104 protein-coding genes and 10 pseudogenes (1 of these 114 only partly in view) are annotated in these 114,822 nt (G+C 57.0%); 67 read left to right on the plus strand and 47 right to left on the minus strand.

The annotated features are described in order from the left end of the window. The first annotated feature begins 51 nt into the window (after positions 1-51). Positions 52-498, plus strand: a complete 447-nt coding sequence (locus FIV39_RS33975) for an OprD family outer membrane porin (RefSeq protein ID WP_159440127.1) — start codon at positions 52-54, stop codon at positions 496-498. 706 nt (positions 499-1,204) lie between these two features. Here FIV39_RS33975 and FIV39_RS19880 read toward each other — a convergent pair. The 6 genes from FIV39_RS19880 to FIV39_RS19905 form a co-directional block, all read right to left on the minus strand. Continuing rightward, positions 1,205-1,444 (minus strand): hypothetical protein, encoded by a 240-nt coding sequence (locus FIV39_RS19880; RefSeq protein WP_090404391.1) that lies wholly within the window; start codon positions 1,442-1,444, stop codon positions 1,205-1,207. 58 nt (positions 1,445-1,502) lie between these two features. Then, entirely contained in the window at positions 1,503-2,135 is a 633-nt protein-coding gene (locus FIV39_RS19885) for a dimethylsulfonioproprionate lyase family protein (RefSeq protein ID WP_244176335.1), read from the minus strand. Positions 2,136-2,174: 39 nt separating this feature from the next. Further along, positions 2,175-3,173: an Ldh family oxidoreductase gene (locus tag FIV39_RS19890; protein ID WP_244176338.1), complete on the minus strand. Its 999-nt coding sequence runs from the start codon at positions 3,171-3,173 to the stop codon at positions 2,175-2,177. Positions 3,174-3,263: 90 nt separating this feature from the next. Continuing rightward, positions 3,264-4,163 carry a glycine betaine ABC transporter substrate-binding protein gene (locus FIV39_RS19895; protein ID WP_146371592.1) on the minus strand — a complete coding sequence of 300 codons (900 nt, stop codon included), beginning with the start codon at positions 4,161-4,163 and terminating at the stop codon, positions 3,264-3,266. 235 nt (positions 4,164-4,398) lie between these two features. Further along, a complete protein-coding gene (locus FIV39_RS19900; RefSeq protein WP_090404402.1) occupies positions 4,399-5,334 on the minus strand; it encodes an electron transfer flavoprotein subunit alpha/FixB family protein in 936 nt (311 codons plus the stop codon). Next, positions 5,334-6,083 carry an electron transfer flavoprotein subunit beta/FixA family protein gene (locus tag FIV39_RS19905; protein ID WP_090404405.1) on the minus strand — a complete coding sequence of 250 codons (750 nt, stop codon included), beginning with the start codon at positions 6,081-6,083 and terminating at the stop codon, positions 5,334-5,336. The genes FIV39_RS19900 and FIV39_RS19905 overlap by 1 nt, the downstream gene beginning before the upstream one ends. A gap of 203 nt (positions 6,084-6,286) precedes the next feature. On the opposite strand from FIV39_RS19905, the gene FIV39_RS19910 reads away from it, so the two are divergent. From FIV39_RS19910 to FIV39_RS19920, 3 genes are read left to right on the plus strand one after another with little or no spacing between them, the layout of a single operon-like run. Further along, positions 6,287-8,323, plus strand: coding sequence for an NADH:flavin oxidoreductase (locus tag FIV39_RS19910; protein WP_146371594.1), 2,037 nt, complete (start codon positions 6,287-6,289; stop codon positions 8,321-8,323). 60 nt (positions 8,324-8,383) lie between these two features. Further along, the gene (locus FIV39_RS19915) at positions 8,384-9,508 is read left to right on the plus strand and encodes an S-(hydroxymethyl)glutathione dehydrogenase/class III alcohol dehydrogenase (protein ID WP_090404411.1); all 1,125 of its coding nucleotides are present in this window, start codon (positions 8,384-8,386) and stop codon (positions 9,506-9,508) included. Between the two features lie 60 nt (positions 9,509-9,568). Then, positions 9,569-9,952: a VOC family protein gene (locus FIV39_RS19920; protein WP_090404415.1), complete on the plus strand. Its 384-nt coding sequence runs from the start codon at positions 9,569-9,571 to the stop codon at positions 9,950-9,952. A gap of 39 nt (positions 9,953-9,991) precedes the next feature. Here the strand turns inward: FIV39_RS19920 and FIV39_RS19925 are convergent, their stop codons facing one another. Both FIV39_RS19925 and FIV39_RS19930 read right to left on the minus strand, forming a co-directional pair. Next, positions 9,992-10,777, minus strand: coding sequence for a pyrroline-5-carboxylate reductase family protein (locus tag FIV39_RS19925; protein WP_090404418.1), 786 nt, complete (start codon positions 10,775-10,777; stop codon positions 9,992-9,994). After that, positions 10,770-11,474 (minus strand): TetR/AcrR family transcriptional regulator, encoded by a 705-nt coding sequence (locus FIV39_RS19930; RefSeq protein WP_003174082.1) that lies wholly within the window; start codon positions 11,472-11,474, stop codon positions 10,770-10,772. The genes FIV39_RS19925 and FIV39_RS19930 overlap by 8 nt, the downstream gene beginning before the upstream one ends. Before the next feature lie 592 nt (positions 11,475-12,066). Here FIV39_RS19930 and choW point away from each other — a divergent pair. From choW to FIV39_RS33980, 7 genes are all read left to right on the plus strand, one after another. Further along, positions 12,067-12,915 carry a choline ABC transporter permease subunit gene (gene choW / locus FIV39_RS19935; RefSeq protein ID WP_090404421.1) on the plus strand — a complete coding sequence of 283 codons (849 nt, stop codon included), beginning with the start codon at positions 12,067-12,069 and terminating at the stop codon, positions 12,913-12,915. After that, a complete protein-coding gene (gene choV / locus FIV39_RS19940) occupies positions 12,912-14,135 on the plus strand; it encodes a choline ABC transporter ATP-binding protein (protein WP_090404424.1) in 1,224 nt (407 codons plus the stop codon). Before choW ends, choV begins: the two co-directional genes overlap by 4 nt. A 30-nt stretch (positions 14,136-14,165) precedes the next feature. Beyond that, positions 14,166-15,089, plus strand: coding sequence for a LysR substrate-binding domain-containing protein (locus FIV39_RS19945; protein WP_090404427.1), 924 nt, complete (start codon positions 14,166-14,168; stop codon positions 15,087-15,089). Positions 15,090-15,244: 155 nt separating this feature from the next. Continuing rightward, positions 15,245-16,501, plus strand: coding sequence for an aromatic ring-hydroxylating oxygenase subunit alpha (locus FIV39_RS19950; protein WP_090404431.1), 1,257 nt, complete (start codon positions 15,245-15,247; stop codon positions 16,499-16,501). A 9-nt stretch (positions 16,502-16,510) separates the two neighbouring features. Beyond that, positions 16,511-17,647 carry a hybrid-cluster NAD(P)-dependent oxidoreductase gene (locus FIV39_RS19955; RefSeq protein WP_090409987.1) on the plus strand — a complete coding sequence of 379 codons (1,137 nt, stop codon included), beginning with the start codon at positions 16,511-16,513 and terminating at the stop codon, positions 17,645-17,647. A 90-nt stretch (positions 17,648-17,737) separates the two neighbouring features. Then, complete coding sequence (locus FIV39_RS19960) at positions 17,738-18,652, plus strand: LysR substrate-binding domain-containing protein (protein WP_090404434.1); 915 nt, start codon at positions 17,738-17,740, stop codon at positions 18,650-18,652. Positions 18,653-19,156: 504 nt separating this feature from the next. After that, a complete protein-coding gene (locus tag FIV39_RS33980) occupies positions 19,157-19,309 on the plus strand; it encodes a conjugal transfer nickase/helicase domain-containing protein (RefSeq protein WP_143513875.1) in 153 nt (50 codons plus the stop codon). A gap of 195 nt (positions 19,310-19,504) precedes the next feature. On the opposite strand, the gene FIV39_RS19975 is transcribed toward FIV39_RS33980, so the two are convergent. From FIV39_RS19975 to FIV39_RS19990, 3 genes and pseudogenes are all read right to left on the minus strand, one after another. Continuing rightward, complete coding sequence (locus FIV39_RS19975; RefSeq protein WP_244176339.1) at positions 19,505-20,524, minus strand: patatin-like phospholipase family protein; 1,020 nt, start codon at positions 20,522-20,524, stop codon at positions 19,505-19,507. 116 nt (positions 20,525-20,640) lie between these two features. Continuing rightward, positions 20,641-24,090 (minus strand): adenylate/guanylate cyclase domain-containing protein, encoded by a 3,450-nt coding sequence (locus FIV39_RS19980; RefSeq protein ID WP_090404438.1) that lies wholly within the window; start codon positions 24,088-24,090, stop codon positions 20,641-20,643. A 443-nt stretch (positions 24,091-24,533) separates the two neighbouring features. Beyond that, positions 24,534-25,114, minus strand: a pseudogene (locus tag FIV39_RS19990) (reverse transcriptase domain-containing protein); the annotation flags it as partial. A 122-nt stretch (positions 25,115-25,236) separates the two neighbouring features. On the opposite strand from FIV39_RS19990, the gene FIV39_RS20000 reads away from it, so the two are divergent. Both FIV39_RS20000 and tnpB read left to right on the plus strand, forming a co-directional pair. After that, entirely contained in the window at positions 25,237-25,422 is a 186-nt protein-coding gene (locus FIV39_RS20000) for a transposase (RefSeq protein WP_090404440.1), read from the plus strand. 143 nt (positions 25,423-25,565) lie between these two features. Next, positions 25,566-25,868 (plus strand): IS66 family insertion sequence element accessory protein TnpB, encoded by a 303-nt coding sequence (gene tnpB, locus FIV39_RS20005; protein ID WP_143513876.1) that lies wholly within the window; start codon positions 25,566-25,568, stop codon positions 25,866-25,868. A 443-nt stretch (positions 25,869-26,311) separates the two neighbouring features. On the opposite strand, the gene FIV39_RS33985 is transcribed toward tnpB, so the two are convergent. The 12 genes and pseudogenes from FIV39_RS33985 to FIV39_RS20060 form a co-directional block, all read right to left on the minus strand. Next, the gene (locus tag FIV39_RS33985) at positions 26,312-27,079 is read right to left on the minus strand and encodes a methyl-accepting chemotaxis protein (RefSeq protein WP_390620706.1); all 768 of its coding nucleotides are present in this window, start codon (positions 27,077-27,079) and stop codon (positions 26,312-26,314) included. 90 nt (positions 27,080-27,169) lie between these two features. Then, positions 27,170-28,258: pseudogene (locus FIV39_RS33990) on the minus strand (cache domain-containing protein); the annotation flags it as partial. Between the two features lie 205 nt (positions 28,259-28,463). After that, entirely contained in the window at positions 28,464-29,477 is a 1,014-nt protein-coding gene (locus FIV39_RS20015) for a GlxA family transcriptional regulator (RefSeq protein WP_090404443.1), read from the minus strand. A gap of 184 nt (positions 29,478-29,661) precedes the next feature. After that, complete coding sequence (locus FIV39_RS20020; protein WP_090404446.1) at positions 29,662-31,152, minus strand: aldehyde dehydrogenase; 1,491 nt, start codon at positions 31,150-31,152, stop codon at positions 29,662-29,664. Position 31,153: 1 nt separating this feature from the next. Continuing rightward, positions 31,154-32,056, minus strand: coding sequence for a dihydrodipicolinate synthase family protein (locus FIV39_RS20025; RefSeq protein WP_090404448.1), 903 nt, complete (start codon positions 32,054-32,056; stop codon positions 31,154-31,156). A gap of 160 nt (positions 32,057-32,216) precedes the next feature. Then, positions 32,217-33,071 carry an ABC transporter permease gene (locus FIV39_RS20030; protein WP_090404451.1) on the minus strand — a complete coding sequence of 285 codons (855 nt, stop codon included), beginning with the start codon at positions 33,069-33,071 and terminating at the stop codon, positions 32,217-32,219. Further along, entirely contained in the window at positions 33,068-33,916 is an 849-nt protein-coding gene (locus FIV39_RS20035) for an ABC transporter permease (protein WP_069970799.1), read from the minus strand. Before FIV39_RS20035 ends, FIV39_RS20030 begins: the two co-directional genes overlap by 4 nt. Continuing rightward, positions 33,913-35,031: a quaternary amine ABC transporter ATP-binding protein gene (locus FIV39_RS20040; RefSeq protein WP_090404454.1), complete on the minus strand. Its 1,119-nt coding sequence runs from the start codon at positions 35,029-35,031 to the stop codon at positions 33,913-33,915. The genes FIV39_RS20035 and FIV39_RS20040 overlap by 4 nt, the downstream gene beginning before the upstream one ends. A 69-nt stretch (positions 35,032-35,100) precedes the next feature. Beyond that, positions 35,101-35,952, minus strand: a complete 852-nt coding sequence (locus FIV39_RS20045) for a glycine betaine ABC transporter substrate-binding protein (RefSeq protein ID WP_090404457.1) — start codon at positions 35,950-35,952, stop codon at positions 35,101-35,103. 293 nt (positions 35,953-36,245) lie between these two features. After that, entirely contained in the window at positions 36,246-37,571 is a 1,326-nt protein-coding gene (locus FIV39_RS20050) for an NAD(P)/FAD-dependent oxidoreductase (RefSeq protein ID WP_069970796.1), read from the minus strand. Between the two features lie 19 nt (positions 37,572-37,590). Further along, positions 37,591-38,661 (minus strand): dihydrodipicolinate synthase family protein, encoded by a 1,071-nt coding sequence (locus tag FIV39_RS20055; RefSeq protein ID WP_244176341.1) that lies wholly within the window; start codon positions 38,659-38,661, stop codon positions 37,591-37,593. A 248-nt stretch (positions 38,662-38,909) separates the two neighbouring features. Continuing rightward, positions 38,910-39,899 carry a LysR family transcriptional regulator gene (locus FIV39_RS20060; RefSeq protein ID WP_090404463.1) on the minus strand — a complete coding sequence of 330 codons (990 nt, stop codon included), beginning with the start codon at positions 39,897-39,899 and terminating at the stop codon, positions 38,910-38,912. A gap of 235 nt (positions 39,900-40,134) precedes the next feature. On the opposite strand from FIV39_RS20060, the gene FIV39_RS20065 reads away from it, so the two are divergent. The 5 genes from FIV39_RS20065 to FIV39_RS20085 all read left to right on the plus strand — a co-directional run bounded on the left by FIV39_RS20065 (position 40,135) and on the right by FIV39_RS20085 (position 45,464). After that, positions 40,135-41,370 (plus strand): aromatic ring-hydroxylating oxygenase subunit alpha, encoded by a 1,236-nt coding sequence (locus FIV39_RS20065; protein WP_090409991.1) that lies wholly within the window; start codon positions 40,135-40,137, stop codon positions 41,368-41,370. A gap of 159 nt (positions 41,371-41,529) precedes the next feature. After that, entirely contained in the window at positions 41,530-42,474 is a 945-nt protein-coding gene (locus tag FIV39_RS20070; protein ID WP_244176343.1) for a GlxA family transcriptional regulator, read from the plus strand. A 296-nt stretch (positions 42,475-42,770) separates the two neighbouring features. Further along, a complete protein-coding gene (locus tag FIV39_RS20075) occupies positions 42,771-43,229 on the plus strand; it encodes a dimethylsulfonioproprionate lyase family protein (protein ID WP_244176345.1) in 459 nt (152 codons plus the stop codon). Positions 43,230-43,260: 31 nt separating this feature from the next. Then, positions 43,261-44,364 carry an alcohol dehydrogenase family protein gene (locus FIV39_RS20080; RefSeq protein ID WP_230173425.1) on the plus strand — a complete coding sequence of 368 codons (1,104 nt, stop codon included), beginning with the start codon at positions 43,261-43,263 and terminating at the stop codon, positions 44,362-44,364. After that, positions 44,361-45,464 carry a mandelate racemase/muconate lactonizing enzyme family protein gene (locus FIV39_RS20085; RefSeq protein WP_069970792.1) on the plus strand — a complete coding sequence of 368 codons (1,104 nt, stop codon included), beginning with the start codon at positions 44,361-44,363 and terminating at the stop codon, positions 45,462-45,464. The genes FIV39_RS20080 and FIV39_RS20085 overlap by 4 nt, the downstream gene beginning before the upstream one ends. A 394-nt stretch (positions 45,465-45,858) precedes the next feature. On the opposite strand, the gene FIV39_RS20090 is transcribed toward FIV39_RS20085, so the two are convergent. Genes FIV39_RS20090 through FIV39_RS20100 form a run of 3 tightly spaced genes read right to left on the minus strand, consistent with a single transcriptional unit; the run spans position 45,859 to position 49,141 of the window. Continuing rightward, positions 45,859-46,740 (minus strand): DMT family transporter, encoded by an 882-nt coding sequence (locus FIV39_RS20090; protein WP_090404472.1) that lies wholly within the window; start codon positions 46,738-46,740, stop codon positions 45,859-45,861. Between the two features lie 21 nt (positions 46,741-46,761). After that, positions 46,762-47,739, minus strand: coding sequence for a dipeptidase (locus FIV39_RS20095; RefSeq protein ID WP_069970790.1), 978 nt, complete (start codon positions 47,737-47,739; stop codon positions 46,762-46,764). 58 nt (positions 47,740-47,797) lie between these two features. Continuing rightward, entirely contained in the window at positions 47,798-49,141 is a 1,344-nt protein-coding gene (locus tag FIV39_RS20100; RefSeq protein WP_090404480.1) for an MFS transporter, read from the minus strand. Between the two features lie 255 nt (positions 49,142-49,396). Here FIV39_RS20100 and FIV39_RS20105 point away from each other — a divergent pair, with 255 nt between their 5' ends. Further along, a complete protein-coding gene (locus FIV39_RS20105; protein ID WP_069970788.1) occupies positions 49,397-49,960 on the plus strand; it encodes a LuxR C-terminal-related transcriptional regulator in 564 nt (187 codons plus the stop codon). 10 nt (positions 49,961-49,970) lie between these two features. On the opposite strand, the pseudogene FIV39_RS20110 reads toward FIV39_RS20105, so the two are convergent. Beyond that, positions 49,971-50,243 (minus strand): annotated as a pseudogene (locus FIV39_RS20110) (aldehyde dehydrogenase family protein); the annotation flags it as partial. A 48-nt stretch (positions 50,244-50,291) separates the two neighbouring features. Between FIV39_RS20110 and FIV39_RS20115 the strand changes: the two are divergent. Then, the gene (locus FIV39_RS20115) at positions 50,292-50,567 is read left to right on the plus strand and encodes a type 2 periplasmic-binding domain-containing protein (RefSeq protein ID WP_143513877.1); all 276 of its coding nucleotides are present in this window, start codon (positions 50,292-50,294) and stop codon (positions 50,565-50,567) included. Between the two features lie 26 nt (positions 50,568-50,593). On the opposite strand, the gene FIV39_RS20120 is transcribed toward FIV39_RS20115, so the two are convergent. Continuing rightward, positions 50,594-51,502 carry an AraC family transcriptional regulator gene (locus FIV39_RS20120; RefSeq protein WP_090404485.1) on the minus strand — a complete coding sequence of 303 codons (909 nt, stop codon included), beginning with the start codon at positions 51,500-51,502 and terminating at the stop codon, positions 50,594-50,596. A 164-nt stretch (positions 51,503-51,666) separates the two neighbouring features. Between FIV39_RS20120 and FIV39_RS20125 the strand changes: the two are divergent. From FIV39_RS20125 to FIV39_RS33995, 3 genes and pseudogenes are all read left to right on the plus strand, one after another. Beyond that, positions 51,667-51,927: pseudogene (locus FIV39_RS20125) on the plus strand (alcohol dehydrogenase catalytic domain-containing protein); the annotation flags it as partial. 535 nt (positions 51,928-52,462) lie between these two features. Continuing rightward, complete coding sequence (locus FIV39_RS20130; protein WP_244176347.1) at positions 52,463-52,858, plus strand: hypothetical protein; 396 nt, start codon at positions 52,463-52,465, stop codon at positions 52,856-52,858. A gap of 98 nt (positions 52,859-52,956) precedes the next feature. Then, positions 52,957-53,145, plus strand: coding sequence for an IS66 family transposase (locus FIV39_RS33995; protein WP_390620707.1), 189 nt, complete (start codon positions 52,957-52,959; stop codon positions 53,143-53,145). A gap of 144 nt (positions 53,146-53,289) precedes the next feature. Here FIV39_RS33995 and FIV39_RS20140 read toward each other — a convergent pair whose 3' ends face one another. Both FIV39_RS20140 and FIV39_RS20145 read right to left on the minus strand, forming a co-directional pair. Further along, positions 53,290-53,481 carry a hypothetical protein gene (locus tag FIV39_RS20140; RefSeq protein WP_143513878.1) on the minus strand — a complete coding sequence of 64 codons (192 nt, stop codon included), beginning with the start codon at positions 53,479-53,481 and terminating at the stop codon, positions 53,290-53,292. Between the two features lie 489 nt (positions 53,482-53,970). Continuing rightward, positions 53,971-54,849, minus strand: coding sequence for an MmgE/PrpD family protein (locus tag FIV39_RS20145; protein ID WP_338062218.1), 879 nt, complete (start codon positions 54,847-54,849; stop codon positions 53,971-53,973). On the opposite strand from FIV39_RS20145, the gene FIV39_RS34000 reads away from it, so the two are divergent. The 8 genes and pseudogenes from FIV39_RS34000 (at position 54,817) to FIV39_RS20175 (ending at position 60,872) form a co-directional block, all read left to right on the plus strand. Beyond that, a complete protein-coding gene (locus tag FIV39_RS34000) occupies positions 54,817-54,927 on the plus strand; it encodes a carbohydrate porin (RefSeq protein ID WP_338062213.1) in 111 nt (36 codons plus the stop codon). The two genes, FIV39_RS20145 and FIV39_RS34000, sit on opposite strands and share 33 nt — an antisense overlap. Positions 54,928-55,080: 153 nt before the next feature. Beyond that, positions 55,081-55,981 (plus strand): annotated as a pseudogene (ttdA, locus tag FIV39_RS33750) (L(+)-tartrate dehydratase subunit alpha). Continuing rightward, a complete protein-coding gene (locus FIV39_RS20155) occupies positions 55,978-56,523 on the plus strand; it encodes a FumA C-terminus/TtdB family hydratase beta subunit (protein WP_090404496.1) in 546 nt (181 codons plus the stop codon). Before ttdA ends, FIV39_RS20155 begins: the two are co-directional and overlap by 4 nt. A gap of 45 nt (positions 56,524-56,568) precedes the next feature. After that, positions 56,569-56,724, plus strand: a pseudogene (locus FIV39_RS33055) (helix-turn-helix domain-containing protein); the annotation flags it as partial. Further along, a pseudogene (locus FIV39_RS20160) lies at positions 56,713-57,234 on the plus strand (transposase); the annotation flags it as partial. The pseudogenes FIV39_RS33055 and FIV39_RS20160, both read left to right, overlap by 12 nt. A 226-nt stretch (positions 57,235-57,460) precedes the next feature. Then, entirely contained in the window at positions 57,461-58,510 is a 1,050-nt protein-coding gene (locus FIV39_RS20165; protein WP_057005562.1) for an NAD(P)-dependent alcohol dehydrogenase, read from the plus strand. Between the two features lie 96 nt (positions 58,511-58,606). Then, on the plus strand, positions 58,607-59,578 hold the full coding sequence (locus FIV39_RS20170; protein WP_390620708.1) for an alpha/beta hydrolase: 972 nt from the start codon (positions 58,607-58,609) through the stop codon (positions 59,576-59,578). An 88-nt stretch (positions 59,579-59,666) separates the two neighbouring features. Then, complete coding sequence (locus FIV39_RS20175) at positions 59,667-60,872, plus strand: MFS transporter (protein WP_090404502.1); 1,206 nt, start codon at positions 59,667-59,669, stop codon at positions 60,870-60,872. 72 nt (positions 60,873-60,944) lie between these two features. Here the strand turns inward: FIV39_RS20175 and FIV39_RS20180 are convergent, their stop codons facing one another. Together FIV39_RS20180 and FIV39_RS20185 are read right to left on the minus strand one after the other, a co-directional pair. Then, complete coding sequence (locus FIV39_RS20180) at positions 60,945-61,688, minus strand: SDR family NAD(P)-dependent oxidoreductase (protein WP_057005592.1); 744 nt, start codon at positions 61,686-61,688, stop codon at positions 60,945-60,947. A gap of 11 nt (positions 61,689-61,699) precedes the next feature. Beyond that, positions 61,700-62,107, minus strand: a complete 408-nt coding sequence (locus tag FIV39_RS20185) for a DoxX family protein (RefSeq protein WP_057005559.1) — start codon at positions 62,105-62,107, stop codon at positions 61,700-61,702. 95 nt (positions 62,108-62,202) lie between these two features. Between FIV39_RS20185 and FIV39_RS20190 the strand changes: the two genes are divergently transcribed. Further along, a complete protein-coding gene (locus tag FIV39_RS20190; protein WP_057005591.1) occupies positions 62,203-62,604 on the plus strand; it encodes a winged helix-turn-helix transcriptional regulator in 402 nt (133 codons plus the stop codon). 106 nt (positions 62,605-62,710) lie between these two features. Here the strand turns inward: FIV39_RS20190 and FIV39_RS20195 are convergent, their stop codons facing one another. After that, a complete protein-coding gene (locus FIV39_RS20195; RefSeq protein WP_090404505.1) occupies positions 62,711-63,331 on the minus strand; it encodes a TetR/AcrR family transcriptional regulator in 621 nt (206 codons plus the stop codon). A 135-nt stretch (positions 63,332-63,466) separates the two neighbouring features. On the opposite strand from FIV39_RS20195, the gene FIV39_RS20200 reads away from it, so the two are divergent. After that, on the plus strand, positions 63,467-63,907 hold the full coding sequence (locus FIV39_RS20200; RefSeq protein WP_069970779.1) for a hotdog fold domain-containing protein: 441 nt from the start codon (positions 63,467-63,469) through the stop codon (positions 63,905-63,907). A gap of 900 nt (positions 63,908-64,807) precedes the next feature. Here the strand turns inward: FIV39_RS20200 and FIV39_RS20205 are convergent. Continuing rightward, positions 64,808-65,713: a LysR family transcriptional regulator gene (locus FIV39_RS20205; RefSeq protein WP_090404510.1), complete on the minus strand. Its 906-nt coding sequence runs from the start codon at positions 65,711-65,713 to the stop codon at positions 64,808-64,810. A gap of 88 nt (positions 65,714-65,801) precedes the next feature. Here FIV39_RS20205 and FIV39_RS20210 point away from each other — a divergent pair, with 88 nt between their 5' ends. The 3 genes from FIV39_RS20210 (at position 65,802) to FIV39_RS20220 (ending at position 69,016) form a co-directional block, all read left to right on the plus strand. After that, a complete protein-coding gene (locus FIV39_RS20210; protein WP_090404512.1) occupies positions 65,802-66,818 on the plus strand; it encodes a zinc-dependent alcohol dehydrogenase family protein in 1,017 nt (338 codons plus the stop codon). Positions 66,819-66,858: 40 nt separating this feature from the next. Further along, positions 66,859-67,149: a DUF1330 domain-containing protein gene (locus tag FIV39_RS20215; RefSeq protein ID WP_090404514.1), complete on the plus strand. Its 291-nt coding sequence runs from the start codon at positions 66,859-66,861 to the stop codon at positions 67,147-67,149. Between the two features lie 1,234 nt (positions 67,150-68,383). Continuing rightward, positions 68,384-69,016: a hypothetical protein gene (locus FIV39_RS20220; protein ID WP_244176349.1), complete on the plus strand. Its 633-nt coding sequence runs from the start codon at positions 68,384-68,386 to the stop codon at positions 69,014-69,016. Positions 69,017-69,376: 360 nt separating this feature from the next. Here the strand turns inward: FIV39_RS20220 and FIV39_RS20225 are convergent, their stop codons facing one another. After that, positions 69,377-69,997, minus strand: a complete 621-nt coding sequence (locus tag FIV39_RS20225; RefSeq protein ID WP_090404517.1) for a TetR/AcrR family transcriptional regulator — start codon at positions 69,995-69,997, stop codon at positions 69,377-69,379. Positions 69,998-70,096: 99 nt separating this feature from the next. Then, entirely contained in the window at positions 70,097-71,014 is a 918-nt protein-coding gene (locus FIV39_RS20230) for a LysR substrate-binding domain-containing protein (protein WP_090404520.1), read from the minus strand. A gap of 186 nt (positions 71,015-71,200) precedes the next feature. Between FIV39_RS20230 and FIV39_RS20235 the strand changes: the two genes are divergently transcribed. From FIV39_RS20235 to FIV39_RS20265, 7 genes are all read left to right on the plus strand, one after another. Next, positions 71,201-72,721, plus strand: coding sequence for an ABC transporter substrate-binding protein (locus FIV39_RS20235; RefSeq protein ID WP_090404523.1), 1,521 nt, complete (start codon positions 71,201-71,203; stop codon positions 72,719-72,721). 81 nt (positions 72,722-72,802) lie between these two features. Further along, complete coding sequence (locus FIV39_RS20240; RefSeq protein ID WP_027603429.1) at positions 72,803-73,720, plus strand: ABC transporter permease; 918 nt, start codon at positions 72,803-72,805, stop codon at positions 73,718-73,720. 9 nt (positions 73,721-73,729) lie between these two features. Next, positions 73,730-74,632, plus strand: a complete 903-nt coding sequence (locus tag FIV39_RS20245) for an ABC transporter permease (RefSeq protein WP_090404526.1) — start codon at positions 73,730-73,732, stop codon at positions 74,630-74,632. Positions 74,633-74,664: 32 nt separating this feature from the next. Next, positions 74,665-75,681 (plus strand): ABC transporter ATP-binding protein, encoded by a 1,017-nt coding sequence (locus FIV39_RS20250; protein WP_090404529.1) that lies wholly within the window; start codon positions 74,665-74,667, stop codon positions 75,679-75,681. Further along, entirely contained in the window at positions 75,678-76,667 is a 990-nt protein-coding gene (locus FIV39_RS20255) for an ABC transporter ATP-binding protein (RefSeq protein ID WP_090404532.1), read from the plus strand. Before FIV39_RS20250 ends, FIV39_RS20255 begins: the two co-directional genes overlap by 4 nt. After that, a complete protein-coding gene (locus tag FIV39_RS20260; RefSeq protein ID WP_090404535.1) occupies positions 76,664-78,088 on the plus strand; it encodes a M20 family metallopeptidase in 1,425 nt (474 codons plus the stop codon). The genes FIV39_RS20255 and FIV39_RS20260 overlap by 4 nt, the downstream gene beginning before the upstream one ends. Beyond that, positions 78,085-79,239 (plus strand): M20 family metallopeptidase, encoded by a 1,155-nt coding sequence (locus tag FIV39_RS20265; protein WP_090404538.1) that lies wholly within the window; start codon positions 78,085-78,087, stop codon positions 79,237-79,239. The genes FIV39_RS20260 and FIV39_RS20265 overlap by 4 nt, the downstream gene beginning before the upstream one ends. A gap of 46 nt (positions 79,240-79,285) precedes the next feature. Here the strand turns inward: FIV39_RS20265 and FIV39_RS20270 are convergent, their stop codons facing one another. The 3 genes from FIV39_RS20270 to FIV39_RS20280 all read right to left on the minus strand — a co-directional run bounded on the left by FIV39_RS20270 (position 79,286) and on the right by FIV39_RS20280 (position 81,375). Beyond that, positions 79,286-79,708, minus strand: a complete 423-nt coding sequence (locus tag FIV39_RS20270) for a hypothetical protein (RefSeq protein ID WP_090404541.1) — start codon at positions 79,706-79,708, stop codon at positions 79,286-79,288. Between the two features lie 47 nt (positions 79,709-79,755). Beyond that, complete coding sequence (locus FIV39_RS20275) at positions 79,756-80,220, minus strand: transketolase (protein ID WP_090404544.1); 465 nt, start codon at positions 80,218-80,220, stop codon at positions 79,756-79,758. Positions 80,221-80,358: 138 nt separating this feature from the next. Continuing rightward, positions 80,359-81,375 carry a 1-aminocyclopropane-1-carboxylate deaminase gene (locus FIV39_RS20280; RefSeq protein WP_090404547.1) on the minus strand — a complete coding sequence of 339 codons (1,017 nt, stop codon included), beginning with the start codon at positions 81,373-81,375 and terminating at the stop codon, positions 80,359-80,361. Between the two features lie 198 nt (positions 81,376-81,573). On the opposite strand from FIV39_RS20280, the gene FIV39_RS20285 reads away from it, so the two are divergent. Then, the gene (locus tag FIV39_RS20285; protein ID WP_090404550.1) at positions 81,574-82,083 is read left to right on the plus strand and encodes an Lrp/AsnC family transcriptional regulator; all 510 of its coding nucleotides are present in this window, start codon (positions 81,574-81,576) and stop codon (positions 82,081-82,083) included. 7 nt (positions 82,084-82,090) lie between these two features. Here the strand turns inward: FIV39_RS20285 and FIV39_RS20290 are convergent, their stop codons facing one another. Beyond that, the gene (locus FIV39_RS20290; RefSeq protein WP_167361113.1) at positions 82,091-83,071 is read right to left on the minus strand and encodes an AraC family transcriptional regulator; all 981 of its coding nucleotides are present in this window, start codon (positions 83,069-83,071) and stop codon (positions 82,091-82,093) included. 188 nt (positions 83,072-83,259) lie between these two features. Between FIV39_RS20290 and FIV39_RS20295 the strand changes: the two genes are divergently transcribed. Both FIV39_RS20295 and FIV39_RS20300 read left to right on the plus strand, forming a co-directional pair. Further along, the gene (locus FIV39_RS20295; protein WP_090404553.1) at positions 83,260-84,444 is read left to right on the plus strand and encodes an aldo/keto reductase; all 1,185 of its coding nucleotides are present in this window, start codon (positions 83,260-83,262) and stop codon (positions 84,442-84,444) included. Between the two features lie 178 nt (positions 84,445-84,622). After that, positions 84,623-85,333, plus strand: a complete 711-nt coding sequence (locus FIV39_RS20300) for a hypothetical protein (RefSeq protein ID WP_186731544.1) — start codon at positions 84,623-84,625, stop codon at positions 85,331-85,333. Between the two features lie 42 nt (positions 85,334-85,375). Here FIV39_RS20300 and FIV39_RS33555 read toward each other — a convergent pair. Continuing rightward, positions 85,376-85,537, minus strand: a pseudogene (locus tag FIV39_RS33555) (LysR family transcriptional regulator); the annotation flags it as partial. Positions 85,538-85,594: 57 nt separating this feature from the next. On the opposite strand from FIV39_RS33555, the pseudogene FIV39_RS20310 reads away from it, so the two are divergent. Continuing rightward, a pseudogene (locus FIV39_RS20310) lies at positions 85,595-86,122 on the plus strand (NADPH-dependent F420 reductase); the annotation flags it as partial. A gap of 58 nt (positions 86,123-86,180) precedes the next feature. Here the strand turns inward: FIV39_RS20310 and FIV39_RS20315 are convergent. After that, a complete protein-coding gene (locus FIV39_RS20315; RefSeq protein WP_090404560.1) occupies positions 86,181-86,591 on the minus strand; it encodes a winged helix-turn-helix transcriptional regulator in 411 nt (136 codons plus the stop codon). A gap of 89 nt (positions 86,592-86,680) precedes the next feature. On the opposite strand from FIV39_RS20315, the gene FIV39_RS20320 reads away from it, so the two are divergent. After that, complete coding sequence (locus tag FIV39_RS20320; RefSeq protein ID WP_090404563.1) at positions 86,681-87,529, plus strand: SDR family oxidoreductase; 849 nt, start codon at positions 86,681-86,683, stop codon at positions 87,527-87,529. Positions 87,530-87,714: 185 nt separating this feature from the next. Here the strand turns inward: FIV39_RS20320 and FIV39_RS20325 are convergent, their stop codons facing one another. Then, positions 87,715-89,913: a TonB-dependent receptor gene (locus FIV39_RS20325; protein WP_146371596.1), complete on the minus strand. Its 2,199-nt coding sequence runs from the start codon at positions 89,911-89,913 to the stop codon at positions 87,715-87,717. A gap of 173 nt (positions 89,914-90,086) precedes the next feature. Here FIV39_RS20325 and FIV39_RS20330 point away from each other — a divergent pair, with 173 nt between their 5' ends. From FIV39_RS20330 to FIV39_RS20360, 7 genes are all read left to right on the plus strand, one after another. Further along, entirely contained in the window at positions 90,087-91,316 is a 1,230-nt protein-coding gene (locus FIV39_RS20330; protein ID WP_090404569.1) for an MFS transporter, read from the plus strand. Positions 91,317-91,433: 117 nt separating this feature from the next. Continuing rightward, positions 91,434-91,949 (plus strand): sigma-70 family RNA polymerase sigma factor, encoded by a 516-nt coding sequence (locus tag FIV39_RS20335; RefSeq protein WP_090404572.1) that lies wholly within the window; start codon positions 91,434-91,436, stop codon positions 91,947-91,949. Further along, the gene (locus tag FIV39_RS20340; RefSeq protein WP_090404575.1) at positions 91,950-92,927 is read left to right on the plus strand and encodes a FecR domain-containing protein; all 978 of its coding nucleotides are present in this window, start codon (positions 91,950-91,952) and stop codon (positions 92,925-92,927) included. Between the two features lie 101 nt (positions 92,928-93,028). Then, a complete protein-coding gene (locus tag FIV39_RS20345) occupies positions 93,029-95,443 on the plus strand; it encodes a TonB-dependent receptor (RefSeq protein WP_090404578.1) in 2,415 nt (804 codons plus the stop codon). A 64-nt stretch (positions 95,444-95,507) separates the two neighbouring features. Next, positions 95,508-96,662, plus strand: a complete 1,155-nt coding sequence (locus FIV39_RS20350) for an ABC transporter substrate-binding protein (RefSeq protein ID WP_090404581.1) — start codon at positions 95,508-95,510, stop codon at positions 96,660-96,662. Continuing rightward, on the plus strand, positions 96,659-97,705 hold the full coding sequence (locus FIV39_RS20355; protein ID WP_090404584.1) for a FecCD family ABC transporter permease: 1,047 nt from the start codon (positions 96,659-96,661) through the stop codon (positions 97,703-97,705). The genes FIV39_RS20350 and FIV39_RS20355 overlap by 4 nt, the downstream gene beginning before the upstream one ends. After that, the gene (locus tag FIV39_RS20360; protein ID WP_090404587.1) at positions 97,699-98,454 is read left to right on the plus strand and encodes an ABC transporter ATP-binding protein; all 756 of its coding nucleotides are present in this window, start codon (positions 97,699-97,701) and stop codon (positions 98,452-98,454) included. The genes FIV39_RS20355 and FIV39_RS20360 overlap by 7 nt, the downstream gene beginning before the upstream one ends. A gap of 117 nt (positions 98,455-98,571) precedes the next feature. Here the strand turns inward: FIV39_RS20360 and FIV39_RS20365 are convergent, their stop codons facing one another. The 3 genes from FIV39_RS20365 to FIV39_RS20375 form a co-directional block, all read right to left on the minus strand. Next, a complete protein-coding gene (locus FIV39_RS20365) occupies positions 98,572-100,107 on the minus strand; it encodes an amidase (RefSeq protein ID WP_090404590.1) in 1,536 nt (511 codons plus the stop codon). 213 nt (positions 100,108-100,320) lie between these two features. After that, positions 100,321-100,953, minus strand: coding sequence for an ANTAR domain-containing response regulator (locus FIV39_RS20370; protein ID WP_090404594.1), 633 nt, complete (start codon positions 100,951-100,953; stop codon positions 100,321-100,323). Further along, entirely contained in the window at positions 100,950-102,098 is a 1,149-nt protein-coding gene (locus tag FIV39_RS20375) for a transporter substrate-binding domain-containing protein (RefSeq protein WP_090404597.1), read from the minus strand. Before FIV39_RS20375 ends, FIV39_RS20370 begins: the two co-directional genes overlap by 4 nt. Positions 102,099-102,751: 653 nt before the next feature. Here FIV39_RS20375 and urtA point away from each other — a divergent pair. The 11 genes and pseudogenes from urtA (at position 102,752) to FIV39_RS20430 (ending at position 112,720) form a co-directional block, all read left to right on the plus strand. Further along, on the plus strand, positions 102,752-103,933 hold the full coding sequence (urtA, locus tag FIV39_RS20380; protein ID WP_090404600.1) for an urea ABC transporter substrate-binding protein: 1,182 nt from the start codon (positions 102,752-102,754) through the stop codon (positions 103,931-103,933). Between the two features lie 79 nt (positions 103,934-104,012). Beyond that, on the plus strand, positions 104,013-104,915 hold the full coding sequence (gene urtB / locus FIV39_RS20385) for an urea ABC transporter permease subunit UrtB (RefSeq protein ID WP_090404603.1): 903 nt from the start codon (positions 104,013-104,015) through the stop codon (positions 104,913-104,915). A gap of 1 nt (position 104,916) precedes the next feature. Further along, entirely contained in the window at positions 104,917-106,065 is a 1,149-nt protein-coding gene (gene urtC, locus FIV39_RS20390) for an urea ABC transporter permease subunit UrtC (protein ID WP_090404606.1), read from the plus strand. Further along, positions 106,062-106,799, plus strand: coding sequence for an urea ABC transporter ATP-binding protein UrtD (urtD, locus tag FIV39_RS20395; protein ID WP_090404609.1), 738 nt, complete (start codon positions 106,062-106,064; stop codon positions 106,797-106,799). Before urtC ends, urtD begins: the two co-directional genes overlap by 4 nt. A 2-nt stretch (positions 106,800-106,801) precedes the next feature. Next, a complete protein-coding gene (gene urtE, locus FIV39_RS20400; RefSeq protein WP_090404613.1) occupies positions 106,802-107,491 on the plus strand; it encodes an urea ABC transporter ATP-binding subunit UrtE in 690 nt (229 codons plus the stop codon). A gap of 23 nt (positions 107,492-107,514) precedes the next feature. Then, entirely contained in the window at positions 107,515-107,955 is a 441-nt protein-coding gene (ureE, locus tag FIV39_RS20405; protein ID WP_090404616.1) for an urease accessory protein UreE, read from the plus strand. Continuing rightward, positions 107,952-108,707 carry an urease accessory protein UreF gene (locus tag FIV39_RS20410; protein ID WP_090404619.1) on the plus strand — a complete coding sequence of 252 codons (756 nt, stop codon included), beginning with the start codon at positions 107,952-107,954 and terminating at the stop codon, positions 108,705-108,707. Before ureE ends, FIV39_RS20410 begins: the two co-directional genes overlap by 4 nt. Before the next feature lie 45 nt (positions 108,708-108,752). Continuing rightward, positions 108,753-109,448 (plus strand): urease subunit beta, encoded by a 696-nt coding sequence (locus FIV39_RS20415; RefSeq protein WP_090404622.1) that lies wholly within the window; start codon positions 108,753-108,755, stop codon positions 109,446-109,448. 3 nt (positions 109,449-109,451) lie between these two features. Then, positions 109,452-111,165, plus strand: a pseudogene (gene ureC, locus FIV39_RS20420) (urease subunit alpha). A 26-nt stretch (positions 111,166-111,191) separates the two neighbouring features. Beyond that, entirely contained in the window at positions 111,192-111,845 is a 654-nt protein-coding gene (ureG, locus tag FIV39_RS20425) for an urease accessory protein UreG (RefSeq protein ID WP_090404625.1), read from the plus strand. Then, positions 111,842-112,720 (plus strand): urease accessory protein UreD, encoded by an 879-nt coding sequence (locus tag FIV39_RS20430; protein ID WP_090404627.1) that lies wholly within the window; start codon positions 111,842-111,844, stop codon positions 112,718-112,720. The genes ureG and FIV39_RS20430 overlap by 4 nt, the downstream gene beginning before the upstream one ends. Before the next feature lie 25 nt (positions 112,721-112,745). On the opposite strand, the gene glcC is transcribed toward FIV39_RS20430, so the two are convergent. Further along, the gene (gene glcC, locus FIV39_RS20435) at positions 112,746-113,513 is read right to left on the minus strand and encodes a transcriptional regulator GlcC (protein WP_090404630.1); all 768 of its coding nucleotides are present in this window, start codon (positions 113,511-113,513) and stop codon (positions 112,746-112,748) included. A 232-nt stretch (positions 113,514-113,745) separates the two neighbouring features. Between glcC and glcD the strand changes: the two genes are divergently transcribed. Continuing rightward, a protein-coding gene (gene glcD, locus FIV39_RS20440) for a glycolate oxidase subunit GlcD (RefSeq protein ID WP_090404633.1) crosses the window boundary here: on the plus strand, positions 113,746-114,822 show its 5' portion. Its footprint extends 423 nt past the window's final position; the window shows 1,077 of its 1,500 coding nt (coding positions 1-1,077); it begins with the start codon at positions 113,746-113,748; its stop codon lies beyond the right edge, outside the window.

A 114,822-nucleotide genomic window follows, 5' to 3' on the forward strand; every position in this document is an offset into this window, starting at 1 on the left:
GAGANCGAGGTCGGCAGCCTCGCGTTTGAATTCAGGGGAAAAGGTACGGCGTTGTTTGGTCATCTGACACCTCGTTCTGGCGAGCATTCTCGCCTAAATGGGTGTCCGGTTTCATTAGACCACTACATTCCCCACTTGAACCAAAGCGATGGCTCGAACGTATACCTAATTACGGACGCTATGCTAGGGCGGTTTATCAACGCGGGAGAGAAAACCTGGCACACAAAGTACACCTACGACTTTGCAGAACTAGGTGCCCCCGGTCTTTCTGCAAGCCTCCTGTATTGGCGCGGCACTGATATAAGGACGTCTGCAGGTAAGGATAGCGAATGGGAAAGGCAATATATTATCAACTACGTAGTCCAGAGCGGATCTCTCAAATCGGCGTCGATTTCCTGGAAGTCATCAGTCTTCCGTACAAACGTACACCCCGCCTCAACGAACAGAGACGCCGATGATTATCGGCTCACCATCAGTTATCCGATATCGTTATTTTAATCCTATTGTGATTAATGGAATCTTCCATACCAGGGTCGTGAGGGCCCGGTGCATCGCATTGGGTACCTCAACGACTCGCTGCGTAACGCTCTTTGTGAAGCGCTCGCCTAACAACGGTACGTCCTGGACAACCAGGCTTCTTGTCGGGCCCGGACATCCGTAGCAGGCTCTCCCATGGTCGAAGAAACACGGCCCCGCTTTCCACCGTTCTGCGACTGTTTTCCAGTGAGCGCGATGGCTACTGACGCTTTTCAGTGATCCAAATGGGAGGGATGGGATGATTTCAGCGGCCGTGTTCGACGCTTTCGGTACGATTGTCCGTATCCGGCGACGCACCAATCCCGACCTACAGTTGATGAGGGAAGGGCGCCGGCAGGGCCTGCCTATCACACCTGAAACTACACAATTCGCGATGACCGCAGACCTTCCGTTTGCAGGCATTGCAGATCATTTGGGGATTGCTCTATTTCGCCAGAAGCTATCGCGGACATTTCGGCGTACCGCCTAGTGATGAACGCGCCTCATCAAATGCCGATGTAGTGGCGCCGATGCCCGCTCGGGACAGCCTGGTAAATAGCGCAAGTCTATAGCCGGTTTAGCCCTCTGCCGTGCGCAGAGTGAGGTGACCTTTGCCAGCGTGAAAATCTAAAGGGTGTAGGCGATCAGCAGCCGTTAGCGTCCGTTAAAACCGACTATGCCAATTTTCTTAAGAGCCACTGTTCACATGTCGCCGCAGGGCGATGCTATGGCGCAAAGAATCTTTTTCTAAAAATTCTTTCCCGATAATGTCTTCAATTCGTGCCCCAGCTTCAACCTTTTCAATGAGCTGTAAAATCGCTTTCTTCATGAACCAGTGGGAGGTGCGATCCAGCTTTGCCGAAACGGATTTCAGCCTGGCGCGAGTTTCCCCATCTAACTTGATACCCAGCGTTGTAACCGATGACATGTCTCACCCTCTAAATAACTATCCGATCTCGTTTGCCACAGCCTTTTATGCAGAGGCACTAATGCATCAAGCCCCACAGCGCAAACAGTGGAGCATCTGTCGATTTCATCGCATGGATACAGGATGGGGGATTGAATACAGCGCCCCCTGCTCCAGGACTCCACCACCCAACGTCCTCTCGATACCATTGGCCTGGCGAAAGAACTAGATAGAACTCAGCCGGAGGGTGATGGTGAAAGGGATAGGTGGTATCGGGCGCCATGAGTGCCAAGCCCAACGTCAAGTTGGAACATTCAAATAGCCCTCCCGGGCCAGTAATCAGCCCATGACGATGCCTTTCCACGAATCGATCGTCTTGGCCAGGCTGGGCCTGACGATTTATCCAGGTGACATGAGGCAATAGAGTGCTTAACGCATCCAGGACCGCCACCAAGTATTCGTTGGTCCTTGGGGCAACGTTAAGTGCCTGGGGCAAATAGGCCTCCAGGGATTCTGGTAGCGTCCGTGGCGTTTCCGACGGCTTTTTAATGGTCCATTGGGCAGTGGTTATAGATGTGGAGCGCGTCTGGATCGAATCTGGCACCGCGTCGGAAACGACGTTTGATAAAGCCCCATGAAGTGAGCGCTGAAGCAACTGCCCGTTACTAATAAAAACCTGATCCAACGATAAATTTTCAATGCTGTTTATCATCGTTTTCGAACCCACTCTTAAGCCATATTTCAAACTGGATTACAGGCTGCTCAGCTCGTTCAGCAGATCCACGGAAACACTGATTCCATTGCTTTGCGACTCCATCATAGAGTGCTGACGTTCCCACCCTGCCCGGTGGACGCCCATCTGTGTCAAGCGGGTCAACTGACTGGTAAGTCGGCGTTCAAATCCTGGCGAAAAGAAATCCGGAGCAAGAACCAGAATGAGCAGGCCACAACCCGGTGTCTGGGTCCCTTGATGAAAAGCTGGTGAATCCAGCGACCAGTTAGCACCGGTGAGACCCGCGGCCAAGACCTCCACCATGAGCATCAGATTAGCCCCGCGATGACCACCAAAAGGAAGTAGCGCGCCGCCTAACGCCTCCAAAGCATTACGTGTTCCGTTTCCATGCTGATCCACCGCCCATCCATCAGGAATATCGCCCCCCGTCGATGCGGCATGGGCAATATTCACGAATGCCGCGGCGCTGCACGCCTGGTCAAACATGAGGGGAATACCATCGGCCGAAGGCGCTGCAAAGGAGAGTGGATTTGTGGAGTAGGTTTTGCCCTTGGCTCCAGGAACTGCAACAAGCGCGGGGCCATTGGCGACCGCCAACGCAATGAGCCCAGCCTTGGCAAATCGGAGTGTGTAGTCACCGAGTTCACCGCTTGTAAAACTATTGCACTGGCTCAGCGCGGCCATACCGTTTTCATAGGCGGCATGGCACATCGAATCGAAGCACCGATCAATCCCAAGCTGGGCGATCCCGCTTCTAGCATCAGATTTGAAGATAATCGAACCAGAGGATGAAATTCGTGGTTCGGCACGAGGATCTATTCGACCCGATGAAAAGCCAGACAAGTAATCGGCAAGATGACGAAAACCCACGGCTTCGTTACTGCGGGCTTGCGCCGCAACTGTGGCGCGGGCCAATGAGTCGGCAACCGCTTGGGAACATCCCTTTGATTCGCAGAGTCGCTTCACCCAGCCGACAGCTTCATCGATCGTAAAGCTACGATAGGCTGCTGTGTTCAAAGGTACCGCCTTAAGGTTTAACGATGCAGCCGGCACCCTTCACTCTGCGTCAAAGGCGCCAAACTGCAAATATCTATAGGAAAGCGGCGGTCATTCCTGACCTGTTGTCGCGGATGCGGTTTGACTGCCAGACATCGCCTCAAAGCGGGGCTTGTTGGCTGCGTAGTATTCTGCAACGACTTTGTCAGCCGAGCTATCACGCGCAGTAGCCATCAATTTCTCAAGGTCAGCTTTAGGAATTTTGAAGTTGGCGAAGAATCGAGCAACATCAGGATGCTCCGCGCTGAAACCTTTGCGTGCAACCGCGTGGATTTGCTCAGCACCACCGAAAATCTGCTTCGGATCATCCAAATAGCGCAGCGGCCACTTGGCGAACATCCAATGTGGGCTCCAGGCGTTGATCAAAGACCATTTGCCACGCTTAAGGTTACGATCCAACTCGCTCAACATTCCAGATTCCGAAGAAGCGACCATCTTGTAGCCATCAAGCTTGTATTCTTTAATAGCTTTTTCTGTAAGCTTGTATTGCCCGTTACCCACTTCGGAAGTCAGAATCTTGCCGCCGAGTTTTTCTCTAACTTCTGGTTTGTTAAGATCCTCGACGCTGGCGATCTCACTGGTCGGAATGGAAGTTGGCACCGCCATACCGATCCGACCTTCATACAGCACGCCGAGGTCTTCGAGCTTGTCTTTGTATTTGTCATAGAATGACTTGTGAGTGCTCGGCAGCCAGACCATCGGGATCAGGTCAATATTACCGTTAGCCAGCGCTTGGAACTGGATACCAATATCGGCCAGAATCAATTTAACCGGTTGCTTCAGGTGGTCTCGCAGTGCCGTGTCTGCCAGCTTTACAGCGATTTCAGTATCCGACCAATTCACCCAACCGATACGGATAGGCGCGGGTTCCTCGGCTTGAGCAAACAGGCTGCTGGAGGCCATAGCCAAGCCTGCAAGCCAGCTGATACAAATTTTACTGGATAACGTCATCTGGTGTATCTCCGCGTACTGTATTAATAGTTATTGGCAGGGCAGCAGAAGAATCAATTTTTCTCATGAGAGCAAAATGACATCGCCATCACAAGGGATTTTATGTTATGTCAGCATGAATTTTAGTTATGCGAGATTATTTAACTTATTCAAGTAGCTCGACCCCTCCTTTGCCCTTTGGCAGAGAAAATTTGAATGGTATATGCGTCGAGCTCTAATGGAATGATGAACTCACTTACAATGCCGTTTCGAGCTCCGGTAATGCCTCAAATAAGTCTGCAACCAGCATGTAATCTGCAACTTGTGCGATCGGCGCCTCTGCGTCCTGGTTGATCGCGACGATTACCTTTGATCCGCTCATGCCCGCCAGGTGTTGAATGGCACCACTGATACCCGCGGCGATATAAAGATCCGGCGCTACGATTTTTCCCGTCTGCCCGACCTGCAGATCGTTGGGGGCAAAACCTGCGTCCACTGCGGCGCGCGATGCGCCCACGGCGCCACCGAGCTTGTCTGCCACACGCTCGATCAACGCAAAACTCTCTTTGCTCTGCATCCCGCGGCCACCGGAAACCACGACGCGAGCGCTCGACAGATCTGGCCTTTCGCTAACCGTCAGCTGTTCGCTTACAAAGCGAGTATTGCTTGCGCTTTGCCCACTATCAACGGCGATGACTTCGCAGCGATTATGCTGCGATGACGCCTGAGCGAAAGCCGAGGCACGGACAGTGAGTAATTTAATCGGATCAAGCGACTGAACAGTGGCGATTGCATTGCCTGCATAAATGGGTCGCTGGAAGGTGTCCGCCGACACAACCCTGATCACGTCCGACAGCATGCCGACATCCAGGCTGGCCGCTACGCGTGGCAACACATTGCGGCCCATGCTGCTTGCATCAGCCACTACATGCGTATACCGGTCGGCCACCAGCGAAGTGATCAGCGGCTGGACATTCTCAGCCAACGCCTTCTCGAACATTGTTCCCTGAGCGAACAATATTCGATGAAGCCCGAGGGTAAGCGCAGCCTGTTCCGCTACTGCTGGCGCATCTGCCCCTCCCGTCACGAGCAAATCCGTTTCAGCACCAAGTTCGATGGCGGCGGTAATTGCACTCCACGTACCTGCCGTCAGTTGACCCGCGACGTGCTCGGCGATAACCAATGTGCGCATCAAATCACCCCAGCAACGTTTTTCAGTTTATCCACCAGCTCGGACACCGAACCGACCTTGATTCCCGCTTTGCGCACTGGAGGGGGTGCAACCCCTAACAATCGAGCGTGCTCTTTCACGCTGGCACCCAAGGTGTCGGCAGTGATGACTTCAAGAGGTTTTTTCTTGGCTTTCATGATATTGGGCAGCGAGGCATAGCGCGGCTCATTCAGGCGCAGGTCGCAAGTGACAACCGCAGGCACTGAGAGCGCCAGGGTCTGACTACCACCATCGACCTCACGCTCGACCACCCATTTATCATCGATGTAACTGATGGATGATGCATAGGTGGCCTGACCGCTTCCGATCAACTGCGCCACCATTTGCCCAACCTGGTTGTTCTCCTGATCGATAGCCTGTTTACCAAAAAGGATCAGTTGCGGCTTTTCGTTATCGATCACTTTGCTCAGGTATTTGGCCACGTTGAGCGGCTCGAGTACCGCGCTTGTTTCCACCAGAAGGGCTCGATCCGCGCCGAGCGCCAATGCCGTGCGCAATTGTTCCTGCGCGGCAGAGGAACCTACCGAAACCACCACCACCTCGGACGCCAGCCCCTTTTCCTTAAGGCGGATCGCCTCCTCCACTGCAATCTCGCAGAAAGGGTTCAAGGCCATTTTTACGCCATTAAGCTCAACGTCTGAACCGTCAGCTTTCACCCGAACTTTCACGTTCGGGTCGATGGCGCGCTTTACCGCAACGAGCACTTTCATAGTCCCCTCGCACTCTTGGATCGATGTATGGAATGGCCAGCCCGAACAGGCCAGGTCACCCCTGTTTCGAATGGATATTAATCCTGGTTTTTACGTCACGCAAGAAAAATGTACACCTGTGTCTTACACATTGACATGCATGAACATTCGACATACTTTTATGTCAAACCAAGCCTGATGTTCTGTTCCCGGAGCGCAACACCATGTCCAGCGATCCTCTGCTGCAACCCTATAAGATCAAAAACCTGACCCTCAAAAACCGGATCATGACCACCTCCCATGAACCGGCTTACCCGGTCGACGGCATGCCTAAGGAGCTTTATCGGGCGTACCACGTCGAGCGCGCCAAGGCAGGCGTGGCACTGACAATGACCGCCGGCTCCGCCGCGGTGTCGCGCGACAGCCCGCCGGTATTCAACAACATCCTGGCTTACAAGGACGAAGTCGTCGGGTGGATGAAAGATCTGACTGACGAGTGCCATGAACATGGCGCTGCAGTGATGATTCAGCTGACCCATCTAGGTCGGCGCACCCGCTGGGATAAAGCCGACTGGCTGCCAGTGGTATCGCCGTCTCACCGCCGCGAAGCATCGCACCGGGCCTTCCCCAAGAAGATGGAAGAGTGGGATATCGATCGGATCATCAAGGATTACGTGGATGCCGCCGAGCGGATGAAAGCCGCTGGACTCGACGGTCTGGAGCTTCAGGCCTACGGGCATTTGATGGATCAGTTCTGGTCACCGTTAACCAATGATCTTGAGGGACCTTACGGCGGCTCCCTGGAAAACCGGTTACGGTTTACGTTCGATATCCTGCGAGGCATCCGCAAGCAATGCGGTGAGGACTTTTTGCTGGGTGTACGCTACACCGGCGATGAGGACCTGCCTGGTGGATTCGGCGCGCAGGAAGGCATCGCTATCTCGCACATGCTCAAGGACAGCGGCCTGGTTGATTTTCTTAACGTGGTGCGCGGGCACATCGACACCGATGCCGGCCTGACCGATGTGATCCCGATCCAAGGCATGCGTAACTCCCCACACCTGGATTTTGCCGGCGAGATCCGTGCGGCCACCGGCTTCCCCACCTTCCATGCGGCCAAGATTCCTGACGTTGCCACCGCCCGTCATGCCATCGCCTCCGGCAAAATCGACATGGTCGGTATGACTCGTGCGCACATGACCGATCCGCACATCGTGCGCAAGATCATCGAAAAGCGCGAAGAGGAAATTCGCCCCTGTGTAGGTGCCAACTACTGCCTGGACCGCATTTATCAGGGCGGCGCCGCGTATTGCATCCACAATGCTGCGACCGGGCGTGAAACCACCATGCCCCACGAAATTCCCAAAGCGCCGGCCAAGCGCAAGGTAGTAGTAATCGGAACCGGCCCGGCGGGCCTAGAGGCGGCGCGCGTCGCCGGTGAACGCGGCCATGACGTAACCGTGTTCGAAGCGGCTGACCAGCCCGGCGGGCAGATCCGGTTGACCGCTCTTAGCGAGCGTCGCCGCGAAATGATCAGCATCATCGATTGGCGCATGGTGCAATGCGAGCGCCTCGGTGTGAAGTTCCACTTTAACACCTGGGCCGAGACCGAGACGGTGCTGGCTGAAGAGCCGGATGTAGTGATCGTGGCCACGGGAGGCTTGCCGCACACGGAGGTGCTCAAGCAGGGCAATGAGCTGGTGGTATCGACCTGGGACATCATTTCTGGCGACGTCAAGCCCGGCAAGAATGTGCTGATCTTCGACGACGCGGGCGACCACGCGGCGCTACAGGCTGCCGAGGTCATTGCCAACAGCGGTGCAAAATTGGAGATCGTCACACCTGACCGATCGTTTTCGCCGGAGGTAATGGCGATGAACCTGGTGCCTTATATGCGCAGCCTGCAAGACCTGGCGGTGACCTTCACTGTGACGTATCGGGTGGACTCTGTAGAGAAGCGCGACGGTCAGTTGATTGCCAACTTCGGCAGCGATTATGGTCAGGTGCACAAGCAGCGAGTGGTCGATCAGGTCGTGATCAACCACGGCACCCTGCCCCTGGACGATTTGTACTTCGATCTGCGTCCCCATTCGAGCAATAACGGCGCGGTCGAACAGCACAATCTGATCGCCGGGAAAACTCAGAACATCGTGACCAACCCCGAAGGCCGTTTCCAGCTGTTCCGTATCGGCGATGCGGTCTCGGCGCGTAATACCCACGCTGCGATCTACGATGCGCTGCGGCTGCTGAAAGACATCTGAAGTCATGCCCCTGACCTCAAACATCAGGGGCAATTTTCACACTTAACACGAGACTCTTCCATGTCAGCACAGACCTTGAAGTCCAGGGCGGCTGTCGCGTTCGCTCCCAATGAACCGCTGCAGTTGGTCACCATTGACGTTGCACCTCCCAAGGCTGGCGAAGTGCGGGTTCGCATTGTCGCCACGGGCGTCTGTCACACCGACGCCTTCACACTTTCGGGAAGCGATCCCGAAGGCATTTTTCCCACAGTGCTGGGGCATGAAGGTGGTGGCATCGTCGAAGCCATCGGCGAAGGCGTGACCTCGCTGCAAGTCGGCGACCACGTGATTCCGCTCTATACCGCAGAATGCCGGCAGTGCAAATTCTGCCTCTCCGGCAAGACCAACCTCTGCCAGGCGGTCCGGGCAACCCAAGGCAAAGGCCTGATGCCCGACGGCACTTCACGTTTTTCCTACGAAGGCAAGCCGCTGTTCCACTACATGGGCTGCTCGACGTTTTCCGAGTACACCGTACTGCCTGAAATCTCCCTGGCGAAGATTCCAAAAGAGGCTCCGCTGGATCAGGTTTGCCTGCTCGGCTGTGGAGTGACCACTGGGATCGGCGCCGTACTCAACACCGCCAAGGTAGAACCTGGCGCCAGCGTCGCAATCTTTGGTTTGGGCGGTATTGGCCTGGCCGCAATCATCGGCGCAAAAATGGCCAGCGCCGGGCGCATCATTGCCATCGATATCAACCCGGCCAAGCGCGACGTCGCCCTGTCGTTGGGCGCGACGGACTTCATCAATCCCAAGGACTATGACAAGCCCATCCAGGACGTCATCGTCGAACTCACCGATGGCGGCGTGGACTATTCGTTCGAATGCGTCGGCAATGTACAACTGATGCGAGCGGCACTGGAGTGCTGCCACAAAGGTTGGGGCGAGTCGATCATCATCGGCGTTGCCGGCGCAGGCCAGGAAATCCGCACCCGCCCCTTCCAGCTCGTAACCGGTCGTGTATGGCGCGGCAGCGCCTTCGGCGGCGTGAAGGGCCGCACGGAGCTTCCCAGTTATGTGGAGAAAGCCAGTCGCGGAGAGATCCCCCTGGAAACCTTCATCACCCACAACATGTCCCTGGACAAGATCAACGAGGCATTCGAGCTTATGCACACAGGGCAAAGCATTCGTACCGTCATTCATTTCTGAAATCGGCGGGTCTCAGATCCGCTCGGCAGTCCCATTACCACCCATAGAAAGGAAACCAAGATGTCCGTTTTTACCCACGTAACCGTCGGCACCAACAACCTGACCAAAGCACGTGCGTTTTATGACGCAACCCTGAAAGAAATCGGCCTGAAGCGCGTGGCCGATCTCGATGAAGCCGGCTCCATTTGGGGCGTCGATAAACCTTCGTTCTTCGTACTCAACCCGGCCAATGGAAATCCGGCTTCTATCGGCAACGGTGTCACCGTCAGTTTCGAAGCACCGAACCGCTCTGCAGTCCATGCCTTCCATACTGCCGCATTAGCGAACGGTGGCGTTTGCGAAGGCCTGCCAGGCTCTCGTGGCTGGGCTGAAAATGCCTATGCCGCTTACGCCCGTGATCTGGATGGGAACAAGCTTGCCGTTTACTGCTTCAAGGCAGAGTAAACGACACTTACCGAAGCCCCTGTAAGGGGCTTCGGTTTATCAGGCCTTTAGCCCTCTGCGGGCAACGGCAGCACCGGCTAGCAACGCCCTACCAATTTGTTCTTCGAAATGACCTTGCGTCATCGCTCGCAAAGCCGCAGCCGTCACTCCGCGGTAGGCAACCAAGGCATCAATCATCTGTTGAGCATCGTGGCTGGCCAACAGCTGGCTGCTGTTTACAACAACGTTCTTCGCGGCAAGCTGCGCTATTTCAGCCGGTATGCCGGCAACCATCGCCTGATTGGCCAGCGCCGTCATCAGCAAGGCAGGAAAAGCCGGGCCCGTGCCCGAGAGCGCCGAGAGATAATCAATGAAGTCCTCTTGCTGAACCTCAGCCGCACTGCCGACGCATTCGAACAAACGCTGCACGATAATCTTTATCGCTCCCTCAACCTCTCCAAAACAATACCAAGGCGTGAAGGACTGCTCGATTTCTACCGCCGCGTTGGGCATCGCCCGCACGACCGCCGAAGCCGAGGTCTGCGCAGCAATCGCGTGCGCTGTAATCCCGGCCATCAGAGAGATGACTGTCTTGCCCGACGCATTGATGTTCAGGCTGGCGAAATGCTCGGGTCGAACCGCAATGATGACCACGTCGCTGCAATCCACCAGGTCCTGGTTATCAGCGACCAGGCCAACGCCGTGTTGCGCCAATGGGTGGCTGCCCGAACGATTAGAGATGACAAGATTGCCAGCTGGTACCAGCGCTTTCGCCAGCACTGCCTTGGCGATCGCCCCGCCCAACCAGCCCGTTCCTCCAATAATGCCCAGCGTCTCATTAAACATCTGCAGGCGTCTCCTCGAAGGTGTCTGTCAAGGGCACGAAAACTCCGGGCTCCTTTTCGGCATAACCAAACTTGCCATAGAAACGATCCAGCTCGCGCTGCTTGGGGACTTTGCCGGTAAAAATACTCACATAATGAGGAATGCGTTGGAAGCGCACGGTGATCAACTCAGTCGTGTTCATGGTGATGTAGCCGATCTGGGTCAGATAGATCGTGCGGGCCCGCGCATCAGCAGCCTGGCTGTCATAGCCAAAGCGCTTGAACATGCTTGCCAGAGCGTTCATTCGTTGCTCGTCGACGACAGCGACTTCTTGAGCAACTTCATTTGACTGAAGCGCCCAGCTGCGCACGGCAAACTCGAATTGCGAGTCGAACAGTTGCGGGTTGAGCCAGCACTCGAAGACATTCAAGATCGCCTCGGAGATGCTTTCAGCATAGCTTTCACTTTGCCGGATCAATCCTCCCGTATTGGTCTCCCGCCAGCGTGTCAACAAAGCGGCCAGCAGTTGTTCACGGTCTTCAAAAAACCAGTAGAAGCTGGTTCGTGACAAGCCAAGGCGCTTGGCCAGCGGCATGACCCGAACGGCATCGATGCCGGACTCCTTCAGCGCATCATAGGCAGCTTCCAGCCAACCCTCCGGCGACCCACGCCAGCCTGCATCCTGCGCCTTACCACGTGCCTTCCCTACCTGAGGCATCTTGCTTACCTTCTTTAATAATGCGTAATGCGAATGTACTCGGATGACCGCCCAATGTACACCTTGGTACATTCAATTGACTTTCCAAGGTTGCGGAGTCCTAACATCCAATGTCATTAATGATAAAAAGTCATGAGACGTTGACATAAAATGGTTTGTCAGCGACGCGCAGCTGGATAAATATCTCCTACAGGCAAGGACTTCAAACCAAAACAACAACGAGCCGCCATTATGAATCTTGCAGTGCATGCCCCTGAAAGAGTTCGACATCCGGCCAAAGAATGCCGGGGCGACCGACTTTGTCTCACCTCACATCTGTTACTCATTGACTGCCCAAACTTCGATAACTGCTAGAGCGAATGTATCGCGAAGCCATTTTGTGCCGCCTGACTTATGGCGCACAACTATCAATTGTTTGAAGCGAGGTAATAGATGCTCCAGCCAGAAAAAAGCCGAAACCCCGTCAGGTAGTTTGTCGTCGCCCATCGACAACAAAGCGTTCAAGCACACCGTGCGTTTGGATCAGCTGTGCTGAGCCGTGCCCGAGCGGTTGTGTTCGTGAGTTATTTCTTCCATCAGCCGGATGAGTAATATGTGGATTACACAAGAGAAGCTTCCACTGGGTGAACATATCGCCCGGTATGTCGATTGGTTAACTCAGCATGGTGCAGGCGTATTCGATTCCATATCGCTGTCGCTGTCTGGAATCATCACTGTTTTTACCAGCGCCCTCCTTTGGTTCAACCCCCTGGCTTTGATAGCGTTATTTGCCCTTCTTGCTTATTACATCCAGCGCAAGGTAAGCCTGACGCTCTTTGTCGCCTTCTCATTCCTGCTGATATTCAATCTCGGCTACTGGCAGGAGACCATGGAAACCCTTTCCCAAGTGACATTCGCCACGCTCGTATGCGTGATCGTCGGCGTACCGCTGGGCATCGTCGCCGCGCACCGGCCCTGGTTTTACGCAGCCCTACGGCCAGTACTCGATCTGATGCAAACCGTGCCCACCTTCGTTTATCTGATCCCGACCCTGACGCTGTTCGGCCTGGGCGTCGTTCCAGGATTGATATCCACGGTGGTCTTCGCCATTGCCGCACCGATCCGCCTCACCTATCTGGGTATCTGCGATGTTCCGGAGGAGTTAATGGACGCCGGCAAGGCCTTCGGCTGCTCACGCCGCCAGCTGTTGGCGCGCATCGAACTGCCGCATGCGATGCCCAGCATCGCCGCCGGCATCACCCAGTGCATCATGCTGTCGCTGTCCATGGTGGTCATCGCGGCACTGGTGGGCGCCGATGGCCTTGGCAAACCGGTGGTCAACGCACTGAACACTGCCGATATCGCCATGGGCTTCGAAGCAGGCCTGGCGATCGTGCTGCTGGCTATCACCCTCGACCGTATCTGCAAGCAACGTGAAACCGTGAGAAGAGGTGACGTATGAGCATCATCCGTTTTGAAGATGTCGACGTCATCTTCTCCAACCGTCCAAAACCCGCCCTGGATTTGCTTGACGTAGGCTTTTCGCGCCCAGACATTCTCCAGAAGACTGGCTTGATCGTGGGCGTGGAGAAGGCAAACCTGGAAATCAACAAAGGTGAGATCTGCGTGCTCATGGGCCTGTCTGGCTCCGGCAAATCAAGCCTATTGCGATGCATCAACGGCCTGAACACCGTCAGCCGCGGCAAGCTGTTCGTCGAGCACGAAGGTCGGCAGATCGATATTGCCTCCTGCACCCCCGCCGAACTGAAGATGATGCGCACCAAACGCATTGCCATGGTGTTCCAGAAGTTCGCCCTGATGCCCTGGCTGACGGTTCGCGAAAACATCAGCTTCGGCCTGGAAATGCAGGCCCGCCCGGAGAATGAACGACGCAAGCTGGTCGATGAAAAACTTGAGCTCGTGGGCCTGACCCAATGGCGCAACAAGAGGCCGGACGAGTTGTCAGGGGGCATGCAGCAGCGCGTAGGACTGGCTCGCGCACTAGCGATGGATGCCGATATTCTGCTGATGGACGAGCCCTTTTCAGCACTCGATCCGTTAATTCGCCAGGGCCTGCAGGACGAATTACTCGATCTGCAGCGCAAATTGCACAAGACCATTGTGTTCGTCAGCCATGACCTGGACGAAGCGCTGAAGCTGGGCACACGCATTGCCATCATGAAAGACGGCAAGATCATTCAGTACAGTAAGCCCGAAGAAATCGTACTGAATCCGGCTGATGACTACGTTCGTAATTTCGTCGCCCATACGAACCCGTTGAATGTTCTATGTGCGAAAAGTCTGATGAGCACGCTGGATGAGTGCGTTTTCTTCCGGGAAGAATATTGCCTGGATACGATTCAAAACCTCTGGATGTCGGTGAGTCAATCCCGTCGTTTAACCAGCATTCGATGCGGAACCTCAGTCGCGGAAGTCCAACGATGGAATCCCGCCAAGGGAGTCGGGCCGCTGCGTCGACAGGTCACTTCGGTACCGCCGGATACCAGCATGCGAGACGCGCTTAGGATTCGCTATGAAACCGGCCATCCACTGATCGTGCAGGATGAGGCTGATACGGTTCTAGGCGTATTGGGCAATGGCGAACTGTATCGGGCACTCCTTGGGCATGACCTATCGCGTCCTGCTCCATTCGAATCAATGGCGGACTGCTCAGTAGCTTGACTCACCCTGCATTAGCTTTGGAACGCACCTATGCAACCCGGAAATATCGATAAAAAAGTCAAAGGCTATCGGCGGCTGATACCGTCCATGACTGCTTTACTGGAATTCGAAGCGGTGGCGCGGCTTGCCAGTTTTACGTTGGCCGCTCAAGAGCTGGGCGTAACGCAGGCAGCCGTCAGCAAACAAATCAAGTTGTTGGAAGACACTTTGGAGACCAGGCTTTTTCATCGACTTCATCGTGCAATTAAATTAACTCAGGAGGGCTATATTCTTCATTCGGTCGTCACGGAATCCATTCATAGAATGGCAAGTGTGTTCGACAAAATTTCCGAGGGGATCGGTGAACGGGAAATAGCTATTGCATGCACGGATGCGTTTTCTCATCTGAGAGTGCTCCCCAGATTGACCGCGCTTCGCACCCTTCAACCCAAGCTTAAGTTGCGATTAGTGACGCAACTGCTGCCCCCGAGTTCGTATCGTGATGACGTCGACCTGGCGATCCGTTTCGGCAATGGGAAATGGGAGGACGGAAGTTCAATCTTCTTGTTCGATGAGGAGGTATTCCCAGTGTGTTCACCCTCCTGGCTGGCGGTACACCAGGCACCTGTATCGATCGATGATTTTCTCGACGTGGCGCTGATTGACTCAGATTCAACCCTTGAAGGCTGGATGACCTGGAACAGTTGGTGTCGGGAACTTGGAGATACGCGCCCCAAACTTAATTACTCACTTCGTTGCAGCTCTTATAGCGATGCGGTCCAGGCCGCTCGTCAAGGATATGGCATTGCACTCGGATGGGGGCGACTGGTTACGCACTTACTCAACAGCGGTGAATTAGTCAGAATAACGCCGTACACCGTCAAACCAAAAGACGCTTACTACGTAGTCGTTCCAGCCGGTCGAGAGCCTGGTTCAATAACACACACCCTGGTCGACTGGCTGCGAGAAGACTAACACTCAAGCTATTGATAATTATAAATTTATAACGCGACTTTTCGCATAACGCAGAGTTATGCGAACGTGAGAATAAAGCGCGTTGACGGAGTAAAACTGCCTTTCGATACTGTATCTGCCGTCACTTACGACTGTACGTTTAAGCGAGATCGATAATGACTCTAAATACCGTGAAAACCCACCGAGAACTACTAGCCGACCGCACGCTTGGGCATGGTATGCCTGGCGGCTTGTTTGGTCGCCAAGATATTTTTGAAACCGACGTAGATATCTTTTTTAACAAACATTGGATTTTGGTCGGTGTCTCGGGCGACATACCCGAACCAGGCGATGTCTCTACCATCGATATCGGAAAATCGTCCATCATACTAGTGCGTGATGATGACGAGCAGGTACAGGCTTTTCGAAATGTCTGCCGTCACCGCGGGGCTCGTTTGAAGCAGGCAGGTAAATCGACCGTGGGCATGCTGGTCTGTCCTTACCATCAATGGAGCTACGATCTTGATGGAAGCCTGAAACATGCGGCACACATGGGCCAGAGTTTTGATCATAAATGCAAAAGCCTGATCCCTGTTCATACTCGAGTCATCGGCACCCATGTCTTCGTTTGTCTGGGCGACGAGCCGCCAGAAGACATTTTGTACCTTGATCAGACCATGACGCCGCGCTTCGCTCAATATGACATCACCCATTCGAAGATTGCTTACGAATCGGAGATCATCGAGGACGGGAACTGGAAGTTGGTGATAGAGAATAATCGCGAGTGCTACCACTGCGCTGCCACCCATCCTGAACTGACCGCCTCTTTCTTGCCCGAAGACTTTGGATTTTGCACGGATGGGCTTGGTGAAGACTCGCTTCAGGCACTGGCGGAATATCACCGCCGCAATGCCGACACCAAGAGTAACTGGGAAAGCGAAGGCTATATTTGTGACGCCGTCGAACACCTGGATGAAGAAGCGGTGACCCAATTCCGCTCCCAGCGATTGGCAATTGCAGGTAACGGCGAATCGCAGACCCTCGATACGCGCGTGGCATGTACCCACCTGTTTGGCAACCTTACCCGCCGCGATTTGGGCGACATGCACCTGTGGACACACAACTCGTGGACTCACATCATGAGCGACCACGCCGTCGTTTCCTACATCATCCCGCTGGCTCCAGATAAAACCCTGGTGCGGACCAAGTGGCTGGTACATGCAGAGGCCGTCGAGGGCGTCGACTATCAAGTAGATAAGCTGATCGAAGTATGGTCAGCGACAAACCTACAGGACGCCAGCCTCGTCGGCATTACCCATAGTGGGACACAGGATCCCGCCTACACGCCTGGGCCGTTCTCAACCTTCACCGAAACCTATGTTGACCAGTTCTCTCGCTGGTACGCCGCGCGTCTTGCCGCCCATGGCGTCTGAGGAATGAACATGACAACTTTCGAAAATTTACCATCAGCCAAAAACATCGATGCAATCCAGCGTTTCACCGACCCAATGACTTGGGTCGCGTGCGGCTCGCAATGGAACAGCGGCGAACAGAAGACGCTGCAGTGTTGCGCCGTACGGCAGGAAACCCATGATGTAAGGACCTTTATCTTTCGGTGTGCAGACTTCAGTGCACTGAGTTTCGAACCGGGTCAATTCATCACCATTTCTCCCGTCATCGGGGGGCAAACCATCGCTCGGTGTTACACCCTTTCGTCCTCCCCCACCCGCCCGTTTGCTTTCTCCATAACTGTCAAGCGTGTGCCTGGCGGAGCGGTATCGAACTGGTTGCACGATAATCTCAAGCCGGGCGATAACCTGCGGGCTTCCGGCCCGGCAGGCAGTTTTACACCAGTTGGTCACCCTGCCGCCAAGTTGCTGTACCTGTCGGCTGGCTCCGGCGTGACGCCCTTGATGTCGATGACCCGCACCGCCGCTGACATGGCCGGCAACCTCGACATCGTCTTTGTGCACAGCGCTCGCACCCCCGCAGACATCATCTTTCACGAAGAGTTGAAACGTATGCAGGCCGGTATGACAGGGCTGCGGGTCATAAATATTTGCGAAGGATTTGGCGATACCGCCGAATGGCGACAGCCTATAGGCCGACTCGATTTGCCTTTGTTAAGCCAGCAAGTGCCGGATTTCCAGGAACGGGAAATCTTTACCTGTGGGCCCCAGGGTTACATGGAGGCAGTCAAATCAGTTCTCAGGGAAGCGGCGTTCGATTTCGACCACTACCATCAGGAAAGCTTCGACATTACGGTACTGAATGAAGAACCTTTGATCGAGCAAGCCTCTCCGTCCGATCAGCAAGACGTGTTTACGGTAACCCTGTCACGCTCGGGGAGGACGTTCAGCATGCCGGGTAATCAGACCGTGCTGAGTGCTGCCAAAAAAGCCGGCGCAATCGTACCGTCCTCCTGCAGTCAGGGTGTTTGCGGCACCTGCAAAACAGCCCTGCTTAAGGGTACTGTGGAAATGAACCACAACGGTGGGATCAGACAACGTGAGATCGACAAGGGTTTGCGCTTGCTTTGCTGCAGCAAGCCCACTTCTGACTTGGTCATTGATCTCTAGTCTTACATCATTAACAGGTAGTCACTACACCCTGGTTTCTGCACAATATCTGTGCACGGTGCAAAATCAAAAATACAGTGACCCTACCTGATGAAGCTGCAACCCTTGCCGCCACTCAATAGCCTGGTGGCGTTTGAAGCTGCGGCCCGCCATTTGAGCTTCACCTTGGCAGCCCGCGAACTAAACGTCACTCAAGGCGCGATCAGCCGTCAGATTCGTTTGCTCGAAGACTATCTGAGCACGGCGCTTTTCACCCGTACGACCCGTGAAATCAAGCTCACCGCCTCGGGCAACCAATATTACGAAAGCGTCCGCGATACGCTGCAGCAAATCGCCCATGCCACAGCGGGAATGCTCCATTGGCAAGGCGCCCGGCAGGTAACCGTCGTTACCAGCACAGCGATGGCATCGTTGTGGCTACTGCCTCTCGTATCGGAGTTCCAACGCCAGAATGAGGAGATTGATCTGCGCATCATCGCGACGGATCAAGTCAGTGATTTTTCCCGGCTAGACTGCGATCTGGCGCTTTACTACTGCAGTACCCCACCAAAAAACATGAAAGTCACTCCGTTGTTCAACGAAGAAATTTTCCCGGTCTGCAGCCCTGCCTTTCTAGCGCAGCATCCAGAGATTCATACGTTAGAGCAGCTAGGCGCGTGTACCTGGTTATGGTTTGAAGACCCGCAACGAGACTGGATTGGGTGGAAGGAATGGTTTCAACGTCTTGGCTACCAAGCTCCAGAACCTCGGCGACGCATCAATATCAACAACTATTCAATGTTGATTCAGTCAGCGCTGGCTGGCCAGGGTATCGCTTTGGCTTGGTCGGGCCTACTCAGCAACCACTTGCAAACTGGCAATCTCGTTCGACCGACGCAAACCACCCTGTGCACAGACGCTCAGTTCTGCCTGCTGGAACCTCAAGGTCGGCCCCCACATAGACAAAGCGTCGAACGCTTTCGCCAGTGGCTGATGGCGCATCTGGCGGAGACGGTCGACGTTTGAGTAATAGTCATGGGTGCGGCTCGTATGCGGCTCACCTCTGCCCCCAAAAGCATGAGCGGCCAACAACGTGAAGAGCTGGCGAATGTGATCGATGGCGGCGCGAGCGACAGATTTCCGGCAGGAATGATCTGCGACCAGATAGATTGGCGTCGCAGGGCTTAACCCGGATTTAATGTTGACCTACCGATGGTCGCAAATATAGTGGGTGGCGGCGCACTCGGCTGCCGACCGGCACTATGTCGTCTTCCGACGATCCATGCCCCGTCCAAGTCTGTTGGCCGCCGGAGGCGTGTCAGGCCCGGCGCCCATGTGTCGGCGACCGGCAGAACGTTGTTGAGGGTGATCTTGTCAGCGCCCATATGCACGCGCGGCATACCGGGTCAGGGGGCAGATAAACCTGGCCAGGCTATCTAGGATTGGCGCAAGGAAGGCATCCATCAATGACAGCATTGCCAAGGTGGACGTGTACCGGATTCCTGGTCACACCCGGAACTTTCCAAAGCTATGCTCAGGAGTTTCCTGGTATCTCATAGGGTGCAGACTAAGAGATTGCGAAATGGCGCTGGGGTGCAGACGCAGTTCAAAAAACTGAAGGTTCACAGGAAACATGGAGACGACATTAACATCTGGACCTTTCAGGTCGAAGGATCTCGGTAGAAGGCTAGACTCAAAGGTTACTTGCTGGAAAAACCAACGCTGTTGTTCGAAACCGTACTTGCCGACAATCCTCTTCTTAAAATCGAGACAGTTTAAACTCCGTAGCATTTAAGCGAGCGCGGCGACGCAGCACTGCCGTCATCGCCCGACCGTCCATGCCGGCACCAGCCACCTTTTTCCGTCTCATGACGGCGTTCAAAGAAATTCCTTTCGGATGTCGATACTCGACCGTTCGCCAATATTCCGATAGTTCTCGGTAAGCCATGCATCGGCCTCGCGTCGTCCGTTGTCGCGCAGCCCGCAAAGGAAGTCCCAGCCTGCGTTGTACTTGCTGGACACGCTGAGCGCGCACATCGCTGCGTCGGACCGAATGGAGTGGATCAGCATCTCCTTCATCTCGTCGCGCTCGACCTTTCCTTGCTCGATGAGGTCGGTGACAAAAGCGATGGTGCGCATCTCACGCATCAGCGACGAGTTGAAGCTGATTTCATTGATGCGATTGAGGATGTCGGCAGCTGTCATGGGCACGCCCGGGCGGACGAGCGGGTTGATGTGGACGATCACCACATCGCGCGTATTGCAGTGGTAGATCAGCGGGAAAATCGCCGGGTTTCCCATATAGCCGCCATCCCAGTAGTGCTGGCCGTCGATCGTGATTGCCTGGAACAATGTCGGCACACAGGCCGAAGCCAGCACCGCTTCGGCGCAGACGTCCTCGCCTGAGAAGATGCGTATCTTCCCCGTCTCAACATTGGTCGCACACAGATAGAGGTAGAGCGGGCATTGCTTGCGCAAGACGGCGAAATCGACCTGATTCTCCAGCACCTCGCGCAGCGGATTCAAGTTGTGGCGATTGAACTGGTAAGGCGAGAAGATACGAAGCGCCATGTCCGCAAACGCATACATGGGCGAATAGTCCAGCCCGAAACTGTGCGTCCCTTTCAACCATGGCGCCCAGCGCAACGGGTTATGCCGCTCGGCGGACTGCGCCACCGCGGACCAAAAATCATGCAGCGCCTGGCGCGCGCCGGCCTCTTCACCCTGCAGCATGCCGTAGGCCAGCACGACGGCATTCATCGCGCCGGCACTGGTTGCACTCACCCCTTCAATGGCAAGCCTGCCGTCCTCGAGCAACCGATCGAGCACGCCCCAGGTGAACGCACCGTGCATCCCACCGCCCTGCAACGCCAGCGCGACCGGCTTTTTCGTGGTCATTCTTGGTCTCCTCGTCGGTGCTGGCCGCATCGGGTGCTTGGCGCAGTGCTTCGCCCCGTCACGCACTTGCCGACGACACGCCGCTGCTTCATTCAGCACCAAGCGTCATCGATCGTTCACCCCTCGTTTGATGCCCATGCATCGAGCAGCGCCTTGGCTTGTAGCAAATCAACGCTGTCGAAGCCTTCGGTGAAGAAACTATAGATGTCGGCCAGCATCTGCCTGGCCGCCTCCTTGTCTCGTGTTTCCCAAAGCTGAGCAAGGCTCACTGTGGCTCGTAGCTCGAGTGACTTTGCACCTTGTTGTCGGGCGACCGAGATCGCCTTTTGAAAGCATGCTTGCGCTTCCTGCTGCACGGAAGAACCCTGACTGTCTTCACCCGGACATTGGAGGGTGAGCGCTCCCTTGAGCCGGTACAGTTCTGCTTCGTAAAAGTGCTCGCCTATTCTGTCCACCATAGCCAGAGCGTCGGTCAAGACATCCAATCCTGCCTGCGGTTGCATGGCGCGCCCGTGAGCTGCGGCCAGCAGTGCCAGAAAATAAGAGCATCCAAGCTCTGCTCCGGCGGCTTGGTAATTGGCGATACCCTGGGTTATCTGAGCGATTCCCTCGTCAATGTTTCCCTGCTCGGTGCGAGCCCAACCCTGGAGAATAGTCCCCCACGCCAAGTAATACGGAAACCCTTGTTCGAGTGAAAGCTTGATGGCGGCATCAGCACACTCCTCGGCGAGTTGTACGTCGTGCCGAAACTGTCCCAGTATCGACGTAGCAGACAGGTTGAAGGCCAGGCTGAACATGTCGGCAACCTTCTTGGCCATTGCAAGGGCCTCCTGGCTGCGTGTGCTTGCCTGATCGGGGAAACCCAGGTGCCAAAGACACAAGGCCGTAAATATCATGGCGTAGCCCGGATCCATGCCGTACCTGATGGCATGTGTGCGATGAAGGTCCGGGTTGTAGAGAACACGCGCCTGCTCGTTGTGGTCAAGGGAATTGCGCAGATCTCCCTGGAAAAACAAGGTCGCCCCGAGCGCCGCATGGGCTCCCACGAGCAAATTCGGATCCTGCGCAGTTTGCGCGACACTGAGCAGTCGCTCACCCAGTTCGCATGCCGTTGAGTATTGCGCACGCAACTCGTAGTACATCCGCAGCCCCATCAGCGCAGGGAAAAGCGAGTCGTCGCCTACTTGCGCGCATAGCGCCAGTGCACGGGTGTAGGTGGCTTCCACCTCGGGCGCACCATAGCCTCGGGCAGCCATCAACGCCGGTCCCAGGCAGAGCAGCAACGTCAGTTCCTGATGAGCACGCGCGGACGTGTCGGGCAATTGCTCGAGCAATTCCAGCGCCGCGCCGAGGTGACGCATTGCATCTAGATGGGCGGAGTGCTGAAGGGCCTGTTGCCCGGTACGGTGCAGGTATTCCACGGCCTTTGGGACATTGCCGCTCAGCCTGTAGTGGTGCGCCAGTTCGCTGCAATAATCGGCGATGCGGGTGGGGAACAGTGCCTCGATGGCCTGCGCCGTGCGTTCGTGCAGTGCGCTCCGCCGCTCCGTGAGTAGCGAGTGGCCCGCGACCTCCTGGGTCAGGGCATGCTTGAACGAATACTCCACCTCCGGAAATGCAGGCCGCTGGTAAATGAACTCCGCGGCCTCCAGTCGGGCCAGTAGATCGCGTAAATCGTCGTCATTCCGAGCGCCACGTCCATCACAGATGCGTTGGATCAGACTGAACGCAAACTCCTTGCCGATGACGGCGAGCGTCTGCAGCAACTCCTTCTGCGCAACGGGGAGCCGGTCGATACGGGCAGCGAGCACACCTTGCACGGTGGTGGGGATATGCAGCGCAAAAGGAGTTTGCTCGATCCGGTAACGGCCGGGTTCACCGAGCAGCGAGCTATCCTCGACCAGCGTTTGCACCACTTCCTCCATGAAGAAAGGGTTGCCCTCCGTCTTCTCCAGGATGAGTTGTTTGAGGGGGACGAGGGTGGGATCGTCCCCTAGCAGGGCCGCGAGCAGTCCCTGGGCTTCGGCCGGGCCCAGCGGTTCGAGCCGAAGCTGACTGCAATGACCCGCGCGCGTCCACGCAGGCTGATACTCGGGCCGGTAGTTCACGAGGAGCAGGATCGGAGCACTCGCCACGCGGTCGATGAGACACGCGAGGAATGCTTCGGTCTCGCGGTCCAGCCATTGCAAGTCCTCGAACAGCAGTTCGATCGGCTGATCGCGACTCTCGCGCGCCAGAAGTTGCGTAATCGCGTCGAAGATGCGATCGCGCCGGATCTGAGGATCCATTTCCGCGAGCGCCGAACTGCCTTCGCCAATACCCAGCAGATAGAGCAGGTAGGGCACAAGATCCTCGAAGCTGCGCTCAAGCGTCAGAGTCTTGCCCATGACCTTTTCCCGGCACCGCCGCTCGTCGTCCAGTGCAGTGATCTGAAAATAGCTTTTCAGAAGCTCGATGAGCGGAAAATAGGCAAAGGCCTTGCCGTGCGACACCGAGAAAGTCTCCAGCACCAGACACCCGCGCCGCGAGCCTTCCTTGAACTCATGGAACAGCCGCGACTTCCCGACCCCCGCCTCGCCTGCCACCGCGACGACCTGCCCGAGGCCCGCTTTGGCCTTATAGAGTGCCTGATGCAGGTGATCAAGTTCGACTTGGCGGCCGACGAACCTGGCCAGCCCGCGATGTGCCGCCAGTTGCAGGCGCGTGCGCAGCGCGCCGAGACCCTGCACTTCATACACGACAAGCGGATCGGGAATGCCTTTGACTTGGGTGGCCCCCAGAGTCCTGAACTCGAAATAGCCCTCCGCCAGCTTGTGGGTGGACTCGCTCACCAGGATTGACGATGGCGCGGCGATGCCCTCCATCCGGGATGCAATGTGGATCGTGTGCCCGACCGGATCGTAATCGGTGTGTAAATTGTCTGTGCGGATCGAACGCACGACGACCTCTCCAGTATGGATGCCAACGCGGATTTGCAACGGAATACCTTTTTCCAGACGAATGCGGTCACCATGTCGGTGTATCGCCTCCTGCATCCGTAGCGCCGCATACAGCGCCCGCTGCGGATGGTCCTCATGGGCGATGGGGGCGCCGAATAGCGCGAGAATGCCATCGCCCAGCGTCTTGGCCACGTAGCCTTCGTAGTAGTGGACAGCTTCCATCATCATCGCGACAACAGGCTCGATAAGGCGCTGGGCCTGTTCCGGATCGAGGTCGTGGATCAGCGCCGTAGAGCCAGCCATGTCGGCAAACAGCGCCGTGATGGTCTTGCGTTCTCCGGCGGTCTCGCCCCGGGCTTCCATGGCGGCCTGTTCGGCGCGGATGCGCTCGGCAAGGTAGTGGGGTGTGTAATGAATGGGCGCTGGAGAAGGCTCTGAAACAGGCCGGGAGCGCGGTGATGGCGCAGCAGACGCATCGGTTAGCGGTGCACCGCATTCACTGCAAAATTTGTCGGAAAGGCCCGCCTCGTGGCCACAGCGCGAACAGCTGCAAGACAGCCTGGCGCCGCACGCTTCACAGAAGCTGGCCCCGGAGGGATTCTCGAATCCGCAGTTTGCACAGCGCATACGACCTCCTTGCTTCTAATCGTTAGGCGCCGGATCCGCTGGCGGCAAGACGCGATCGGATGAGGCGATCTCCCCTGTCGTCGATATCCGCGTGACACATCATCGCTGCGCGGGCTACGCAGCGCGTAAACAGCTGCTATACATCCGCGACCCGGTTACCGAAAGTCGACAGGAATCCTGGTAGGCGGCCACGCCTCAACACACAACTTGGGTACGATTCAGGATGATCTCTGCATAAGTGATCCGCAAGAGGCAGTTGGTCTGTCTCACCGGCGCTATCCCCCATCAGTAACGGACCTTGAAGGTTGGCGAATCTTCTGCCCTGGTATGGCGCCGATCGTAAAATTTGGTCCTGCTGATCGTTGAGCACTGTGGAGAGTGTTGTGCGGATACCGTGGAAAGCGCGAGTTGAGTCATTGAAAAATATTTTCTGGACGGAGTGGTTCGCCAGTCCGCTGATTGCGCACAAAAATGTTCACATCATCGGCATAACGCACGAAGCAATGACCCAGCCGCTCCAGCTCGCGGTCGAGTTGGTTGAGCAGGATATTCGACAGCAACGGCGAGAGGGGGCCGCCTTGCGGCGCCCCTTCGTGCCGGCGGCTGGTGATCCCGCCCGACATCACCCCGGCTTCGTGATAACGGCGGATTAACTTGAGTACCGATTGTCTTCGACGTGAAGCTGCACATGGGCCACCAGGATGTCGTGGTTGATTCGATCAAAGAACTTTTCCAGATCAAGTTCCACACCCGCCTCCACATGGCCGCGTGCGGTTTCGATCGCTTGGTGAGCGCTTCTGCCCGGACGAAAACCGTAGCTGTAGCCCGAGAATAGCGGATCGAAGAGCTGCGTGAGCTGTTGCAGCAGTGCCCGTTGGATCAGGCGATCCACGACGCTGGGAATGCCCAACTGCCGGGTTCCGCCTTTGAGTTCGGGGATTTCGACGTCGTATACACATTGCGGGGGGTATTCGCCGGCCAGCAATCGGTTCTTGAGAATCGGCCAATACTGTTTCACGTAGCCGTCAACTCGTCGACCGTCAGTATCCGTCCGGCGAAGTCATCTACCCAGCCCTGCAAAGCCAAGACATGGTGTGCACTTAAATTTAAGTGGGCACCGGTTCTAGCCTTTTAAGCGGGTATTTCATGCAGCCACAACGCCGTTCCTACACCAAATCCTTCAAAGTCCAAGTCATTCAAGAGTGCGCCCAGCCCGGCACCTCGATTGCCAGCGTCTCGCTGAGCCATAGCCTCAATGCGAACCTCGTCCACAAATGGATTTGGGTGCAAACGCAAAAAAACACGGAGCTGCAACCTGCTTTTATTCCGTGACCCATGCAGCTAGCCGGAGCAAATTCGCAAGCTGCATCATCGACTATCTGCGTTGAAATCCCTCATCCGTGTGGCACTGTCAAAGTGAACTGGCCGACCGATAGCGCGGCTGCCTGCGCAACCTTCCTTCGAGATCTGTTGCAATGATTCGCATCGACGCCATCTGGCACGCCACCGAACCCATGGACATGCGCGCCGGTACTGAAACCGCGCTGGCGCGGTTGGTCACCATGTTCGGTGCGGCGCAACCGCACTGCGCTCATCTGTTTGCCAACCGCCGCGCCAATCGCATTAAAGTGCTGGTGCACGACGGGTTCGGTATTTGGCTGGCGGCGCGCCGCCTGCATCAAGGCAAGTTCTTCTGGCCGGGTTCTCGACACGGCTCTCAGATGGAATTAGGTGCCGAACAACTGCATGCCCTGGTGCTGGGCTTGCCCTTGGCATAGAGTCGGGCCAGGCAGTGCGATTTCCATCGTATAACGCCTGTCATGACCAGGCGCACTGCAAGCCTGCTCAACCAAAGCGACCATATCATTGAGCATCGGGTAGGCGAACTACTGTATGAGGGCTGTCTCAAACCCGAACTGATGACGGAGTCGCGCCGGAATCCCGACCAACTGCAGCGCTGGGCGTCCAGACGAAACAGCTCTGCGCGGAGTGTAATGGGTCAGATGTTAAGTACTTCCCTCCTGATGTCGGCGAGGCCGCTTTGCCACGGCCCCACCAACTCCCCACTGGCCTCCTCACCGCTCCACACAGGCTCGGGCAGTGCCCCCGTTCGTTGGATACTACGTCGTTGCTTGACCACACATATATGACACCGGGTACTTGTAGCCGTTTAACGGGGAATGACGATGGCGTAAATCCCAGCTAAAGCCAGAACACGTCATCAGGTGCGGAACTTCCGCACCAGACCGTCCAGCTCATTGGATAGCGACGCCAGGCTTTGCGAGTCAGTACGCGATAATTGCGCCAGTTCGACCACCAGTTGTGCATCACCATGAATCTGACTGATGTGCCGGTTGATGTCTTCGGCCACCTGATGCTGCTCTTCGGCGGCGGTGGCAATCTGGGTGTTCATATCGCGGATGACGTCCACCGATTCGCGAATCTGGCCAAAGCTGGTGCGAGCTTGGCCAATCTTACTCACCGACTGCTGCGAGACCTCAAGGCTAGAATGCATCTGTTGCGCCACCGAGGCGGTGCGCCGGGCCAGATTGCCCAACAAGCTGTCGATCTCGGCAGTAGAGTCGGCGGTACGCTTCGCCAAGGCCCTGACCTCGTCAGCCACCACAGCAAAGCCACGCCCCTGCTCACCCGCTCTCGCAGCTTCAATGGCGGCGTTGAGGGCCAGCAAGTTGGTCTGCTCGGCGATAGAGCGGATGGTGTTGAGAATTGACTGGATGTCGTTACTGTCTCGCTCTAATTGCGTCATGTCCTGCGCGGAGCGGGATATTTCTTCGCTGAGCCGGTCAACGCTTTCTACTGCATCATCGATCTGCCGTTGACCGTCGCGTGCCTGTTGCTGACTTGTGTCGGCGGATTCGGCAGCCTGACTGCAAGAACGCGCGACTTCGTTGGCAGTAGCGACCATTTCGTGGAAGGCAGTGGATACCATGTCCACCGCTTCACGTTGGCGGTTGGCGGCCTCAGCCATATCACCCGAGACCTGAGTGGAGCTGTGCGATGCTGCAAGGATGCTGCTGGCAGCCCTGGAGATGTGCTGGATCAAGCTGCGGATCGCGCCCAGAAATTGGTTGAACCAGCGAGCTAGCTGGGCAGTTTCGTCGTTGCCGCGCACTGCCAGCGTGACAGTCAGGTCGCCTTCACCTTGGGCTATTCCCTCCAGCCCGCTTGACACACCGCTGATCGGGCGCACGATAAAGCTCGCGAAAGTAGCGCCGACCAGCGCGAAGACCACAGCAAGTGCCGCAGCGATGATACCAATCAGCCAGGTCAGTTTATTGGCTGAAGCCATGACTTCATCCTGCTTGATCAGGCCGATGAAACTCCAGCCGAGTTTGTCAGCAGGATAGACGTTAGCCATGTAGCGCTCGCCATTAAGCTCTACTGCTGTCAGACCTTTGGGCGTTTTGGCCAGCTCACTAAAACCACCGCTCAGCTCACCGAGCTTCTTGAAATTATGCTCGGGCTGCTTGGGGTCGACCAGCACGTTGCCGCTGTTTTCCATCAGCATCAGGTAGCCGGTTTCACCAAGCTTGATCTGTTTGACGATGTTGGTCAGTTGTTTGAGTGTCACATCAATGCTCATCACCCCGCCTGGGTTGCCCAGGGCGTTAGGTATCGCGCGTACGGTCGCGATCATCACCGCGTCGTCGGCAGACCAGTAATAGGCATCAGTGCGCACCGTCCTGCCCGGGTTAGCCAGAGCGGTCTTGTACCAAGGGCGCGCACGAGGATCGTAGTTACTGAGCTTCTGCCCCTCAGGCCAAAACGCGTAACTGCCGTTGGCCAGACCGTAGGAAATATAGGAGTAAGAAGGGTGGCTTTTCGCCATGCGATCAAACAGCGCAACGATGTTCTTGCCCGTTTCGGGCTCGGGCAGGTTTTCCTGTTCGGGCGTCAACGAACTTTTGAGACCGTTACCAGCGGTGGCTACCAGCGGATTGGACGCAAGATAATCGATGTTCTGGCTGATACTGTCGAAGAACAATTGCATGCCGTTCTCGACCTGACGTATTTCGCGCCCACTGTTTTCGACAAAACTTTCCGTGGCCTCGTTGCGCAGATTAATGATGACAATGCTGGCGACAACAATGATGGGCAAACACGCGATGATTGCGAACGCCCCAGTTAGCTTTTGCTTGATGTTCATTTAAGCTCCGTAATTTTTTTCATACATCGCAAGTCACATTAGCTGCACCCTGCTGCATGCCGCCCCAGCAAGACCGTTATTACATAGAGGTACATATAAAGTGTCGGTGCAGCCGGGTTGCCATTCCAAGCACCGGGTCAGTTATGTATTCGGATCTGTCAGCTGGAGCGCAGTCATAGCAAGAACTGACCAAGGGCTCCGACATTCAAAATTCCATTCGTGTTTCTCGGGAAGGGGAATACCCAAAGTAAGCCGTATAGCACTTGCTGAAATGGCTCGGGGAGACGAATCCACAAGCCACTGCGACCTGCACTATGGTTAGACCGGAATGCTGCAGCAGGCGTCGTGCTTCAGTGACCCGAAGTTCGAGGTAGTAACGCTGTGGGGTAGTGCCCAACTGAGCCCTGAACAACCGTTCGATTTGGCGCCTGGACAGATTGACCCAGCCTGCCAACTGCTCTAAATCCAGAAGTTCTTCAAGATTCGCCTCCATCAATGTGACGATTTCTCTCAAAGGCGCCGCCATTTTAATGTGGAGCGTTGGATTCAGGCGTCGATGCCGTGAGTCCTCAAATGCCAAGATGTCCGAGATGCCATCAACAAGGCCTGCTCCATGACATTGACCGATCCAGCCCAGGATCATATGAAACGCACCGCTCGGGCTGGCCGCCGTATAACGATCGCGATCAACCATAAAGCTCTCACTTGTCACTTGGCTGTGCTGTGCCGCCTCTGCAAGCGCTGGCCGATGCTCCGGGTGAATGGCACAACGGTATGCATCCAGCAAACCTGCTTGCCCCAAGAACCAGGCTCCGTTCCAGAGACCCGCTAACGCTACTCCCTTCTCGGCGGCTTTCTTGAGCAGAGCGGACAAATGAGCATCGGCGCGCAGTGGCGTCCGAAGCCCGCCACACACGATCAACAGTTTTAGATCGCTCAGTGGATAGGATAAAAGCTGTTGATCCGGGCGGATAATGATGCCCAAGTCGCTCATCACTTCCTGCACATTCAGCGTAAACGTGCAGGTACTGAAGAGTTCAGGCCGCAGCAGATTCGCTGTCACAAGCGCGTCCAATGCGTTGGTAAATGAAGGCAGAGAAAAGTGATCAAGAAGGATAAAGCCCACCTCCGAACGGGAAACGTTCGGAGGTTTCTCATCATTGAGATAGCGAAAGTTTTTCCCTTTGATTGTTCCACAAAAAGTTCGCTGTTCTATCACTTCGAGGCACCCTTTTATATAAGATAAAACGATACAATCGAGCCGCGAAAAATGGCCTTCCTCCGTTATTACCACTACCTTTACGTATAGGGCCTCGGGTCAGAAATGCCGGTCATTTCAACGCGAAGATCGCCCCAACCAATGCAGTTGAGGCGACCTCCAAACCAGACACCGTTAATCTGAATCAGGACGCATCGATCCAGATGGTTTTCAACTCGGTGTATTGATCATGAGCCCAAATGGACTTGTCTCGGCCACCGAAGCCAGACTCTTTGTACCCGCCGAAAGGCGTAGATGCATCGCCTTCGCCGAAGCAGTTGACGGTCACGATTCCGGCACGAATGCCGCGCGAAAGCTTCAATGCATTGCGCAGGTTACCGGTGTACGCGGACGCCGCTAATCCATAAGCCGTGTCGTTAGCCAAATCGATGGCCTCATCCACAGTATTGAAGGTTGTTACGCTCAGGACGGGGCCGAAGATTTCTTCCTGAAACAACCGGCTATCACGGCTTACGCCATCAACGATGGTGGGTTCCACAAAGATATTTTTCGTAGTACTCCCGCCCACCAGCACATCCAGCTTTTGGTCTTTAGCGTGCTCAATGTACGAACGCACTTTTTCAAAGTGAGCGGTGCTGATCATCGAGCCCAGGCGATTTTCAGGGTCAAGCGGATCACCCATTTGCCAATCGCCCAGGTGAACCTGGATACGCTTCAAAAGATCGTCCTTGATATTGCTATGAACGATCAGGCGAGAGGACGCAGAGCAGTTTTCGCCCATGTTCCAGAAGGCGCCATTCACTACGTGCTGCGCGACGAGATCAATGTCCTCGACGTCGTCCATCACAACTGCAGGGTTCTTGCCTCCGCACTCCAGAACGATGCGCTTCAGGTTTGACTCACTGGAATATTTTAGAAACAGCCGGCCAGTGTCAGTAGAGCCTGTAAAGCTGACCATCGCGACATCCGCGTGCCGACCTAATGGTTCACCGGCCTCTTTGCCACTACCAGGCACCACGCTGAACACGCCCGCGGGGATACCCGCCTGATAAGCCAATTCAGCGACGCGCAGCGTGCTCAACGTAGTTTCCTTCGCGGGCTTGACCACGATCGAGCAACCTGCTGCCAGCGATGGGCCAATTTTCCAGGCAAGCATCAATAGCGGGAAGTTCCACGGCAAAACAAGACCGACGACTCCGATGGGCTCACGCACGACCATCGTGACGGCTCCCGAACCCACTGGCGCGGTCGAATCGTAAATTTTGTCGATGAGTTCTGCGTGCCAACGCAGCGTATGAATTGTTTCGGGAACATCGATGTTCTGGCATTCACGAATCGGTTTACCGCTGTCCAGACTTTCGAGTACCGCCAATTCGTGCGAATTCTCTTCAAGCAGTTGAGCGAAACGCAGCAATACAGACTTGCGTGCAGAAGGCGAGAGCGAATGCCAGCGGGCGTCCTCAAATGCCTCTTTGGCTGCTGCCACGGCCTCGTCGACATCTCGAGAGTCGCACGCGGCGATTTCAGCTAGAACGTCACCCGTTGCTGGGTTGGTCGTAGTGAACGTTTTGCCCGATATCGCATCACGAAACTTTCCGTTGATAAATGCCTGATTGCGCAACTCAAGCTTACCTGCAAGTTCGCGATATGCCTCTTTACTAAGAAGATCTGCCATTTCAAGCCTCCCCAATGATTTGGGCTACGTTTTGTTTGAGGGTTCGAATAATTTCTTTCAGTTGTTGTTTCTCGGACTCCTCCAATGGTTGCAATGGAGCCCGAACACCACCGGGATGTAATCCGCTTAATTCACTGCCATGCTTGATGGATTGAACGAACCTTCCGCCGTCGAGAAAAAACATCAATGGAAGCATTGCCGACATGATGCGGCGTCCTTTAGCGAAGTCTTTTTCAATGACACAAGCTTCGTAGAGCGCAACATGTTCGCGGGGGATGAAGTTCGAACCCGCGCAAACCCAGCTGCGAGCCCCCCAAGCAAAAAATTCCAAAGCTTGATCATCCCAACCACAAGATATTTGGATTGACGGATGTGATTGAGCCAGACGATGAAGACGATTCATCTCGCCTGAACTTTCCTTGATAGCGACGATATTCTTGCTGTGTGCAATGGCGTCGAAGAACTCTTCGTCCATCGCGACGCCCATCCGGGCCGGGTAGTTGTAAAGCATGATCGGAAGTCCAGCTGCTCTGTCCACTGCCAGGACATGAGCGCCAATTTCTTTTTGAGTGGGCAGCGCGTAAGGAGGAGAACCTACCATAAGAGCATCTGCCTCAAGCTCCTTCGCCCTCTCGGCAAAGTAGACAGAGTCTTCAGTTCGAATCCCCCCGGTACTCACAACGAGCGGCAAACGACCGTTGATAATATCTTTTGCACGGCCAGCAATCTTTACACGCTCAGCTACCGTGTGAGCGTAATACTCACCGGTCGACCCACCAACAACAATGCCATGAACCTTGGACTCGATCAGGTATTCAATAACCTCGCCAAAGGCCGAATAATTAATCTGGCCATCCGAAGACAACGGAGTGATGGCAGGCGTAAAAATGCCGTCAAAGTTCAAAGTATTGTCTCCAGTGTTCTAGGTAAATCAAGGGTTAAATATTTGTTAACTTAGTGATGTGGCTGGTTGGGTCTAGCGATCGAGTTTCTGTGCAATACGGCTATAGCACTGGACGTTTCATGAGGTTTTCATTTAAACAAATGAAAACTTCATGCTCTATTTAACGTGCAGCCAAAGGTCGACTATTTCGATTAAGTAATCCACGGCTAACGCGATCTAAAAGTAGCGCGACAGCTACGATCGCGAGTCCCGCTCGCAGACCGAGCCCCATCTCCATACGAGTGAGTCCTCGAGTGACCTCGGCGCCCAAGCCGCCTCCTCCTACCAACCCAGCAAGAACCACCATTGCGAGCGATAACAAGATGCATTGATTCAGCCCCACCAGAAGCGTAGGTGTGGCCAGAGGAATCTCGATCTTGAAAAGAATCGAGCGTTTTGTGGCACCCATGGCATTTCCCAACTCGACCATTTCCTTTGGTACCTGGTTAAGCGCCAGTGTGGTCAACCGCAGCATGGGAGGAATCCCATACACCACGGTGGCGATGATTGCGGGGACACGGCCGAGGCTGAAAATCATTACCGCAGGAATGAGATAGACCCACGGTGGAACAGTCTGCATTACGTCGAGCACCGGTCGCACTGCGGCGTCGAATCGCTTCACCCGTGAGGCGAGGATGCCAAGCGGAAACGCAATAGACACTGATATCAGTACGGCCACCGAGACCAGCGCAATGGTTTGCATGGAAGCAATCCAAAGTCCGGAGATCGAGCAATATCCCAGCATCACTGCCGCCAACACAGCGACACGCACTCGAACGATCAGCGCAACAGTGATAGCGACGATGGCGATCACCGCTAACGGCGGTAGGGCCAATAGTGCACCTTCAATTGCACGCAGACTTATTTCAACCACCACACTTATGGCTTTAGAGACACCGTGAAGATTGGTGTTGAACCAATCAACGAAAGGGGCAATATATTTTCCAGGGGAAAACTGGATTTCTGGTGCGCTCATGGTCGTTTCCCCTCATACGCAGCCGCGGCGCTCTGTGCCAAACGGTCGAGAACCATGGTGAGAATAACGATTGCGATAGCACCGTTAATTGATTTGGCGATGTCGAGAGTGCGAATCGCGCCATATATAGTCTCACCCAAGCCACCAGAGCCGACGATGCCTGCAATGACTACCATGCCGAAAGCCATCATGAGGCTTTGATTGATGCCAGCCATGATGCTTGGCATTGCGAAGGGCAGACGTATCTTCAAGAACATCTGCCAGCCAGTGACGCCACTAGCATTGCCAAGTTCGATGAACTCATTCGGCGTCATGCGAATGCCGAGCGATGTCAGGCGAAACGCCGGCGGCAACGCCACGATAAATGTCGCGATCAGCGCCGTGCCTGTGCCATAGCCTAAAAGCGCAATGGCAGGTAGCAAGTAAATGTAGGGCGGCATGGTCTGAATCATGTCGAGCGTGGGCTCGACCATGCGATCCAACACCGGAAGCAACCCGGCTACCACACCCAGTGGAATGGCTACCAGCAGAGCCATCAACGTCGCTGCAACGACCAGTGCCAGAGTGCTCATAGTTTCTGGCCACAAGCCGATAAATGCGCAGAAAAGCATTCCAGTCAAAGCAGCAATGGCGAAGCGTGGCCCGGCGAGACGCCACCCCAGCAAAGCGATAAGCACTGCAACAACGTAATATGGCGGGAGGTTGAATAGCCACAGAAGGCTTTCGTAAATACCTTTCAGAACGTCATTTACTGCATCGAATAGTCCCGAACCATTGTCGGAAAGCCATTCAAGTCCCGCGTCCACGGTCGAGTCAAAGCTGCCAGGGAAATTTTCGACATTCATGAAGACACCTCCGCCAGCGCCTGATCAACCGGGTGTGCATATTCGTTAGCAGTCCCTTGTACGCCTCTTAGCAAATCGCGCATGGTGATCACCCCTGTGATGACACCCGCGTCCATCACGGCGATCGCGTCGCGATCATTTGCTACCGCAAGGCCGATGATGTGATCAAGGTCGGCGTCTGGAGGCGTGGTTGGCAGTCGACTTACATCAACGTTGGGGTGCGCCGCCTTGTAGAGCGCAACCGGCGTCATCACCGAATTGGCTTTGACGAGGTGGAGCCTCGATATACCCGCGACGAACTCTGCTACGTAATCATCGGCCGGATTTAGAACTATTTCCTCGGCAGTTCCCACTTGGATGATCATTCCGTCTTTCATGATCGCGATGCGATCTCCTAGCCGGATCGCCTCGTCCAAGTCGTGAGTAATGAAGACAGCTGACTTGCCCAGTTCCTTTGTAAGCTGGCGGAATTCGTCCTGCAACTGACGCCGTATTAATGGGTCAAGTGCGCTGAAAGGCTCGTCCATGAGGATAATTTCCGGATCTGCAGCAAGCGCGCGTGCCAGGCCCACCCGCTGCTGCATTCCCCCGGATAGTTCGTCCGGGTAACGCTTAGTCCAGTCGGCCAGGCCAACTTTGGTTAATGCCGCCTCGGCGACCTTCAACCGCTCGGTTTTTGGAACTCCCTGTACTTCCAACCCGAACGCAGTGTTTTCAAGCACAGTACGATGCGGCAACAGTGCCACACTCTGAAACACCATCCCAATCTGCCTTGCCCGTACCGCACGTAATTCGGCGGCGCTGAGCGACGACAGCTCACGGCCCTTGACCAGCACCTTGCCCGAGCTTGGCGTGATCAGTTTGTTAAGCAATCGGATCAGTGTCGATTTACCGCTGCCGGACAGGCCCATGATGCAAAAAATCTCACCACGGCGAACCTCTAGGTTGACGTCAGACACACCTACGACGCAGCTATAGTCTTGAAGAATCTGCTTTTTTGTCAGCCCTCTTTCGACAACGGCTTTCATTGCTTCAGCCGAGTTCTCGCCGAAAATCTTCCAGACTGACTCGCAGCTCACCAACACATTATTTACGTCTAAACTTGTAGTAGCCATAGCAAATCCTATCGAACCTTTTTATAAAATATTGTTCGTTAAAGTTCGGCAGCTAAATAAATACCGGTCTTAATTTTTTTTGTTATTTTCCCAACGCTGAATCAAATCGCCATTCTTGGCAATCCAGATTTTAACTGCTTCATCCACGGATTTTCCGTCCTTTATATCGCCGTTGATTGCCTTAATATCAGTGATCGGAACAAAAATACTGGCAATCACTTCTCTGGCGCGAGGGTGCTTCTCAGAAAAGCCTTTCTGACCAATCCAGTAATAGGTTTGCGATGGGGGATAGATTCCCTTTGAGTCAGCCAAATACTTGAGGTCAAATTTCTGAGTCATCCAGGATGGATCCCACATGGTGACAGCGACCCACTCCTTGCGATCCACTGCTGACTTAAGTGCAGCCGTCATCGCTGCGGTACTGCCTTCAACCAGTTGAAGTTTTACGCCATAGGCTTTTATGGCTTCGCTGGTACTACGCATCAGGCCAGCACCAGGCTCAATACCAATAACCTTATCGCCGAATTTGGCGGAGCTCTCATTCAACTGCTCGATCGTGTCAATGGTTACGTATTTGGGAACCGCAATCCCCTGATACAAACCGTCGGAAACAGGTGAAATTTTTTCGTAACGATTCTTACCACGATCCCAATAGTCTTGAGCAAGATAGTTCACTGGGGAAACTAACATCTCGATGTCACCTTTACCCAGCGCTGCGAAGGCTATCCCCCACTCGGAAAATTCAGTGAGCTTTACCGTGTAACCCTGATCCTCCAAAACCTTTTTGGTGATAAGTGAAGTCGGCGACAAATCCTCCCAAGCCATGGTACCCATCGTGATGGTCTTCTCTTCTGCCTGTGCTGGCAAAACAGTTCCTATCACCATCAGCAAAGCGAACACCGCTTTCCAAATCGTTTTCATGGTATTTCCCCTACAGAGGTTGAGTGGTCGCCTTTTCTCGGGCGACATTGCGTTCGTGATTTTTAAACTTCTTTTCCAACACGCAATTCTTGCCATCGGATATCCGAGTTATCGCCCTGCCAAGTGTTTGGCGCTGGCGGTACACGATTAGGCTTTGGGCTTTAAACCTGGCGTTCTTTCGATCCCGTAGGGAACCGTCGCTGGGTTTTGCGCATATTCAGCTCCCTTTAAAGATCACTCATGGTCGAGCTCCTTAATGGAAGTGTAGTTAGCTTACCCAACGTCCAAGGGACTTATTCTCGCCCTGCACGCCATTCACGGAGCCTTAAGTCAGCCTTCGCACCGATACTAAGAAACGGCTGAGGCGGCAGATTTTTCGGTGGGTCATAGCTGGAGAAAATCTCAACCAACTCAGATTTCATTCCCAGGGCCGCTTCAGCAGCAGCGATACCGGCGGCTGTAGACTTCGACGCACCTAAACCGTTGCACGCGCAGGCCGCAAACAGGCCTTGTTCAATTTCCCCGAATATCGGCACGCTGTTCCAGGTCAACGCCATAGGCCCGCCCCATCGATACTGCATTTTCAGCCCTACAAGGTCAGGAAAACGATCGGAGAACTTACGGTCATGCACCCGACCGGCGCTTTGCACATGACCATCGTTGATCTCCAACCCCGCGTGATATGAATAACGTGAGCGAATCAAGATCCGGTCACCCTCAGCACCACTCACACGACGCACTGTAGTTCCCATCGGTAAGGCCGGTGTCGCTGCCCAGTCGCGTTTTCCGCCGAGACGTTTCGAATCGAAAGGTTCAGTCATGGAAGCATAGGTGAAGACATGCAACATCTGCCCGCGAAACAAGCCAAAGCTCTGGGCGTGGCCATTGTTTGCCAGGATGACTCGTTTGGCCGTGACCGAACCTGCGGAAGTCTTCAGCAACCAACGACCAGACTGCTTTTCGAAGGACTGTACCGGCGAATTCTCATACAAGGTCACTGGCTTTCTCAGGCAATCTGCAACGGCACGAATATAGGCAGCAGGTTGCACCATCACCGTTCCAGGCATGTACAGCCCGGAGGTGTAGATACGGCTGCCAGTCACGCCATAAATGCCCTTGGCATCAAGGATCTGATAGGACTCACCCAAACCCTGCAGCTGGCGTGCATAAGTAACGATGTGGGCGTCGCCCTTCTGGCTAATCGCTACGCTGTAGCGGCCACAGGGGTCAATGATTTCACGCCCCCAGCCGTTTTCTTCCGCCATGTCCGTAGCCAAGCTAATAGCAGTGCGATAGAGCTTGATATCCCGCAGAGCCCGATCTGTTGATGTGCCACCAAAATCTTCCGAGCTGACTTCATGGGGCAAATCAATAATGAATCCTGAGTTACGCCCCGTGGCCCCCTCCCCGACAACGCCCGCCTCCAAGACGGCAACTCGCAATGTCGGATCAAGCTGAGATAACCGTCGCGCGGCAGACAGACCAGCGAAGCCAGCGCCAATGATTGCAACATCAGCAATTACAGCGCCATGAAGCGATGTGGTCGGTGCCCGTGGAGCGAGCATCTCAACCCAAGCTGAACGACTGCTGTTCTTTGGGAATTTGGTGGCTACGTACATGACTTCTACTCCCAAGTCGTCAGGCGAGGTCAGATTCGAGAGCAATCAGTGGATCAAGGGCAGCCTTGAGCGCATCTATTTTGTAAGCAGATAGACGTGCCAACGGTCGACGAGGATTTCCAGCTCCGTAGCCCGTGATCTCGGAGCCTGCATAGACTGATTGAACATAGTCACCCTGCCAGATCAACGACATGACGGGCTCGAGCGAGCGCCAGATCTCCCGAGCACGACCCCAATCCTGTTCCAGGGCGGCATTTACCACCGCTACGCAAGAACGTGGTGCCATGTTCGCCCCACCCCAAATCAAGCCTGCAGCACCGGCGAAAAGCGCGTATGGCACCAGCGGGTCGGCGCCATTCATCGTCGGCAAACCGGTACGGATCAGCGATGCCTGCGCCGCGAGATCACCGCTGCTGTCTTTGACCGATACAAAGTTTGGAATTTCGCTCAATTGGCGAAACAGCGATGGCGTGACCTCTACGCCGACGGCCTGAGGCACGTTGTATCCGATGATTGGCAGCCCGGCTTCAGAGACGGTGGAATAGAAGTCGATAATCCCTTGGTCATCAGTTGGGCCTTCGAAAAAGGGCGGCAACACCATGACGCCATCCGCCCCGCATTCCGCTGCATGACGGGTGCGTTCCACTACTTCATCTGCAAGCAAGGCGGACGTTTGCACAATCACTCGAGCACGGCCATTGATAACTTTGGAACCAAAGGCCACGAGTTGCTTGGACTCTTCCTTGCTGAGGTAAACATGCATGCCCGTGCCGGAGCTCAGGACAAACCCATGTACACCAGCGGAGATGTAGCGTTCAATCAAACTTTCAAAACGCGGGTAATCAATTTTTCCCTGCGCATCAAATGGAGTTGTGATTGCCAGATTGACACCGGAAAAAGCGAATGCGGACATTGATTCAAACCTCATTTTGTTCTTTTCTGGAAAGTCCAGCCAGATAGCTCTCAGCTGGAAGTAATGATTCGCGCGCACCAAGCAAATTATCGCTGCGCCTGCAACCAAATAGCCTGGTATAAATTTATTCCGATACTTTTCCAAGAAGCCAAGCGTCGGCGATATTTGCCAAATCAAATGTGAGCTTCTACCTTCCGCTTGTTAAGCGCTCAACAAATGGCAGATTTGTCTTTTTTATTCCACGAGAGCTCACAGTAACAACAGGTACGAGAACCTGCCTCTGGAATAAACTAAATAATCAGGAAATAAACTTCATCTCATCACCTTGAAACATTCATTTCGTATTCGGTTTTCATGGTGAAAGAATAATGACAAGAGAGATTGGGACATAGCGACTTATACGCCGATCAATTGATGAGCTGACCTCATGCATTTGAGTCGTCGGGATCCTGCCGCAATCCGCTACCGAACTGTTCTTCGAGCCAGTCGCGCAGCTTGCAGCAGCTGGGATCACGGGCTTTGTCCTCATTGGAATTCAAATAATGAAGGGTTTCTCTATGCACCAGTTTTTCTTTGACTGGTCGGATCAGGAGCCCTTTTTCGATCAGGGGAGCGACAAGGTAATGCCACCCCAAGGCAACACCTTGGTGGGCCAATGCGAGCTGGATGAGAACGTTGTAGTCGTTAGCATTAAAGAAATGCGGAGCATGGCTGGGTCGAGCTTTGAGATCGATATCGTGATGAGCAAACCAAACGTTCCAATCCACATGTTCAGCCACCTGTGAACGGCCAAAGGGACTGAGGTTCAGCAATGCTCCATCTCGAAGATCTTGAATGGATTGTAGCTCTGGATGCTGCTCCAGATACTGAGGCGTGCAGACCGGATAAATGACGTCGCATACCAGTGGCTGGCTGTGATAACCGTCGTGACTTTTCATCATTTTGCAAATGATGAAATCTGGATGAACACCGCTCTCCATCGATAGAAAATTTTGGGTAACGACTAGGTTTAAGTCTATCTCTGGGTAGGATTCGAAGAAAGAAGGTAATCGGGGGCCAAGCCAAAAATTGGTGAACGCAGGCGAGCAGCACAGGGTTACCACATGCTTAGAGGTGGTATTACTGCGCATTCGCTCAGCCGCTTGAGCAATGCTGGTAAATGAAAGCTGAACCACGTCATAGAAATTAGAACCCGCATCCGTGAGCTTTACCGCCCGGCCTGCCCGCTCGAAAAGCTCCGTTCCGAGATGAACCTCTAGCTCACGTATTTGGCGGCTGATAGCACCTTGGGTAACGCAAAGAGCCTCAGCAGCGCGCGTAAAGTTTTGATACCTGGCCGCCGCTACGAAGGCTTTGACGGCACGTAGGGATGGCATCTTGATCAGCGTTTGATCAGGTTCATTTTGCTTAATCATTACTGTAGATCATCACTAGCCCCTTTAAAAAATCGATTCTTCCCGCCACAGGCCTCGCTCTAGACTGATTACAAGCCCCAGCGATCTAGGGGGAGGCTCTCCAGCAAAAGATTATCTGAATTGGCTGGGGCGTAATAGCCCTTGTGAGCCGATGGTACATCTGTAATCAGTTCTCTCCGAACGGCTACGGTCGATGCAAAAAGCCCCGATTTTAGATTTGAGAGTGCACATAAAAATGCAGAAATACACTGCCGTATTAGACCTTATCAAACAACGTAAACCCCAGCATGGGTTGCCGGGCGCTACCTATGCCGACCCGGAAGTTTATCGCCAAGATTTAGAACAGATTTGGCATAAGGAGTGGATCTTCGCGGGTCATACCTTCGAGCTGGAAAAGCCGGGACAGTATTTGACACTGCAAATCGGCGATTTCCCGGTCGCCGTGGTGCGAGGGAAAGACGGCAACATTCGTGCGTTCCATAACGCGTGCCGCCATCGTGGATCAAAGGTCTGTACCGAGGATAAGGGAAAGGTGGCAAAACTTGTGTGCCCCTACCACAAATGGACATTCGAGTTAGACGGGAAGCTACTGTACGCCGGCAACATGGGCCCCGACTTCAACACAGCAGACCACGACCTGTTGCCCGCTCATTGCGAGGTGGTGCATAGCTACATTTACGTCTGTGTGGCAAAGCTTGCACCTGATTTCGAAAAATTCCGAAGCGCGGTATCTCCGTTTATTGGCCCTCACTACCTGGAGGATTGCAAAGTTGCGTTCGAAGCCAACCTGGTGGAGAAAGGCAATTGGAAACTGGTGTTTGAGAATAACCGAGAGTGCTACCACTGCGACGGTACGCACCCAGAACTACTCCAGTCTTATACCGAACTTGCATCGGTACAAGGGATCGGCGGCGAGGAAACCCCTGAGCTGACGGCCTATTGGAACACTTGCGAAGCTGGTGGCCTGGCTAGTCGGCTCGCTATGGATCCGGCGGGACAGTTTCGTATGACGCGTATTCCGCTCGACCACGGCGCCAGCAGTTACACCATGGACGGTAAACCTGCCGTCAATCGACGCCTGGATCGCAGCGGAGTAGAGAATATCGGCGCGCTGCTGTACTTCAACTATCCATCGACTTGGAACCACTTTCTTGGCGATCACGCTCTGAGTTTCCGAGTTTTGCCACGAGGCCCTGGAGAAACGGTGGTAACTACCAAGTGGTTGGTGCCCAAGGACGCTCAAGAGGGGGTGGATTACGATGTCGAACGCCTCACGAAAGTGTGGATGGCGACCAACGATCAGGATCGACGTCTGGTAGAAGGCGCCCAAGTTGGCGTGACCTCACCAGCCTATCAACCCGGTCCATACTCACCGTTGGTGGAGAATGGCGTTTGTCAATTCATAGACTGGTACTGCGAGCTGATGGACAAGCGTTTGACGGAAACAGTTGGCGCTTCAAAGGCGTTTTGATAAGTAGCAACCACCGGTGTTCGCCGTGTAAAGGAACACCCTGACAACTTTAATGCAAGTTCGATCTGCATTAGTCAGCAGAAGTGCCGTTCGACAAAAAACAAGAGGAATTTAAGTGTGCATTCCCAGAACGCCGCCTCCCAGCTCACAGAGTCCCGCTTGAATACTCAAAAAGTGTCAAGCATAGGATTTTTATTGCTGGAAAACTTTTCTCTCACCTGCTTTACGCAGTGCCTGGACGTGTTGGTGACGGCAAATCAAATTCGGCCAGGCTGTGTAAAAATTTCTACTTTCAGTAGAAACAACTCGGAAATCATGAGCGACTTGGGAATACCTATCAGACCGGACACCCCATTGACGGAGATTCGAATCTCAGACTTGGATTTAATGGTGGTATGCGGTGGCTTACGAACACCGAGAACGGTTCCACATTGGCTAATCAGTCTTTTGCACAAGCTTGCCAGTTTACCTATCGCACTGGGCGGGCTCTGGAATGGCGCCTGGTATCTTGGAAAGGCAGGTCTTTTAGATGGGTACCGCTGCGCCATTCATGCAGAGCAACGAATCGGCCTGGCTGAATACGCCCCCAACACGACTGTGACACTGGACACCAGTGTAGTCGATCGTGACCGGCTCACAGCTTCTACGCCCGCAGGCGCATTTCAAGTCATGATCCAGTGGCTCCATAAAGTTGCTAATCATGAGTTGGCTGATGCTGTGTTAGATGTGCTGGATTATGATCAGTCTCGATTTCGTACTACCGCTAAAGCCCGAAACCTTACAGTAACTGCGCCGGTGCGAGAAGTGATCACGCTGATGGAGTCTAATATTGAAGAACCTTTAGACCTCGATCAACTTGCACAATGCGTTAAACTTTCCAGACGTCAGATTCAACGCTTCTTTCAGAATCAGATAGGTACGCCTCCTCAAAAGTACTATCTGGAATTGAGGCTCACTGAAGCCAAACGCCTGATACAGAACTCAAAATTTGCAATGATTGATGTTGCGATCGCATGCGGGTTCGTTTCAGCGGGCCATTTCAGCAGACGTTATAGCGCCCTCTTCGGTCATCCGCCTTCAAAAGAGAGTCGTTATGAAATCTAGTTCCCCATAAACCGGGTAGGAGCGAATCACGCTACCTCATGTAGCGTTATCTGACAGGCACGTTTGCGAGGTAAAGGATCATGCGATCCAAGTGTGATTTATCGGAGCAAGAACTGTTGATGCATGGGGTGATTTTACGGGAAGCACTCATGCGAATTCTGGTCCGTCACTCACCCTCGTGTGGCGTCGGTGTTGAGGCTACTGAAGTGTGCCTTCGATCATTAGGTAATGCCCGTTTGGACATCGGCCTCGGTCCTTTCTCAGGCGGGCCGCTGCCCTCGACCCTGGAGTCCACAGTGACTCAGGCGTTGTCAAATGCCCCCAGGACTAAGCCGGACTTTAAAATTCTGCTTTCTGCTATTGAGATGCTGCTACCCGGCAGCCGCTGGATAAAGCGATTGGCTGCCGAAAAGGATGATGCCGACTTTGAAGAAAGACACCGGCATGCGTTGATTTTTGGAAAGGGTGGCCTTTTTCAATGCTCGACAATAACCCTGGGATTGGCAGTCATGGAACCGGAACTTAATTACCCGTTCCACAGGCATCCCCCCGCAGAGTTCTACCTCGTTTTATCGGAGGGTGATTGGTACCGGGAAGACGCCGGATGGTGGAGTCCCGGGGCCGGCGGTGTCGTGTTCAATCCTCCATCGGCGGTCCATTCAATGAGGTCAACCGGCAAACCGCTGCTGGCACTTTGGGGACGAATAGAAAACGCGCAGGAGGCCGCTCCAGATAGTAAAGGTGTTTTCCAATAACTCTAATTCAACCACCACATCAGGGGGAAATATGTCATATCCATTACCCACAAAGATGCATGCAGTATTACTCAACGGACTCGGCGGGCTGGAGCAACTGGAATACCGGACGGATGTATCCGTCCCACAACCCAGTGCCGGAGAAGTACTGATTCAGGTACGCGCCTCCGCTGTTAACAATACGGATATCAACACCAGGATTGGTTGGTACTCTAAATCTGTCAGCAGCGATACAGCGTCCGGTGGCGCAACAGGGTTCGACAGTGTAAACGGCGATGATTCTTCCTGGTCGGGTACGGCGCTGAAATTCCCACGAATTCAAGGTGCCGACTGCTGTGGGTACATTGTTGCAGTTGGGCAAGGCGTTTCAGCTTCACGCATTGGCGAGCGTGTGATCGTCAGCAATCTCCTGCGTACCTATGTCGACTATAGGCCATATGAGTGCTGGACATTTGGCAGTGAATGTGACGGCGGGTTTGCTCAGTTTGCCGTTGCCCCCTCTAAAGAGACGCTCAAGGTGGAGTGCGACTGGACTGATGCGGAACTCGCATCGATACCTTGCGCATATTCAACTGCAGAAAACATGTTGCACCGACTGAAGCTGGGTAAAGAAGTAGTCTTGATAACGGGCGCTTCGGGAGGCGTAGGATCTGCCGCCGTTCAGCTCGCCAAGCGACGTGGTGCCGTGGTTATTGCGCAATGCTCTGCCGCCAAAGCATCAGAGGTAAAGGCTTTAGGCGCCGACCGTATTATTGATCGCAAGGCCGATCTGCTCTCGGTGCTGGGCGAAAATTCTGTGGATGCCGTTGTAGACGTGGTCGGGGGTGAGGACTGGCCGGATCTCTTACGCGTTCTGCGCCTAGGAGGCCGATATGCCATTGCCGGCGCAATTGCCGGTCCAATGGCAGAGATTGATCTTCGAACCCTTTACCTAAAAGATCTCACACTTTATGGCTGCACTTTTCAAGACGACGAAGTTTTTACCAATCTCATTGCCTATGTCGAGTCGGGAGAAATACGTCCTGTTGTAGCTAAAACGTATCCGCTAAATGAAATTCATCAGGCACAGGAAGATTTCTTGAGCAAGGCACACATGGGCAAGTTGGTCTTAATCATTCCGGAGGTAAATCAATGAAAATTGCCAGTGTTCATATTTATACCCATGAGTTACCTGTCCTTGATGGGCCGTATACCATGGCCAATCAGGTCGTCTATTCATTGACGACCACGTTGGTCAAACTCGTAGCGGATAATGGACTGTTTGGGTGGGGAGAGACATGCCCCGTTGGCCCGACCTACTCCGACTCACATTCGAGAGGTGCTGCGGCGGCCCTGACTGAAATGGCCAAGGGACTCGTCGGCACCGAAGTGCTACCTGTCCCTCTGCACCGGCGCATGGATGGATTACTCAAAGGTCATAATTACGCCAAAGCAGCGATCGATATCGCCTTGCATGACCTCTTGGGGAAGCATCTGGGACTTAGCGTTTCGGATCTTCTGGGCGGTGCCCTGGCAGATCGTCTCCCCTCCTATTCTGTTGTTGGGATCAGCGATCCCGACGAGTCGGCCCGCCTTGCAGTCGATAAGCGCGACCAAGGTTATCCCCGCCTGCAGATAAAGGTAGGTGGCAGGCCAATCGAGGAAGATATCGCGGCCGTTCAAAAGGTGTGGGAAGCAGTAGGCAGTTCGCGTATCAAGCTCGCCGTAGATGCCAATCGAGGCCTGAATACACGCGACGCCTTAAGACTTTGCCGCGAATGCGCAAACGTCCCTTTCATCCTCGAGCAACCTTGTAACACCATCGAAGACTTCCAGAAAATTCGTTCGCAGATTAGCCATGCGATGTACATGGACGAGAGCTGCACCAGCATCAATACCGCAATCACCGCGGCGGGAACCGGTCTAGTCGATGGTTTCGGAATGAAGGTCACCGCGCTGGGAGGCTTGCATCCGATGCGCGCGTTCCGTGACATCTGTGCAGCACGGAACTTACCCCATACCTGTGATGACGCATGGGGTGGAGATCTCATTGCGGCCGCCTGCACCCACATCGGCGCAACTGTCGCTCCTGAACTGCTGGAGGGTGTATGGATAGCAGCCCCCATGATTGACGGTCACTACGACGAGAAAAATGGAATACGCGTGGAAGGTGGTCACATCAAACGCCCACAAGGAGTCGGCTTGGGTGTCGTGCCTGAAGAGAGCATATTTGGCGAACCGGTGGCGTCCTTCTAAATCATCAGCCTGGCAACGCTTCACGGCACGTCCAGGCGTTTGGTGTGCCTAGCCAAGGCGTCAATTGAATTGATCGGCGCTACGCAATCATATTGATGTTGAGTCGTCCTTGGCCAGGCTATACGAGCTAGAACTTCAAGCACCCAACCAAGACCTTGAGTTGCCGGAAGATCTCAGTCAGACGCCCCGAACCGGGCTGCGCCGAGTGCGCAAATTTCTCGACCCGCTATGGATCTGCGTGATGTGCCGGCTGATCTCTTCGGCCATAGGACGCTGTTTCTCTGTCGCCGTGGCGATCTGGGTTTTCTAACGAACCTACCGCCTCACCATCGACGACATCTGGGCGTGATACCTGGAATCAAGGCCGGCATGAAACACGCCGGATTAGGATGATTTAGCGTCTTAGTGAATACAGCCCCCCCAACACCACCAGCAGCGCCCCCACCATCAAGGTGGTCTCCAGCGCCTCGCCGAACCACACCACACCCAGCACCGAAGCGAATACCAACAGGGAGTAGTTGAATGGCTGCAGGGTTACCGCCGCCGTGTATTTCAGGGCTTGCAGCAACAGCAGCTGCGCCATTACGCCGGTCATTGATAACACCAGCATCAACACCAGCTCCAGCGGCGTAGGTGTCACCCATTGCGGCAGGCCGATCGCAGTCGAAGCGACCGCCCCCCAAAAACCCATGTACAACATATTGGTGCCGAAGCTGTCGGTGCTACTGATCTTACGCGTGAGTATGTTGAAGCAGGCGAACATAAGGGCTGCCACCAGGGGAATCAACGAGGCGGGACTGAACACGCCCATGCCGGGTTTGAGAATGATTAGTGTGCCGACAAAACCAATCACCGCCGCCATGCACTTGCGCAGGCTGAGCTGCTCACGCAGCGCCAGGGCAGCCATGGCCATGGTCAGCAGAGGAAAGATGGCGTAGATCGCATGGGTTTCGGCCAACCCCAAATAGCGTAGCGCCATGCCGAACACGAAAATTTCGAACACCCCCAACAGCGAGCGAGCCATCTGCATCCAGGGATGGGCGGTTTTCCGAGCATTGGCCATCCCACCCTTCATCCTCACAAAACACACCGCGAACATGAGGAACACCCAATAGCGCACCATCACCAGTTGCGCCACCGGCAAGTCCTTGACCAGAATCTTGGTGATCCCGTCCTGGGCCGCGAAGATGAACATCGACAGCAGGCAAAGCATGATGCCGATACGCGTTCCCCTCGCCCGTCCTGCTTCGCTTGTTGACTCGACCACTGTGCTCATGATGGCAATCCCCGGCCGGAATCATTCACCCCACACCTCCTCGAACACCCGCACCCAGTTTGCCCCCATGATCTTGCGCACCACCCGCTCGGGATGACCGCGTCTGAGCAGGGTCTCGGTGAGGTTAGGAAACTCGCCGACGGTACGGATGCCTAGCGGATTGATGATCTTGCCAAAGCGTGTCAGACGTCGTGCGTAGCCCTTGTCGTGGGTCAGATATTCAAAGAAGTCCTGGCCATGCCCTTGAGTGAAGTCGGTGCCAATACCAATGGCATCTTCACCGACGATGTTCATGGTGTATTCGATGGCCTCAGCAAAATCATCAATAGTCGCGTCCACGCCCTTGGCCAAGAACGGGGTAAACATGGTCACGCCAACGAAGCCGCCGTGGTCGGCGATGAACTTCAATTCAGCGTCGGTCTTGTTACGCGGATGTTCTTTGAGTCCCATGGGCAAGCAGTGCGAATAGGTCACCGGTTTGCTCGAAGCCAGGATGACCTCCTCACTGGTACGCGAACCGACGTGGGACAAATCACACATGATGCCAACGCGGTTCATCTCAGCAACGATCTCCTGGCCGAAACCCGACAGCCCGCCATCACGCTCGTAGCTACCCGTCCCCACCAGATTCTGAGTGTTGTAGCACAACTGCACGATCCCCACGCCCAACTGCTTGAAGATCTCCACATAGGCGGTCTGGTCCTCGAACGCGTGGGCGTTCTGAAAGCCAAGAAGAATACCGGTCTTGCCGAGCTCCTTAGCCTTGCGTATATCCGCGGTGGTACGCACCTGCATCACCAGATCACTGTTCTCGCGGATCAGTTTCTGGCTGGCCGCGATGGTATCCATCGTCTTTTGGAAGCCTTCCCACACCGAAACCGTACAATTAGCGGTGGTCAAGCCGCCTTTGCGCATGTCCTCAAACAGCTCACGGTTCCATTTGGCGATGACCAGACCATCAATCACGATACTGTCGTCATGTACTTCGCGCGCATTCATGCCGCGTCTCCCTTTTCAATAGATGCGTGAGCCAGTCCCGCGCATCGTCGCTCAAGCATCAACCCGGGTGGCGAATACCTTTTAAACCACGCGCTGGTTCCACACCTGGCCCATCGTGCAGAGAAATTCGCGAGGTCTCTGGCAAGCCCAGACCTCCCGCCAGTGCCAGCAAGGCGATCACCACCAGGTAGAAGGCTGGCGCCAGGCTGCTGCCAGTCTGGTTAATCAGCCATGTTGCAACCAGCGGCGCGGTACCGCCAAACAGCGTGTAGGCAATGTTGTAGGTGATCGCCGATGCGGTGTAACGGGTGCGGGTGGGGAAAACTTCGGAGAGCAGCGCGGCCGTAACCACGCCCGGCAGCACAGCGCCCACCGCGAGCAACAAGACTCCAAATATCGCCGCTGGCACTTGACCGGCGCTAGCCAGCCAGTAGGCCGGAAAAACGGTCAGGATCACCCACGAACAAGTCGTGGCGACTGTCCTGCGCCGGCCGAATCGGTCCGAGAAAGCCCCTGCCGCCGGGCAGACACCGGCTGCGAACAGCAACGCCACCGTCGAGACCATCAGTGACTGCCCACGGCTAAGATGCCCAACCACCTGCAGGTAGGTGGCGAAGTACGTGGTGAACATATAGAAGGACAGTGCAGTCAACGAAATGAAGGCGCCAAGCCGCAGGATAGAGCCCCTCTGCTGCTGCAAAGTTTCGCGAAGCGGGGAATGGGCATGGGTTTTATCTTCGGCCATGGAATGCCGGAAAGCCGGGGTTTCCTCCATCTTCCAACGCAGGTAGAGGCCCACTAACCCGAGCGGTGCAGCCACCAGAAACGGCACCCGCCAGCCCCACGCGCCCATTGCTTCGGCCGACAGGCTCGCTTCCAGCAGATAAGCCATGATTGCTGCACACGCGAAGGCCGAGAAAGTCGAGACGGGAATGAAGCTGCCATACCAGGCACGTTTGTGATTCGGCGCATGTTCCATCAGGTAGGCGCAGGCACCGGCGTACTCGCCACCAGCGGAAAATCCTTGGACACAGCGGGTAAGCGTCAGCAGTACGGGCGCCATCAGCCCTATACTCGCGTACGTCGGCAGTAGTCCGATCACCGTAGTGGCACCAGCCATCATCAGCACCGTGACCGACAACACGCGTTTGCGTCCCAAGCGATCACCGAGCGTGCCGAATACGATGCCACCCAGTGGCCGCAAGGCGAAGGCAACCGCGAAGATGGCAAAGGTTTGGAGCAAGGCGGCGCTGGGGTCAGCACTGGAAAAGAATTGTTTGGCGATGGTGGTGGCGAGAAATCCGTAAACCGCGAAATCGAACCACTCTACAAAGTTACCCACTGCGGCTGCCGCGATGACCTTACGCAGTGTGGCCGGTGAAACATGGCCTGTTTCGCTCATTGTGGTGCTCTCCTGGATTATTCTAATTAAATAAGATGGGCAGCCAATAATTCGGAACAAACTAGGTGCAGAATTCTTGTTGTGGTGGTACTTGTTGCGCTACTGCAGTCAGCCATTGTCGACCGGCAAGGCGAGCGCTTGTGGTGATAAACTTGGTGCCATCATATGCAGACTGCCCCCGGGGCGACCAGACTTCCTGATCACCTAGGTAATCGGCGTTATTGCATTCATCAATTTGCGAGAGAAGCTGTCGTTATGCGTGAAGAAGATTGTCTGAATCCCGAATATCTTCTTCATCATTTACCGGTCGCTGTGATCATTGCCCGCAATCGGGTGATCCTGAACTGCAATGCCTTGGCGCGGACAATGTTTCGCGCCAGTGATGTACAAATCATTGGGGCCTCGTTCGCGATGCTGTACCCCAAACAGAAAGACTTCGAAACCGCGGCGGAACATTTCGGCCCCCTGCTTTCGCGACATGCCGACTTTCATGATGACCGTTTAATGCGCCGTCTGGACGGCACGCATTTCTGGGTGACCGTTCGGGGTTACGGCTTCAACGAAAGTAATCCGTATGAATTGGCTGCTTGGGTATTCACTGAAGTGGATACCCGGAAACAAGAGGAACTGAAGGAGAAAGTGATCCTCACCTCTCGAGAACGCGAAGTGGCTGCGCTGCTGGTAGACGGACTGACCAGCAAGGAAGCTGCGAAAAGCCTGGGCATCAGTCCCAGAACCGTAGACATCCATCGCGGCAGCCTGCTTCGCAAATACGCGGTAAATTCCACACCGGATCTGATTCGACAGATCGTCAACTAGCCTGCGCCGGGTTGAGTACACCGGCCGGGAAAATCTCCGACGCCAGTTGTGCCAGACACAACGCGGTCAGCGGGGTTTGTTCCGCTGACTTGACCACGGTATTACCGGCGGGCAGGGCCGGGGCGATTTTCCAGGCAACCATCATCAGAGGGTAGTTCCACGGCGCGATGGAGGCGATCACGCACACCGGAGCGCGGCCCAGGGCACCCGCTGCTTCAGCAGAGTACTCCCTCTCGCCAACGCAGGTGTCGGGATATCCCTGGTCCGCAGTGAAGCTCAACAAGTCTCTCGCACCGCGCCTGCGTTCGATGTTCGATGTTCGATGTTCGGCATGAAACAGAATCAGGCGCTGCCGGTGGAGCTATCCTGTGACAACCTGTCTTTACTGCGCGACCTGACGTTGTGTAGCGACAACATCCTGTTCACCTGGAGCTCTTGGCTCGATCACGACGACCGCAATGGCGGCCTAGTAAACTTGGGCTCCCTGTTACATCCCGAACTTTCGCCATCGGATATGTGTATCGAGTGCGCCATCGTGCAACTGGCGGGACGTACCCTATCGCCACCCGCGCAGCGGCTAGTGGACCTGATCCTTGCACAGGCCTGACTCGCCGAAAAGACCTCACAACGTCGCTAGCCTGCCTTTCGTAACGCTGCGATATCTCGTTTAGGCGCAACTCCAAACAGTCGACTGTATTCGCGGCTGAACTGGGAGGGGCTTTCATAGCCAACCTTGAAAGCCGCACTGGATACGTCCTGGTGTTCATTGAGCATCAATCGTCTTGCCTCATTCAGTCGAAGCCATTTTTGATACTGCAAGGGGCTCATTGCGGTGAGTTGGCGGAAGTGGTGGTGGAAGGTTGGCGTACTCATCTGGACACGGGCCGCTAGCTCATCGACTCGAAGCGCCGAGGTGTAATTCAACTTCAACCAATCGATGGCTTTGGCGATCCGATAACCTTGACCATCGACAGAAGTTATCTGTCGAAGCCGGCCCGCCTGATCACTTTTCAAGAGACGGTAGTGAATTTCACGCTGGATCAAAGGGGCGAGAACAGGAATAGCTTCCGGCTCATCGAGCAGCGCCAACAAGCGCTCGAACGGCGCCAGCATGGCTGCGGTCACTGAACCGATGCCTACCCCTTTCGCGGCCGAGCGTTCACGGGTGGGCGGCAGGTCACTCTGCGCTATCAGCTCTGCCAGCATGCGCAAATCGAGCTTGAACGTCAGGCCCAGGCACGGTTGCTCCGGGCTCGCCTTGAGCACCTCCGAGTTGGCCGGCAAATCCAGTGAGGTGACCAGAAAACGCGAGGTGTCATACGGATAACCCTCACCGCCTACCCACAGCTGTTTCTCGCCTTGGGCGACAAGAATGATGCTCGGTTCGACCATGCAAACAACAGGCGGCGACGGGTGTTCGCGCCTAAAGAAGCCGAGACCCGCAATCGAGGTTGCGTAGTCACCGGGTTTCAAGACCCGCGAGCCAATGACCTGGACGAGCGCCTCTTGGGGCGATGTGGGGGTTTCGTGTGGGGGCATCATGTTCGTCTCGTACCTCTTCGCTGAACTCTAACTCGCCCGCGCGCAACCGTCCTGCAAAAGAACGCAGACTCATAGAATCAGGCAAGTAATCCAGCGCAATGCACTGTTTGCAGTCAGGGCAGAGCGGGAAAATGTTCATCCGACACACCATCGAGGACTCTCCCATGCTTGTACAAGCCTATGGTGCTCATGCGGGCGACAAACCCCTTGAGCCTTTGCAGATCAGTCGCCGTTCCCCCGCCACCCATGACGTTCAGATCGACATCGCCTTCTGCGGTATCTGCCATTCGGACTTGCATCAGGTGCGTGCCGAATGGGCAGGCACGCAGTTCCCCTGCGTACCGGGACACGAAATTGTCGGCCGCGTATCGGCGGTCGGCGCCCATGTAGCGGAATTCAAAGTCGGAGATCTGGTCGGTGTCGGCCGCCGGCCGTATAGACGCCGACGGTTGGATCGTAGGTCGTAAAGCATAGAACCCATGACGAAGGGGTGGCCGAAAGAGATCAAAATTGCCTCCAAGGTCAAACGAGCGACCGTTCATGGAAGCAGGGGTGAACGCAGCATTTCATTAGCGATCGACTCCAACGGCAAGCTTCACTATGGCCGAGACAATGTTAGTGCGAAGCATGCTGTGGCGTTCTGACCTATCCCGGTATCGTCTGAATTCGATACGTGTTTGAAGAAGCTCCGTCTGCTTAATTCTAATAGACGCCTGCTTCTTGCGATTGTAAAACAGAAAGGCGGCGTTTCCATTTTCGTGTTAATCATACTGAACGATGCGGCACTAAAAACTCTACAAATGCCGTTATGATTGAAGCACGACTTACACTGCCCTCGCAGCAGTAGAGTTGGCTTCCCAGGCATGTCTAAATAGAGTCATATAGTTAATATAGGTGTGCACCTCCATCTGTGTGGTCGCGTAAAATATCTTGAAGCATTAATCTTAACCCCAGGAAAATATGAACATTAAAGTCTTGCTCACCTACATCCTAATCGCATGTACTACAGGATGCGTATCAAAAGCATCGCCGTTAATGGGTAACGAATCAATTGTGCATATTGAGGCGCAAATCGGCGATGAAATGATCGCTAGGCGTCTGGATATGAAGCCCTCAAACAACCTGCAGCATTTCCTCTTCACAGGGGCAGAGCACACTATGGAGCTGGGCATAGTGAAGACGGGATACCAGAATAGCCATCGTCGATGTATTGCTATAGTGAAGTATGCTCATTTCGAGCCGAGCGCTCGTTATACGTTAACTCAAACCAGCATCATCGGGGGCGGAGTTTCTGTCTCTCTAATTGATGAAAATGGGAAAGTATTGGTGCGGGAAGATAAAGTCCCGTGCTTGTAACGGAATACTTAATGCGTTTCTCTCTATTCATCAGACAAGTTCGGCTGGCTTCGATTCTGCTGCCTGTTGATCATGTAATCTCAGCAGCTTGGACGTTTATGAAGTATGCCGAGGCAGACTACTTGCCGATCGATAATAATGCCGCTGATCGGTCCATTCGGCCCCTCGTGATCGGAAGAAATAACTCGCAGTTCAGTGACACGCTCAAAGGCGCGATGGTCAGAGCTAAACTTCGGCAACGCAGGCCCCGCCGAACAACGCGTCATTGCTGTAGTGGACGTTATTGAATGTGAGGGGCTGACGCAAGGCCAACTTGTCGCTACGTGCCGTCCTACAGCTTTGCTTTCAGCCGGCCTCAATGCCTTCTTGGATAGTCGCGCGGCCATCGGAAGTGGCCACCAGTAGGTTCGAGTGGACGTTGTCTAGCCCCCCTACACACAGCAATTTTTTCTGCCCCACAGGCGGGAGACCGTCAAGCTGACGTCAAAAATGCCGTGGCCGCCACGAATACCGAACTCCCCTGTGGGTGTTGGCTTTTTTTGGTGGTATTTCCGGGTGATTCCGGTGGTCTTACTGTGGGATTTCACGCCGTCCAGGTTTACAGGCGTGTTGTTGAAGGTCACGGCGCCGTCGCTGTAAAGTCCGGAGAAACTGACTGCGTGCATAGGTAGCGAAGGGTTCCACACACCTAGTCTTTGTAGAGACCTGCCGCCATTGCTCGTTGCACTGCGAGGTCAACTATCAAATCAATCACAGGCGTATCGAAACCAATCCGCTGTGCTAGAGGCTGGGCCGGCTTCTGCATGGTGTCGTCCACGTTTGACCGACCGAGCTCAAAGCCCTGCAGAATATTTTGCCTATGCGTTGAAACTGCGAAGCGACGCGCGTGCCTCATCAACTTCGCCCAGGGCGCAACCGGACGCACGCGTAATCGAAGCGGCTCCATGAGCCAGCGCGTCAGCCGTTTCAGCAAAGCCCAGCCCCATACATGCCATGCAGATTTTGGACTGCTACGGACCGACAGGTTTAGAGACGGGCGCGGGTTGTGCGTCGTCGCTGGCTTGGTTGCCATGAGTCGACTGTCACTACTGCCAGGGCTTTTCGGAATAGAGCTATTCAAGGAGAGCAAGAAGTTCACAGCAGTCATCTTCATCCTGCAGGTCTTGCGCATATGCTTGTACCATGCGCAGTTGATCAAGTGATCTCGGACGAAGCGCCACGTGGTTACACTCCTGAAACTTTTGCCAGATCGATGGCCAGTCCATCGGTGCGGTGGGACTTCCTGGTACATCCACACCAGTTCTGGAAAAAACTCGTCCGTCAAAGATTGTAATCTTTACGTGGCCCGCAGGCATTTCAACCTTCCAGTCGAGTGAAGGGTCTGGTACCGGTACGATCCTCTTGGCAAGCGCTAGTACCTCGGTATTTCCAAGCTCATCTGAAGTGAAATCCGTCAGGCTCAAACCGCGCTTTACCACCGCGACCGCGACAAGAAAAGGAAGGCTAAATTTAGCGTCTACAAGCGTTGCAGGCTCCCGCCGTGCAGACAGTGGTTCGCACATTAATTGATGGTAATCACCAACGTGTACTCTGATCTCCTGGATGTCATCGGGCTTCAAATCATTTTCTACAATCACCAAACCAATAGTCGCGTGTAGGTGACTGTGTGATGTCCCTACCGCAGGCCAACGCTTAAATAGTGTTCGATCACCGATGTAGTCTTGTCCCAGTCGCAGCAAAATTGCATCTCGGTCGTATTGGCCTCCAAAATACATCTGGAAGAGCCCGTGGGGACCTTCAAAGACTTTTGGAACGCCGGTCACGCCCTTGTCTGCGAGCAACGTTGCCAAAACAGCTCCTTTGGCCGAAAACCCCGCATACATGGCGCGTAGGTCGCTGCCCACGGAATTGATCACCTCCATTGTGCCGCTGCACTGCATCAGAGCGATGCCCAGCGCATGCTCTGTTTTCTCACGACCCCCAACCTCCAGTTTGTTGGCAACCCCGGTGGTGTGAGAGATGTTAAGGATGCGTGGGTTGCGGGCTCAAAGTTCGAGATCAGCCTTTAATTAAAACTTGATTTATTACGAGATAACCAGTTCAACCAGCGCAACGCGCTGGTTGAACTTCCTATCAAACAGCCCAAGATAGCTAAAAGACTTCAATAGGCCTATCAGCCGTACAAATTAATAAGCCTTGCGATGCAAATGAGGAAGATAGAAGTGGATAAAGAATTAGCCGTTCAATCGCTGACCGACGTCATGGCCAAGTTCACGGCCTACATTGGTAAGCGCTTGCCGACCGACGTTAAAAAGAAGACTGCCCAACTACGCGCAGCGAAAACCAATCCGTTAGCCATCGCCATCTACGACTCGAAGGCAGAGAACCAAGACTATGCCGACAAGCTCGACCGACCGAGCTGCCAGGACACAGGGGTCATTTAGTATTTCATCGCTGCAGGCGCAAGTTCCCACTGCTTGGGGAGCTGGAAAGCATCCTAGAAAACGCAACCCTGGAAGCAACCATCAAAGGCCCACTGCGTCACAACGCCGTGGAGACGTTTGTCGAGAAGAACACCAGTACCAATACCGGCTCCAAGATCCCATGGATTGATTGGGAAATTATCCCGGATGCCGATTACGCGATGATTGATTTCTAGATGGCCGGCGGTGGGTGCACGCTACCGGGCTCCGCCAAGGTATTAATGCCAGGCCAAGGCTACAAAGGTGTGACGGAATTCGTTTTCGATGTCATTACCTCTCACGGCGTGAACGCCTGCCCGCCCCTGCTGGTCGGCGTCGGCGTCTCCACCTCCGTGGAAACCGCTGCTCGTTTATCCAAGCGGGTGATCCTCCGGCCGGTGGACTCCAGTCACCCCAACGAAAATGCCGCTTTGATGGAAAGGCTGCTTGAAGAGGGCCTTAATGAGGTCGGTATTGGCCCACAGTGGGCCTGACCGGTAATAGCAGCGTGATGGGTGTGAACATCGAGTCTTCAGCCCGACACCCATCAACCATCGGCGTGGCGGTATCCACCGGCTGCTGGGCACACCGCCGCGGCAAAATTCGTATCAATGCCGACCTGTCCTACGACATCCTCTCCCATGAAGGAGTAGTACTGTGATTAAAGCTCTCAACACTCCTATCAAGGATGAAGATCTCGTAGAGCTTAATGTCGGCGACGTGGTTTACCTGACTCGTCAATTGGTCACCTGCCGTGACGTGGCTCATCGCCGACTCATCGTGCGCAAAAAAGACGATGGCAGTTTCGAGATGGTGTCCATCGGGCCGACTACCAGTTTGCGAATGGAAAAATTCGAGAAGCAATTCATTGAGGAAACCGGCGTCAAGATGATTATTGGCAAAGGCGGCATGGGCCCCGAAACCACCGCAGGTTGCCTGGAGAACAAGGCAGTACATGCGTTATTCCCCGGCGGTTGCGCGGTACTTGCGGCCACTAAGGTCAAGGAAATCGAACGGGCTGAGTGGCAAGACCTCGGCATGCCAGAAACCCTTTGGGTTAACCGGGTCCGTGAATTCGGCCCGCTGATCATCTCCATCGACACCAAAGGCAATAACCTTTTCGAGCAGAACAAGGCACGCTTTAACGAACGCAAAGGTGCAATCATCGAGAAAATCAACAGCCAGGTGCGTTTCATCAAGTGACTTGGTGGATCGGCCGCGACCCAACACCGTGGCGGCCGTTCTTTCATGACAAGGCACTTTGGGGTCAAGAATGAACAATGCTCAAGACTTGTTTTTTTTCATCTATTAGCCAAACAGGGTAGCCTTGTCGCGACTGCCAGAGAGCTGGGCATTACCCCACCGGCGATCAGCAAAAGGCTTTCGGCGCTGGATAAAGCCTTACCCAAAGGTACCGGGCGCCCCTCTTACGATCCTGCCGACCAGCTCAAACTGTTCCTCTACGGCTATTTCCAAAGGATTCGCTCATCCCGGCGGCTCGAAGCCGAGTGCCAGCGCAGCATCGAAGTGATGTGGTTGATCAACCGGCTCAAACCCGACTTCAAGACCATCGCCGACTTTCCCAAAAACAACAAAGCAGCCTTTATCGCGACCTGTCGTGCCCTCGTCCAGTTTTGCGGCATGGTGGGTCTCATCGCAGGCGAGCTGGTGGCCATCGATGGCAGCAAAGTTCAGGCGGTTGCTTCCTCGCGGCGTCATATGAATTTGAAGCGGCTCAAGCACCAGGAGCAGAAGCTGGATAAACGCATCGCTCAATACCTGGCTGAGCTGGATGAAGCGGATAAAACCGAAGCCGATGAGGTGGTTGACCGCAGTGCGGTCTAGACGGCTTTGGCGCAACTTGAAGTCAGGCACTCCAATAACCTGACGTGCCAGGCACTGATGAAATCAATGGAATGACCTGGGCGGGCGCTTCCTGCGGCGATGTGGCGATCTCGTATTGAGTTGTCATGTTCATCTCGTACCTCTTCGTTGAACTCTAACCCACTCGCACGTAACCGTTTTGCAAAAGAACGCAGACTCATAGGATCAGGCAAGTAATTCAGTGAAATGCACTGTAGAGAGTCTGCTCAAAGGGGGGAAAATGCTTACTCGACACACCATCGAGGAGGATTCTCCCATGCTTATACATGCCTATGGTGCTTACGCGGGCGACAAACCCCTTGAGCCTTTGCAGATCAGTCGCCGTTCCCCCGCCACCCATGACGTTCAGATCGACATCGCCTTCTGCGGTATCTGCCATTCGGACTTGCATCAGGTGCGTGCCGAATGGGCAGGCACGCAGTTCCCCTGCGTACCGGGACACGAAATTGTCGGCCGCGTATCGGCGGTCGGCGCCCATGTAGCGGAATTCAAAGTCGGCGATCTGGTCGGTGTCGGTTGCATCGTCGACAGCTGTAAACACTGTGACGACTGTGAATCCGGCCTGGAAAACTACTGCGATGGCATGATCGGCACCTACAACTTTCCGACGTCAGACGCGCCCGGCTGGACGCTGGGCGGCTACTCGCAAAACATTGTGGTGCATGAGCGTTATGTCCTGCGCATCAGTCACCCGGAGGAGCAATTGGCCGCCGTCGCGCCGCTGCTGTGCGCGGGCATCACCACGTATTCTCCGCTGCGTCACTGGAACGCCGGGCCGGGTAAGAAAATAGGTGTGGTCGGCATCGGTGGGCTGGGCCACATGGGTATCAAACTGGCCCATGCGATGGGCGCCCACGTTGTGGCGTTCACCACGTCCGAATCCAAGCGCGAAGCGGCGAAGGAGTTGGGCGCTGACGAAGTTGTGGTATCGCGCAACGCTGAGGAGATGGCCGCGCATACCAAGACCTTCGACTTCATCCTCAACACCGTCGCAGCGCCCCACGATCTGGATGCTTTCCTGGTGTTGCTCAAGCGCGATGGTGCGTTGACCCTCGTCGGCGCACCGGCATCGCCGCATCCATCACCCAATGTGTTCAACCTGATCATGAAGCGCCGAACGATCGCCGGCTCGATGATCGGCGGCATCCCTGAAACGCAGGAGATGCTGGATTTCTGCGCCGAACACGGCATCGTCGCCGACATCGAACTGGTCCGAGCCAATCAGATCAATGACGCCTACGAACGGATGCTCAAGGGTGACGTGAAGTATCGCTTCGTGATCGACAACGCCACATTGGTTGGCTAGTCGAAAGACTCCAGCCGGTAACGACTCAACCGAAAGGATGATCCAGTGAAAGGTATTTTTCTCGCCCTCGGGCTACTTGTTACCTCTTTTTCTTCGATGGGAGCCGATATGTCAAACGGTGCAGACAACTTCTACAAAAGTGACAAAGTGACGGTGGAAAAGGTCACCTTCAAAAATCAATACGGAATGAAAGTCGCGGGCAACCTGTTCACGCCGACAGACCTCGATCCGAAAACGAAAAACGCAGCCATTGTCGTTGGACACCCCATGGGCGCCGTAAAGGAGCAGAGTGCAAACCTCTACGCCACCAAAATGGCTGAACAAGGATTTGTCACGTTGTCGCTGGACTTGTCCTTCTGGGGCGCCAGCGAAGGCACACCTCGCCAAGCAGTCTCGCCTGATATCTATGCCGAAGACTTTAGTGCCGCCGTGGACTTTCTCGGCACTCAACCCATTGTTGATCGCGAGCGTATTGGCGTCATTGGCATCTGTGGCAGCGGCAGCTTCGCTATCAGCGCGGCCAAAATTGATCCGCGCCTCAAGGCGATCGCCACCGTCAGCATGTACGACATGGGCGCAGCCAATCGTAACGGCCTCAAGCATGGCGTAACGGCGGAACAACGTCAGCAGATCATTCGCGAGGCGGCGCAGCAGCGCGACGCCGAATCCTGGGGTGGCGAAGTCCGCTATACCAGCGGCTCACCACTGAAATTGACTGGCAACGCCGTGGGTGACGAGTTCTACGATTTCTACCGCACGCCGCGTGGCGAGGTTACGCCTGCCGGAGCATCGGCGCTGACCACCACCATGCCGACGCTGACCAGCAATGTGAAATTCATGAACTTCTATCCGTTTAACGACATAGAGACGATCTCCCCTCGTCCACTGCTATTCATTACTGGCGCCCATGCCCACTCACGGGAATTCAGCGAGGATGCGTACAAACGCGCTGCTGAGCCTAAAGAGCTGCTCATCATTCCCGATGCCGGGCATGTGGATCTCTACGACCGGGTCAACCTCATTCCATTCGCCAAGTTAACCTCGTTCTTCAAAAGCAACCTGAAGTAGCCTGATCGGCGTCCTGCTCGGGCACCGGCTCTCTCTCGCGGTCTCGTTCACGGGGCCACGACGCTTCGCGCATTACAGGATTCAATCAATGACCAAACACTCTCCCGCCCCCCCGAAAGCTGAACAATCGTGGGGCGCCGTATTCGCCATGTCGCTTGCAGCCTTCGTGCTGGTGGCATCGGAATTCATGCCCGTCAGCCTGCTGACGCCGATTGCCGCCGACTTGCATATCACCGAGGGGCAAGCAGGCCAGGGTATTTCTGTCTCTGGACTGTTTGCACTGTTCGCCAGCCTTCTGATCGCTTCGGTGGCGGCGCGGGTCGACCGCAAACCTCTGCTGTTGTCACTGACTGTGCTGATGATCATTTCGGGAACAGTGGTCGCTTTCGCGCCGAATTACTGGGTATTCATGATCGGTCGCGCGTTGATCGGGGTAGCGATAGGCGGCTTCTGGTCGCTGTCTGCCGCAACCGCCATGCGCCTGGTGCCTGAAGACCAGATCACTCGCGCCATGGCAATCGTCAACGGCGGCAACGCTTTGGCAACAGTGATTGCAGCGCCGCTGGGCAGTTTCCTTGGCGCGTTGATCGGCTGGCGCGGTGCATTTTTGTGCGTTATCCCGGTAGCGGTGATCGCCTCTGCCTGGCTTCTGTTTAGCCTTCCGGCGATGAAGTCACAAAGTGGTTCGGGCACTGGGAATGTCTTCAAGTTGATGAAAAGCCCACCGGTCGCGTTAGGCATGGTGGCGGTCAGTGTCTTTTTCATGGGGCAGTTTATGCTGTTTACCTACCTGCGCCCGTTCCTTGAAACGGTCACGCACGTCAGTGTTTCCACGCTATCGCTGATGTTGCTCGTCTTGGGTCTGGCTGGGCTCGCGGGAACCTTCCTGATTGAAGCCTTCTTGAAAAATGGCCTGCATCGCACCCTCATCGTCATTCCGATATTGATGGCGGTGATCGCACTGGCGCTCGTTTCATTCGGCAGTTCGGCGGCCACCACCACTGTCTTGTTGGGTCTCTGGGGACTGGTTGCAACGGCAGCTCCAGTGGGATGGTGGACATGGCTGGCCAGAACATTGCCAGAGGCTGCTGAAGCGGGAGGCGGCTTAATGGTGGCGATCATTCAACTGGCCATTGCCTCGGGTGCAACCGTTGGCGGGCTGGTGTTTGACTTGAGCGGCTATCGCGCAACCTTCGAGTTGAGCGCCGCATTGCTGGGCGTGGCGGCTGTGCTTGCCTTCCTGGCTGCACGCTCTGCCACGCGGGAGCCGGTTGCATCGGTGAACATCGCATAAAGAACCACAAGACACGCCAAGGCGTTTCTTGTGGTTCCGGTGGAGCAATCGTTCACAGGCTGGACGGTAAAATCAGCGTGCGCTGTCGATGATTTGGCCGCCGTCCGGTGTCAGGCTGTATCCCGTCAAGAACTGCGCATCCTTGCTGGCGAGAAACAACACCACCGGCGCAATATCCTCTTCCGGTGATCCATAACGACCAAGCACGTTAGTGGGGGCAGGTACATCGACCGCGGTTCCCCACGTGTCAGCGACCGGCATGACATTGTTGACCGTGATCTTGTCAGCGCCCCATTCCCTGGCCGCAGAGCGAGTCAAGGCACGTACGGCTTCCTTTGCCATGTTGTAAGGCGCATAGCCCTGCATGCCAATGACACCGGCCAGGGACGCGAAATTAATAACCCGGCCCTCACCGCTGGCTTTGAGATGGGGATAGCACGCCTGCATCGTTCGCAGATAAGCAATCGGGCCCATTTCGAAATTACGCTGCAACTGCTCGGCTGATAGCTCAATCACCGATGAAAAAACCACAGAAGGATCGAAAGCATTGTTAACCAGAATGTCGATTCGTCCATAGGCAGCCATCACCTTGTCGACAGTGGCAGTAATTTGAACGGGATCAGCGATATCGCAAACGATTCCGAGGGCGATGCCGCCAGCGGCCTGGATCTCGGCAACCACCTGATCAACATTTTCAGCCGTGCGCGAAACGACCGCGACTTTCGCGCCCTGCACCGCGAAAATCTTTGCGGTGGCTCGGCCGATACCCCGACCGGCGCCGGTGACAATGGCCACTTTTCCACTGAGTCGAGTCATAGCATTCCCCATTATTCAAGAGTCGTTTGGATGATCGCCGCCGGTGCGTAAGGCGACGGAAATTCGCGAACGGCGTTTTGTGTCACGAAGGAGGCGGCCAGGAGAATGAGCCCCACGGCTGCCGGGATAGCACCTTTGGGCTTGTGAACACCCAGGTGCGCTGAAGCTGAAAGCAGCAGGTGATAAAACATACCGGCATAAGCGAGTTCACTGAGCGCCACATTGTAGCGCCACAAAATCGCAGCAGGACCCAGTACCTTGACCACGATCATCAAAGGCACCAGGTGGGAGGCTGAATAGCCCAACTCCGCTTGTGCGTTTCGAACATAGTCTCCTTTGGCGATGTACATCGCGGCAGAGGCGAAATAGAGCAACGAAAGCAGCGCCGTGCTAATCCAGTAAATATAATTTACGATCATGTGGTTTTCCTAAGCAGGTATTGTTACGTCGACTTAGGGCAAAGATGTCGCCTAACATAAAAATCCACAAGCAGGATGAAAAAGTGGTGCTTAGTATGGAAAACCAGACTAATGATGACGCTCAGATCAACATGCACGAGGAAATGCGCCGCGCATTTTCGCTGCTTTCAGGCAAGTGGAAGCTGGAAATCATGTGGCTGCTGAATCAGCGCATCTATCGTTTTGGGGAACTGCGCAAGGCGATTAGCGGTATCACGCAACACATGCTGACGGCGCAACTCCGAGAGCTTGAAAACGATGGCCTGATCTCGCGAACAGTCTTCGCGGAAGTACCACCGCGCGTCGAATATGAGATGACCGCAAAAGCACGCGCACTCGGGCCGACGATGGCGGCACTCGCCACCTGGTGGAGCGAGTACGGGAAAAGCGTCCCCGTGAAACCAAATCCACGTGGCCGAAAAGCTAACAGCACCCGCAAAGGTGATGGTGCGGTTTAAACCTGAGCGATTCACTGCAGCCGAGGTGATGTGCGACGTGCCTCCTGCGCCTTGAAAGCCAGCTGATTCAGAACCTCCGACACTTACTCCAAGGTCAGTTAGCTATCTAGTCTATTTGCGTAATCGAATTCCAAGCAGCCTTCGCGAGAAAGTCCTGATACTGCTTCGGGCTTTTTTTGACCCTCCCGGAAAGCCAAGCACGCGAATAGCTTTCTGTCGCTCCGATGATAAGTGACGGTAAGAGTTCTACAGGAAGATGACTGAACTGCTCCTTGCGGCCCTCGACACTCATCCAGTCCAGCAACTGCCTGTTGCGTTGTTTATTGCGTTCAAGCAATTCACCGTTGAAAGGCCCACTTGAGACGGCGTAGCGACTTTGGAAAATAAAGCGAGCCCAATCCGGTTGTTCATCGACCCATTCAGCGTAGCTATAGATCAGGGCCGCTACACCCGCTTGAGCCGTCTGTGCTTTCTGCAAATAGCTATCTCGGAGCGCTGCCTGATCTTCTAGCGCAGCGAAAAAAAGAGCGGCCACCAGTCCCTCTTTACTGCCGAAGTGATGATAGATAGCGCCTACGCTCGTTTCGCATTGAGCCCGAATGGTTTCGATGTTTGTGGCTTCGATGCCTACCTCGTTAAAGCAGGCAAGTGCTCGGCGCAGGATAGTGCGCTTGAGCTCGCTACGCCTTCCCGGATAGATACGCTCGATCAGATCAGTTGAATGCATGAGGGGAAACGCCAAATGAAGCGGAGTCTATAGGGTGAACGCACCGTAAAGAAAGCTTGGCTTGACAGCTTCCAGATATACAGAATATTGTTCCGCTACAGAATATTATTCTGTATCCAGCCAAGAGGGTATCTCATGAGTCAAGCTCTAAGCATGTTCAATAGCGTAGGCCCCGCCGCGTTCAGCAATATGGCCTGCCAAATGGCACCTTACTTCAGCACGATCGCCCCTGAGATTTCAGAGCTCAGCCCAGGCCATGCAGTCGTTAACGTGCCGTTTCGCAAGGAAATCACCAACCATCTGGCATCTGTGCATGCGATAGCCCTATGCAACGCAGCCGAGCTCGCGGGCGGAATGATGACTGACGCTTCGATTCCTTCAGGCGCCAAATGGATTCCGAAAGGCATGACCGTTGAATATCTCGCGAAAGCAAAATCGAGCATTCGAGCTGTAGCTGATGGCGGCGGTATTGACTGGAAAACCGGCGGCGACAAGTTCGTTCCGGTTGATATCTTCGACGAGGGTGGCGTGAAAGTTTTCACTGCCAGAATCACGATGAATGTGAAAATCGCTTAGGCCTTTTCTATAGGCTCGGCGTTATGCCGAGCCAAATCGCTCCTGCTGAGAGCATGAAAAATGCGTCATAGTTTCAACAATTAACTTTCACCGGTAGAGTTTGAAAAACGCTACACAGGGGGCTTGGGGAGTGTCTAGAAAACCCGGAGCGATTCAGGGCGTTACACGCCCCCTAATAATGGGGATGAAGGCGGACTCTGGATCTGCATTACAGAGGAACATCCCGCCTTCGTCAGAAAATGCCGGCGCGTCATGCACAGATTCGACAGGGCAAAGACTTTCACCAACTGCGCGGTTTTCTTGGGCAGCCATGGAAGCGCACCTTCACTTTATCCAACTCGATATTGCGTCTGGCGCACCGTTAGCGGGCCAGTCTTCGACTCGAGCGGCTAGCGACCTTCGAATTGAACGCAATGTCTTGCGGTTTCGGTGGGGATACCTTGGGAAATTGGACGTGACCGTCAGCGTGCGCGGTCATTACGGAGACAACGGAATCAAGTCGGATTTCACAGAGGGCATATGCATGCTCCTTCGTGCAGATATAAAACGTGCTTTGCTGAAACATCGGGAGCATGAGGGGGCAACCGATACACCTCAACTCCATCCACGATTCGATGTTCTACCTGGACGTGCCCCATCATTCGATGTGCAAGCCTGGCCGGGCCCATCTTGCGCACTTTTTAAATACTTTCGAACAACGTTTCGAGAGAACCGCAAATTCATTTTCGCCGGGGCATGCGTAGGAGCGCAACAATCACCCGAATTTGAAAGGCTGGCATTTAGGGATCACCTATGGCGCTCAGCACCTCGCTCACTCTTGCACACTACAAAAGGAGGAGCCTGCAATGCGAGGTGCATTTCACTTCCTGGCCCGCATACCGAGCAACTGCAATGCCCTTTTCAATGTCTATCGACTAAAACATAGTCGATGAATGCGCGAAGTTTGGGCAGCACATTTCGCCGACTGGGATAATAAAGCGCCAATCCGGGAAAGGTCACCGAGAAGCTTTCGAGTAAGACTTCAAGTGTTCCAGCGTGGATATTGCGCGCAACGAGAGATCGCGGAAGCATGAACAATCCGACCCCTCGCTCCGCGGCGTGAATACAAGCGGCCACATCATCCAGTATCAACGGACCACGAACGCGCACTACGTGTCTTTCGCCCGAGACGCTGAATGTCCAGCTGTCCAGCACAATACCCGCCTGCCGATAGGTGATGCACGGCAGACTTAAGATATCATCAGGTAGCAGCGGCCGCGCATAGCGCGCAATCAGGGACGGTGAGCCGACAACAATGCTGGGTTCTTCAGCGGTCAGAGGTACCGCAACCATATCAGCGTGTACATAGGAACGCGGTCGTACTCCGGCATCGCAACCTTCATCAATGATGTCCACCAGGTGATCATCACCGACAAATTCAAGCTGTATTCCCGGGTTCGCGCTGAGGAACCCAGGCACGAAGCGTTCTGTCAGCATAGGAACACTTGCCCTGGGAACACTGATTCGAAGCAGCCCGGTTACAGACTCACCGAAGTTACGCGCGGACTCAATTCCCAGAAGTACCTGCTGAGCAGCAGGCCGCACTTGAAGCAGCAGTCTTTCTCCAGCCTCAGTCAGTCCGACGCTTCTGGTAGTTCGTGCCAGCAGTGGCACTCCCACTCGCTGCTCGAATACGCGTATCGCCTGACTAACAGCTGATGGTGTAATGCCAAGGCGGCGCGCAGCCGCCCTGAAGCCGCGCTCCTCGGCGACCGCCAAGAACACGAGAACCCCATCTAACTCACCGCGTCCAATTGTGTAGTTCATCTAAACAGTATGAGTAGGTGGCAGTGGATTATCAACCACGGCATTCAAGGGGAAAATAACGTACCACCTCCCTAGAAAGGCTTGCTCCATGAATGCTGAAACCAAACAAAACCGCGCCTATCACCTCGAAAAATTTGGCGGGCTCGATGGCCTTGTCAACGGTGCCATAGCGATTCCGACTCCGGCCTCAGGCGAAGTCGTCGTCCGCGTACGCGCCTCCTCATTGAATTTCCGAGACATCCTCATTCTGCAAGGACACTACACAGCGCCAGTACCATCGGGCACCATCCCTCTTTCCGATGGTGCTGGTGAGGTGGTCGCCGTTGGCGAGGGAGTGACTCGCTTCGTCACTGGGGATCGAGTCGTGAACTCATTCTTCCCTGAATGGATCGACGGGCCGTTCACCGGAAAATATTCCCAGTACTCATATGATGTCGACGGCTGGCTGGCAGATTACCGCGTCACACCAGAAAACGCTCTGGCACATATTCCTGGCAGTCTGAGCTTTGAAGAGGCCGCTACCCTACCATGTGCTGCGGTCACTGCGTGGTCTGCGGTCAAAGGAGTAAGCGCAGGCGACACGGTACTGACACAGGGAACGGGAGGCGTCTCGCTGTTCGCCATCCAATTTGCGAAAGCGTTGGGCGCGCGCGTCATTGCCACCACATCCAGCGATGAGAAGTCCGAACAGCTCAAGCTGCTGGGCGTAGACGAAATCATAAACTACAAAACCCATCCCGCATGGTCGCAACAGGTCCGGGCGCTTACCAACGGCAATGGCGTCAATCGCATCGTTGAGGTGGGTGGCCCGGGCACTTTCCAGGAATCGGTCAAGGCCATTGCGGTAGGTGGCCAGGTTTCGATGGTTGGAGTACTCGCGGGCTTGGAAGGCAGCGTCGACTTCATGTCCATGTTCATGAGCCAGGCACGATACCAGCCTATCGCCCTGGGCAGTCGACAAGATCTGGAAGATTTGATCGCAGGCATCGCCGCGCATGGAATCAGCCCTGTAATCGACAGTCGTTTTGAGTTTGGGGACGCCAAGCGGGCGTACGAAAAACTCATGACACGCGACGTCTTCGGCAAGGTCGTTATCAGCCACTAAGGTGATGACCACCCAGTCAACGATAACTTAGGGGCCGATCATGACTGCTTATGTAATCTTCATCCGAGAGAAAACGCTCGATCAGCATGAGCTTGATATCTATGCACAAAAAGCCACCATTGCTCTTGCCGGCCTGCAGTCCACGGTGCTTTCAGCCTATCAACGGATTGAGGCGTTTGAAGGGGACTTACCAGAAGGCGTTGTACTTTTCTCCTTCCCGACATTCGACGAAGCCACGGCCTGGTATCACGGCGACGCGTATCAGTCCATCGTTGGACACAGGCTCAAGGGTGCAATCTATCGAGGGTTTGTCATAGACGGAGTAATTTAAAACGCCTACCGAGGATATCCAGAACCCTGCGTCGGCCGTCGAAGGACACTTACCTAGGCTTACTAATCAGGAAAAGCTGCCGTCGGCGCAATGCGCGACGTGTTCGCAAAGATTAGAGCGCAAGGAGGTATCCAGAATGTGGATGAGGCCCTGCCCTCGGTCAAAGATATCATCGCCCTGCAAGGCGATACGCAAATGCGCAATCTGGAAGCAAAATATCTGAGATAAGAATGCACCGTAATCCAGCCTTTCCTTCTAAGCCGATGTGACCACGGCAGTACGCCGGATACGTAGCGAGAGGCGACTGCATCCATTCTAATACTCTTGCGACGGCCACTACAGGTCGTCGCCTCGTTAGCTAAAAATCCGTAATCTTTTCGCCCGAAATCAAGACCGCCGCTAAGCAGTAAAATCTGTAAATAATCGACATCTTTCGATGCCTTCAACTTAAGTACCGAAGCTGTCCACCAGATGCTTAAGTCGACTGGCCTGCTGCTCAAGGTCGTCACATGCACGCAAGGTGTGATGCCCAGCTGTTTACCCACCATCACTGTTCACGGTACATCAGGTGGCCCAGGCTGGTGTCGTCCGAACCTTTCAGAACATTCGCCTATTCAATGCCAGAAGGGACCCGGAAAATGTCACGGTCGGTGCCGTATGCGCTCCTGGCAACGGTCTGTGGGCGTTCTTGAGCTGTCATCGCAAGGCCCGAGAAGAAGAAGCGCACACAGGTGAATCGCCTACCGCTTGTTGAAATATACGGGCGTTGCGTCATTCACCGATTATCGCGTCGACAGCTTCGCCTACAGCCAACCAACTGCGCCTGAAATCGCCCGAGCCCTGGCCACCGAGCCATCCTCGCTGGTTCTCGGCGAGCCGTCCGACGAAATGAACGCCCGCAAAAAGGCACAGTTGCGGGCCTACTGGAAAAGATCTGCGACGATGTCCACACCCTGTTACTGATCAAACACCAATTTTACTTTTTGAACCTTACCAAACATCTACGGTCTGTGATTGACCTACGCCACTTTGCCAATATCCGCATACCTCTCTGGTGGTGAGTGGGCGAGGTAAACAGCTAGCTTCGTACCAAGGGAAAACAATGAATCAATAGGTAGATGGAGTGACCTCAACCGAGTGACGAGTCCAGAAGAACAGCTGCTGCCATCAGCCTGGCTGACGTAGAGATACTTCACGGGAGGCCTGTCCATCAGAAATGGAGGTCTGTCCGCATATGTCTGTGTATATTTTCAATCCACAAACTAAAACCTTCTATAGGCCCATCGACGCAGCATTACGTTGGTGCAACCTCATTCGTCACGAAACACAAATAGTACAAGCTACTGAGGTCTGCCCAGAGAAACTTGGCAAACTTTTCCCACAGTGGCCGTGCCTGCGCGCAACTACAGAAAAAATCTACGACGCGGTGCGTAACGAAGAGCTGCCTTATGGCTGTCTCGGTATTTCGGTTCCTATGGGGAGTTACGTAGAACCTTATCAATTAACCATACGCCACTCTGATTTGCGCCACTGGATGCAGATTCACTATCCCGACCAAAAGCCTAGCTTTCTGTTTGAGCCCGGCAGGGATGCTCATGAAAAAGTCAGCCTAGGAACGTTCCTTGCACTTAAAGCTGATCGGGACGTCATCCTGCGAGAGCTGAACACGCTACAGCAGCACCATCAAGATTTTTTGAGAGATCTTCAAGCGATCGGACTAGAGCGGGATGAGCTCAAAGCATTGGTCAAAACGCATGGCCACCTCAGTGAGCGTAGCGAAATCACGTATCAAAATATCATTGGTGTTTTAGTCAACCTGTTTCTGGGCCATTCACCCGCTGGAAAGCCTCTCTCCGTAAGTGCCTAAGCGCTGATCCCATATGACAAGGATTAAAATGCGCGAAAACCTTCAGTTTTAAACTGATCGTTCATGGGTGCCAATTGCGTCATTACGCGACGCCGAGGCAATCATGCAGGTCATGGACGCGGCCTACGCTTCAGCTCGGCAAGGAGGTGCACTTTTGACGCTGACAGGCGATGAATACACTCGCATTCACACCACCGAATCCGAATCCATTTGAGAGTGGCTGATGGCATGGCGATCCCTCAAGGATGGATACGCCACATTTATTCATGTGACCATTTACCACAATAGTCACAATCTCGACAGATGAAGCCGAACTTACAGGGACACATTGGCGCAGTGATAGAGCTGATCAGCGTCGGCTCACGGCATCAAGCTACGCAGAATGAGATTGGAGGTGAGGACTGGAGCCAGCTCGACGAAGTCAAGGTTGTATTGCAAAAGCAACGGATTGACGAAAGGGCGAAGCGCAAGGTGGATCGCATCGACCGTTTCGTCCAACGGTGTCTTGCGTTCAAATTCACCGAGTTCTCGTCCTTCGCGCACGATCTGCAACACGAACTGCCTGACCTGCGCATCATATTTCAGTGTGCTGGGCCAGCTCTCAGACGCTGCAAATGCGGCGATGTCATAGAGCTTGCGGTCACTGAAGAACAAATTCACCCCGGTAGCGATCAGCGTTTTCACCAGGCGGCGAAAACGTTCGGTCGGCGAGATGTCCTCTACATTGATGGCTTGCTCTACTGCGGCAATGATTTCCGCCAGGCAATTGGCACAGATAGCCTCACCAATTGCCTGCTTGGAATCAAAGAACTTGTAGATGTACGCCTTGGAAAACCCGATCGCTTTGGCCAGGTCGGAGACCGTGGTTTTGCTGTAGCCGTATTGACTGAAGTGCTGATTGGCCGCTGCGACAATCTGGTCCCGGATCTCATGATCGGCTGGGCCACGGGTGCTGGGGGAAGCTATGGAGGTCTTGTTCATGCGGCTAGCTTACGCATCCGAAAAGCCCTTGACAACGGGTGACCGCTTTATAATTTCGTCACCAACTTGCAATGATAAACAGCGAGTACCCTCATCTTTTCAACGCCGCTTCGCCTTCGTCAGCTCAGCGATCAGAAAATCCCTGAACGCAGAAACCGCCGCCGGTAGATTGCGCCCCGCCATGCTTTGCAGTTCGATACGTCGTGCCTGCATGCCTTCATCAAGGATCGGCAAGCATTGCAACTGCTTGTCCGCCACCTGTTTGTGCAAGGTCATTTCGCTGGCCAGGCTGATGCCGCCCTCTTCTCGGACGAAACTGTAGAGCGCGGCAACGTAATTAGTGGTCAAGACCGGATCGAACAACAACCCCTGTACACCGCAACAGATATCGAAGAGTTGCCGTATCGTAGTGTCAGCCTTGGGTAATGCAATGGGCCAGGGTTGCAACTCGGCGAGGTTGACAGATTGACGCCCGGCCAAGGGATGGGCGTTGGAGACCACGGCAAAAATCGCCCCGCTCAAGACATGTTCGACCTTGATTTCCTTTTGCGGCGTCAGGCTGAACGTCATCGCCAGATCGGCTTCACCGGAGCGAACCTTCTCGGTCGCTTCAGCGGGCGCACAGACCTCCAGCGTGAAATGAATGCCCTGGTACTCACGCCTGAACGCGCTGATGCTCCTGGGCATGTATTCCAGTGCAAATCCCTCCGAGCAGGCAACATGCACATGGCCCCGCTTCAGGCCATGCAACTCGGTAATTTCCAGCACCACCTGCTCGGCCTCAAGCTGCGACTTGCGCGCATACGCCGCCAGTCGCGCGCCCGCCTCGCTGAGCACCATGCCGCGGGCACGACGCTCAAACAGGCTGGCATCCAGGGCCAACTCAAGCTTGGAAATTTGTCGGCTCACTGCTGAGGCCGCCACATTCAGCCGCACGGAGGCCTCGCTGATCGATCCGCATCGCGCGACCTCAAGAAAATAGCGCAGTGCCGTGGACTGCACGCCATACAGCTGCATCGGAGCCCCCAAGGATTGCCTTTTCGGCAAAGGAAGTATCGAAATATTGTGCTTGTGGCATTGATAGCCCTTCCCTACATTCGTGTCCAGACCAAAAAAAACAGTGCCCGACCTTTTCATCCTCCTTTACGCATTTGCGATTCGCTGCCCTTTGATTCAACCACTCTCGCCAACGGAGACGACGGCATGGGCATCAAAGGTTTCGCTTGCAGTCTTGCGCTGATGGGCCTTATCAGCAGCTTTCCGGCGCATGCCGGCAAAGCCAACGACACCCTGGTTTACGCTTCCGACAGCGAGCCTGAAAACATCAGCCCCTATCACAACGATTTACGCGAAGGCGTGATTCTCGGCCGGCTGATCTGGGACAACCTGATCTACCGCGATCCCAAAAGCGGCGAATACAAACCCATGCTGGCCACCAGCTGGAAGCAGGTCGACGACACCACCATCGACTTTGAGCTGCGCAAAGGCGTCAAATTCCACAACGGCGACGCCTTCACCGCCGACGACGTGGTGTTCACCCTCAACTACGTGGTGTCGCCCGAAGCGAAAGTCGTTACCGTGCAAAACGTAGACTGGATCAAGAGCGCCGAAAAAACCGGTGACTACAGCGTCCGCCTGTATTTGAAGAAGCCTTTCCCGCCGGCACTGGAATACCTGTCCAACGCCGTTCCGATGTTCCCCAAGCAGTACTTCGAGAAGGTCGGCCTGGCCGAATTCAGTCGCAAACCAATCGGCACCGGGCCGTATAAAGCCGTGTCGGTGGTGGCCGGCGAAGGCGTGACCATGGAGATCAACAAGGACTACTTCCCGGACAGCCCGCAAGGCAAGCCACATATCAGCCACCTCAAGTTCCGCGTGATCCCGGATGCAGAAACCCGCCTGGCCGAGTTGATGACCGAGGGTGTCGACTGGACCTGGCGTGTGACCTCGGATCAGGCGGTCGACCTAAAGGGCATGCCGAACCTGACCGTGACCAGTGGCGAAACCATGCGCATCGGTTTCCTGATTCTTGATGCACGCGGCACCTCCACTGAAAACTCACCGATGAAGAACCTCAAGGTGCGCCAGGCCATCAACCATGCGATCAACCGCAATGCGCTGGCCACGCAATTGGTCGGTGGCGAAGCCAAGCCCTTGCAGGTTGCCTGTTATCCGGGCCAATTCGGTTGCGATACCACCGCGGCCACGGTCTACAACTATGACCCCGCCAAGGCCAAGGCGCTGCTTGCCGAAGCCGGTTACCCCAATGGTTTCGAGACAGAAATCTTCGCTTATCGCGACCGTGATTACGTCGAAGCCATCATCGGCAACCTGCGCGCAGTGGGCATCAACGCCAAGCTGCGCTACTTGAAGTACGCCGCCCTGCGCGATCAGCAACGTGGCGGCAAGGTGCCCATGTCGTTTCAGGCCTGGGGCTCGTTCTCGATCCTCGACACCTCGGCGTCGGCCGGTACCTGGTTCAAGGGCAATCCGGACGACAATATCAAGGACCCACAAGTGCAGGGCTGGTTGCAGACCGCCGACAATGCCCTCGACCCGCAAGTGCGCAAGGACAACTACCGCAAGGCCTTGCAGCGCATCAGCGAACAGGCCTACTGGGCGCCGCTGTTCAACTACTCGATGAACTACGCCTACACCGCCGAACTCGCGTTCACGCCGTACCCGGATGAGCTGCCGCGCTTCGTCGAGTCCACGTGGAAGTAATACGTAACCTGGCGCACGGACTCTCGTGCGCCACGGACACGTCCTCACACTTGTCATCCATTGGATATGAGGAAACTTGCCATGCTTGGATTCCTTCTGCGCCGCCTGGGCATCGCGATTTGCGTTGCTATTACCGTGTCGGTGATCAGCTTTTCTCTTTTACATCTGTCCGGCGACCTCGCCACCGCCATTGGCGGACCGGAAGCCACCAGCGAACAGATCGAACAGATTCGCGTGCAGTACGGTTTGAACAAACCGCTCCCGACCCAGTACTTCAACTGGCTGGGCGATTTGCTGCGGCTGGACCTGGGCAACTCGTTTTTCTTTCAGGAATCGGTCTACAACCTCGTCGCCAGCCGCCTGCCGATTACTTTGGGGCTAGGTGCCATGGCGCTGGGAATCGCCTTGCTGGTGGCCATTCCACTGGGCGTGTTGGCTGCGGTCAAACGCGACACCTGGGTTGACCGACTGGCCTTGAGCATCGCGGTGCTGGGTCAGGCGATGCCAAGTTTCTGGTTTGCGCTGATGTTGATCGTGGTGTTCGCGGTGACGCTCAAGTGGCTGCCGGTGTCCGGCAACGCGACCCTGCTGCACTTCGTCATGCCGGCCATTGCCTTGGGCTACTACGCGACGCCGGCAATCATGCGCCTGACCCGCGCCGGCATGCTTGACGTGCTCAGTTCCGATTACATCCGCACCGCCCGCGCCAAGGGCCTGCGCCCTGCCCGCGTGTTGTTCAAGCATGCACTGCGCAACGCCCTGATTCCGGTAGTCGCGCTGGCGGCGGTGGAGTTCGGCTTCATGCTGGGCGGCTCGGTGGTGATCGAAACCGTGTTCTCCCTGCAGGGCATCGGGCAACTTGCCTGGGACGCCATCGCCCGTGACGACTTTCCGGTGGTACAGGCCGTGGTCCTGCTGATTGCAGTGATCTACATCATCCTCACGTTGCTGGCCGATGTGCTCAACGCACTGCTCGACCCGCGCATTCGCGTGCGCTAGGAGGCTTACATGAGCACCCCCATTACCCTCGCGATCAATGACTACCTGCCACCACCGAGCAGCCTCAGCCGAGTACTTGGCAAGAGCTTGCGTCATCGTGGTTTCGCCATCGGCGCGGTGTTGTTGCTGATCATCTTCGCGGGTGCACTGTTCGCGCCGTGGCTGGCACCTTACGACCCTTATGCGCAAGACGTCATGCTGCGCATGAAACCGCCGGTATGGATGGCCAACGGCACCTGGGAATACGTGCTCGGCACCGACAAACTGGGCCGTGACTACCTCTCGAGGCTGCTCTACGGCGCACGTATTTCGCTGTTCATCGGCATAGCAGCGGCGCTGATTTCGGGCTTTATCGGCACGGTCATGGGGCTGTTGGCGGGCTACTACGGCGGCAAGGTCGATGCGTTTATCAGCTACCTGATCACCACCCGACTGGCGATGCCGGTGGTGATGGTCGCGCTGGCCTCGGCCTCGCTGATGGGCGGCTCACTGAAAGTGGTGATCGTGCTGCTCGGCTGCCTGTTATGGGATCGCTTCGCGGTGGTAGTCAGGGCCTCGGTGCAACAGATTCGCGATGCTGAATATGTGGCGTCAGCCCAGGCGCTCGGTTGCTCGACCCTGCGCATTCTGGCCAGTGAAATCCTGCCCAACCTGGTCGGCGCACTGATCGTCGTCGCGACGCTGGAAATGGCCCACGCGATCCTGCTGGAGTCGGCCCTCTCATTCCTCGGGGTGGGCGTACAACCGCCAACGCCGTCCTGGGGCTTGATGATCGCGGAAGGCAAGCCCTACATGTTCTTTTCCCCGTGGGTCATCGCCATTCCCGGTGTCGCCCTGATGATTCTGGTGCTGGGCATCAACCTGGTCGGCGATGGCCTGCGCGATCTGATCCTGCCCGACGGCCGTAACTGATAGACCGCCGTAACTGATAGAGGGAACCAAACATGGCACTACTCCATGTGGAAAACCTGCGCGTGGACATCCCCATGGGCAACAGCCCGACGCCGGATGACATGCTGCATGCCGTACGCGGTCTGAATTTTGAAGTCGAGCGCGGTGAAATGCTGTGCATCGTCGGGGAGTCCGGCTGCGGCAAATCCCTGACCTCGCTGGCGTTGATGGACCTGTTGCCACGCAAGGCCAAACGCAGCGCGTCCCGGCTGACGCTGGACGGCATCGACATGCTCGGCCAAAGCGAGCGGCGCATGTGCGACCTGCGCGGCAACCGTCTGGCGATGATCTTCCAGGAACCGATGACCTCGCTGAACCCGGCCTACAGCATTGGCGATCAGCTCAGCGAAGTGCTGACCCAGCATCGCAAGGTCTCACGCAAGGAGGCCCTGGCGCGCGCCGCGCAGATGCTGGAGAAAGTCGGAATCAGCAATGCCACCGAGCGCTTGCATCAGTATCCGCATCAGCTTTCCGGCGGCCTGCGCCAGCGGGTGATCATCGCCATGGCGTTGATGTGCGAACCGGACCTGATCATCGCTGATGAGCCCACCACGGCACTGGACGTGACCATTCAAGCGCAGATCCTGCGCTTGATCCGCGACATTCAGAAAGAACTCGGCCTGGCGGTGATCTTCATCACCCACGACCTTGGGCTGGTGGCACGGATCGCCGACCGGGTCGCCGTGATGTATGCCGGGGAAATCGTCGAAACCGCCCCTGCCCTGCAACTGTTCGAGAACCCGCAGCATCCGTACACCCGGGGTCTGCTGGCGAGTATTCCAATCCCTGGCCGGACCAAACCGGGTGAGGCGCTGGGTTCGATTCCAGGCCTGGTGCCGAGCCTCGTCGGCGAACAGCAAGGGTGTGCGTTCCGCAACCGTTGCGGGCAAGCGATAGCGGCCTGCGCGCAACACATCCCCGAAGTCGAACAGGACGGGCACATGGCGCGCTGCCTGTTCGCCGCACCGGCCCCGGCACCGATTCGACTTCAGGAGCGTGCAAGGTCATGAAAAAAGACATCGCTTTGGAGCTGTGTGACATCCGCCGCGAGTTTCGGATCAACACGGGCTTTTTCAAACCCGCAGCGACCCTGAAAGCCGTGGATGGCGTTTCCCTGCGCCTGATGCGCGGCGAAACCCTCGGCCTGGTGGGTGAGTCCGGTTGCGGCAAAAGTACCCTGGCCAAGATGCTGCTCGGTCTGTTGCCGCCCACCAGCGGCGATGTGCTGGTCAATGGCAAACACCTGGCGGCGACTGATCGCAAGGCAATGTCCCGGCATATTCAGCCGATTTTCCAGGACCCGTACTCCTCGCTGAACCCACGCAAGACCCTGCGTGAAATCGTTACCCTGCCGCTGATCGTGCATGACATCGGCAGCACCGCCGAGCGACGCAGGAAGACCGAACAGATGCTTGATGTGGTCGGCCTGCCCAAGCGGGTGATCGACAGCTACCCGAGCCAACTGTCCGGCGGGCAACGCCAGCGGGTGGCGATTGCACGGGCGCTGATCATGCGCCCCGATGTGTTGATCTGCGACGAGCCCACATCCGCGCTGGATGTGTCGGTGCAGGCGCAGATTCTCAATCTGCTGCAGGACCTCAAGCGCGAATTCGGCCTGACCTATCTGCTGATCAGCCATAACCTGGCGGTCATCGAACACCTCGCCGACCGGGTCGCAGTGATGTACCTGGGGCGCATCGTCGAAGAACGCACGCGCGAAGCGTTGTTCGCTAAACCCGGTCACCCTTATACCCGCGCCTTGCTGGATTCGGTGCTCACGCCCGATCCGCGCCTGGGCATTCCCGAGATCGGCCTGCACGGCACCTTCCCCAACCCCATGTCACCGCCGTCCGGTTGCGCCTTTCATCCGCGCTGCCCGAGCTGCTTCGCCCCCTGCAAAACGGCCTACCCGGCCAATGGTTCGCTTATCGGCGGCAACGTGCGTTGCCACCTTCACGACACTTCTGCCCAAACACTGGAGCTTGTCCACTCATGAGTCGTTCACTGGCTATCAGCAACACCACAGCGCAATTCGACAACGGCGCATTTTTCAATCTGCTCGAACGCAGCGTCGCCTTGCACACCGAAAGCCAGGCAGCGGACAGCCAGCCCGAGCTGTATCGCTACCTCAATGACTTCATCACCCCCCATGTCGAGGCAATGGGCTTCAGCGTCAAGATCTATGACAACCCGGTGGCAGAGCGAGGCCCCTTCATGATCGCCACGCGCATTGAACACCCGGACCTGCCGACCGTGCTCAGCTACGGCCACGGTGATGTGGTGCGCGGCTATGAGGCGCAATGGCGCGAAGGGCTGTCGCCGTGGCAAGTCATTGCCGAAGGCGATCGCTGGTACGGCCGCGGCACGGCGGATAACAAAGGTCAGCACCTGATCAACCTGACCGCGCTGGAACAAACGCTCAAGGCGCGCGATGGCAAGCTGGGTTTCAACGTCAAGCTGCTGCTGGAAATGGGCGAAGAAGAAGGCTCGCCGGGCTTGAATGCATTCTGTGCCGCGCACAGCAAAGAGCTTGCGGCGGATATTTTCATCGCCTCGGACGGCCCGCGCCTGGCGGCGTCACGTCCGACGATTTTTCTTGGCTCGCGCGGGGTATTCAACTTCGAGCTGGTGGTCAATTTGCGTGAGGGCGCCCATCACTCCGGCAACTGGGGCGGGTTGCTGGCCAATCCCGGCATCATCCTGGCCAATGCCATCGCGAGCATGGTCGATGAACACGGTCGGGTGAAAGTTGCGGGCCTGATGCCCGAGACACTGCCGGAGCCGGTTCGACAGGCACTGGCCGATATTGACGTCGGCGGCGGACCGGGCGATCCGGAAATCGACGCCAATTGGGGTAACCCGCAGCTCTCGCTGAGCGAAAAGGTGTTCGGTTGGAACACCCTCGACGTCATCGCCTTCAAGACCGGCAACCCTGACGCCCCTGTGCATGCGATTCCCGGCAAGGCTAACGCGCACTGCCATATCCGCTTCGTGGTCAACAGCGACTACACGACCTTTATCCCGGCGGTACGCACCCACCTGGATGCCCATGGTTTCAGCAATGTCGAGGTCAAGCAAAGCCGCATTGATGTGATGCATGCCACTCGGCTGGACCCGCAGAGCCCTTGGGTCGATTGGGCGCTCAGTTCCCTGGCACAGACCACCGGCAAAAAACCTGCGCTGCTGCCAAACCTCGGTGGCTCGCTGCCCAACGATGTGTTCGCGGACGTGTTGGGCCTGCCAACATTGTGGGTGCCGCACTCGTACCCAGCCTGTTCACAGCATGCGCCGAACGAACACTTGCTGGCGCCGGTGGTCAAGGAAAGCCTGCAAATCATGGCCGGGCTGTTCTGGGACCTGGGCAACGACGCGGCACGCCTGGCTCATGAACATCGGTTACGGGAGCAGGCGCAATGAGCGCCACTCCACAACAGGCCCTGGACTGGCTGGCTGACCAGCGCCAAGCCATGGAAGCGCTGCTGCGGCGTATCGTCGACACCGACTCCAACAGCTATGACAAGGCGGGTGTCGACGCGGTGGGCGCGCTGCTCGCAGCTGAACTGGAAGCCGACGGCATCCTGCTCAAGCGCATACCGGTCGAGGGTTTTGGCGACGTGCTGCTCGCCGAAGTGCCAGGCGATTCTGGAAAACCGGTGCTGTTGCTGGGCCATCGCGACACAGTCTTCCCCAAAGGCACCACCACGACTCGCGGCTACAGCCGCGACGCCAACCTCGCCTATGGCCCCGGCGTCGCCGACATGAAAGGCGGCCTGGTGCTCAATTGCTTCGCCCTCAAGGCACTCAAGCGCGCCGGTCGGTTGCCCTATCCGGTGCAGGTTCTGTACACCGGTGACGAAGAAATCGGCTCCGGCAGTGCCAGACCCCATATCGAAAACGCCGCCCGTGCCGCCCGCGCCGTGCTCAATACCGAACCCGGCCGGGCCAGCGGCAACGTGGTCAGCGCACGCAAAGGCGGAGCCACGCTGCTCATCGAAGTCAGCGGCCGCGCGGCGCATGCCGGCGTCAACCATGCCGACGGGGCCAGTGCCATCGAGGCCCTGGCCCGCAAGATCGTCAAGCTGCATGCCTTGACCGATTACCCGGCTGGCATCACCACTAACGTTGGGCTGATATCCGGTGGTACGTCGAGCAACACCGTCGCGCCCAGCGCCAGCGCCCGGCTGGACGTGCGTTTCATCGAGTTCAAGCACTGGGATCGGATCTTCAGCGCAATCGAGGCCATCGTCGCCGAAGAAGAACTGATTGGCACCCGCGCCGTGCTCAAGGAAGCGACGACCTTTCTACCGATGGAAGCACGCCACAGCGAACGACTGCTGCACCTCTACCAACAAAAAGCGCTGGCGCTGGGTTTCAGCGTCGAGGGCGAATTCACCGGCGGTTGCGCCGACTCCGGCTTCACCGCCAGCCTGGGCGTTCCAACACTGTGCGGGCTCGGCCCGGTGGGTGGCAAGGTTCACACTGAGCGTGAATACCTGGAACTGGACACCCTGGTGCCTCGCGCCCTGGCCTTGGTGGCGACCATTCTGGCGGTCGGCGATAACGTTTGAGGTCACGGGTTTCTACACATCGCCGAGGTCAGGGTATCCTACAGGTTCACAGGCAGCGCCTACCGCTGTCGGGTATCACTTCAAGTTGGCGCGAATGGCTTACTCGGGCGAAGTTTTTTACCTGTTCCACTGCCGCAAGGACGGAGCATTCGGCCGCCCCATCCGGCGCTATCGAGTAGATGCATCGTTTACCCATGGAGAGACTATGCAATAAACGCTCATCAAGTTCACCGAGCACTACAAAGGAACAGTCACTCTCGGTCACTTGCACATCAACGAGCTTGCCAGGCACGGTGTCCACCGTATCGACATGGATCAGCGCAACATTGTCAAAACAGCTGAACCCTTGATGAATCAAGTCAATATGAACGCTATCAAGTCCACACACGATGACCACGATGCGCGTGCCACTTGAAGGCTCGCGCATCCACTTCATTGCGTTGGGACGACAATCGACAGTTCGGCTCATAAGCGGTGCCTTTATTGTTCCAACAGTCGAATGGACCAGGTCCTTGGTTAAATGACGCCGCGTGCCTGCAACACGCTTTTCGCCAGGCTTCGGGTCGCCGCCAACACCGCCTCCACCTGTTGATCCATCTGCGCAGTGGAGGAAGCTACTCCTCCAAGTTCGACCACGCGCAACGGATGACCGCAAACAGATCCCAGCCACGTCATGCCGCAATTCGTGCCAGTTTCGACATCCAGTAAAAAGCTTCCGTGGGAGACGCAGCGCAACAGTTGGCTGGCATGGCACGCGTAGCCCCCAGCGGATTGCTCCGGGCTGGACCCGACCCGCAACCAGTCGAGCATCAACACCTCGGAGTGTTTGACGGCCAGATAAGCCACCTGGTCCCATTCCTCTATCGCCACGTGCAGCTTGTCGATCATGTATTGAGGCAACGCGGCGCTGGTAACGATCACCACTCCGGCATCCGCCGAAGGCTCCTTGATCCAGACTGCGGATTGCGTTATCGCATGCATGGCGGTACTCCCGACGGTTGGATAGGAGCCGCGTGCTCCGGGTGGTGATCCGACGCTGGGGTGGTGACATTCAACATTCATGCCGACCACCCCCAGCGTTTCGTGAGCAAGCTCGCGCCGAAAGGCTATTGGCGTTAATCAGCCGTCGCGGAACAGGAAGCTGTAGGCATTCAGCGCAGGCGCCCCGCCCAGGTGCGCATACAGCACTTTCGAGCCTTCGGGGAACTCACCACGGCGGACCATTTCAATCATCCCGTGCATGGATTTGCCCTCGTACACCGGATCGGTCAGCACACCTTCAAGGCTTGCGCACAGACGAATGGCTTCCAACGTGCCGTCGTTGGGCAAACCGTATTCCGGGTAGGCAAAACGTGTATCGAGCACCACGTCGTCTTCGGTGATCTCACGGCCCAGTTCCACCAACTCTGCGGTATGCCGGGCGATACGCAGGATCTGAGCCTTGGTTTTCTCTGGCTTGGCCGAGGCATCGATGCCGATAACGTTCTTCGAACGGCCGTCAGCAGCAAAACCGACGACCATGCCGGCCTGGGTACTGCCGGTCACAGAGCACACCACGATGTAGTCGAACGTGAAACCCAGTTGTTTTTCCTGCTCTCGCACTTCCTCGGCAAAGCCGACGAACCCCAGGCCGCCGTAGGGGTGTTCGGAACAACCCGCCGGTATCGGGAACGGCTTGCCGCCCCGCGCCACCACATCGTCCATGGCCTTCTCCCAGCTGGGCCGGATGCCAATGTCGAACCCGGCGGCGTCCAGTCGTACGTCGGCGCCCATGATGCGAGACATTTCGATATTGCCAACGCGGTCATACACCGCATCGGAGTAGTTCACCCAGTTTTCCTGCACCAGCACGCACTTCATGCCCAGGTGAGCGGCAACGGCGGCCACCTGGCGAGTCTGGTTCGACTGGATGCCGCCGATGGAAACCAAGGTATCGCAGCCTTGCTCGAGCGCTTCGGGAATCAAATATTCGAGCTTGCGCGTTTTGTTCCCGCCGAAGGCCAGGCCACTGTTGCAGTCTTCACGTTTGGCATACAACTCGACCTTGCCCCCCAGGTGTTCACTGAGGCGCTTCAAGGGCGTGATGGGAGAAGGACCGAAGGTCAACGGATAACGTTTAAAACGATTCAGGTTCATGACGCTGCTCCTTGATTACTGGACATCAAAGCGCCAGGCCGAAAGGCAAAGGTTGCATTCCAGGTTGTTTCAGGCGGGCTTCGATGAGTTCAATATTAAGAAGTTTTCTAAAAAGATGTGTTGCAAACTTTTATTGTTTAAAGAACTATAATTTCTCACTTAAAATACAAAACACACTTTAATTGCGAATAAACAATCATGAACGCAATAAACACTCGAAAGAAGCCAGGCGTATCAGCCCCGATACCGCAGCCACTGGATCGAACCGACCGCGCCATTCTCAAGACACTGCAGCGAGATGCCTCCATCTCCAATGTGGCGCTTGCAGAGAAGGTGAAGTTGAGTGCACCGGCGTGCCTCAGGCGCGTCGAAAGGCTCAAGCAAGTCGGCCTGATCAAAGGCATCGTTGCACTGCTGGACAATGTTGCGCTGGAGGCGGGGATGGTGGTGTTGATCGGCGTGGTGCTGGACCGCTCCACACCGGAATCCTTTGCCGCATTCGAGGCAGCCGCACAAAAAGTGTCCGGCTGCATGGAGTGCCATGTGGTGACGGGGGAATTCGACTACTTCATGTTGATACGAACCAAGGACAGCAACAGCTTCAACCGGCTCCACGCGGAGCAATTGCTTTACCTGCCGGGGGTTCGCCAGATTCGATCGTTCATGGGGTTGCGTCAGGTCTTGTCGACCACCCACATTCCCCTTTGAAGCGCCGCTAGTCGAGCATTCCGCCCTGCTCCCTTGCGTGCTTGATGTCTCTCGAGGGCGGGGCTCCGAAACGCCGGGCATATTCGCGGCTGAATTGAGCGACGCTTTCATAGCCGACTCGCAACGCGGCGGTGTTCACGTCTACCCGATCGGTCAACATCAGGCTGCGTGCGGCTTGCAGCCGTAACGCTTTTTGATACTGAACGGGGCTGGTGCCTGTCAGCTTGCGAAAACTGTGATGCAGCGTAGAGCTGGCCATTCCTGATAGCTCGGCGAGGTCGGCCACGTGCAGCGGTTTGTCGTAGTGATGTTTCAGCCATTCAATGGCTCTCACGATGCCCTTGTCTCGGTAACCGTCGCGCGTGACGCTGCGCAACCACTGCCCTGCACTACTTAGCAATAGCCGAACGCATATTTCCCGCTTGATCAGCTCCGACATCAAACCTGCTTCCAGCGGCCGCTCGATCAGCGTGGCGAGTCGAGCGAATGCATCGAGCAGCTCAGTCGACGCCGCACCGGATACGAAGCCCCGCGCTTGAGTAGCCATTTCCTGCGTTGGGGGTTCCAAGGTCTGGATCACCTCGCTGAGCATCGAAAGGTTGAGCTTCAACACGACGGATAAATAGGGGGTTTCCTCGCTGGCGGCGGTAGTGCGGGCCAGTGTGGGAATGTCGACCGACGTGACGAAGAACGCGCCCTGCCCGAACTCACAGGCTTCTTCGCCGAAGGTGATCTCCTTCGCCCCCTGCAGAATGATGGCCACGCAAGGCTCATAAATGCAGTAAGTGGGCGTACCCAGGTCAGTCATTCGATAAAAGGCCAGATCGGGAATCGATGTTTTGCAGACCTCGTTCAAACCAATCTGCCGGGTGACTTTTTCGATCAGCCGCCTGAGTGCCTGGAGACGTTCGTTGGGCTGTATGGGATCGCGCAACACCAGAGAATGCAGCTGGCCGGAACCAAACTGCGAGAAGGACCCGCTCGTCATCACATGCGCCCCTGTTTACGGAATGTTCGAGTCTGCTGAGAGTGTGTGCTCAGCACAAGCGTATCGGCAGGATTATGCAAAAAATATGGCGTATTAGGGTCACCCAGCTATCCCTGGTTGTTCTAACTTCTCGTACGAATACCGGCTTCGATGATCCCGTGAAACCTCGGTCGTGAAAGGAAAGTTGGATGGACAGACGAGATTTTCTTACTTACTCGGCAGTGGGTACTGTTGCAGCCGCGTTGCTGCCAGCATCGAGTGTCGCAAGTTCGGCGGCCACAGCCCCAGCGCCGTCTTTACTGACGGAGCGCGGGAGCGTGATGCGGACTGAAGGCCGGCCAGTGCGCACGGACCTGCCCACCAATTCGCCCTCGCCTACCCTGCGATACGTGACGCCTCAACGCTTTGGCATGGGTGGGACACAGATTGGCAATATCTTCGCGCCGATCAGCGACGAGCAGGCAGGCCTGGTTCTACAGGCCGCTTGGGACGCGGGTGTAAGACTGTACGACACATCGCCGTTCTACGGGTTTGGCTTGAGTGAATATCGTGTCGGCCGCTTTCTGCACGGCAAAGATCCAAACGACTATGTGGTCTCCACCAAGGTGGGACGTGTATTGACTGCCGCGGGTGGCCCGCGCGCGGACCATGCCATCTGGAAGTCCCCCGCGCCCTTCAACTACCGGTATGACTACACCGCGGCAGGCGCGCGTCGTTCCGTGGAAGACAGCCTGCAGCGGCTGGGGCTGCCGCGTATCGATATCGTCTTTATCCATGACATCTCGCCCGATAACACCGAACTGGAAGGCGGCTGGGAAGCGGCGTATCAAATTGCGCGCACTGGGGCGATGGTTGAGCTTGAAAAGATGCGTGATGAGGGGCTCATCAAGGCATGGGGCTTCGGAGTCAATACGCCGAATGCTGTGGTTCAGGCAATGGCCGGTGATGACCCGACGCCCGACATCGTGTTGCTTGCCTGCCAGTATTCGCTCCTTGAGCACGGCGATGCGTTGCGCAACACCTTTCCGGCGTTGAGCCGTAAGGGCACTAGCGTTGTGGTTGGAACACCACTGAACGATGGATTCCTGGGAGGGCGCAGCCGATATAACTTCAGCTTGGATCTGCCTGCCGGTGCGGTGGAAAAGCGCGCGCGAATCATGGCGGTTGCCAAACGACATGGCATCGACATTCATACTGCCGCCCTGCAGTTCGCGGCAGCACATCCGCAAGTGTCTGCGATCATTCCGGGGGCCCGCTCGCCGGGACAGATCGTTTCCAATGTGCAGGCGATGAAGGTCGGTATCCCAACAGCCTTTTGGGAGGAGCTCAAGAGTCGGAACCTGATCGACGCTCAAGCACCGGTCCCTTCCTGAGTAGGCGCTACGCCCGTGCTACCTGCTGATGTGGCGTTATCGTCGCTGGACTCATTTAACCCGAAACTTATCTTCCTGGTTGCTGCAAGGCTATAGATAGCAGCCGCTTGATCAGCCTATTCCAGTCAATAAACTGCGCACGCGCCCAACTAAAAACACTCATCCAAGGCCGTAATAAATGAAGATTCGCACGTCTCTCATGGTTTTAGGCGGCCTGCTGGCGCTGTCCGGCAGTGGTCACTTACTCGCCGACACACTCGCGCTTAGCGTTCCATTGCCGGCGCCACTCCCACAGCTAAAAGTGCTGACCCTCCTTATCGGTATACACCTGCTCGGCATGTGCTTCGGTCTTGGTGGAGCCACGATGCTGGACCTCTGGATCTTGCGTTGGATGCGCCGGGGCAGCCTCCCGGTTGAAATCGGACGCACCTTTCACTTCATCAGCGACGCGGTCACTATTGGACTCTGCCTACTGTGGCTTTCAGGCCTTGGTTTCCTTGCCCTTTACGCGATGGAGTCGCCGGAAAAGTTTGAAAACCCCAAACTCTGGGCGAAGGTCATTGTGGTGATCGTGCTGACCATCAACGGAATAATCATCCACGCGCTTGTGCTGCCAGAAGCCCTACGCGACGTGAGTCGCCCCCTGCTCTTTGGCGTGTCTCGCAAAAGAGCGGCCTTATTTCTTGCGTCCGGTGCAGTTTCGGGTGTGTCTTGGTACACGGCTTTTGCCTTCGGCATTTTTCGTGAGTTAAACAACAGTGTCACTTTCACCCTGCTGGTCATCATGTGGCTTACGCTGATAGTCGCCGCCTCTCTCGCCGCAATGCTGCTCTGGTTAAACTCTGCGGCGGGAGCCAGAAAACCTCCTTCGCTCAGTCATCCGACATAAAGATAAAGACCCGCTTGGACATTGCGTGTCACTGGGCGGTCGTCATGTGGGAGTTTGCGCGTCACTACCCGCCCTGCTCCAAAACTCTTCAGCAGATTGACTGAGGATTGCTTTCGGGCGCGTCAGATGAATTTCCAAAGGTATATCCCAGCTTTCGTCGAGTGCCCTGACTAAGCGCCCGTCCAGGATTTCTTGCTCGGTTACTGGCGGCACCTCGGGCATCGGCCTCGGTCTGGCGCTCAGGCTTCACAAGGCGGGTAGTACCCGGATCTGCGGCAAACATTGAGCCGTATTCCCGAGAAGGTCGTCATCATCGACACCTCCAATTACTATCCGGGGCGAGACGGGGCGATCCAGGAAGTCGACGACGGCAAGCCCGAAAGCGTTTGGGTAAGCGAGCAGATTGGCCGCCCGGTGATCAAGGCCTGGAATGCCGTCCTCGCAGCAACGCTTGCCGACCACGGCCAACCGGTCGGGTCTTCCTCACGCATAGCCGTACCTGTGGCTGGCGATGACATCAATGCTGAGGCGATCGCGCAAGATCTTGTAGAGGACACCGGCTTTACCGCGCTTGCCGCGGGTAGCCTTGAAGACTCATGGCGTCAGCAACCCGGTACACCTGCCTATTGCACCGAACTGAAGTTGCCAGAGTTGAGGTCTGCCTTGTGCGCGGCAGATAAGTTGAAGGCGCCTCAAAACCGGGACGCCCTGATGGCCAAGTTCATGACGCCCGGTGGCCATTTCACCCACGAGGACATTGTTGCCATGAATCGGCAACTGACCGCCTGACTATCGGAGTGAATTTCCTATTCTCTCCTGTATTAACGTGTCAGGGCTCGGAAGCCCCTTATGAAACCTGTCGAGAGCGTTGTTCATCCAAAATTCTTGGCAGATTGTCTTCGATCCAGTCAGCCAGGCCTTCAACATGGCGGGCTACCTCAGTTCCCATAGGGGTGAGGCTGTACTCAACGTGAGGTGGCACAACCGGATAAGATTTGCGTAGAACGAAGCCATCAAGTTCCAAAAACTGGAGGGTCTGCGCAAGCATCTTTTCGCTGACGCCTCCAATCTTGCGACGCAGATCGCTGAAGCGATGCGTACCCGCGAGCAAGGCCACCAATACTAATACTCCCCACCGGCTGCTGACGTGTTGGAGCACGATCCTTGATGGACAATCCGGGGCGAATAATTCTCCGCTGTGCAGTCGGTTGGCCAATGTTGCGGGAGGGGTTGCTCCAGAGGACTCGGAATCCGGCATGTTCACTTACCTTTAGGTGCGTACTTACGAAAAGTTAGCTAAGGCCATATTCTGCCGGCTCTATCAAATTTTGTAAAAGGATCCACCTCATGATCGCCGTCACCGGAGCCACCGGCCAACTTGGCCGCCTCGTTGTCGAGAAACTCAAGCAAAAAGTACCCGCGTCGAACATAGTCGCGCTGGTGCGCAACCCTGACAAGGCGAGTGATCTTGGGGTGGACGCACGTGTTGCCGACTACGACAGTCCGAAAACGCTGGTCGCGGCGCTCAACGGAGTCGACACGCTGCTACTCATTTCCTCAAGCGAAATAGGCAAGCGACTTTCGCAGCATCGAAATGTCATCAACGCAGCAAAGCAGGCCGGTGTGAAGCGCGTTGTTTATACAAGTGTACTGCACGCTGATACCTCTTCATTGGACCTCGCCGAGGAGCATCGGCAAACGGAAGCCGAGCTCAAAGCGTCGGGATTGGCATTCACGATAGTGCGTCATGGTTGGTATACCGAGAACTACACCGGCTTTATCGCTGGCGCGTTATCGGCCGGTGAATTAATCGGCAGCGCAGGTGACGGAAAGATTTCAGCGGCGACACGGGAAGATTTCGCCCAGGCGGCTGCCGTAGTGCTCACCCGCGACGATCAAGAAGGGAAGATTTACGAGTTGGCGGGAGACTGCGCCTGGACGTTATCGGAACTCGCAGCCGAGGTTTCTCGGCAAACGGGTAGGAACATTCCCTACAAGAACTTGCCTGAAACCGACTACGCCGCTGCGTTAATCAATTTCGGCCTCCCGGAGCCACTGGCACATGCACTGGCGGGCTACGATGTCAGCGCGTCCAAAGACGCGCTTTTCGATGACAGCCATCAGCTTTCGACGCTGATCGGCAGAGCCACAACTTCACTTTCGGCTGCAGTGGCAAGCGCTCTCAAAGGGCAATGATCGCAGAACACCGTGGCGCCGCCTGTTCGCAGAACGATCGCCTGAGCAGCCACGCCAACAAAGAGCGCAAGGGCTGTAAACCCCTGCGCACCTTTGAGCAATGGCGAATTCGGGTCATTGATGATCGGGCGACCAGCAAGCCTGAAGGTTATTGCTGGTGCATGACTGCTCCAAACCGGCACCCGTCAAAAATCGACGGTAGCCGATAGTTGCAAGGTGCGTGGATACCCCGGGGAAAACGCACTATAAGAGGCCACGCCGGACCAATACTCACGGTCGAACACGTTCTGTACCGTGGCGCGGAAGGTTGTCGGCCGCCCTTCTATTTTGGTGGCGTAACGCGCGCCGGCATCAATGCGGGTCCAGGAATCGAGTTGTTGAGTGTTGGCCTGGTTGACGTATTGGCTGTCGGTGTAGATCGCGCCGCCGGTGAGGGTAAAACCGTCCAGCCACGGGGTGTCGTATTCCGCCCACAGATTGGCCTGGATATCGGGCACGCCGACCGGCTTGTTGCCCTGGTTGGCGGCAGTCGCCGATTTGGTCAGCTCGCCATCGAGGAAGGTCACACCGCCCATCAAGCGGGTGCTGGTGGCCACTTCGCCGAACACGCTCAGTTCCAGGCCACGGTTGCGCTGTTCGGCCTGTACCGAATACACGCCATTGGCGCCCAGTTCGCCGGCAGGTTTCTCGATCTGAAACAACGCCAGTGTGGTCATGAAGGTGCCGTGCTCATACTTCACCCCCAGTTCGTGCTGCTTGGACTCATACGGCGCAAAAGTTTCCCCGGCGTTGCTCGCCGTGCCCGGTGCCGCGTCGCCCTTGCTCAGCCCTTCGACGTAGTTGTAGTAAAGGGAGACGTCCTCCCAAGGCTTGACCACCACACCCAGCAACGGCGTGGTGGCGTTGGCGCTGTAACGCGAGCTGACGGAGCCGGCGGCATTGTAGTTACGTGACTCGATAAACTGCCGGCGCACACCCAGGCTTAGTTGGAGACGGTCGTCGAGCATCCCTAAGGTGTCGGTCAAGGCCACGCCGGACAACTCCGACTCCGAGATCCGCAGCACCTTGGGCGTGTTGATGTATTGCTTGGGCGTGTCCACCGGGTGGTAGATATTGGAGAGGATTATCGTGCCGTTGTTGATGCCCCGCGACAGCTCATCCTGGTAACGGGTCGCCATCAGCGTAGTGGTATGGGTGACCGGGCCGGTGGCGAAGAGTCCACGCATCCCCACATCGGCGGTAGAACGGTCGACGTTAAATTTGTAATAGCCCGGCACGTTGCTGGTGTCACCGGCATCATTGAGGATGCGCGGCACCTGGTCGGACATGCGTTTCACATCCGACTTGCCGCCGCCTGCATGGGCGAACACGGTGAGGTTGTCGCTCAGGTCATATTCACCGCCGAGCAATGCGGACTGTTCCTTGGTATCCGACCAGCCCCACTTTTGCGGCAGGCTGGTGCGGCCATTGGGGGCGGATGGCACGTCAACGCCCGGTGCGATGGTGAACGGGCGTGAGGCGCCCTCGAAGCTTTCTTTCTGACTGATGTAGTCGAGGTTCAGGCGTAGCCGCTCGCCACGGTAATCCAGGGCAATCGCACCGATCCCTACGTCGCGATGCTGGTCGTCCACGGCCGTGTCGCCACCCTGCAGGCTGCCGTTAAAGCGCACGCCGAACTGGTTTTCCGCACCAAAACGCCGACTGATGTCCAGGTGCCCACCCGCCTGGGAGTCCGACGCGTAGCTGCCGGTAAACCGGGTCAGGTCTTCCTCCAACGGCCGCTTGGGCACGATATTGATCACCCCACCCACGCCACTGTTGGGCGAGATGCCGTACATCAAGGCGCCCGGCCCCTTGAGCACTTCGATACGCTCGGCGTACTCGGTAAAAGCCCGGTAGTTGGGGGCTACGCCGTACACACCGTCGTAGGCCAGCTCACCCAGGTTGCCTTCGCCGATGGCAAAACCGCGAATGAAAAACGAATCGACGATACCGCCCGTCTGCCCCGTGGAGCGCACCGAAGGGTCGCGTTCCAGGGCATCGGCTACGGTGACGGTTTGCAGGTCGGCAAGGGTTTTGGCGGTGTAGCTGGTGACGCTGAACGGCGTGTCCATCACGTCTTTGTTGCCCATCATTCCAAGCCGCGCGCCGCGCGCCACCTGCCCACCGGAAAGGACCTCGGGCAGCGCCGTCGGGCCGTTGTAGCGGCCGTCGATCGTGGTGGTGTCGAGGGTCAGGCTGGGCGTGCTGTCATCCGTGACGGCAGGCGTTGGTGTCTCAGCCCAGGCATTGGCGCCCGCTGCGACCATGACGAAATTCAACAGGGCCGTTCGAATGGCAAGTGTTAACGCGCGTTCACCGCAGGGCCGACTGGCAACAGGCATGACGAGAGGATCCTTTCAACGAGAGAAAATGGGAATCACTCCTAATGCCAGTCGACGTGCGAAAAAGTATCACCCTCCCGTTTAATTTTTTTGCACGGTCGCAGGGTTGTACTGGAAGCCGCGTTCCTCCCACACTTGCATGAAATGGCCCTGTGGCTGACCAAGGAGTACTCATGTCCCAAGCAGGTGCCATCCAGGGTTCGCGTGTGAGAATCCTCATTTATCTTCTGTTCGCGATCCAACTGGTCTCCATGGGCGCGATGGAAATGAGCGGGCCGTTCTGGCCCGTGCACCTGCGCGGGCTGGCCTCCTCGGAGTCGGTCTTCAGCTTCGCCAGCATCGCCGTGTACGTCGGGCCGATGCTGGGCATCATGCTGACCAGTGCATTCTGGGGCCGTATCGGCGATCGCTACGGGCACAAATTGATGATGATCCGCGCACTCGCGGGGTTGTCCCTGACCCAGCTCGGGCTGGCGTTTTTCAGCGACATCTGGGTCATCCTGGTGCTGCGTTTCCTGCAGGGCGCCTTTGCCGGCTATATCGCCCCGGCGCAGGCTTACGGGGTGAGTATCGAAGCGCCGTCGCGACGAGCGCGGCTATTTGCGATTCTGCAGATATCGACCAATGTCGGCTCACTGCTGGGTGCGGTTGTTGGCGGCCTGATCCTCGATTACGCGACGTTTTTCTGGATCAACATCGTCGCCTCGATGCTCTGCGCACTCTGTACCGTCATCGCCGCCGTGACGTTGCCGGATGTGCCCCCTGTACCCAAGCAACCGACGGTGGCCACCCGCACGCCGGCCGCAGGCACCGACAGCGTATGGCGCAGCTCTGCCCTGCTGTCACTGCTGTGCGTCATGGGGATCCTGCTGCTGGCGCGCATGCTGCCGCAGACATCGTTCTCGCTGTACGTAAGCTCGACGTTCAAGGTCAGCAACTCCGTCGTCGGCCTGTGCTACGGGTTGCTGGCGCTGGGTTTTATCCTGTCGGCAACGGCATGGTCGCGCTACTTCGAGCATCGTTCCCAGGCAGAAACCCTGCAACGCATCACGTATATCGTCGTGGGTTGCATCGCCTTGACTGCCGTGGCGGGCGTAACGCGCAGCCCCGTGGTATTTATCGTCGCCTACTTCATTTGGGGGGTCCTGCTGGGAGCGACCACCCCCGTGCTGATGGCATTGGTCTCGAAAACCGCCGACAGCTCGCGACAAGGCTACGTACTGGGGATTGCCCAAAGTACCGCGCAGTTCGCCTCGATTGCCGGCATCTCCATCGGTGGCTTGCTGAGCCAGGTCTACGGCCTGCAATACACCTATCTTTTCGTGTGCCTGGCCTATGCAGTGGCGCTGATTCCCATGGTCGCGTTGCGGTACTGGTCGGTGTCCGCGCCGCCCAATCGCTGATTAACGCCTCGATACGCATGTCACACGCCTGATCACCGGACATGATCGCGCTTGCGCTCACGTCGGTTTGTCAACTAGCATTGGGAATACTTCTCAATTACAAACAAATCTGCCGCCATGAGCGAAACCTCTTCCGCGAATCACCTCAATCACCTGCGCGCCATCGAGGCCCTGTACAGCGGGCATCACGGCTGGCTGTATGCCACGCTGAAGAGAAAACTGGGTAACGCCATGGATGCGGCGGATCTGGCCCAGGACACCTTCACCCGGATCCTGGCCTCCCAAGTCACGGTGATCGACCAGCCACGGGCGTACTTGAGCTGCGTGGCCAAGGGCATTCTGGTCAACTGGTACCAGCGCAAGGCACTGGAACGCGCCTACCTGGATGCACTGGCGAACGTGCCTGCCCACGAAGCGCCGTCGCCCGAAGCGCACTTCATGGTGCTGGAAACCCTGCACGAAATCGATGCCATGCTCGATACCCTGGCGCCGCTGGTCAAGCGTGCCTTCCTGCTGTCGCAGATCAACGGCCTCAAGTACGACGACATCGCCGAGCAGCTGGGTGTATCGCTGATCACCGTCAAACGTTACATGAAGCAGGCCTTCGTACAGTGCCTGATGCTGGTGGAGTGAATGCTCGGTCTGCGCAAGGAACCGCCGCTGGACCCGCAGGTACTCGAAGAAGCCGCCGACTGGCTGATGCGCTTGAGCGAACGCGAACTGAGCGACCACGAACGCGCCGAATGGGAGCGCTGGAAGGTCAGCAGCCCGGAGCGGGATCGCGCCTGGTCGCGTGCACAATTGCTGCAGAGCAAGTTCGGCGGCCTGCCGTCGTCCCTGGCAATGTCGGCCCTGGACCGACCAAACAGCCCGGAACGTCGTGCAGCGCTGGGCAAGCTGGCGATCCTGCTGGCGGTGATGCCCGTGGGTTGGGGAAGCTGGAAGCTGGCGCAATCGCAGCAATGGTCAGCGGACTACCGTACCGACGTTGGCCAGCGCCGCGAACTGACCCTGGCCGATGGCTCGCGCATCACCCTGAATACCGATACTGCCATCGACGTCGTATTCGACGAGCGCCAACGGCTTATTCACCTGCGCGAAGGCGAAATCCTGGTGCAGACCGCCGTGGACACAGCCCCTCTGCCCCGCCCTTTCCTGATCAGCACCCGCCAGGGGCGCATGCAGGCGCTGGGCACACGCTTTACCGTACGTGAAGTGAGCCCACGCACGCACCTCGCGGTAATCGACGGCGCGGTGAGCGTGATATTGGCCGATAACCGCCAGACCCCACCGCTGATCGTCAACGCAGGGCAACGCACCGACTTCTCCTCACAGACCTTTGGTGACCTGGCGCCGACCGATCGCTACATCGGTTCATGGACCCAAGGCATGTTGATGGCCGACAAGATGCGCCTGGCGGATTTCGTCGCGGAACTGACGCGCTACCGCCGAGGTTTCCTGCGCTGTGATCCCGCCATCGCCGACCTGCGCATTTCCGGGGCCTTTCCGATCAGTGATACCGATCGCACCTTAAGCATGCTGGTGCACACCTACCCCGTGCTGGCGAACAGTCATTTGCGCGGTTATTGGGTCACCCTGTCGCCCGCCTGAGCTCACGCAAAAATAAACCGTGGCCAGGGTGATACTTTTTTCGATCTCGACTGGCAAACACAGGAACAGCCTTTTCCTCTCGTCCATTGGGTCATCCTTTCATGCTCGTAGCACGGCCCCTGCGTCCGGCTCGTCCGTTCAAACCGATGGTGCACGGCGTCGTGCTCAGCCTGCTGCTGGCCAGTGCTGTGCGCGCGCCGGCATTGGCGGGGGAACCGGCCCAATTGAACGCGGTCGCTGTGCAGACCTACCACATTGCCCCCGGCCCGCTCGGCGCTACGCTCTCAAGCTTTGCCGTGGACGCCGGCATTGCCCTGTCGTTCCAGCCGTCGATCACCGAGGGGCTGATCAGTCCCGAACTGAGCGGGACCTTCTCCACGCAGGAGGCCGTCACGCGTTTGCTCGCAGGCAGCGGCCTGGAGATGGTGTTGCGCAGCGATGGCAGCTACACCCTGGTCCTGCGCAGGGTCACGTTGTCGGCCACCACCGTGGAGGCGGCGCAACAACATACCGATAGCCTGCCGCCGGTGTACCCGGGCGGCCAGGTGGCCGAGGGCGGGCGTCTCGGCCTGCTCGGTAATACGGATGTGATGGACGCGCCCTTCAGCATCAGCACCTATACCGCGTCATTGATCAAGGACCAGCAGGCGACAACCGTGGGCGACGTGCTGGAGCGCGACTCCTCGGTCCGCTCCACCGGCCAGACGGGGGGTATCGTCGATTCATTCTTTATCCGTGGTTTTCCGGTGGGCGAAGGCAACCTCGGGGAACTGGCGTTCGACGGGGTGTACGGCGTGGCCTCCAATTACCGGGTATTCACCGACTACGCCGAACGCATCGAAGTGGTCAAAGGCCCCGGCGCCCTCCTCTACGGCATGTCCCCCAACAGCGCCGTCGGCGGCGTGATCAACGTGGTCCCCAAGCGCTCCCTGGACGAGGACCTGACCCGCGTCACTGCCACCTATGCCCAGGACCTGCAACTGGGCACCCACATCGACCTGAGTCGGCGGTTTGGCCAAGACCGTCAATTCGGCGTGCGCGTCAACGGCCGTGTGCAGCAGGGTGACACCGTCATCGACAAGCAATCGCGGGATGTCGGAGTCAGTGCCATCGCCCTGGATTACCAGGGCGATCGACTGCGCACCAGCCTGGACCTGATCGCCCAGCAAGAGCAATTTGACGCCGCGTCACGGCCCTTCCTGATCGCTTCCGAGGTGCCGATTCCCCACGCCGCCAACGGGCGAACCAACGTCAGCCAGGATTGGGGCTGGTCCAAGACCCGCGACGAATCGGCCTTGCTGGGTGGCGAGTATGACGTGAGCGACGCACTGACCCTGTTTGCCCATGCCGGCGGTGGGCAGTCGAACGTGGCACGCCTGTCCGACCAGACCCCGACCATCATCAACACCGCCGGCGACACCTCGTCGATCCCCGGCTACTACAAATTCAAGGTCCGGCGCTACACGGTCGACACCGGTGCCCGCCTGCATTTCGACACCGGGCCGATCAGCCACAGCACCACGCTGCAAGTCACGCGTTATCGCGATGAGTTGTCGCGCGGCATCCTCTCAGGCCCGCCGATCCTGTCGAACATTTACCACCCTATCTCACGGCCCGAGGTAGACATTGCAACGCCTGCCACGCCAAAAGTCTCGGCGACCGAATTATCCGGCGTCGCGGTTGCCGACACTTTGTCGATGCTCGATCAGCGCCTGCAGGTGACTGCCGGCCTGCGCAGACAGACCATCCGCTCCAACAACTACAACGCGGCAGGCGCGGTGACGACGGCTTACGACGACGGCAAGACCACGCCGTTGTTCGGGGCAGTTGTCAGGCCGTGGGAGCATGTGTCGCTCTACTACAACTACCTGGAAGGCTTGAGCAAAGGCGATATCGCCCCCGCCACGGCCTCGAACGCAGGCCAGGTCTTTGCCCCCTACGTTTCACGCCAGCATGAGGTCGGGGTCAAGCTCGACTACGGCACGGTCATGTCCACACTCGCGCTGTTCCAGATCACCAAACCCAGCGGCGAGCTGTCAGGCACCACCTTTGCGGTACAAGGCGAACAGCGCAACCGGGGCCTGGAGTTGAACGTATCCGGTGAGGCCGGCCGAGGCACACGCCTGCTCGGCGGCGTGACGTTGCTGGATGCACAGCTGACCAAAAGCGGAGTAGCCGCCAACCGGGGCAACACCCCGGTGGGAGTGCCCAAGGTGCAAGCCAACCTCTGGGCCGAGTGGGACGTGCCTTGGGTCGAGGGGCTGACGTTGACCAGCGGCGCGTTGTACACCGCCAGCCAATACGTGAACCAGGCCAATACCCAGCAGTTGGACCCCTGGACCCGCTTCGATATGGGCGTGCGCTACAGCACGCGCATCGCCCAGCGGCCGACGACCTTCCGCGCCACGGTACAGAACGTGTTCGACCGTGAATATTGGTCGGGCGTCGCCTCCTATGGTGCGTTCTCTCAAGGCTCGCCACGCACCCTTCTACTGTCGACCACGGTCGATTTCTGAAACCTTCGGCCCGGCACGGCTATCTGCACCGCCACCCGGCTCGACCACTGCAAAGGCTTTAACCATGGTTACCATTGTTCGACGCAGCCACGCCTTCGCCGGGCTGCTGTTTGCGGGTTTGTTGGGATGGGCACTGCCGTCAACGGCGGCCGAGCCGCAGGCAACGCGCAGCACCGTCACCGATTTGCTCGGGCGCCAGGTCAAGGTGCACCTGCCGGTCCGGCGGGTCATTCTGGGGGAAGGTCGTCAGTTGTACCTGGTTGCCGCGCTGGATACGCAAAACCCCATAGAGCGAATCGTCGGCTGGCGCAAGGACCTGATCCAGTCCGACCCGGACACCTATGGCGCTTACCTGCGTAAATTTCCCGCCATCGCCAAAATCCCCACCTTTGGCGGCTTTGAAGACGGCACCTTCGATATCGAGCAGGCCATCTCCCAGCGCCCGGACGTGATCATCCTCAATATCGAGGCCCAACACGCCACCGAGGATGCCCGGTATATCGAAAAGCTCGACGCCTTGGGGATTCCGGTGGTGTACGTCGACTTTCGCAACCACCCGATGCAGAACACCGAACCGACCATGCGCCTGTTCGGCCAGTTGTTCGGCAAAGAAGCGCGTGCCGAAGCATTTATCGACTTTCGCAACCAGCAGATCCGCCGCGTCACCGACGTGATCAACGCGCAACAGCCTAAGCGCCCCAACGTGTTCATCGAACGTATCGGTGGCTACACCGACGATTGCTGCCTGAGTTTCGGCAATGAAAACTTTGGTCTGTTCGTCGATATGGCCGGTGGCAACAATATCGCCAGAAACGTCATCCCCAGCACCTTCGGCCAGCTGAACCCCGAGCAGGTGGTGGTCGCCAATCCGGAACAGGTGGTGGTCACCAGTGCCAACTGGGAAGCCTTTGCCCCCGGTGGCCATTGGGTCGGTGTGGGCCCCGGTGCCGACATGGCGCAAGCCCGGCGCAAACTGGCCTGGTACACCCGGCGCCCGGCCTATGCCGGGATCAAGGCACAGGATGACCAGGCGTTCCACGCGATCTGGCACCAGTTCTACAACAGCCCGTATCAGTTCGTGGCCATCCAGCAGTTGGCCAAATGGTTTCATCCGACACTGTTTACCGACCTGGACCCTGAAGCCTCGTTCCGCGAATTGCACGAACGATTCCTGCCAGTGCCCTATGAGCCGGGTTACTTCGTGAGCCTCAAACCATGAGCGCGGTGATTCAACGCGACACCTACCGGCGCCTGGTGCTGCGCAAACGCCTGATCCTCGCGGGCCTGACCCTGCTGCTGTTGTGCAGCGTGCTGCTTGACCTGGCCCTGGGGCCGGCGCGCTACAGCTTCAATGAAGTACTCGGTGCACTCTTTGCGCCGGACAGTGCGCCGGCGCAGGTTCGCGTGGTGATGTGGGACATCCGCCTGCCCATCGCCCTGATGGCGGTTGCCGTGGGTGCGGCGTTGTCCCTGGCCGGAGCGCAGATGCAGACCATCCTCAACAACCCGCTGGCCAGCCCCTTCACCCTGGGCATTTCCGCCGCCGCCAGTTTTGGTGCGGCCATGGGGCTGGCGTTTGGTGTGGCGCTGTTTCCGTTGGCGGCGCAGTACATGGTGCCGGTCAACGCGTTCATCATGGCCATGCTTTCGGCGCTGCTGATTCACTTCCTGAGCATGCGTCGTGGGGTCACCGCGGAAACCATCGTGCTGCTGGGTATCGCCCTGGTGTTCACGTTTAACGCGTTGTTGGCCCTGGTGCAGTTTTTCGCCACCGAGCAAGCCGTGGCGGCCGTGGTGTTCTGGACCATGGGCAGCCTGACCAAAGCCACCTGGCCCAAACTCGGGGTGATCTGCCTGGTGATCGTGATCACCCTGCCGATCTTTGCCAAACGCGCCTGGGCCCTGACCGCACTGCGATTGGGCGACGACAAGGCCGCCAGTTTCGGCATCAACGTGCGCAGCCTACGCTTTCAGACGCTGATCATGGTCAGCCTGCTTGCCTCGTTCCCCGTGGCCTTTGTTGGCACCATCGGCTTTATCGGGCTGGTCGGCCCGCATATTGCGCGAATGTTGATCGGCGAGGACCAGCGCTTCTTCCTGCCGGCCTCGCTGCTGACCGGCGCACTGATTCTGTCCGCCAGTTCAGTGGTGAGCAAAACCCTGATCCCGGGCGCGATCTTCCCGATCGGGGTGGTCACTTCGCTGATCGGCGTGCCGTTCTTCATATCTCTGATCCTCAGCGGGAAGAAAAACTCATGGTGAAGATTCAACTGCAGGACCTGGGTGCCCGTTATGGCCAGCGCACGATCATCCGTGGCGTTACCACGGCCGCGTTCACCGGCGGCCAGGTGGTCGCGGTGGTGGGGCCCAATGCGGCGGGCAAGTCCACCCTGTTCAAACGCATGGCCGGGCTGATCGACGGGCCTGGGCAGGTGATCCTGCAGGACTCGAAAAAGGGCCGGCAGGGCATCTGCTATATGCCCCAGGGCTTGAATGCCAGTGCGCGGTTGACGGTCTACGAATCGGTGCTCCTGGCCCGCAAGCAACTGTCGCCGCAATGGACCGTCCACGATGACGAGTTGAACCGGGTGGACAAAATGCTCGAGGCCCTTGGCATCAGCGACTTGTCCTTTCGCAACCTCGGCGAACTCAGCGGCGGCCAGCAGCAACTGGTGTCCATCGCCCAGACCTTGGTGCGCGAGCCGGAAATCCTACTGATGGACGAGCCCACCAGCGCCCTCGATATGCATCGTCAGGTGCAGGTCTTGAACTTCATGGGCGCACTGGCCCGCAAACAGCAGGTCATCGTGTTTATTGCCCTGCATGACCTGAACCAGGCGTTGCGCTTTGCCGACCAGGTATTGGTGATTGCACACGGCACCGCACAGGGCAGCGGCGCGAGTCATGAGGTGATCACCGAACGCATGCTGCGCGAGGTGTACCAGGTTGAGGCGCGGATTGAGCAGTGCAGTCGCGGACAACCACATATTTTGATCGACGGGATAACGTGACAGCGTACCCAACGCGGACGACAGATTTACGCAAGAAACTGATGCATAACCGCTGGTTCAGTCACGCAGCCCAGTCGCCAGCGAACGTATTCGCCAGCGCCTGGGCAGGCAAACTATTTACAGCGCCGGAGGTTTAGGGAATGCGCCACGGGCGTGTTCGTAGGCCTGGGCAACGCGCAGTGCGAGGGCATCCTGGAAGCGCGGAGCAACGATCATCATGGCGACCGGCAAGCCGTCCGCAAGCCCCGCCGGGATCGACGTCGCGGGGTGCCCCGTGAGGTCAAACGGCGCGGTATTGGCGAGCATGTCCAGTGCACTGTGCACGTACTCCTCGACGGGCGCATCCGCGGCGGTCAACGGCGTGGCTACGAAAGGCATGGTGGGCATCACCAACACGTCAAAATCCTTGAATGCCTCGTCGTACTGGCGCGTCAGTTCCGGTATCAGCATCCGTGCCTTGGCGTAGTAGGCGCCATGCAGGTTTTTCAGGCTGTAGTGACCGGTCAACGCGACCGCTTGCACGCTGCTGGACAACGCATCGGCGTGTTCGCGGCGTTTTTCGCCGAAGTAACTCATGATGTCCGGATCGTAATAACCGTCGACGTTCATGCCGTAACCATTGCCCTGCAACATCTGGTACGCGGCGCCGTCAGTGGCAATCACGTTCCACAGATCCAGCGCCACGCCAGTGTGCCACGGAGCACTCGCTTCGCCGACGCTGGCGCCCAGGCTTTCAAGCTGGGCGACCGCCGCCTTGACCAGTGCATCCACCTGCGGCTCAGACATCCCAGGGATCGCAAACCCCTCTCGCAGCACGCCGATTCTCAAGCCGGCAACGCCCTGGTCCAGCGTCGCGAGGCAGTTGACCGCAGGCGGACTCTTCTGCCGGGAATCAAGCCCATCGGCCCCAGCAATGACGTCGAGCATCGCTGCCACATCGCGCACGTTATTGGCCATCGGGCCCACATGGTCGATGGTTCGCTCAATCGGAAACGCCCCGGTGTAAGGCACAAGGCCGTAAGTCGGTTTGTGCCCTACGATGCCGCTCCAGGCCGACGGCATGCGGATTGAACCGCCCTGATCGCCGCCGATGGCCATGTCGACTTGACCTAGCGCCACCAGCACCGCGCTGCCGCTGGACGAGCCGCCGGCATTGCGCGTCAGGTCCCAGGGGTTTTTAACCGGGCCGCTGGCGGAGGTAAAACTTGCCCCGGAGAAACACAAGTCTTCACACACCGACTTGCCCACCACCGTGGCCCCGGCCGCCAGCAAGCGCTTGACCACCGTGGCGTCTTCGGACGGGATATAACCGTCCAGGCTCAATGAGCCGTTAGCCATGGGCACGCCAGCCACCGACACGTTGTCCTTGATGACCACCGTCTTGCCCGCCAGCGGGCCTTGCGCCGCGCCGGCGATACGGGTTTTCACGTACCAGGCGCCGTGCAGGTTGTCGGCCTCGGCGGCTTTGTTGTATTCGCGTTCAGGCGCTTGTTGCGCGACGTTGGCCGCGTACAGCGCATCGATGGCTTCGTAGGAATTCAACGTTTCATCGGCCAGGTTGAGGAAGGCCTCCATCTGGCTATCTGTCAGGTGATAACCGTGGTCTTCGGCGGCAATCAGAAAGTCGGCTTTGCTGGGGCGTTTTACGGACATGGTGTTCTCCAAATGACGTTAAGAACCACCCGATATCGGGCGATCATTGACTCAAGCCGCCCGTGCCCACTGCACAGGTTACGGCTCGCTCCGGAGGACTCCATTGTCCACGCCGGTCGCCACGCGGTGATCCATACCTGCCAAGTGAGGCGTATGGCAAACGTCCACGCAGAAGAGGATCAAGCCCTCACAAGCTTGATGCTCAAAGGCTGTTCAGGAACAGGCTTGTCGGAACAACTCATGGGCCTTGACCAGCGCCTCGGCAATTTTTTCCACCGGTTCGCGCTTGGCCATGGCTTGATCTCGCAAGGCGTTGTAGGCATCGGTCTCCGACATGCCCTTGGTTTCGATAAGGATTATTTTCGCCTGCTGCACGGTGCGCATGACCGCCATGCGCCCTTCCAGGCGCTTGACGTGCCGTTCCCGTTCGCGGGCCTTGCGTGACTGACTCAGCGTGATCGCCAAAGCGGTCAGCAACCCGAACGACTTCACGGGCGAAGGAATGACAGAGCAAGCGTTCAACTGCACCAATGCCTCGACGATGATCGGGTTCTCATAGGCAATCACCGGAATGATCGGCGGCGTGCTCGCATGCAACAGCCATGGCGTGTTGGTCGACAGGCTTTCCGGCGACACCGCCAACACGATCACGTCAGCCTCGGCGCTCAAGCGCTCCGGAATCGGCCATTGCACACGCACCTGGCAACCGATGCGCTGCAACTGCTCGATCAGGTTGCGTCCATCCTCGTCATCCGGGTGCATCACCAATACGCTGACGTCGCGCAGGTCCTTGATGCCTGTCGCGCTGTCGTTGCGCAGGCGTTTCTTGGCGGCGCGCAAGGTCATGGACGTCTCCCCACCGAGCCGGACCACTCATTGAAATTGGGTGCAATGGCATAAGGGTCAGGCTTGAGTGCCGTCTGGCTCTCGTAAAGGATGTCGAATTGGCCCTCGACGTTGGCCCGGCCAATCCGCGAAAACAGGTACGTGTGGTGATTGTTGGCATCGACCCGAATGCGTCCTTGTGGCGCTTCGAATTCCAGCCCGCGCATGGCTTGCAGCACATCCTCCACTTGCGTGCTGCCGGCTCGAACGATCGCCTTGGCCAGCAAATGCACCTGAAAGTACGCCGCCTCCCAGCAACGGTCAGTGACCTGGTGTTGACCAAACAGCTCGCGGTATTGGGCGATGCATTGGCGGTTGGTCGGCGTGTCCACCGACTGAAAATACGTAGCCGCCGAAATATGCCCTGCGCCCAGGTGAACCCCCATTTGCTGAATGTCGGTTTCACTGGTCGTCAGGCTGGCAATCGGCATCACCGACGGGTCAAAGCCCGCGTCGGCGTAAGCCTGGTACAAATGCCCCATGGTTTCGCCGACGACCGTCGAGAAAATAAACGAGGGCTTGAGCTCCCTGGCCTTGACCATCAGCTTGGCAAAATCTTCCGGACGCGCGTTTTTCAGCGGCAGGTAATACTCGCCCAGCTTGGTGCCGCCACGCTCGTACAACAGGTCGCTCATCAAGCGATTGGTTTCGTACGGGTAGACATATTCGGAACCGATCATCAACACGCGATTGCCAAAGTTGTCGAGCATGTAATTGCCCAGCGGCAAGGCATTGTGATTCGGTGTGGCGCCGGTGTAGATGATATTGCGCGAGTACTCGAAACCTTCGTAATACACCGGGTACAGCAACAGCGCGTCGTAGCGCTCGACAATCGGCAGTGCCGCCTTGCGTGCAGCCGAGGTGTAGCAACCAAAGAAAAACCGCAGGTGTTCTTCGCGGATCAGCGATTCGATGTGCATGGCGTACAGCGCAGGCGTTGAATCGGGGTTGCGGGTAATCAACTGCAGCGGGCGACCATCGACCCCGCCTGCCGCATTGATCTGCGCAATTGCGAACTGCGCGCCGCGCATCGTCGAGCCCTCGGCAGCCGCCGTGACACCGGTATCGGAAAACAGACCGCCTATGCGGATCGACTGGTCAACCATGCCTATAAACCTTGTTCAACGTGAGAAAAGACACCCGCTCGTGGAGGGATGGGGGTCTGGAGGCCTGCGCAAAAAATGATTGAGCGAGACGCCGTGTAACGCAACGGCTGCTCTCAGGCGGGTTGTGCCTGGGGCTGGCGCGACAACACTGTCAGGGCCAGTCATGCGAGGGGCCTTCCACACCTGCCGAGGATGGGCGTGTGACAAGGGACCCTGCGAGGGTGTTGCCTGTCGCTCATGCAGATAGTGGGCCACACGCAATGGGCAACTGCACGCGTGGCGCCGGCCGGTTTCAATCCTTGCCTTGGAGCCAACCCATGCCCCTCACACGCTCACGGTATTGGTGCATTTATCCTGCATTCGCGCCAAAGCAGCGCAGGCCAGCGACACACGGCAATAGATGCAGGCGTCACTCGCACGCCCCTTCAACTGCCCGGAAAACGCCCTGGTCGCAATTGGCACTGCCCTTGCTATAACTCTCCTGAGACATCGCGCCAGCTGTTTGCCCTACGCCCCCTTGGCAAGTAGGGAAGCACCTCGCGTACGACTGGATCGGACACAGCTGTCCCGCCAGATTCGGCACAAGAAGCCTGATTTCCCGACTATTGGTTTAGCCGGGATGTCGGGCTTTTTTTATTCCTGGAGAGAAGTGAATGCACAACGACAAACGCCGTTTGATCAAGCATGCCCTGTTGCTGGGCGCCTTCAGCCTGTTGCCGTTTTCCCTGGTCAGCCAGGTGCAGGCAGCAGAGACCGTGAAGGTCGGCATCATCCACTCGCTGACCGGCACCATGGCCATCAGTGAGGCCTCGGTGGTGGATGCGGAAAAACTCGCCATCGACGAAATCAACGCCAGCGGTGGCGTGCTCGGCAAGACCATCGATCCGATCGTCGAGGACGGTGCCAGCGATTGGCCGACCTTCGCCGAAAAGGCGCGCAAGCTGTTGGAAAACGATCACGTCGTCGCCACGTTCGGCGCCTTCACCTCGGCGTCGCGTAAAGCCGTGTTGCCGGTGTTCGAACGCAACAAGGCGTTGCTGTATTACCCGACGTTCTATGAAGGCCTGGAAAAATCCCCGGCCATCATCTACACCGGCGCCGAAGCCTCGCAGCAAACCCTGGCAGCCGTCAGCTGGTTGATGGCCAACAAAGGCAAGACCGTCTACCTGGTGGGCTCGGACTACATCTGGCCACGCACCACCAACAAGCTGGCGCGAGCGTCGGTGACCAAGCAGGGTGGGTCCATCGTGGGTGAGGATTACTTGCCCCTGGGCAATATCGAGTTCTCCTCGGTGATCAACAAAATCAAGGCCGCCAAGCCCGACATCGTGCTGTCGACCATCGTCGGTGGCTCAAACGTGGCGTTCTACAAACAGCTCAAGGCCGCCGGCATCGACAGCAGCAACCAGACGCTGATGGCGCTGGCCGTCACCGAGGAAGAAGTCACCGGCATCGGCGCCGAAAACCTCACCGGATTTCTCACCTGCATGAGCTACTTCCAGAGCCTGAAAAACCCGGTCAACGAGAAATTCGTCGCCGCCTTCAAGGCCCGCTATGGCGAGAAGCGCGTGGTCGGCGACCCGATGGCTGCTGCCTACACCGCCGTGTACCTGTGGAAGAAAGCCGTGGAAAAAGCCGGCAGTTTTGACGTCCCGGCCGTGATCGCCGCGTCCTCGGAGCTGACCCTCGACGCGCCGGAAGGCGAGGTCAAAGTCCACAAGGACAACCACCACCTGTGGAAGCGCGCGCGCATCGGCACCCTCAACGCCCAGGGCCAGGTTGACGTGATCTACGAGTCCGCGCCCATCGAACCCAACCCTTTCCCGAAACTGTGATGCAGGGTCGGGCGCGATCTGACTCGCGCCCTCTCCCGCCCACGCGGTCCGCCAACGTGCAGCGACAGGTAGCGACGCAATGACTTTCGATATTTTGGTGATGCAGGTCTTCAGCGGGTTCTCGCTGTTCTCGGTGTTGGTGCTGATGGCCCTGGGGCTGACCATCGTGTTTGGCCTGATGGGCGTAATCAACATGGCCCACGGCGAGTTGATGGCGATGGGGTCGTACATGACCTACGTCACGTCCGTGGTGTTTGCGCGCTACTTCCCCGACTACATGGGCTGGTATTTCGTGATCGGCATCGGCGTGGCCTTCGTCGTGACCTTCGCGTTTGGTTTCCTGCTCGAGCGCTGCTTTATTCGCTTCATGTACAACCGCCCGCTCGACACGCTCCTGGCGACCTGGGGCCTGTCGCTGGTGCTGCAGCAGGTGTTTCGCCAGGTCTTCGGCCCCAAGGAAGTCAGCGTGCCCACGGTGCAATGGCTGCAAGGCGCGTGGAAGATCAGCGAAGGCCTGGAACTGCCGCTCAATCGGATTTTCATCATCGGCCTGACACTGGTGATCGCCGGAGCCGTGTTTGTGTTTTTGTACCGCAGCCGCTGGGGTTTGCGCATTCGCGCGGTCACCCAGAACCGCGCCATGGCCGGGGCGGCCGGCATTAACACCGCCCGTGTCGATGCGGTCACGTTTGCCCTGGGCTGCGGGCTGGCCGGGATCGCTGGTAGCTCGTTCACCATGCTGGCCTCGACCGGCCCGGTGAGCGGCCAGCAGTACCTGGTCGACACCTTCATCGTCGTGGTGTTTGGCGGGGTGGAGAGTTTGCTGGGCACCTTCCTGTCGGCCTTCGCCATCGGCCAGACGCAGATTTCGCTGGAATACCTCACCACCGGTTCCATGGCCAAAGCCATCACGCTGCTGGTGGTGATCGTGCTGCTGTTCTTCCGCCCCAACGGCTTGTTCGCCGCGAAAGTGAGACGCTGAGATGAACGACATGACTGAGACGCCCCCCACTCGCTCCAACACCTCGACGCCGACCACCCGCCGGCTGCGCGGCGGGTTGCTGCCGTTGCTCGAACGCCACAGCCTGATCTGGCTGTCGCTGCTGTTGCTGGTGATATTGCCCCTGAGCCTGGGCGACTTTCGCCTGGGCCTGGCCGGCAAATACCTGAGCCTGGCGTTCTGCGCCGTGGGCATGGTGATGATCTGGGGGTACGGCGGGATACTCAGCCTGGGCCAGGGCATCTTCTTTGGCCTTGGCAGCTACATGATGGCGATGTACCTGAAACTTGAAGCCACGGCCAACGACGAAGCCGCGAGTGCACTCGCCGCCTTCTACGGCTCGGCGTTGCCGGACTTCATGATCTGGAACAGCGTCGACGCGCTGCCCTGGTGGTGGAAGCCTTTCGAGTCGGCGACATTCACCTTTGCGGCGATCCTCATCCTCCCGGCATTGCTCGCGTTTGTGTTCAGCTACGCGTATTTCAAGAAGCGCGTGGGCGGTGTGTACTTCTCGATCATCACCCTGTCGTTGGCGGCGATCATGTCGATCATGATCATCGGCCAGCAAGGCTACACCGGCGGTGTCAACGGCCTGACCGACTTCAAGAGCGCCTTTGGCCTGAGCCTGCAAACGCCTCAAACGCCCTGGATTCTGTACCTGATCACCACCCTGTTGCTGCTGGGCTGCGTGGCGTTGTGCGGGTTCATCCTGCGCAGCCGGCTGGGCAAGGTGGTGGTGGCGATCCGTGACCGTGAGGACCGCGTACGGTTTTCCGGCTACAACACGGCGCTGTTCAAAGCGTTCATCTTTGCCGTGGCGGCGCTGATCTCGGCGCTCGGCGGGGTGATGTTCACCCTGCAGGTCGGCCTCGCGTCGCCGTCGCTGGTGGGCATCATCCCCTCGACCGAAATCGTCATTTACGCAGCCCTCGGCGGGCGTCTGTCGCTGGTCGGTGCGGTGTACGGCACGTTGTTGATTGGCGTGGCCAAAACCTACCTGTCGGAAAATTTCGTCAACTTCTGGCAGTACTTCATCGGTTTCCTGTTCATGGGCGTGGTGCTGTTCTTGCCGACCGGGCTGGCCGGCTTGCTGCAACGCCTTGGCCACAACAAACAGGAGGTGCAGTCATGAGCGGGATGTTGCTGAGTGTCGAAGACCTCACGGTGTCGTTCGACGGATTCAAGGCAGTGGACAGCCTTAATTTCTATGTCGAAGAAAACCAGGTGCACGTGGTGATCGGTCCTAACGGCGCGGGCAAGACCACCCTGCTTGACATGATCTGCGGCAAAACCCGCCCGAGCGCCGGCAGCATCCGTTTCAAGGACCTGCAACTGGCCAACATGATCGAGTACCAGATCACCCGCGCGGGCGTTGGGCGCAAGTTCCAGAACCCTTCGGTGTATGAAGACCTCACCGTGCGCGAGAACCTCGACATCTCATCGCCGGGCAAACGCGGCATTTTCAACTGCCTGTTCGCCCGTAAAGACCCGGCCCTGCAAGCAGAAATCGAGCAGACCGCCGAGATGATTTTCCTGCAGGACCAACTGGGGCGCAAAGCCGGGCTGTTGTCCCACGGGCAAAAGCAGTGGCTGGAGATCGGCATGCTGCTGATGCAGCGCCCGGAACTGTTACTGCTGGACGAGCCGGTGGCCGGCATGAGTGCAGGCGAGCGGGAAAAGACCGCCGGCCTGCTCAAGCGCATCGCCAAGGGCCGCGCCATGGTGATCATCGAGCACGACATGGAGTTCGTGAAGTCAGTGGCTGACAAAGTCACCGTCCTGCACCAGGGCAAGACCCTGGCCTACGGCTCGATGGATCAGGTGCAAAACGATCCTCGCGTCATCGACGTCTACCTGGGGCACTGAGCATGCTGAGCGTCAATAACCTGAACGTGTATTACGGCGACAGCCACGTGCTGCGCAACCTCGACCTGACCCTCGCACCGGCCGAATCCCTGGCGATCATGGGTCGCAACGGCATGGGCAAGACCACCCTGCTCAGAAGCCTGGTGGGCATGCTGCCGGCGCGTAGCGGCAGCATCACGCTGGCGGGCCGGGAACTCACCGCCAGCAAGAGCTATGAGCGGGTCGCCGCCGGGGTGGGCTTTGTGCCGCAGGGGCGGATGATTTTTCCGTACCTGACGGTGGAGGAAAACATCCTCACGGGCATGCAAGGCGCCCCCGCCGCGCCGATTCCCGACTACATCTACGAGTACTTTCCGGTGCTGTTCGAAATGCGTCGACGCAAGGGCGGCAACCTCTCCGGCGGCCAGCAACAACAGCTGGCGATTGCCCGCGCGCTGGTCTCCAACCCCAAAGTGCTGATCCTGGATGAGCCGACCGAGGGCATTCAGCCGTCGATCATCAAGGACATCGCCCGGGCCCTGAACCTGCTGAAAAAAGAACGCGGGTTTTCGCTGATCGTCTCCGAACAGGTGCTGTCGTTTGCGATGGCGGTGGCCGACCGTTACCTGATCATCGAGAAAGGCGAGTTCGTGCACAGCGAGGTCCGCGAAACCGTCGACCGTGAGCGCATCCTGCGCTACCTGACCATCTGAAACCGGACCTGGGAGCACACACCATGTTGATCCTCGACCGCATTCTCGGCCAGGCCAGCGACCCTGCCCTCGCCGACCGTTTGCATGACCTCAGCCACGCCGGCCAGGTCGAAACCCTCAGCCTGTCGGCCAGCGACATTCAGCGTCATCGCCTGCGCCTGGCCAGTGATCGCGGCACCGACTGTGCGATTCGGCTGCAGCGCCATCAGCAACTGCGTAACGGCTCGGTGCTGATGCTCGACGGCCAGCGCGCCATCGTCGTGCACATGCAGGACGTGCACGTTCTCGACCTGCAACCGCGGGACGCTGCCGCCGCGCTGGAGCTGGGGTATTTCGCCGGCAACATGCACTGGGCCGTGCGCTTTGCAGGCACTACGCTACGGATCCCGCTGAATGGCCCTGAGGCCGATTACCTCGAACGTCTGGCGCCGATGCTCGCGGACGGCCGGGTGCAGCGCCTATGAACGCCGCACCGGCCGAGTTGCGCAGCAGCCTGCTGGCGCTGCAACAGGCCGACAGTTTTTTCCCTGGTGGTGCGGTTGCCTGGTCATGGGGCCTGGAAACGCTGGTGGCCGATGCACGCCTGGGGCAAAGCGCCGCGATGACCGACCCCGTCCCCGCCAGGCGCCGTCAGCGCGGCCTGCCGAATGATCGCAGCGTTCAGGTGCGAGCCTTCGTCGAAGGTCAATTGCGCCATCGCTGGAACAGTTTTGACCGGGTGTTTTTGTGCGCCGCCTGGCATGCAGCGGCTGACCTCGCCGCGCTGATGGACCTGGACAGCCAGATCGAGGCCCTGACCCTGGCAGAGGAACTGCGCCAAGGCTCACGTCGCGTAGGGCAATCGTTGCTCGGCGTGCATGTCGCGCTCGGTACACCCGGCGCTGCCGCTTACCAGCAACACGTGCTCGCCCGAGCAACGCCGGGGCATTTGCCGGTGCTGCAAGGGCTGCTGTGGAAACAACTCGGCATGCAACTCGAGCACTGCCAACTCGCCGCCGCCCATGGGTTATGCACCGGACTGGTCAGCGCCGCTGTGCGCCTGGGTGTAATGGGGCATGTGGACGCGCAGCGGGTGCTCACTGACATCCAGCCCTTGCTCCTGCAACTGCTGGCTCAGGCCCCGCTCGCTCTCGAGGACGCCAGCGGCTTCACGCCCATGGCCGAGATCGCCGTGATGCGTCACGAAACCCAGGACCTCCGTCTTTTCGCCAATTAAGGTGACGGGCACGAACACGCCTGCTGCCGACACAGGAGCTTGAACATGCTGCTGACGCCCACCGAACTTGAGCGGCTGACGCTGTACAGCGCCGCCGAACTCTCGCGCAAACGCCGCGCCAAAGGGCTGCGCCTGAACTTTCCGGAAGCCTCGGCGCTGATTGCCGATGAAATACTCGAAGGCGCCCGTGAGGGGCGCAGCGTGGCCGAGTTGATCGGTTTCGGCTCGACGCTCCTCAACACTGACGATGTCATGCCCGGCGTCGCCGAGCTGCTGCCGGTGCTGCAGGTGGAAGGTACGTTCCCCGATGGCACCAAACTGGTCACCGTGCATCAGCCGATTCGACCCGGCCAGCTGCCGTTGGCCGTCATGCCGACACCTGGCGAAATCATCTCGCCCGAGGGCGATATACAGCTCAACAGCGGTCGCCCCACGACCACCGTACGGGCCATCAATACCGGCGACCGGCCGGTGCAAATCGGCAGTCACTACCACTTTTTCGAAGTCAACAAGGCGCTGGATTTCCCCCGCGCCGCCGCCTTCGGCATGCACCTGGACATTCCCGCCGGCACTGCCGTGCGTTTTGAACCGGGGGAGCTGCGCGAAGTGCAGCTGGTGCAATTCGGCGGCACGGGGGACATCCACGGTTTCAGCGGTTTGACCAATGGCAACCTGCACGATCCGGCCTGCAAAGCCATCGCGCTCGATCGAGCACGCGCGCAACAGTTCAAGGGGGCGTGACCCATGGCAACGATGACCCGCAAGGAATACGCCGCGATGTACGGCCCCACCATCGGCGACGCCGTGCGCCTGGGGGATACTTCGTTGCTGGCCGAGGTGGAATTCGACCACGCGGTGCCCGGCGATGAGTGCCTGCACGGCGGCGGCAAGACCCTGCGCGACGGCATGGGCCTGATGCCGGGGCATGACAGCGCAGACGGCGCGCTGGACATGCTGATCTGCAACGCGCTGATCATCGACCCGGTGATCGGCATCGTCAAAGGCGACATCGGCATCAAGGACGGCAAGATCGTGGCCATCGGCAAGGCCGGCAATCCGCAGGTCATGGACGGTGTTCATGCGCAGCTGATCTGCGGCGTCGCAACCACCGTGCGCGACGCGGAAGGCCTGATCGTCACGCCCGGCGGGATCGACGTGCACGTGCATTTCGACTCCGCGCAACTCTGCGACCACGCGCTGGCGGCGGGCCTGACGACGCTGATCGGTGGCTCGCTCGGGCCGATTACCGTGGGGATCGACTGCGGCGGCGAATGGAACGTCGGCAAGATGCTGCAAGCCTCTGAAGCCTGGCCAATCAATTTCGGCTTTCTCGGCAGGGGCAATTCCAGCAAGCCGGAATCGCTGCTCGGCCAACTGCGCGGTGGCTGCCTGGGATTGAAGATCCACGAGGACTGGGGCGCGATGCCCGCCGTGATCGATACCTGCCTCAAGGTGGCCGATGAATACGACTTTCAGGTGCAGTTGCACACCGACACCCTGAATGAATCGGGTTTTCTCGAAGACACCCTGGCCGCCATCGGCGACCGCACAATCCACATGTACCACACCGAAGGCGCAGGCGGCGGCCACGCCCCGGACATCATCAGCGTGGCGGGAAAAGCCAACTGCATCCCCTCCTCGACCAACCCGACCAATCCGTACACCGTCAACACCTTCGACGAACACCTGGACATGATCATGGTCTGCCATCACCTCAATCCGGACGTGCCGGAAGACGTGGCGTTCGCGGAGTCCAGAGTGCGTCCGCAGACCATCGCCGCCGAAGACATCCTGCACGACACCGGGGCGATTTCGATCCTCGGCTCCGACAGCCAGGGCATGGGGCGCATCAACGAGGTGATCTGCCGCACCTGGCAACTGGCCTCGAAGATGAAAGACCAACGCGGCCGTCTACCGGAGGAAACAACCCGATTGGGCGACAACGAACGCATCAAGCGTTACATCGCCAAGTACACGATCAATGCGGCGCGGGTGTTCGGCATCGACAGTTACATCGGCTCGCTGGAGCCGGGCAAGATCGCCGACCTGGTGCTGTGGCGCCCGGCCTTTTTTGGCATCAAGCCGGAGCTGGTGGTCAAGGGCGGCTTTATCGTGCACGGCGTGATGGGCGACTCGGCAGCCTCGCTGTACACCTGCGAACCCCTGGTCATGCGCCCGCAATGGGGCGCCTTTTGGTGAGGCCAAACAGGCGTTGTCGGTGAATTTCGTCAACCGCCTTGCGCTGGAGGCCAATACCGCCGAGAAACTGGGCCTGAAAAAAGCCCTGTTGCCGGCCTTCGGCACCCGCACGCTGCGCAAGTCCGACATGCTGCACAACGACGCCTGCCCGCACATTCGCGTCGACCCCCAGACCTTCGATGTGTACGCCGACGGTGAGCGCCTGACCTGCGAGCCGGTCAGCGAAGTGCCCTTGGCCCAGCGCTACATGCTGCGCTGATCACCGCCTATAAAAGGAACCTGATAATGAGCACTGCACTCAATGCCATACCCCAGCCGCAAGCCCACCCCGGCGCCGCGCGCGTCGGGATCGGCGGCCCGGTCGGTTCGGGCAAGACACGCCTGCTGGAGCAACTGATTCCGCGCTTCATCGCGCGCGGCACCGAACTGGCGATCATCACCAACGACCTGGCAACCCGCGAGGACGCCGAACGGGTGCAGCGCAGCGGCCTGATCGATCCACTACGGGTGCTCGCGGTGGAAACCGGCGCCTGCCCGCACACGGCGATCCGTGAAGACCCGACACTGAACCTGCAAATGGCCGACGAACTGGAAACGCGATTCGAGAACCTGGACCTGATCCTGATTGAGTCCGGCGGCGATAACCTGGCCTCGACCTTCTCGTTGGATCTGGTGGATTACTGGATCTTTGTGATTGATGTTGCCGGCGGCGATGACATCCCGCGCAAACGAGGGCCAGGCGTGTTGAGCTGCGATCTGCTGGTGGTCAACAAATATGATCTGGCGCCCTATGTGGGCGTGGATCTGCCCCGCATGCGTCGCGAATCAGCCGAAGCCCGCAACGGCCGGCCCGTGCTGTTCACCAACTGCGCGACGGGCGACGGGGTCGACGCAGTAGTCGACGCCATCAGCCGTGCCGTGTTGTTTGACCGACCATGAACGCACCGCAGGAACTGCTTCGCCCGTTGCTTGCCCCGCCCCAGGCATCGGCGCCGGTGCAGGCCCGGATTGCCTTCAGCAAAGCGCCGTCCGGCGCCAGTTATATCAGCGAGCAACGCGTGGGCTATCCCTTTCATTTGGGCCGCACCCTGAAGCTGCCGGACGACCCGAAAGGCATGGCCGCCGTGTATGTGCAGTCGTGCTCGGGCGGGATTTTCGCAGGGCAGGATTTGCAGATGTACCTGCATGCCGGGCCGGACACTCAAGTCCATGTCAGCACTGGCGCGGCGACGGTAGCGCACAGCATGCTCGAACAATCGGCACGCCAGGTCGTCAGCCTCACCGCCGAACGCGGAGCATTACTGGAATACCTGCCAATGGCGACGATCCTGTTTCCCCAGGCAAAACTGCACAGCCAGGTGAGGGTGAATCTGCACCCGGGCGCCAGGGTGATGCTGTGCGACGCGTTTTGCCTGCACACCCCTCAAGACAGTGCCGGCCTCTTCGATGTCTACCGCGCCGACCTGGAAGTGCGCTGCCCGGCAGGCCGGTTACTCGCTGGTGATCGCCTGGCGCTGAACGGCCAAGACCTGCTGCGGCAATTACCGGGCGTCAGCCATGCCTTCCAGACCCTGGCGACATTTATGCTCGTGGGTCAGGGTTTGCCTGTCGAAGCGCTGAAAACCGCCTTGCGCAATGCCCTGCCCACTCACCCCGACTGCTACCTGGGTGTCAGCGCATTGCCCAACGATTGCGGGATTTCATTACGCATCATGACCCTTGATGCCGTGTCACTGCGCAGCAGCCTTCATAAAGCCTGGGCGTGTGTGCGTAAGCATCTGACCGGCGTGGCACCGCGTATGCGTCGCAAATGAGCGCTGATTGCAACTTTGATCCGGATCACACCCACCCCTCCAGTCGCAACGTGGACCGAACCAGCCGTTGCTCTTCGCTTTCAATTTCCCTGAGGTTTTCGCAGATGCTCTGGATGTGCGCGATAGCCGCCTTGCGCGCCTGCTCTGGCAGGCGCCCGGTCACGGCGTTATACAGCCGGGCGTGTTGGCGGTCGATCTGGCGCTTCTGCGGTTCACGGTGATAGAGGTTGTTGACCGAGGCGAAGACGGTGTTGAGCAGCAAGTCCGTCAGCGAGCGCAAGGTCTGCACCAGCACCGGGTTGTGCGAAGCCTCGCAGATCGCCAGGTGGAACGCATGATCGAGCCGCGCATGTTCGGACGCCTCCAATGAATGACCATTGGCACCGAGCAATGCCTCATAAGCGCGAGTGATCAGGACAAAATCGGCGTCGGTGCCACGCAGGGCCGCCAGGCGGGCGGATTCGCCCTCGAGCAGGCTGCGCACCTCGAATAAATCGTAGAGCGTTCGCGGCTGCGAGCTGAACAGGTGCAGCAGCGGTGACGCCAAGCCCGGCCCCGACAGGTCGGCGACGAATGAACCCTTGCCTTGCTCGGTGTTGATAATCCCGCGAGCGCGCAACACCTTGAGTCCCTCGCGAAGGGCGGTACGCGAAACGCCGAGTTTTTCCGTCAAGCGCCGCTCCGAAGGCAACAGTTGCCCGGTCTTGAGCACGCCGTCGACGATCAGCCGCTCGATGCGCTCACAGACCACGTCGGCGACTTGCAGGCTACGGCCCGTTCCTGTGTTGTCCATGCAATCTCCAACTGGTATGACCAGCTTCCGTGCCCGACTCACTACCGTTAAAACACGAGACTAATTCACTGTTTTTGCTGTTCTTTTTTAAAAAAATAACAAAACAACGATCAAACAACTGGTTCGACCAGCCCACCAACCCATAGACAGTAAAACGCCTCAGGCGAATGATGCAAGCCAGCTGCATCGGAACAGACCTCGAATAAAAACAACTGAGGGTCGCCTACCGACTATGAACATTCTCTACGATGAACGCGTCGACGGCGTCCTGCCTGACGTCGATAAAGATGCGCTGCTGCACGCCCTGCTGGCTCGGTTGCCTGATCTGGAAATCCTGCACCAGCGCGAAGCGCTCAAGCCGTACGAATGCGACGGCCTCTCGGCTTATCGCACCACGCCCATGCTGGTGGTGCTGCCGCGCCACATCGATCAGGTCCAGGGCGTGCTTCGGCTCTGCCATGAGTGGAAGGTGCCAGTCGTCGCTCGTGGCGCGGGCACGGGTTTGTCCGGTGGCGCGCTGCCGTTGGAAAAAGGCGTGCTGCTGGTGATGGCGCGCTTCAACAATATTCTGCACATTGACCCCGCCGCCCGCACCGCCCGGGTTCAACCGGGGGTACGCAACCTGGCGATTTCCCAGGCGGCGGCGCCGTTTGGCTTGTATTACGCGCCGGATCCTTCCTCGCAGATCGCCTGTTCCATCGGCGGTAACGTGGCGGAAAACGCCGGTGGCGTGCATTGCCTGAAGTACGGTTTGACCGTGCACAACCTGCTCAAGGTCGACGTGCTAAGCGTCGACGGCGAACACCTGAGCCTGGGGTCCCAGGCCCTCGACTCTCCGGGCTTCGATCTGCTCGCGTTGTTTACCGGCTCCGAAGGCATGCTCGGGGTGATCACCGAGGTCACGGTCAAGCTGCTGCCTAAACCGCAAACGGCCAAAGTGCTGCTGGCAGCCTTCGATTGCGTCGAAAAGGCCGGCCGTGCGGTGGGTGACATCATTGCCGCCGGCATCATCCCGGGCGGCCTGGAGATGATGGACAACCTGGCCATTCGCGCCGCCGAGGACTTCATTCACGCCGGATACCCGGTGGACGCCGAAGCGATTCTCTTGTGTGAACTCGATGGCGTGGAAGCCGACGTCCACGCTGACTGCGACCGTGTGCGCCAAGTGCTGGAACAAGCCGGCGCCACCGAAGTGCGCCAGGCTCGCGACGAGGCCGAACGCGTGCGTTTCTGGGCCGGGCGCAAGAATGCATTTCCGGCAGTGGGCCGCCTCTCCCCGGATTATTACTGCATGGACGGCACGATCCCG

It is taken from the genome of Pseudomonas grimontii (assembly GCF_007858185.1).
Taxonomy (GTDB): domain Bacteria; phylum Pseudomonadota; class Gammaproteobacteria; order Pseudomonadales; family Pseudomonadaceae; genus Aquipseudomonas; species Aquipseudomonas grimontii.

Excerpts from the sequence above, each read along its gene's own strand:
- FIV39_RS19880 (WP_090404391.1), bottom strand. The coding sequence starts at position 1,444 with ATGTCATCGGTTACAACGCTGGGTATCAAGTTAGATGGGGAAACTCGC.
- FIV39_RS19885 (WP_244176335.1), bottom strand. The coding sequence starts at position 2,135 with ATGATAAACAGCATTGAAAATTTATCGTTGGATCAGGTTTTTATTAGT.
- FIV39_RS19895 (WP_146371592.1), bottom strand. The coding sequence starts at position 4,163 with ATGACGTTATCCAGTAAAATTTGTATCAGCTGGCTTGCAGGCTTGGCT.
- FIV39_RS19900 (WP_090404402.1), bottom strand. The coding sequence starts at position 5,334 with ATGCGCACATTGGTTATCGCCGAGCACGTCGCGGGTCAACTGACGGCA.
- FIV39_RS19905 (WP_090404405.1), bottom strand. The coding sequence starts at position 6,083 with ATGAAAGTGCTCGTTGCGGTAAAGCGCGCCATCGACCCGAACGTGAAA.
- FIV39_RS19910 (WP_146371594.1), top strand. The coding sequence starts at position 6,287 with ATGTCCAGCGATCCTCTGCTGCAACCCTATAAGATCAAAAACCTGACC.
- FIV39_RS19915 (WP_090404411.1), top strand. The coding sequence starts at position 8,384 with ATGTCAGCACAGACCTTGAAGTCCAGGGCGGCTGTCGCGTTCGCTCCC.
- FIV39_RS19920 (WP_090404415.1), top strand. The coding sequence starts at position 9,569 with ATGTCCGTTTTTACCCACGTAACCGTCGGCACCAACAACCTGACCAAA.
- FIV39_RS19925 (WP_090404418.1), bottom strand. The coding sequence starts at position 10,777 with ATGTTTAATGAGACGCTGGGCATTATTGGAGGAACGGGCTGGTTGGGC.
- FIV39_RS19930 (WP_003174082.1), bottom strand. The coding sequence starts at position 11,474 with ATGCCTCAGGTAGGGAAGGCACGTGGTAAGGCGCAGGATGCAGGCTGG.
- choW (WP_090404421.1), top strand. The coding sequence starts at position 12,067 with ATGTGGATTACACAAGAGAAGCTTCCACTGGGTGAACATATCGCCCGG.
- choV (WP_090404424.1), top strand. The coding sequence starts at position 12,912 with ATGAGCATCATCCGTTTTGAAGATGTCGACGTCATCTTCTCCAACCGT.
- FIV39_RS19945 (WP_090404427.1), top strand. The coding sequence starts at position 14,166 with ATGCAACCCGGAAATATCGATAAAAAAGTCAAAGGCTATCGGCGGCTG.
- FIV39_RS19950 (WP_090404431.1), top strand. The coding sequence starts at position 15,245 with ATGACTCTAAATACCGTGAAAACCCACCGAGAACTACTAGCCGACCGC.
- FIV39_RS19955 (WP_090409987.1), top strand. The coding sequence starts at position 16,511 with ATGACAACTTTCGAAAATTTACCATCAGCCAAAAACATCGATGCAATC.
- FIV39_RS19960 (WP_090404434.1), top strand. The coding sequence starts at position 17,738 with ATGAAGCTGCAACCCTTGCCGCCACTCAATAGCCTGGTGGCGTTTGAA.
- FIV39_RS33980 (WP_143513875.1), top strand. The coding sequence starts at position 19,157 with ATGCTCAGGAGTTTCCTGGTATCTCATAGGGTGCAGACTAAGAGATTG.
- FIV39_RS19975 (WP_244176339.1), bottom strand. The coding sequence starts at position 20,524 with ATGACCACGAAAAAGCCGGTCGCGCTGGCGTTGCAGGGCGGTGGGATG.
- FIV39_RS19980 (WP_090404438.1), bottom strand. The coding sequence starts at position 24,090 with ATGCGCTGTGCAAACTGCGGATTCGAGAATCCCTCCGGGGCCAGCTTC.
- FIV39_RS20000 (WP_090404440.1), top strand. The coding sequence starts at position 25,237 with ATGCAGCCACAACGCCGTTCCTACACCAAATCCTTCAAAGTCCAAGTC.
- tnpB (WP_143513876.1), top strand. The coding sequence starts at position 25,566 with ATGATTCGCATCGACGCCATCTGGCACGCCACCGAACCCATGGACATG.
- FIV39_RS33985 (WP_390620706.1), bottom strand. The coding sequence starts at position 27,079 with ATGGCTGAGGCCGCCAACCGCCAACGTGAAGCGGTGGACATGGTATCC.
- FIV39_RS20020 (WP_090404446.1), bottom strand. The coding sequence starts at position 31,152 with ATGGCAGATCTTCTTAGTAAAGAGGCATATCGCGAACTTGCAGGTAAG.
- FIV39_RS20030 (WP_090404451.1), bottom strand. The coding sequence starts at position 33,071 with ATGAGCGCACCAGAAATCCAGTTTTCCCCTGGAAAATATATTGCCCCT.
- FIV39_RS20035 (WP_069970799.1), bottom strand. The coding sequence starts at position 33,916 with ATGAATGTCGAAAATTTCCCTGGCAGCTTTGACTCGACCGTGGACGCG.
- FIV39_RS20040 (WP_090404454.1), bottom strand. The coding sequence starts at position 35,031 with ATGGCTACTACAAGTTTAGACGTAAATAATGTGTTGGTGAGCTGCGAG.
- FIV39_RS20045 (WP_090404457.1), bottom strand. The coding sequence starts at position 35,952 with ATGAAAACGATTTGGAAAGCGGTGTTCGCTTTGCTGATGGTGATAGGA.
- FIV39_RS20050 (WP_069970796.1), bottom strand. The coding sequence starts at position 37,571 with ATGTACGTAGCCACCAAATTCCCAAAGAACAGCAGTCGTTCAGCTTGG.
- FIV39_RS20060 (WP_090404463.1), bottom strand. The coding sequence starts at position 39,899 with ATGATTAAGCAAAATGAACCTGATCAAACGCTGATCAAGATGCCATCC.
- FIV39_RS20065 (WP_090409991.1), top strand. The coding sequence starts at position 40,135 with ATGCAGAAATACACTGCCGTATTAGACCTTATCAAACAACGTAAACCC.
- FIV39_RS20080 (WP_230173425.1), top strand. The coding sequence starts at position 43,261 with ATGTCATATCCATTACCCACAAAGATGCATGCAGTATTACTCAACGGA.
- FIV39_RS20085 (WP_069970792.1), top strand. The coding sequence starts at position 44,361 with ATGAAAATTGCCAGTGTTCATATTTATACCCATGAGTTACCTGTCCTT.
- FIV39_RS20090 (WP_090404472.1), bottom strand. The coding sequence starts at position 46,740 with ATGAGCACAGTGGTCGAGTCAACAAGCGAAGCAGGACGGGCGAGGGGA.
- FIV39_RS20095 (WP_069970790.1), bottom strand. The coding sequence starts at position 47,739 with ATGAATGCGCGCGAAGTACATGACGACAGTATCGTGATTGATGGTCTG.
- FIV39_RS20100 (WP_090404480.1), bottom strand. The coding sequence starts at position 49,141 with ATGAGCGAAACAGGCCATGTTTCACCGGCCACACTGCGTAAGGTCATC.
- FIV39_RS20105 (WP_069970788.1), top strand. The coding sequence starts at position 49,397 with ATGCGTGAAGAAGATTGTCTGAATCCCGAATATCTTCTTCATCATTTA.
- FIV39_RS20115 (WP_143513877.1), top strand. The coding sequence starts at position 50,292 with ATGAAACAGAATCAGGCGCTGCCGGTGGAGCTATCCTGTGACAACCTG.
- FIV39_RS20120 (WP_090404485.1), bottom strand. The coding sequence starts at position 51,502 with ATGATGCCCCCACACGAAACCCCCACATCGCCCCAAGAGGCGCTCGTC.
- FIV39_RS20130 (WP_244176347.1), top strand. The coding sequence starts at position 52,463 with ATGAACATTAAAGTCTTGCTCACCTACATCCTAATCGCATGTACTACA.
- FIV39_RS33995 (WP_390620707.1), top strand. The coding sequence starts at position 52,957 with ATGAAGTATGCCGAGGCAGACTACTTGCCGATCGATAATAATGCCGCT.
- FIV39_RS34000 (WP_338062213.1), top strand. The coding sequence starts at position 54,817 with ATGCTCTGTTTTCTCACGACCCCCAACCTCCAGTTTGTTGGCAACCCC.
- FIV39_RS20165 (WP_057005562.1), top strand. The coding sequence starts at position 57,461 with ATGCTTATACATGCCTATGGTGCTTACGCGGGCGACAAACCCCTTGAG.
- FIV39_RS20170 (WP_390620708.1), top strand. The coding sequence starts at position 58,607 with ATGGGAGCCGATATGTCAAACGGTGCAGACAACTTCTACAAAAGTGAC.
- FIV39_RS20175 (WP_090404502.1), top strand. The coding sequence starts at position 59,667 with ATGACCAAACACTCTCCCGCCCCCCCGAAAGCTGAACAATCGTGGGGC.
- FIV39_RS20180 (WP_057005592.1), bottom strand. The coding sequence starts at position 61,688 with ATGACTCGACTCAGTGGAAAAGTGGCCATTGTCACCGGCGCCGGTCGG.
- FIV39_RS20185 (WP_057005559.1), bottom strand. The coding sequence starts at position 62,107 with ATGATCGTAAATTATATTTACTGGATTAGCACGGCGCTGCTTTCGTTG.
- FIV39_RS20190 (WP_057005591.1), top strand. The coding sequence starts at position 62,203 with ATGGAAAACCAGACTAATGATGACGCTCAGATCAACATGCACGAGGAA.
- FIV39_RS20195 (WP_090404505.1), bottom strand. The coding sequence starts at position 63,331 with ATGCATTCAACTGATCTGATCGAGCGTATCTATCCGGGAAGGCGTAGC.
- FIV39_RS20200 (WP_069970779.1), top strand. The coding sequence starts at position 63,467 with ATGAGTCAAGCTCTAAGCATGTTCAATAGCGTAGGCCCCGCCGCGTTC.
- FIV39_RS20205 (WP_090404510.1), bottom strand. The coding sequence starts at position 65,713 with ATGAACTACACAATTGGACGCGGTGAGTTAGATGGGGTTCTCGTGTTC.
- FIV39_RS20210 (WP_090404512.1), top strand. The coding sequence starts at position 65,802 with ATGAATGCTGAAACCAAACAAAACCGCGCCTATCACCTCGAAAAATTT.
- FIV39_RS20215 (WP_090404514.1), top strand. The coding sequence starts at position 66,859 with ATGACTGCTTATGTAATCTTCATCCGAGAGAAAACGCTCGATCAGCAT.
- FIV39_RS20220 (WP_244176349.1), top strand. The coding sequence starts at position 68,384 with ATGTCTGTGTATATTTTCAATCCACAAACTAAAACCTTCTATAGGCCC.
- FIV39_RS20225 (WP_090404517.1), bottom strand. The coding sequence starts at position 69,997 with ATGAACAAGACCTCCATAGCTTCCCCCAGCACCCGTGGCCCAGCCGAT.
- FIV39_RS20230 (WP_090404520.1), bottom strand. The coding sequence starts at position 71,014 with ATGCAGCTGTATGGCGTGCAGTCCACGGCACTGCGCTATTTTCTTGAG.
- FIV39_RS20235 (WP_090404523.1), top strand. The coding sequence starts at position 71,201 with ATGGGCATCAAAGGTTTCGCTTGCAGTCTTGCGCTGATGGGCCTTATC.
- FIV39_RS20240 (WP_027603429.1), top strand. The coding sequence starts at position 72,803 with ATGCTTGGATTCCTTCTGCGCCGCCTGGGCATCGCGATTTGCGTTGCT.
- FIV39_RS20245 (WP_090404526.1), top strand. The coding sequence starts at position 73,730 with ATGAGCACCCCCATTACCCTCGCGATCAATGACTACCTGCCACCACCG.
- FIV39_RS20250 (WP_090404529.1), top strand. The coding sequence starts at position 74,665 with ATGGCACTACTCCATGTGGAAAACCTGCGCGTGGACATCCCCATGGGC.
- FIV39_RS20255 (WP_090404532.1), top strand. The coding sequence starts at position 75,678 with ATGAAAAAAGACATCGCTTTGGAGCTGTGTGACATCCGCCGCGAGTTT.
- FIV39_RS20260 (WP_090404535.1), top strand. The coding sequence starts at position 76,664 with ATGAGTCGTTCACTGGCTATCAGCAACACCACAGCGCAATTCGACAAC.
- FIV39_RS20265 (WP_090404538.1), top strand. The coding sequence starts at position 78,085 with ATGAGCGCCACTCCACAACAGGCCCTGGACTGGCTGGCTGACCAGCGC.
- FIV39_RS20270 (WP_090404541.1), bottom strand. The coding sequence starts at position 79,708 with ATGAGCCGAACTGTCGATTGTCGTCCCAACGCAATGAAGTGGATGCGC.
- FIV39_RS20275 (WP_090404544.1), bottom strand. The coding sequence starts at position 80,220 with ATGCATGCGATAACGCAATCCGCAGTCTGGATCAAGGAGCCTTCGGCG.
- FIV39_RS20280 (WP_090404547.1), bottom strand. The coding sequence starts at position 81,375 with ATGAACCTGAATCGTTTTAAACGTTATCCGTTGACCTTCGGTCCTTCT.
- FIV39_RS20285 (WP_090404550.1), top strand. The coding sequence starts at position 81,574 with ATGAACGCAATAAACACTCGAAAGAAGCCAGGCGTATCAGCCCCGATA.
- FIV39_RS20290 (WP_167361113.1), bottom strand. The coding sequence starts at position 83,071 with ATGACGAGCGGGTCCTTCTCGCAGTTTGGTTCCGGCCAGCTGCATTCT.
- FIV39_RS20295 (WP_090404553.1), top strand. The coding sequence starts at position 83,260 with ATGGACAGACGAGATTTTCTTACTTACTCGGCAGTGGGTACTGTTGCA.
- FIV39_RS20300 (WP_186731544.1), top strand. The coding sequence starts at position 84,623 with ATGAAGATTCGCACGTCTCTCATGGTTTTAGGCGGCCTGCTGGCGCTG.
- FIV39_RS20315 (WP_090404560.1), bottom strand. The coding sequence starts at position 86,591 with ATGCCGGATTCCGAGTCCTCTGGAGCAACCCCTCCCGCAACATTGGCC.
- FIV39_RS20320 (WP_090404563.1), top strand. The coding sequence starts at position 86,681 with ATGATCGCCGTCACCGGAGCCACCGGCCAACTTGGCCGCCTCGTTGTC.
- FIV39_RS20325 (WP_146371596.1), bottom strand. The coding sequence starts at position 89,913 with ATGCCTGTTGCCAGTCGGCCCTGCGGTGAACGCGCGTTAACACTTGCC.
- FIV39_RS20330 (WP_090404569.1), top strand. The coding sequence starts at position 90,087 with ATGTCCCAAGCAGGTGCCATCCAGGGTTCGCGTGTGAGAATCCTCATT.
- FIV39_RS20335 (WP_090404572.1), top strand. The coding sequence starts at position 91,434 with ATGAGCGAAACCTCTTCCGCGAATCACCTCAATCACCTGCGCGCCATC.
- FIV39_RS20340 (WP_090404575.1), top strand. The coding sequence starts at position 91,950 with ATGCTCGGTCTGCGCAAGGAACCGCCGCTGGACCCGCAGGTACTCGAA.
- FIV39_RS20345 (WP_090404578.1), top strand. The coding sequence starts at position 93,029 with ATGCTCGTAGCACGGCCCCTGCGTCCGGCTCGTCCGTTCAAACCGATG.
- FIV39_RS20350 (WP_090404581.1), top strand. The coding sequence starts at position 95,508 with ATGGTTACCATTGTTCGACGCAGCCACGCCTTCGCCGGGCTGCTGTTT.
- FIV39_RS20355 (WP_090404584.1), top strand. The coding sequence starts at position 96,659 with ATGAGCGCGGTGATTCAACGCGACACCTACCGGCGCCTGGTGCTGCGC.
- FIV39_RS20360 (WP_090404587.1), top strand. The coding sequence starts at position 97,699 with ATGGTGAAGATTCAACTGCAGGACCTGGGTGCCCGTTATGGCCAGCGC.
- FIV39_RS20365 (WP_090404590.1), bottom strand. The coding sequence starts at position 100,107 with ATGTCCGTAAAACGCCCCAGCAAAGCCGACTTTCTGATTGCCGCCGAA.
- FIV39_RS20370 (WP_090404594.1), bottom strand. The coding sequence starts at position 100,953 with ATGACCTTGCGCGCCGCCAAGAAACGCCTGCGCAACGACAGCGCGACA.
- FIV39_RS20375 (WP_090404597.1), bottom strand. The coding sequence starts at position 102,098 with ATGGTTGACCAGTCGATCCGCATAGGCGGTCTGTTTTCCGATACCGGT.
- urtA (WP_090404600.1), top strand. The coding sequence starts at position 102,752 with ATGCACAACGACAAACGCCGTTTGATCAAGCATGCCCTGTTGCTGGGC.
- urtB (WP_090404603.1), top strand. The coding sequence starts at position 104,013 with ATGACTTTCGATATTTTGGTGATGCAGGTCTTCAGCGGGTTCTCGCTG.
- urtC (WP_090404606.1), top strand. The coding sequence starts at position 104,917 with ATGAACGACATGACTGAGACGCCCCCCACTCGCTCCAACACCTCGACG.
- urtD (WP_090404609.1), top strand. The coding sequence starts at position 106,062 with ATGAGCGGGATGTTGCTGAGTGTCGAAGACCTCACGGTGTCGTTCGAC.
- urtE (WP_090404613.1), top strand. The coding sequence starts at position 106,802 with ATGCTGAGCGTCAATAACCTGAACGTGTATTACGGCGACAGCCACGTG.
- ureE (WP_090404616.1), top strand. The coding sequence starts at position 107,515 with ATGTTGATCCTCGACCGCATTCTCGGCCAGGCCAGCGACCCTGCCCTC.
- FIV39_RS20410 (WP_090404619.1), top strand. The coding sequence starts at position 107,952 with ATGAACGCCGCACCGGCCGAGTTGCGCAGCAGCCTGCTGGCGCTGCAA.
- FIV39_RS20415 (WP_090404622.1), top strand. The coding sequence starts at position 108,753 with ATGCTGCTGACGCCCACCGAACTTGAGCGGCTGACGCTGTACAGCGCC.
- ureG (WP_090404625.1), top strand. The coding sequence starts at position 111,192 with ATGAGCACTGCACTCAATGCCATACCCCAGCCGCAAGCCCACCCCGGC.
- FIV39_RS20430 (WP_090404627.1), top strand. The coding sequence starts at position 111,842 with ATGAACGCACCGCAGGAACTGCTTCGCCCGTTGCTTGCCCCGCCCCAG.
- glcC (WP_090404630.1), bottom strand. The coding sequence starts at position 113,513 with ATGGACAACACAGGAACGGGCCGTAGCCTGCAAGTCGCCGACGTGGTC.